Raw genomic sequence first — 115,343 nt, 5'->3', positions numbered from 1 at the left:
ACGAACGGTTCGACGGGGGCCGCTTCGCGGTGGTCACGCGTGGCGCGGTCGGGGCGGACGGCGGCGAGAGTGCGCGGGACCTGGTTCACGCGCCCCTGTGGGGTCTGCTGCGCTCGGTGCAGTCCGAGCACCCCGGCCGGTTCGTGCTGGCCGACGTGGACAGGCGGGAGTCCTCGCGTGCAGTGCTGGGCCGTGCCCTGGCGTGCGGTGAGTGGCAACTCGCTGTGCGCGAGGGACGCGTGTCGGTGCCACGGCTGGTACGGGCCTTGGCCGGACGGGCGCTGCGGCCGCCGACGGACGGCTCGACGTGGCGGCTGGACACCGCCGGGAAGGGCACGCTGGAGAACCTGGCGCTGTTGCCGTGTCCGGAGGCGTCGGCGCCGCTCGCCCCGGGGCAGGTACGGCTCTCGGTGCGGGCTTCCGGCATCAACTTCCGGGATGTGCTGCTGGGCCTCGGTGTGGTCGACCAGAACATCATGGGCGGCGAGGCCGCGGGCGTGGTGCTGGAGGTGGCGCCGGACGTCACGGACCTGGCTCCCGGGGACCGGGTGATGGGCATGGTCCGGGGCTCCTTCGGCCCGGTCGCGGTCGTCGACCGCCGGCTGCTGGTGCCGCTGCCGGATGACTGGACGTACGCGGAGGGCGCCTCTGTGCCGGTCGCGTTCCTCACCGCGTACCTCGGCCTGGTCGATCTGGCGGGCCTGCGCGCCGGGGAGGCGGTGCTGATCCACGCGGCCACCGGCGGGGTGGGACTGGCCGCGCTGCAACTGGCCCGGCATCTGGGCGCCGAGGTGTTCGCCACGGCGAGCCCCGCCAAGTGGGAGACGCTGCGCGCGCTGGGCGTGCCCGAGGAGCAGATCGCCTCGTCCCGGACGCCGGCCTTCGAGGAGCGGATCCGGGCGGCGGCCGGCGAGCGCGGGGTGGACGTCGTACTGAACTCGCTCGCGGGCGAGTTCGTGGACGCCTCGCTGCGGCTGCTCACCTCCGAGGGCGGCCGGTTCCTGGAGATGGGAAAGACCGACATCCGGGACGCCGAGCGGGTCGCGGCCGACCACCCCGGCGTCTCCTACCTCTGGTACGACCTGGTCTCGGCCGACGTCGAGCACGTCGGCCGGATGCTGGCCGAGATGATGCCGCTGTTCCACAGCGGGGTGCTGCGGCCGCTCCCGACGTCGGTTTGGGACGTCCGGCGCGCCGTGGACGCCTTCCGTCTCATGAGCCAGGCCCGGCACATCGGCAAGCTGGTGCTCACCATGCCGCCGGCCGCGCTCGACCCGAACGGCACGGTGCTGATCACCGGCGGTACGGGCGCGCTCGGCGGCCTGGTGGCGCGTCGGCTGGTCGCCGAGCACGGCGTACGGCATCTGCTCCTGCTCGGCCGCCGTGGTCTCGCGGCCGAGGGCGCCCCCGCCCTGCGCGCCGAACTGGCCGAGGCGGGCGCGGAGGTGACCGTCGCGGCCTGCGACAGTGCCGACCGCGAAGCGCTGGCGGCCATCCTGGCCGAGGTGCCTGGGGAGCATCCGCTCACCGGTGTCGTGCACGCGGCCGGTGTCCTCGACGACGCGTTGGTGCGCTCGCTGACGCCCGAGCGGGTCGACGCGGTGCTGCGGCCCAAGGTGGATGCGGCCTGGCATCTGCACGAGCTGACCCGGGACCTGGATCTGGCCGCCTTCGTCCTGTTCTCCTCGGCGTCGGGCACGCTCGGCACCCGGGGCCAGGGCAACTACGCGGCGGCCAACGTCTTCCTCGACGCCCTCGCGGAGCATCGCAGGGCCCAGGGTCTGCCCGGTGTCTCGGTGGCCTGGGGCCTGTGGGAGCGGGCCAGCGGGATGACCGGCCATCTGGACGCCGGCGATCTGGCGCGGTTGCGCCGGGCCGGGGTGGGCGCGCTGGCCGACGCCGAGGGGCTGGACCTGTTCGACGCTGCGCTGGGCGCGGACCGGGCGTCGGTGGTGGCGATGCGGCTGGACCTCGGCGCGGTCCGCGCGTCGGGCACCGTCCATCCCCTGCTGCGGCAGCTGGTCGGCGCCCCGGCCCGGCGGGCGGTGGCGGCGCAGGCCGGACCGGCGGGCGCGGTGCCGGACGGGCGGGGCCTGCGGGACCGGCTGGCCGCCCTGCCGGCGGCGGAGTGCGGTCGGATGCTGCTGGATCTCGTGCGCGAGCAGGCGGCCCTCGTCCTCGGGCACGAGACGAGCGCGGCGATCGGCCTCGACCAGGCGTTCAAGGACCTCGGTTTCGACTCCCTCACGGCGGTGGAGCTGCGCAATCGCCTGAACACGGCGACCGGTCTGCGGCTCCCGCCGACGCTGATCTTCGACTGTCCTACGGCGGCGGCGTTGAGCGAGCACTTGCTGCGTGAACTGGACCTGGCCCCGGCGCCGCGGGCACGGGCCGAGGTCAGCGACGACGACATACGCCGGCTGCTCACCACGATCCCGCCGACCCGGTTGCGGGAAACCGGCCTGCTGACGGCCCTGCTGGAGCTGGCGGGACCGGCCGACGACGCGTCCGGCGGCCCGGCGCCCGCGCCGGACGGCGACCCGGACGACATCGACGACCTCGACGCGGACGACCTCATCGAGCTGGCGCTCGGCGCTGGTGACCAGTGACCGCGTACGGACTGCGGAGAGCGACCATGAGCGGAGAAGGAAACCCCGTGACGCACGACACGCAGGACATGGCGGGCACGCGGTCCGAGGACGGGGCCGGGACGAGCGACCGGGGCGGCGACCGCGCCGAGCGGATGACGGAGGCGCTGCGCCACGCCCTGAAAGAGAACCAGCGCCTCCAGCAGCAGAACCGGCAACTGGTGGAGGCCCGCCACGAGCCGATCGCCGTCGTCGCCATGAGCTGCCGCTTCCCGGGCGGCGTGCGCTCGCCCGAGGACTACTGGCGACTGCTGGCCGAGGGGCGGGACGCGATCACGCCGTTCCCGTCCGACCGCGGTTGGGACGTCGAGTCGCTGTACGACCCGGACCCCGACCGGCCGGGCCGCAGCTACGGGCGCCACGGCGGGTTCCTGCGGGACGCCGGCCGGTTCGACGCCGGGTTCTTCGGGATCAGCCCGCGTGAGGCCCTCGCCATGGACCCGCAGCAGCGGCTGCTGCTGGAGACCTCCTGGGAGGCCTTCGAGCGGGCCGGCATCGACTCGACGTCCCTGCGCGGCAGCTGCACGGGGGTGTTCGTCGGTGCTGCGCAGCTCGGCTACGGCCCCGGGACGGCAAGCGCGTCGGAGGGCACCGAGGGCTATGTGCTGACCGGCACCACGACCAGCGTCGCCTCCGGCCGGCTGGCGTACACCTTCGGGCTGGAGGGGCCGGCGATCACCGTCGACACGGCGTGCTCGGCGTCCCTGGTCGCACTGCATCTGGCGGCGCGGTCGCTGCGGGACGGCGAGTGCGAGCTGGCGCTGGTGGGCGGTGCGTCGGTGATGGCGAGCCCCTTCCTGTTCGTCGAGTTCAGCAGGCAGCGCGGGCTCGCGCCCGACGGCCGTATCAAGGCGTTCGCCGCAGCCGCCGACGGCACGAGCTGGGGCGAGGGCGTCGGGGTGCTGCTGGTTGAGCGGCTGTCGGACGCACGGCGGAACGGGCACCGGGTGCTGGCCGTGATGCGCGGCAGCGCCGTCAACCAGGACGGCGCCTCCAACGGCCTGACCGCCCCCAGCGGCCCCTCCCAGCAACGCGTGATCCGGGCGGCCCTCGCCGACGCGCGCCTCACCCCGGCCGACGTGGACGCGGTGGAGGGGCACGGCACCGGCACGAGGCTGGGCGACCCGATCGAGGCGCAGGCGCTGCTCGCCACGTACGGGAAGGACCGGGCGGAGCCGCTGTGGCTGGGCTCGGCGAAGTCCAACATCGGGCACACCTCGCACGCGGCCGGTGTCGCCGGGGTCATCAAGACCGTGCTGGCGATGCGGCACGGCGTCCTGCCCGCGACCCTGCACGTGGACGAGCCGACCCCGCACGTCGACTGGGAGAGCGGGTCGGTGCGGCTGCTGTCCGAGCGGCGGGAGTGGCCGTCCACCGGCCGGCCTCGTCGCGCGGCGGTGTCGTCCTTCGGGATCAGCGGCACCAACGCGCACGTCATCCTGGAGGAGGCCGAGGAGTACGCCGGGGAGGTCGTCGACAGGCAGGGCCGTTCCGGCGCAGAGACCGACGGGCAGGGCGCGTCCGGCGAGGAGGCCCGGCCCGGGGTTCCGGCGCTCGTTCCCTGGCAGTTGTCCGCCGCCGACCCGCGAGCCCTGCGTGCCCAGGCCGAGCGGCTGCGCGAGACGGTCGTCGCGCACCCGGACCTCGATCCGGCCGCGCTCGCCCTGCCGCTGGCCGTCCAGCGGGCGAGCCTCGACCACCGGGCCGTGATCGTCGGTACCGGCCGGGACGAGCTGCTCGCCGGGCTGGACGCGCTGCGCGGCGCGGCGCCGGCCGAGCCCGGCAGGATCGTCACCGGCACGGCGGCGCAGGGCGCGGGCCTGGCATTCCTGTTCACCGGCCAGGGCGCGCAACGGGCCGCCATGGGAAGGGAGTTGTACGCCGCCGAGCCGGTGTTCGCCGAGTCCCTGGACTCGATCTGCGCGTTCTTCGCCGAGCGGGCGGACCTGCCGCTGCGCGAGGTGCTGTTCGCCGACGAGGGATCGGAGCGGGCGGCGCTGTTGGACCGTACGCAGTGGACGCAGGCGGCGTTGTTCGCGATCGAGGTGAGCCTGTACCGGCTGGTCGAGTGCTGGGGGCTGCGCCCCGACCAGCTGCTGGGGCACTCCGTCGGTGAGCTGGCCGCCGCGCATGTGGCGGGCGTCTTCTCGCTGGAGGACGCGGTCGTCGCGGTGGCGGCACGCGGCCGGCTCATGCAGGAGCTGCCGTCCGGGGGGCTGATGGCAGCCGTCCAGGCCACTGAGGACGAGGTCGTCGAACTGCTAGCGGGCCACACCGGTCTGGCGGGCGTCGCCGCGGTCAACGGGCCGGCCTCCGTGGTCGTGTCGGGTGACGAGGACGTGGTGCGCGCGGTGGCCGGGACACTGCGCGGCCGGGGGCGGCGGACGAAGGAGCTGGCCGTCAGCCACGCGTTCCACTCGCCGCGCATGGACGGCATGCTGGACGCCTTCCGCGCGGTCCTGTCGTCGCTGGACCTGCGCGAACCCCTCATCCCCGTCGTCTCCAACGTCACCGGCCGCCCGGTCACGGCCGAGGAGATCCGCTCCGCCGACTACTGGGTGCGGCACGTGCGCCAGGCGGTGCGCTTCCACGACGGTGTGCGCACGCTCCTGGGCCTGCGGGTGCGTACCTTCCTGGAGCTGGGGCCGGACGGGGTGCTGTCCGCGATGACCCGCGAGATAGCCGCCGCCTCGCTGCCCGAAAAGGAGCGCTCCGAGGTCCTCGCGGTGCCGCTGCTGCGCCGCAACCGCTCCGAGGCCCGCACGGTCCTCACCGCCGTGGCCGAGGCACATGTCCGGGGTGTCACGGTGGACTGGCGGGCCCACCTCACGGCCGCCGGGGCCGGGGCCGGGTCCGGGTCCGGGCGGCGCCTGCCGCTTGAGTTGCCGACGTACGCCTTCCAGGGCGAGCACTACTGGCTCTCCGCCGTCGAGGCCCCGCCGGTCGAGCCGGGCGATCTGGGGCTGGACCCGGCCGGGCACCCGCTGCTCGGTGCCGCGCTCACCACGGAGGACGGCGGCGGACTGGTCCTCACCGGTCGGCTGTCCTCCCGTGCTCAGGGCTGGCTGGCCGACCACGTGGTACTGGGCTCGACCGTGGTCCCGGGCACCGCGTACCTCGAACTCGCCCTGCACGCGGGCCGGTTGACCGGCTGCGGCATCGTGGAGGAGCTGGTCCAGGAGAGCCCGCTGATCCTCGGCGAGGACGACTCCGTCCACATCCGCCTCACCGTCGGACCGGACGACGGCGGCGGACGCCGACGGTTCACCCTGGTCTCCCGGCCGGCGCCCGCGGAGGGCGAGGCCGCCGCGCTGCCCTGGACGCGCCACGCCGAGGGTGTGCTGTCGGCCGCCGACGCCGAGGCTCCCGCCGACAGCGGTCCGACGGGCGCGTGGCCGCCAGCCGGTGCCGTGCCGGTGGACCTCACCGGCTTCTACGACGCGGTCGCCCTGGACGGCTTCACGTACGGGACGTCCTTCCGGGGTCTGCGCACGCTGTGGCGCTCGGGCCATGACCTCTTCGGCGAGGTGGAGCTCCCGGAACCCTTCCGGGCGGAGGCGGCCCGCTACGGCGTACACCCCGCGCTGCTGGACGCCGCCCTGCACACGGCCCTGGTCGGCACCCCCGGCGAACAGGTGCGGCTGCCGTTCGCCTGGCAGGGTGTACGGCTGCACCGCGCCCGCGCCACGGCCTTGCGGGTGCATCTGTCGCCGGTCGGCGATGACGCGCTGGCGGTGCTGGTGGCGGACGCGGACGGGGCACCGGTGGCCTCGGTGGAGTCGCTGCGGATCCGGCCGGTCTCCGCCGAGCAGTTGGGGGCCGCCTCCCGACACCGGCACCCGGACACCCTCTTTCACGTCGAATGGGAGCCGCGGGCCGCCTCCGGCGCCGGGGTGGTCCGGGATGTCGTCGCCGTGGGCGGCGGCACGCTGCCGGACGGCCTGGCCGACGAGACGTTCGCCGATGTGGCGGCGCTGGGGGCGGCCGTGGGGGCCGGCCGGCCGGTGCCCGGCGCGGTGGTGTGGGACTGCGCGGCGTCGGTGCCCTCCGGCGCGGACGTCCCGGCGGCCGCTCGGGCCGTCGAGCGTGCGGTGCGGTCCGTGCTCGTCGACTGGGCGGCGGACGAACGGCTCGCCGGGGCACAGCTGGTCGTCGTGACCCGGGACGCGGTGGCCGTCGACGCCCACGCCGAGGTACGCGGACTGCGGCAGGCTCTGGTGTGGGGGCTCGCACGGGCCGCCCAGGCCGAGCATCCCGACCGGTTCGTGCTGTGGGACGTGGACGAGGCCACAGCGGGGGACGGGGGCCTGTGGCGCGCGGCGCTCGGTATCAGCGAACCTCAACTCGCGCTGCGCAAAGGCATGTTGCTGACGCCCCGGCTGGTGCGCACCCGAGCGTCGGCCTCGGGGGGCCGGGCGCCGGTCGCGGGACTCGGGCCCGAGGGCACGGTTCTCGTCACGGGCGGAACGGGCGCCCTCGGCCGCCTCGTCGCCCGCCGTCTCGTGACGGAGCACGGTGTGCGCAGGCTGGTCCTGCTGAGCCGCGGCGGGTCGCGGTCCGCCGCTGCCCGGGAACTGGCCCACGCGCTGGGCGCCCTGGGCGCGGACGTGACCGTGGAGGCGTGTGACGCGGCCGACCGTGACGCGCTGTCGGCCGTACTGGCCCGGATTCCCGCCACGCACCCGCTGACGGGGGTGATCCACGCGGCGGGTGTCGTCGACGACGGCGTGCTGGACGCACCGGCCCCGGAAGTCGTGGACGCCGTCCTGCGCCCGAAGCTCGACGCGGCCTGGCATCTGCACGAACTGACCCGGGACATGGATCTGGCCGCGTTCGTCCTGTTCTCCTCCGCAACGGCCACGCTCGGCGCCCCGGCCCAGAGTTCCTACGCGGCGGCCAACGCCTTCCTCGACGCCCTCGCCCAGCATCGCGCCGCACTGCGGCTGCCGGCGCTCTCGCTGGCCTGGGGCGCGTGGGACGCGGGCATGGCGGCCCGGCTGGACGACACGGCCGCGCGGCGCATGCGGCGCTCCGGCGTTCTCCCGCTGGCCCCCGAGGAAGGACTGGCTCTGTTCGACACGCTTCTGAGGGCCCCGGACTCCGGGGGCCGGACACAGGGGGAGCGGACACCGCGCACGCTGCTGCCGGTCCGCCTCGACACGGCCGCGCTGCGCGGCGCGGGGGACTCCGTTCCCGCGCTGCTGCGCGGGCTGGTGCGCTCGGCGGCCCCGGCGGCAGCGGCCGGGGCGTCGGCACGGGAGGACGCCTCGGGTGAACTGCGGCGGCGGCTCGTCGGAGTCGAGCCGGAGGAGCGGGAGCGGATCCTGCTCGATGTGGTGCGTCGCACGGTCGCCGAAGTACTCGGGCACACCGACGGCTCCTCCGTCGCACCGGGGCGCGCCTTCAGCGACCTGGGATTCGACTCACTGACGGCCGTGGAGCTGCGCAACCGCCTGGGGGCCGTCACCGGGCTGCGGCTGCCCGCGACCCTTGTCTTCGACCATCCGACGGCACAGGCTCTCGCCCGGTACGTGGACGGCGCGCTGCCGCGGGACGACGTCCCGTCGGCCGAGCCGGTGCTGGCCGAACTCGACCGGCTGGAGCGTTCGCTGGCCGGCCTCGCGGCCGATCACCCCGACCGCGCCCGGGTCGCCGCGCGGCTGCACGCGATGGTCGCCGGCTGGGGCCCGCGACCGGCGGCGACCGCCCAGACACCACCGGAGGAGGCGGCGTCGCCCCTCGACACGGCCGACGACGACGAGGTCTTCGCCTTCATCACCAACGAACTCGGGATCTCCTGACCCGTGCGGAACAGAGAGGACGGCGCAGTGGCGCACAGCGAGACCACCGAGGACAAGCTCCGCTACTTCCTCAAAAAGGTGACGACCGACCTCCAGCAGACCCGTGTGCGCCTCACGGAGCTGGAGTCCGTCGAGGGCGAGCCGATCGCCGTCGTCGGCATGGCGTGCCGGTATCCCGGCGGCGTCGAGTCGGCGGACGGGCTGTGGCGGATGGTCCTGGAGGGCCGGGACGCGATCGCGCCGTTCCCGACCGACCGGGGCTGGGACCTGGAGTCGCTGTACGATCCCGACCCGGATGTGCCGGGGACGACGTACAACCGCGAGGGCGGGTTCCTCGACGAGGCCGGCCACTTCGACGCCGGTTTCTTCGACATCGCCCCGCGCGAGGCCGTCGCCATGGACCCGCAGCAGCGGCTGCTGCTGGAGACCGCGTGGGAGGCGTTCGAGTACGCGGGCATCGACCCGACGACGCTGCGGGGCAGCCGCACGGGCGTGTTCATGGGTACCGGTCAGCAGGACTACGCGGCGCTCGTGCGGCGCACCCCCGAGCTGGAGGGCTATCTGATCGGCGGCCTCGCCGCGAGCGTCCTGTCGGGACGGCTGTCGTACTTCTTCGGACTGGAGGGCCCGGCACTCACCGTCGACACGGCGTGCTCGGCGTCGCTGGCCGCCCTCCACGTGGCCGTGCAGTCGCTGCGGCGCGGCGAGAGCGAACTGGCGCTGGCCGGGGGAGCGACCGTGATGGCGGAACCCGGCATGTTCACCGCGACGGCCCGCCAGCGCGGTGTGGCGTCCGACGGCCGCTGCAAGGCCTTCGCCGCCGCCGCGGACGGTACGGGCTTCAGTGAGGGCGCCGGTGTCCTCGTGCTGGAACGGCTGTCGGACGCGCGACGCAACGGCCACCGGGTACTGGCCGTGGTGCGCGGCAGCGCCGTCAACCAGGACGGCGCCTCCAACGGCCTGACCGCCCCCAGCGGCCCCTCCCAGCAGCGCGTCATCCGGCAGGCCCTCGCAGACGCCCGCCTCACCACCGCCGATGTGGACGTGGTGGAGGCGCACGGCACGGGCACCACGCTCGGCGACCCGATCGAGGCACAGGCGCTGCTCGCGACGTACGGCCAGGACCGCGAGGAGCCTTTGTGGCTGGGCTCGTTCAAGTCCAACGTCGGGCACACGCAGGCTGCCGCGGGGGTCGGCGGAGTGATCAAGATGATCATGGCGATACGCCATGGCATCCTGCCGAGGACCCTCCATGTCGACGCGCCCACCCCGCACGTGGACTGGTCGGCGGGCAAGGTGGAACTGCTCACCGAGCAGCGTGAGTGGCCGGCCACGGGCCGGCCCCGCCGCGCCGCTGTCTCCTCCTTCGGCGTCAGCGGCACCAACGCGCACGTGGTGCTGGAACAGGCTCCCGCCGAGGACCCGGAGCCGGCGGACGAGCCCGCTCCGTCCAGCGCGCCCGTCGCGCCCGTCGTCCCGCTCGCCCTCTCCGCACGCGACACGGCCGCGCTCCGCGCCCAGGCCGAGCGCCTGGCCGCGCGCCTGGACGACCTTCCGGACGTACGCGAGGTCGCCCACGCCCTCCTCACCCAGCGAGCCGGCCTCGACCACCGCGCGGTGGTCCTCGGCACCGACCGGGACGAACTCCGGTCCGGGCTCGACGCCCTGGCCGCCGGTGCCGCGGATCCCGGCGTCATCACCGGGCAGGGCGTGTACGAGCGTCCGGTGTTCGTCTTCCCTGGTCAGGGCTCGCAGTGGGTCGGCATGGCCACCGAACTCCTGAAGACCTCCGCAATTTTCGCCCGGTCGATCGCCGACTGCGAGGCCGCCCTCGCCCCGTACGTCGACTGGTCCCTCACCGAGTTGTTGTGCGGCGAGGAGCGGATCTCCCGCTCCGACGTCGTGCAGCCCGCCCTGTTCTCGGTGATGGTCTCCCTCGCTGCCCTGTGGCGCTCCCTCGGCATCGAGCCCGCCGCCGTCATCGGCCACTCCCAGGGCGAGATCGCGGCGGCCGTCGTCGCCGGCGCCCTCCCCCTGGAGGACGCCGCCAGGATCGTCTCCCTGCGCAGCCAGGTTCTGCTCGCCTGCTCCGGACGGGGTGGTCTGGTCTCCCTGGCGGTGTCCGAGGAGCGGGCCGAGGAGCTGATCGCGCCCTGGCAGGGGCGTATGTCCGTCGCCGTCCTCAACGGCCCCGCGGCCACCGTCGTCGCCGGAGAGCCGCAGGACCTCGACGAACTCGTCGCGCTCTGTGAGGAGAAGGAGATCCGCGTCCGCCGCGTCGACGCCGACTACGCCTCGCACTCCCCGTATGTCGAGCCCGTCAAGGACGAGCTCGTCCGGGCCCTGTCGGGCGTCACGCCCCGTTCGAGCGCGGTGCCGTTCTACTCGACGGTCACCGGCGGACTCATCGACACGGCCCGGCTCGACGCCGACTACTGGTACGGCAACCTGCGCCAGCCCGTCCGCCTGATCGACGCGGTCCGCACCGCGTTCGCCGAAGGCCACACGGCGTTCATCGAGTGCAGCCCCCACCCCGTCCTCACCCTCGCCCTGGAGGCCAACGCCGAGGAGGCGGAGCGCGACGTCTTCGTCACCGGCACCCTCCGCCGCGACGAGGGCGGCTGGCCCCGTGTCCTCACCTCCGCCGCCCAGGCCCACGCCCATGGCCTCCCCGTCGACTGGAGCGGCTTCACGACACCGCCCGGCCGGGTGCTGGACCTGCCGGCCTATCCCTTCCAGCGCAAGCGCTACTGGGTGGACGCCCGGCCGGCGGACACCGTCCCCGCCCATCTGGGCGCCGTTCCCGCGTTCGCGTCGGCGGGCGCCGGCAAGGAGTCCGCGGGCGACGCCGAGGGCATGGACCTGGCGCGCCGGCTGGCCGCACTGCCCGAGGCCGAGCGGCGGCAGTCGGTGCTGGACCTGGTGGTGGACCAGGCCACGGCCGTGCTGGGCCTCGATACCCCCGTCGCGCCCGACCGCACCTTCAACGACCTCGGCTACGCCTCGATGACCGCCGTGGAACTGCGCAACCGGCTGCGCGCCGCGACCGGCACCCGGCTGTCGGCATCCGTGGTCTTCGACTACCCGACGCCCGAGGCCCTCGCCGGGCATCTGCTCGACCGGCTCTCCGGCACCCGCGACCGGGCTCCGGTGGCCCGGGCCGACACGGCGGCGGACGACGACCCGATCGCGATCGTCTCGATGGCCTGTCGCTTCCCAGGGGGCGTTCGTGGGCCGGAGGACTTGTGGCGGCTGGTCGCGGACGGCACCGACGCGATCTCGTTGTTCCCCAAGGACCGCGGCTGGGACGTGGAGGCGGTCTACGACCCCGACCCGGAGCGCGTCGGCCACACGTACACCCGCGAGGGCGGCTTCATCGACGACGCCGACCGCTTCGACGCGGCGTTCTTCGGCATCAGCCCGCGCGAGGCCCTCGCCATGGACCCGCAGCAGCGGCTGCTCCTGGAGACCTCCTGGGAGCTGTTCGAACGCGCCGGCATCGACCCGACCACCCTGCGCGGCAGCCGTACCGGCGTCTTCGCGGGCATCAGCGGACAGGACTATCCGCAGCTGATGGCGGGGACGGCCGCGCGGCAGGGCGTCGAGGCCTTCCTGATGACGGGCAGCGCGGCGAGCGTACTGTCCGGCAGGGTCGCGTACACCTTCGGCCTGGAGGGCCCGGCGGTGACCGTGGACACCGCCTGCTCGTCGTCGCTGGTGGCACTGCACCTGGCGGCGCAGTCGCTGCGCTCGGGCGAGTGCGAACTGGCGCTGGCCGGTGGGGCCACCGTGCTGTCCACGCCGGAGGCGTTCATCGGCTTCAGCCGGACGCGCGGACTGTCCCCGGACGGCCGGTGCAAGCCGTTCTCGGCCGACGCCGACGGTACGAGCTGGGGTGAGGGCATCGGACTGGTGCTGCTGGAACGGCTGTCGGACGCCCGGCGCAAGGGGCACCGCGTGCTGGCCGTCGTCCGGGCCACCGCCACCAACCAGGACGGTGCCAGCAACGGGCTGTCCGCGCCCAACGGACCCTCGCAGCAGCGCGTCGTCCACCAGGCCCTGGCCAACGCCCGCCTCGCCCCCGCCGACGTCGACGCCGTGGAGGCGCACGGCACCGGCACCACGCTCGGCGACCCCATCGAGGCGCAGGCACTGCTGGAGACCTACGGCCAGGACCGGCCGGCCGACCGGCCGCTGCGGGTGGGCTCGGTGAAGTCCAACATCGGGCACACGGCCGCCGCCGCCGGCGTGGCGGGCGTGATCAAGATGGTGAAGGCGATGGAGCACGGCGTCCTGCCGGCCACGCTCCATCTGACCGAACCGACCCCGCACGTGGACTGGTCCGCGGGTGCCGTGGAGCTGCTGTCCGAGGCGGTCCCGTGGCCTGAGACCGGGCGTCCGCGCCGCGCCGGTGTGTCGGCGTTCGGCATCAGCGGGACGAACGCGCACGTGATCCTGGAGCAGCCGTCCGAGGAGGACGGGACGCCGTGGGCCGAGGAGCACACGACGGCACCGGAGACACCGCGGGCCGAGGAGCCCATGACCGCGCAGAGGCCCCTGCCGTGGCTGCTGTCGGCACACAGCGGGGCGGCCCTGCGGGCGCAGGCGGAGCGCCTGCACGAGCACCTGTCCGCGCGGCCGGGGACGGACCTGGCGGCCGTGGCCGGGACGCTGGCCCTCACCCGCGCCGCCCTGCCGCACCGGGCGGTGGTCGTGGGCGCCGACCGGGCGGCCCTCGAGGCGGGTCTCGCGGCCCTGTCATCGGGCGCGCCGTCCCCCGGCCTGGTGCGCGGTACGCCCGCCACCGGCCGCGTCGGTTTCCTCTTCCCCGGCGAGGGCGGCCACTTCCCTCGCGCGGGGCGGGAGTTGTACGAACGGCACCCGGTCTTCACGCGGGCGCTGGACGAACTGTGCAAGACGCTGGACGGGGAGCTGAACCCCGATGGCGACACGGCCCTGCCCGGGCTGCGGGAGGCGCTGTTCGCCGAAGCCGGCACCCCCGAGGCGGCCATGCTGGAGGAGACCGGGTACGCCCAGGCCGGTCTGTTCGCCGTCGGCGCCGCGTCCTTCTGGCTGCTCCGGTCCTGGGACGTGGTCCCGGACGTGCTGGGCGGCCACGCGGTCGGCGAGCTGACGGCCGCGTACGCGGCGGGCGTGCTGTCGGCCGAGGACGCCTGCCGGCTGGTGGGGGCGCGCGGGCGGCTGCTGCGGGCGGCGTCCGGCGAGAGCGAGGGCGCGTGGCAGCGGCCGTCGGGCGAATCCCGCCCGGCGCCGCCCGACGGTGCCCTGGAGGACTTCGCCCGGCTGGCGAGCACGCTGGCCTTCCGTCCGCCGCGCATCGCCCTGCTGTCGAGCGGAACCGCCGAGGAGGCGGGCACGGCCGGGTACTGGGTGCGCCGACTGCGCGAGGAAGCCGGTGCCCGTGATGTCGTGGGCGCACTGCTGGACGCCGGGGTCACGACTGTGGTCGAGGCCGGCGCGGCCGGGTCGCTGACGGCCCTCGTCGAGGACGTGGCGGCCGAGCGGCCGGGCCCGGCCGTCGAGGCGGTGCCGCTGCTGCGGCGCGACCACCCGGAGGAGCAGAGCGTGGTGGAAGCGCTGGCCCGGCTGCACGTGCGCGGGGTGCGGGTCGACTGGTCCACCGTCCTGGACGTCCCGGCCGGCGTGTGTGTCGACCTCCCTACGTACGCGTTCCGGAGCCGCCGTTTCTGGCCGGAAGGCACGCTCCCGGCAGCGGCCTCGACGGGCGGCGGCGCGGACGAGGAGCGGTCGGCCGAGGACGCGGCGGCGCTGCTGCGCGAACGCCTGGCGCCGTTCACGGCCGACGCTCGTGAGGACGCCCTGCGCGCCCTGATCGCCCGGCATGTCGCCGCGGCCGTCGGGCACGCCGACACCACCGAGGTCGAGGCGGCGCCCAGCCTCCCGGAGCTGGGCATCGAGTCTGTCATGGCCGCGGAGATCCGCGCCCACCTCCAGACGGCCACCGGAGTGCGGCTGCCCTCCACGGCCCTCTTCGAGCACCCCACGCTCGACGGGTTCGCCGCCCATCTCCACACGCTGCTGGTCACCGCCTCGCTCCTTCCCCCGCCCGGGAACGAGGACCCCGGGGAGTCCCCCGCCCCCACGACCGCGGCATCCGGTTCGGAGCCCACCGGCGCGGGCGTCCTCGCCTCGCTCGCCGCGCAAGCCGCGAAGGACGGCCGTTTCGCCGAGTTCACCACGTTCCTGCAGGACGCGGCCCGGTTCCGGGAGACGTTCGACGCGCAGGACGTCGCGGCCGGGGGGGTACGACGGCCCGCGCCGGTGCGTCTGACGCGCGGCGGTGACGGACCCGCGCTCGTGTGCTTCCCGTCGTTCGCGGGCAGGTCCGGCGCCCATCAGTACGCCCGGCTCGCCGCCGGCGCACGCGGCGAGAGGGACGTGTGGGTGCTGTCCGCGCCCGGCTTCGTGGCGGGCGAACCACTGCCCGCCGACCTCGCCGCGCTGCTCCGGCTGCACGCCGACGACGTCGAACGGTGCGTGGACGGCAGCACGCCCTTCGCTCTCCTCGGGCACTCCGCCGGAGGCTGGCTCGCGAACGCGGTGGCCGTGGAACTGGTGCGCCGGGGGCTGCGTCCGGCGGCCATGGTCCTGTTGGACAGCTACGCGCCCGGCAGCCCGGTACTGCCGCGCATCGGGGAGTACATCGGCCGCTCGATGTCCGAGTCCCCCGCCGAAGGCGCCGCCGCCCTCCTGGACGACACCGTGCTGACCGCGATGGGCGGCATCGCCCGGGTCTTCGCGGGCTGGCACCCGGCCGACCTCGGCGTCCCCGCCCTGCAGGTCCGGGCGACCGAGCCGCTGGCGGAACCCGGGTTCCCCGACTCCGGCTGGCAGGCGCACTGGCCCGCCCTGCCCGCGCCCGTCGAGGTGGACGTGCCCGGCGACCACTTCACGATGATCACCGAGCACGCCGCGACCACGCTCGACGCGGTCCGCACCCACCTCGCTTCCCTGCCCCGGTGACCCTCACCGGCCTCCCCTCCCCCCTCCCCCGCAGCCTCCGGAAGGACCACCCCCGATGCCCACCCGCTGGTACCCGGTCGAAGAGGCCGACGACTCGTTGTTCGGCACCGCCTCCCTCTACCTGACGCGCTCAGTCGACGTTCCCCACCCTGCCGAGGAGACCTGGGCGGCCCTGACCGACGACAGCGGCCCGGCGCACTGGACGAAGGGAGTGAAGCGGCTGACCTGGACCTCTCCCCGGCCGTTCGGGGTCGGCACGACCCGGGAGGTCGAGACGCTCGGAGGCTTCGTCATGCGGGAGCGCTTCTACCGCTGGGACGAGGGACACCGCAAGACGTTCACCGTCGTCGCGAGCACCCGCAACGTCTTCCGGCACCTCGTCGAGGACTACGTCGTGGAGCCCACCCGCGACGGCTCCCGGCTCACCTGGCAGTGGGCCGGCGAACTGAACCGCCCATGGTCCCACCTCAGGCACGTACTGAAGCGGGTCGTCCTGGAGCCGACCGCCCGCTCCCACATCGACGGACTGCCGGCGCACATGGCGGCCGGCCGCTGACACCCCGCGCGAGCCGGACCAACACCCAACGAAGCATCATCAGGAGAGGACGCACATGTGTGGGATCGTCGGCTGGATCGCCTTCCAGCGTGACCTGGAGAAGGAACGCCCCACCCTGGAAGCACTGACCGCCACCATGGTCTGCCGCGGCCCGGACGCCGGGGGCACCTGGGTGTCGCCGCACGCCGCCCTGGGGCATCGACGGCTGTCGGTCGTCGACCTGGAGGGCGGTGTCCAGCCCATGACGGTGGACACCCCGGGCGGCCCGGTGGTGCTGACGTACAGCGGTGAGGCCTACAACTTCCGGGAGCTGCGCGACGAACTGCGGCGCCGCGGCCACGCGTTCCGCACCTCCAGTGACACCGAGGTCGTCCTGCGCGGCTACCTGGAGTGGGGCGAGCGGGTGGCCGACCATCTTCTCGGCATGTTCGCGCTGGGCATCTGGGACGGCCGCACGGACCGCCTGATCCTGCTGCGCGACCAGCTCGGCATCAAGCCGCTCTACGTCTACGAGACCGAGGACGGCGTCCTGTTCGGTTCGGAGGCCAAGGCGATCCTCGCCCATCCGGCCGTGGAGGCCGTGGTCGACGCGGACGGCTTCCGGGAAATGATGGGCTACGTCAAGGAACCGGGCCGGACCCCGTGGCAGGGCATACGGGAGGTGAAGCCGGGCACCATGCTGATCGTCGACCGGGGCGGGGTGCGCGAGCGGATCTACTGGCGGCTGGAGGTCGAGGAGCACCACGACGACACGGAGACGACGGTACGCCGGGTCCGTGAGCTGCTGGAGGACAGCGTCAGCAGGCAGCTCGTCGCGGACGTGCCGCTGTGCCTGCTGCTCTCCGGCGGTCTGGACTCCAGCGCCCTGACGGCCCTGGCCGCCCGGAAGCTGGCCGAGGAGGGCCAGCAGGCCAGGACGTTCACGGTCGACTTCGAGGAGGCGGACGACTTCCGCGGGGACGAGTTCCGCACCTCGCCGGACGCCCCGTTCGCCCGCGAGGTCGTGGGCCACGTCGGCACGCTGCACAGCAACATCCGGCTCGACCATCAGAAGCTGGCCGACCCCGAGGTACGCCGGGCCGTGATCGCGGCCCAGGACGTCCCGTTCGGCTTCGGCGAGGGCGACAACTCCCTCTACCTGCTGTTCAAGGCGATCCGCGAGCATTCGACGGTGGCCCTGTCGGGCGAGTCCGCCGACGAGACGTTCGGCGGCTACCCGTGGTTCCACGTCCCGGCCGTGCAGCAGACCGCGATGTTTCCCTGGCTGACGGCCGCGCAGCCCGCGAGGACGTACGACCGGGAGCTGACGCTCGACACCCTGGACCTGCCCGGCTTCCTGGCCCAGCGCTGGTCCGACACGGTAGCGCGGGTGCCGTCCCTGCCCGGCGAGGACGCGCACGAGCGCCGTATGCGCGAGTTCTGCTACGTCCATGTGACCAACTGGCTCGGCACGCTGCTGGACCGCAAGGACCGGATCAGCATGGCGGTCGGCCTGGAGGTGCGGGTTCCCATCTGCGACCACCGGCTGGTGCAGTACGTCTTCAACACTCCCTGGTCGATGAAGACGTTCGACGGCCGGGAGAAGAGCCTGCTGCGTGCCGCCGTGCGCGACACGCTGCCGGCCTCGGTGGCGGACCGGGTCAAGGCGAGCTACCCGCTGACCCAGGAGCTGAGCTATCTCGCGGAGGTGCAGCGCCAGGCGGGCGACCTTCTGTCGGACGACCACCGCGCGGTGGAGTTCTTCGACCGGGCGGTGCTCACCGAGGCCGTGCGCGGGAAGCCGGAGTCCATGACGCGTGACGGGCGTGACGTGATCGAGCGGGTCCTCGACCTGGCCGTCTGGCTCGACCTCTACCGCCCCGCCATCAAGCTGTCCTGACCTCGCGTCACAGAGCGTGTTGAGGGGCGCGGCCTCGGCCGTGACCCTCAACACGCTCCACGGCTGTCAGGAGGTGGCTGCTGCGGTGTGCGGCTCCTTCTCGGACTTGGCGAGGGCGAGCAGGCTCGTGCGGACCTCATCGGCCAGCTCGCGTATGAACCGCGGGCTGAAGCAGGCGGTGTAGTGCGGGAACTCGATGGCGAGACGGCCGTCGAACGTCGCGACGCAGGCCATGATCGGGCTGCGGCCGGCCTGCGGGAAGTACTGCTCACGGGCGGGCGCGAGCCGTACGTCGGTGACGCGCGTGCCTTCCGGCAGGCGCGGGCCCGACACGGCCCCCATGTTGGTGACGATGACCGTGCCCAGGTGGAGTGTCGGATACCGGGGCACCGACGGCATGATCCTCGTCTCCAGGACGTGGTCACCGCGGTCGATGAAGTGGAGCAGGCCGTCGCGGACCTCACGCGCCAGCTCCAGTAGGTCGGTACCCACGCCGACGGACAGGACCTCCAGGTGCATGGTGACCGCGGCGACCATGACCTCGGCGGGCACCTGCGGCGACAGACGCGAGCGCAGATCGACCGGCGACAGACAGCCAAGGACGCGCGGGTCCGTGCCGTCCATGCGTCGGCGGGCGGCGAGCAGCACGGCGGCGCTGATCAGCGCGTGCACGGACAGGCCTTCCGCGCGGGCCCGCTCGCGCAGCCGCGTGGTGGCTCCGGTGTCGAGAAACAGCCGCTGGATCTCGATGCGGTGGGGTCCCCCGGGCGCTTCCTCCGTCGCCCTGACGTCGTACGGGACGAGTTCGACCGGGTGGCGGCGGACCTTCTCCACCCGCTGTTCCAGGTGCTTCGCCGTGTCGGCCGCGTCCGCGTGGGGCAGCAGTGTGCTGATGGGCGGGGGGAACCCGGCCATGGTCGGACGCGGGGCCCCGGCGCCGCCGATGAGCTCCCGGTAGCGGTCCCAGACCATGTTGAGCAGCGCGACCGCGCTGTGTCCGTCGGCGATGACGTGGTCGACGCTCAGGATCAGGGTGTGCCGCTCCTCGTCGGGGTCGGTCACGAGGACCGCCCGGGTCAACGGACCACCCACTGTCAGCGGGGTGTTGAGCTCCTCCGCGTACGCCTCCTCCTCGCCCCCCGTACGTATCCGCAGCCGGGGCCGCTCGGCCTCGGGGAGGAATTCGAGGGCGTGGCCGTCGCCGTCCGGGACGATGCGCGTCCGTAGCTGTGGCTGCTCCGCCGTGACCGCCTCGAACGCCGCGGACAGAGCCACCGGGTCGACAGGACCGTCCAGGGCACAGGACAGGACCGCCCTGCTTCGCTGGGCGACATAAATGTTCTCCACGGGGCATAGCGCGCGTCGCATGCAAAGAGCCTTTCTCGTGCCTGTCAAAGAATCATCGAGCGGAGGAGACCTTCTTGTTCACCGCTCCAGCAGCGCGGCCATCGCTCTCGGAGTGGGATTCCGGTACATGTCGCGAGTGTGCAGGGGCGGCAGGCCCTTTTCCCGGAATGCGGCCGCCAGTCGAATGGCGAGCAAGGAGTTTCCGCCGATGCCGAAGAAGTCGTTGTCGGGACCCACGGTGAATCCGAACGCCTCGCTCCAGGTGGAGCACACCAGCGAGAGCAGTCCGGACTGCTTTCCTGTTTCGGATCCGGACACCTTGTCGGTGTCGGCGGGGCGGGCGTTCCCGGTCATGGCGGGTTGGGGTGCCGGAAGTTTTTCGGCGTCCAGTTTTCCGTTGATCGTGCGGGGAATCTCGGATATCGGCGTCCAGGTACCGGGCAGCATGTACTGCGGCAGGATTTTGGCTGCGCGTTCCCGCACCTCCGCCGTGCCCCTAGCGGTTCCCGCGTCTTCACGGAAGATCAGATAGGCGTCGAGCCGAAGACCGCCGGCAGGGTCACGGCCGGGGATGACCACGGCGTCGGACAATTCCGGGTCGTTCAGCAGCACGGCCCGCACCTCGTCCGTCTCGATACGGTAGCCGCGTATCTTGACCTGGTTGTCCAGTCGGCCCAGATGCTCGATGCGGCCATCGGGAAGAAGCCTGCCGCAGTCACCGCTGCGATAGGTGCGGCCGCCGCTGACCGGATCTTCGAGAAATCGCTCGCCGGTGAGTTCCGGGCGGTCGAGATAGCCGAGCGCCACCCCGGCCCCGCCGACGTGAATCTCGCCCCGTACGCCCTGCGGAAGCAGTCGGCCACGGCTGTCCCGGACGGAGACGCTCCAGCCCCGCAGAGGACGGCCCACCGACCGGTCACCGTGCAGTATCTCCGTCCGTGTCACGGTCTGGGCCGTGACGTGCACCGTGGTCTCGGTGATGCCGAACATGTTGACGAAGCGGCACCGTGACCAGCCGTCCGCGTCCAGACAGGGCCTGAGCACGCGGGGGTCCAGCGCCTCTCCGCCGAAGATGAGCAGCCGCACCGACACCGTCCCGCCCCCAGCTGCCGTGTCCGCTCCGTCTGCCGCGCAGGGCCGGCACAGCCGGGCGAGCTCGCCGAACGCCGAAGGCGTCTGATTCAGGACGGTCACCTTCTCCGACACCAGCAGTTCGAGGAACGACTCCGGTGACCTCGCCGAGAAGTACGGCACGATCACCAGCCGTCCCCCGGTGAGCAGACAGCCCCAGATCTCCCACACGGAGAAGTCGAACGCGACCGAATGGAACTGCGACCACACGTCGCGAGCCGAGAGGGCGAAGTCCGCGCGGGTGGCTTCGACGAGCGCGGTGACGTTCCGGTGCGGGACGACCACGCCCTTGGGACGGCCGGTGGTCCCGGAGGTGTAGATGACGTAGGCCGGCTGTCCGGGGTCGGTCCGGTCGGTCACGGGAGTGTCCGGTTCCGGCTCGGCGCGCAGCGCCAGGTCGGTGACGGACACCGCGCGGTCCGAGGGGATGCCCGGATCCGACGCCTTCTCGGGGCCGATCACGAGCCGCAGACCGGCGTCCTTCGCCGTGTAGGCGAGCCGTTCCGCGGGATAGCCGACATCCATGGGGACGTACGCGGCTCCGCTCTTCAGGACGGCCAGGAGCACCACCACCAGATCGGTGGAGCGTTCCACGCAGACCCCGACCCGGTCCCCGCACTCCACGCCGAGGGACCGCAGGGCGTGGGCGAAGCGGTTGGCCCGCGCGTCCAGTTGCCGGTAGGTGAGCGTCTCCCGCTTGTGGCTGACCGCCACGGCGTCCGGCTGAGCGGCGGCGATCTCCTCGAAGGCGCGGTGGACACAGTGGGGTGCCGTGTCGAGCGGACCACCGTCCGCCAGTTTCCTGATCGAGGCCTCCTCGTCGTCGTCCAGGAGCCGGAGGCGGTCCGCGGGCGTCGCGGGCGGCTGCTGGAGAAGTTGCCCGAGGACCGAGGCCAGGTGCCGGCAGAACTGCTCGACCAGGTCCCTGTCGTCGCGGCTCTCGTCGAAGAGGCACACCGCTTCCAGCCCCTCGGAGCCCTCGCCGAACCAGTGGACGACGAGGGGCGCACCGGGCCAGGTGCCGGGGAAGTACGACACCTCGTGTGCGAGACCGAGTCCGGGGTCGGAACTCTCCTCGTCGAACGCCACGGTGAGCCGCGACGCCCCACCCTCGTGGCCGCCGGGGGCCTCCTGCCGGGCACCACCGGATCGGCCGAGGTCGTCGAGGGCGGTCTGCGCCTGTGCGAGCAGTTGGCCCGTCGTGTCGGCCCCCGTCAGCGTCAGCGGCACGGCCTCTTCCGTCGCGCCCAGTACCGCGGCGCTCCGGTGGCGGCGTCGCACCACGCCCACGGTCACGTCGGTACGGTCCAGGTAACGCATCGCCGTGTACGCGACCGCGGCCAGCTGGGCGGCGCGGAGCGACCGCCTACCCGGCGTCGGGCGGCGATCGTCCGGGGCCGTGACGGCCGTGGTGGCCGTGGGGACCGTGAACCGGTGGACGGCACGGCGGCCACGGCCGCCACCGGCGCCGGGCGGGTCGGCGGTGGCCGCCCCTCGAACGCCCGTCCTCTCGCCCGGCCCCGCGACCGGAAGATCCCACCACAGCCGTCCCGCAGAGCTGTCGGGATCGCCGGCCACGGCACGGGCGACCGAGGTGAGGGACGTGCGGTCGAGACACCACCGGGCCGCGGTGAAGACGAGCTGGTCGCCGTCCTCGCAGCGCAGGACCACGAGGCGCACCGGCGCCGGGCCGAACCGGGGCACCGGCCGCAGCAGCTCCCGGTGCAGTTTCCACATCGCCCGGGGGTCGTCCGACCGATGCGGCACCTCCTCCAGCCACACCGTTCCGGGTTCTTCGACTCCATGCCGTACCGCTGCACACAGGTCTCGCTCATCGGGTACGGGGCATTCGGCGAGGACGTCCCGCAGGCGCTCGGCGAGTACCTCCGGGTCCACTCGGGGACCACCGCTCAGGACGATCGCGTGATGGTCGAGGGGCCTTGAGCGCTCGGTGGGCGAGAGTGCGTCGTAGGACTCGTACGCGGTCAGGACCGCTGACATCTTGGCTCCCTGTCTGATGTGCGGGCTTGGTGCCGCGGTGCCTACTTGGCGGTGAAGCCGCCGTCCACGGTGACCACGCTGCCGGTGACCCCGCGTGAGCCGTCACCGACGAGCCACAGCACGGCTTCGGCGACGTCGCCCGCCTCGACGAGCTCGTTCGTGGGCTGGGCCTGGACGAAGATCTCCTCGTGCTCGGAGACGGGTACGTCCAGGGACTTGGCGATCTCGGAGAGCATGCGGCCTTCGAGCACCGGGTCGTCCCGTACCGACCCCGGGCACACCGCGTTCACGCGTACCTTGAGCGGCGCGTAGTCCAGGGCGGCAGCGCGGGTCAGGCCGATCAGTCCGTGCTTGGCCGTGACGTAGGCGGCGAAGTTGCGGTAGCCGACCAGCCCCGCTGTGGAGGAGATGTTGACGATGCTGCCGGAGCGCTGCCGCGCCATCACCTCGCCGACCGCCCTGGTCATGCGCCAGGCCCCGGAGAGGTCGACGTCCAGCATGACGCTCCACTCGTCCTCGCCGATCTCGTGGACCGCCTTGCCGGACGGGGCGGCGATGCCGGCGTTGTTCACCAAGGCGTCGACGCGACCGAAGCGCTGGACGGCCGCGGCGACCGAGGCCTCGACCCCACGGAGATCGCGAACGTCGGCCGGGCAGGAGAGAACGGCGGCGCCGTGCGCACGGCACAGCTTCTCCGTGTGGGCCAGCTGACCCTCGGTGCCGAGGGCGTACGGGACGAGGGGGAGGTCGTCGGCGACGTCGACCAGCACCAGGTCGGCGCCGGCGGAGGCGAGCAGTTCGGCGCAAGCGCGGCCGATGCCTCGGGCAGCGCCGGTGACGATGACCGTCTTTCCGCGCAGGTTCATGCCCATGCCTTGAGTTCGTCATCGATGAGCTTGAGCAGCGGCCCCGGGTACTCGGTCAGGTACATGTGGCCGCCGGGCAGTTCCTCGAAACGGAACCCGGAGCGGGTGACCGTCTCCCACTGCCGTGCCTGCTCTACCGAGACCAGTGTGTCGTCCAGGCCGCGCAAGGACGTGACGGGCGCGTCGAGCGGGTCCGCGGCAGTCGAGACATACGCCTCGTGCAGCGCCACGTCGGCGCGGAGCGTCGGCAGCAGAAGTTCCAGCAGTTCCGGATCCTGCATGGTCGGGTGGTCGTATCCCGCGAACTCCCGCACCCGGGCCAGGAACTCCTCGTCCGGAAGCCCGGTGGCACCCACCTCGCGCCTGGTCATGGGGCCGGCCGAGCCGCTGACGAAGAGGTGGGCCACCGGTATCCCCTTCTTATCGCCTAGCTGACGGGCCATCTCGTAGGCGAGTACGGCTCCGAAACTGTGACCGAAGAGGGCCACCGGTCCCGGCGACAGGTCCGCCTCCGCGATGAGTTCGTCGGCCATCGACTCGACCGCGGTGAAGACGTCCGGGAAGGGCGGATCGTCGAGGCGCCTCTCCCGCCCGGGGAGCTGGACGGGATGGATCCGGGTGGCCTTCAGGCCGTAGCGCTGCCAAGGGGTGAAGAAACTCGCGCCTGCTCCGGCGAAGGGGAAGCACAACAGCGGGACAGTCATGTGGGCATGGCTCCTGTCAGTCGCCTGTACAGGCTGTCGGTCTGGGGTGGGATGTCTGCGGGCGGCGGGTGGTCCGTACGACAGGCACCACGGCGTCGTCGGTCCTCGCCCCGCCGCCCGAGGTCCTCCCGTGCGCGGCGGAGCCATGAGGGAGGTCGGGCGCTCCCGCGCGGCAGAGCACGCCAGGCGAATGCACCGTGTCACAGACAGGCTCGAGCCGCCCTGGAGGCTCCCTGGAGACGGCCTTGCCCCTCGTGGCCCTGCACCGCTTCTTGACCAGTCCTCAAGCCGGGGTGCCGAAGCTGGCTGCCCCGAGCACTCCGACTCTGGAGACCGAATGGGTACCTCCGCACCCTCCGAGTGGGTCGCTGCCTCGGCGACCGGCGGCATCGCCCCGACCCCGGCCGTCGGCGCGCTCCTCGCCGTCCTGGCCCGCCGGTCGAGGAGCGCCGCCCGGTGAACGCAGTCGGTGCGCAGGGGCCGCCGGTATCGCTGCTGCCGAGGCAGGATGCCGGGGTCCGCGTGGCCGCCCGGCGGCCGGGCGGAGGGAACCGCCGGGGCCCTCGGGCACCCCGTCGTCCGGTGTGCCGGGCGGCCCGGCCGCACACCCTCGGCGCCGGTTCCCGGCGGCATCCGCCGAACCGGCCCGACTGAGCCGACCAGGGCCCTCGTGCCATCTCTCCACGGCGTGCGAGTCCGCGCAGGCCGTGTCCATTTGTCTGACGAGGATGATTACCGTGCTCCAAGACGCAGACGGATCCACCGCTTCCGCATCGCCGCCGCGGAGCGCTCCCGAGCCGACCGTGACCTCAGCGCCTGCCGGCCAGGGCACGGAGGACCATGCGCTGCTGGGCCTGACCGGAGCGCAGGGAGGCATCTGGTACGCGCAGCAACTCGACCCGCGCAGCCCGGCCTACAACACGGGCGAGTATCTGGAGATCCACGGGCCGGTCGACACGGACTTGTTCGAGACGGCGCTGCGTCGCACCGTCGCCGAGACGGAGGCGTTCGGGCTGCGCTTCACCGACACGCCCGAGGGACCACGCTGCACGCCGGCGTCCACCGACTGGGTTCTGCACATGCGGGACGTGAGTGCCGCGCCGGATCCCACGGCGGCGGCCGAGGAATGGATGCGCGCCGACCGCGCCACCGTCGTGCCGGTGACCGAGGGCCCGTTGTTCACCCATGCCCTCTTCAAGGCGGCCGACGACCGCTACCTGTGGTACATGAGGGCCCATCACATCCTCCTGGACGGCTACGGCTACCTGCTCGTCTTCCGCAGGACCGCCGAGATCTACACCGCGCTCGCGTCCCGGCAGGAGGTGCCCAGGACGTCGTTCGCCCCCGTCAGGAAACTCCTGGACGAGGAAGCCGCATACCGCGTCTCGGACCGGTACGAGCGTGACCGCGCCTACTGGACCGAGCGCTTCGCGGACCATTCCGGCGCCGTCACGCTCGTCGAGGGCAGCGCGCCCCCGTCTCCGGCCTTTCTGCGCCGTACGGCGGTGTTGTCCGCGTCCGCCGCCGAACAGCTGTCGGCCACCGCGTCCGCGGTGGGTGCGAACAGGTCCGAACTGCTGCTCGCGGCCGTCGCCGCGTACACGCACCGGGTGACGGCCCGCGAGGACGTGATCCTCGGCGTGACCACCATGAGCCGGCTCGGATCGGCCGCTCTGCGGACCCCGGGCACGGTGTCGAACAACCTTCCGCTGCGGATGCCGGTGCGCCCGGACCTCGCCGTGGGGGAGCTGGTCGCGGCGACGGCCGCCGAACTGCGCGCCGTCCGCAGGCACCAGCAGTACCGCGGAGAGGACCTGCGCCGGGATCTGAAGCTCCTCGGCGGTGACCGACGGCTGTTCGGCCCCCTTGTCAATCTGGTCCCCTTCTCCCACCGGCTGCGCTTCAACGGCCACCCGGCGACGCCGCACCACCTCTCGGGCGGCGCGGTCGACGACCTGCTGATCACCGTGCGGCCGGGCGCCGACGGCACCGGCCTGGGCTTCGCCTTCGACGCCAACCCGGCGCTCTACACCGAGGACGCGCTCGCCGGTCACCTGGAACGGTTCCTGACCTTGCTGGACCAGTGGGCCGAGGCCGAACCGGGGCTCACGGTCGCCGGGACGAACCTGCTGCTGCCTGGTGAGGACCCGGCCTACGCGTCCCCCGAGCCGGCGCCGGCCGCGGCGGACGCCACCGTGCCCGCCCGCTTCGAGGCCTGGGCCACCCGCGCTCCCGAGGCGCAGGCCGTCACCCATGACGGCCACACCCTGAGCTACGCGGAACTCGACGCCCGCGCCAACCGGATGGCCCGGCTGCTGGTCGAGCGCGGGGCGGGCCCCGGCAGGATCGTGGCCATGGCGCTGCCCCGCTCGGCAGACCTGGTCACCGGGCAGCTGGCGGTGCTGAAGTCGGGCGCCGCCTGCCTGCCGCTGGACCCGGCGCACCCCGCCGAGCACCTGCGCGCGCAGGTGGACGACGCCGCGCCCGCGCTGGTGCTCACCGACGTGAGCGCGGCCGGCGCGCTGTCGGGCACCGGCGTCCCCACCGTCGTGCTGGGTGGCCCCGCCATCGAGGGCGAGTTGGCCGCGCTCCGCGCCGACGACCTCTCCGACGCCGACCGCGGTGCGCCACTCACGCCCGATGCCGTGGCCTACGTCCTGCCCGTCCCGGACGCCTCGGGAAGCCCGAAGGGCGTGCTCATCCCGCACGGCAGCCTCACCGGACTCTGCGAGACGGCCGCCGCGCACGTGCCTTCAGGCCCGGACGACTCGTGGGCGCTGTTCCACTCGTGCGCCTCCCCTTTCGGTGTCTGGGAGCTCTGGGGGGCGCTGCTGCACGGCGGCCGGCTGGTCGTCGTGGCACATGACACCGCCCGGTCGCCCGAGGAACTGCTGGACCTGCTGCGTCGCGAGCGCGTCACCGTCCTCAGCCAACCGTCCTCCGTCCTGCCCGGGCTGGTCCGGGCCGACCGGGCAACCCGGCACGCGTCGGGGCGGGGCGGTTCCCCACTCGCGCTGCGTCACCTCGTCATCGTGTGCGAGGCACCGGAAGAGGCCGACCTGAGCCCCTGGATCGAGCGGTACGGCTACGAGGCCCCTGTCCTGGTCGCCGTGTACGGCGACGCCGAGACCACGGGGCCGGTCGCCTTCCAGCGGGTGGACCGCGATTGGCTCAGGCAGGGGCGCCGCGTCCTGGGCACCCCGCCGCCGGACGCGCGGCTCTACGTGCTCGACCACTGCCGGCGGCCGGTGCCGCCCGGCTGGGTGGGCGAACTGTACGTGGCCGGGGCCCGCCTGGGCCGCACGGAGCCTGGTGACGAGCGGTTCGTCGCCGATCCCTTCGGACGGCCGGGCACGCGGATGTACCGCACGGGCGACCTCGTCCGCCGGTGCGCCGACGGCACCCTGGAGCTCGTCGGCCGGACCGACGAGCAGGTGCGGACCGGGGGGTTCCGTGTCGAGCCCGGTCCGATCGAGACGGCCCTCGCCGGCCATCCGGCCGTCGCAGAGGCCGCCGTCGTCGCTCGGGACGGGCACGACAGCGGTAGCCGGGGCCTCGTCGCCTATGCCGTACCCGGACCGGGACGCCGTCCGACCCGCGCGGAGCTGCTCGCGCACCTGGCCCAGGTGCTGCCGGAGCACATGGTGCCCGGCGCCTGCGTGTTGGTGGACGCCCTTCCGCTGACCACCGACGGCACACTGGACCGCGGGGCTCTGCCCGCCGCCGACGCCGAGGCCCCGGGCGGCTCTCCGGCCACCGAGACTGAGGCGCAGGTCCGCCGCCTCTTCGAGGAACTGCTGGGGTTGCCCGCCGGCGCGGTCGGTCCGGACGACGACTTCTTCCGCCTCGGCGGGCAGTCCCTGCTCGCCTCCAGGCTGGGGACCAGGCTGCGTGCCGTCACCGGTGCCGAGGTGTCCCTGAGGACGATCTTCACCGAGCCGACCCCCGCCCGGATCGCCGCTCGGCTGTCGGTCCCGTCCGCCACGGCACCCACACGGCCGGCCCTCGTACCCGCCGGGCGAGGGGGCCGGATCGCGTTGTCCTCCGCCCAGCAGGGCATGTGGTTCCTCAACCAGCTCGACACCACGGCCGCGACGTACAGCATGCCGCTGGTCCTGCGGCTCGAACGACCGGTCGACGACAAAGCCCTGCGGGCGGCCCTGTCGGACGTCGTCGACCGGCACGAGAGCCTGCGCACCCTCCTGCCGCAGGCCGACGGCACCCCCTACCAGGACATCCGCGCACCGGGAACCGTGCACCCGTCCCTGGAGGTCGTGGACTGCCCCGCCCAGGAGGTGGAGGCGTATGTCGCGGCCGCGCTGCGCCACCCGTTCGACCTGACGCGGGACCTCCCCCTGTGGGCGGGGCTGTACGGCCCCCGGGACGGGACCCGTGCGCTGGTGCTCGTCCTGCACCACAGCGCGGCGGACGGGTGGTCGCTGGTGCCGTTCGCCAACGACCTCTCCGCCGCGTACGCGGCCCGCCTGGAGGGCCGGGCCCCGGCCTGGGCGCCCGTGGTCCAGTACGCCGACTACACGCTCTGGCAGGAGCGGCTGCTCGACGGGCTCCGCGACCCGGCCGCCCTGATGGGCGCGCAGCTGGCGTTCTGGAAGGAGGCCCTGGACGGCCTGCCGGAGGAGATTCCGCTGCCGGCCGACCGGGGCCGCCCGGCCGTGCCCAGCCGCAGCGGCCGGGGCCTGACCGTCGAGCTCGGCTCCGACCTCCACCGCGCCCTGCTGCGGCTGGCCGACGCCGGCGGGGCCAGCCTGTTCATGGTCCTGCAGAGCGCCCTCGCCGCCCTGCTCACCCGCTGCGGCGCCGGTGGCGACATCCCCATCGGCACCCCGGTCGCGGGACGCTCCGACGCTGCCCTGGACGACATGATCGGCGTCGTCACCAACACCCTCGTCACCCGCACCGACACCTCGGGCGACCCCGCGTTCCGCGATCTGCTGGCCCGGGTGCGGGCCTTCGACCTGGCCGCCTACGACCACCAGGACCTGCCGTTCGACCGGCTGGTGGAGGAGCTGAACCCGGCCCGCGCGGCCGCCCGGCACCCGCTGTTCCAGGTGATGCTGGCTCTGCAGAACAACACGGAAGCGGTCGTGCGGCTCGGCGCCAACGAGGCCCCCCTGCACCCCACGGCGACCGGCACCTCGAAGTTCGACCTGTTCGTCGAGTTCACGGAGCGGCGCGGCGTCGACGCGGCCCCCGACGGTCTGACATGTCATGTCGAGTACAGCACCGACCTCTTCGACGAGGCCACGGTGCGCCGGCTGGCCGAGGGCCTGCACCAAACGCTCGCCGCCGTGGCGGCGGACCCGGACCTCACGATCACCGGGCTGCCCGACCCCGGCCCGCGTCCGTCGCGGGCCGGGGCGACGGACCAACCGTTCGACGCACGGGCACTGGAACGGTCGGTGCTCGCGGTGGGCGGCATCCGCGAGTGCCTGGTGCTGCCGCCGCGGGACGGCGACGACGCCCGGCCGACCGTCCTGGCCGTACCCACCCGGGCGAACGCGGCCGCACAGGCGGAGCAGGCTCTGCGGCGCGCGACTGCGGATGGGCGGGCCCCGAGGGTGGTCGCTGTCTCCGACCTGCCCCGCACCACGGACGGGGCCCTGGACACCGCCGCGTTGCGAGACCTCCCGAGGATCGGCACCGAGCAGGCGGAGCGGTGGCAGCGGGCGCTGGCGCAGGTGCCCGGTGTGGAGGCCGTCACCGTGGAACTGGAGGAGGTCGAGGAGCCCCTGGGCCGACTGCACGCGGGGCCGGCCGCCTCGGGCCCGTCCGAACGCCCCGGCACGGCGGGCGAGGGCTCCGAAGAGGCGGCGCCCGCTTCCACCGGGCGGGGGGCGGTTCCCTCGATCAGCGAGGGGCCCCCGCTGCCCGAACCGGCCGTGCGGACCTGGGCCGAGGCCCTGCGCCGGGCAGCGGCCGGCGGACCGCACGCCGAGGTGGTGCACATACGGGCCGACGGCAGCACCGTGCGCCGCAGCTACGCGAGCCTCGCCGAAGAGGCGTCCCGGGTCCTGGGCGGGCTGCGCGGGCTGGGACTGCGCCCCGGCGACCAGGTAATCCTCCAGTGCGACGACACCGAGGACTTCCTGGCGGCCCTGTGGGGCTGCATCCTCGGCGGGTTCGTCACCGTGCCGCTGACCGTCCCGCCCTTGTACACGGAGGACTCCGCGGCGGTGAACAAGCTGGAAGGCATCTGGCGCATGCTGGGCCGCCCGTGGATCGTCACCTCCGGCGATCACGAGGACGGGCTGCGCGCTCTCGCCGACCGGCGTGCCTGGACGGACTCACGGCTGACCACGGTGGACGTGCTCCGCCGCGGACCCGCCGACTCCGAGTGGTATCCGGCGAAGCCCGACGATCTGATCCTCATGCTGCTCACCTCCGGCAGCACCGGCCTGCCCAAGGCGGTCCGGATCGATCACCGGGGCGTCCTCACCCGGTCGGCGGCCACCGCTCAGGTGAACGGCCTGACGGAACACGACGTGTCGCTGAACTGGATACCGCTCGACCACGTCACCGGCGTCGTGATGTTCCACCTCAGGGACGTGTTCCTCGGCTGTCGGCAGGTCCACGCGCCCACGTCCTGGGTGCTGCAGGACCCGCTGCGCTGGATGGACCTGGCGGACCGTCACCGGGTCACCGTCACCTGGGCGCCCAACTTCGCCTTCGGTCTGCCCGCGGAGCACGCGCACCGGATGGGCGACCGTACCTGGGACCTGTCGCCGATGCGGCTGGTGATGAACTGCGGAGAGGTCGTGGTGGCCGCCACCGCCCGTCGTTTCCTGCAGGTGCTCGCCCCGTTCGGGATGCCGCCGACGGTCGTGCACCCCGGCTGGGGGATGTCCGAGACCTGCTCGGTGGTGACGGACGCCGAGCTGCCGGCCGAACCGGTGGCGGGCGAGGACACCTTCGTCAGCTGCGGGCTGCCCTACCCCGGGTTCGCCATGCGGGTCGTCGACGACGAGGGCCGGGTGCTGCCGGAGGGCACGGTCGGGCACTTCCAGGTCCGCGGCACCTCGGTGACCTCCGGGTACCACGACAACCCGGAGAAGAACGCCGAGTCGTTCACCGCCGACGGCTGGTTCGACACCGGTGACCTGGCCTTCCTGCGCTCCGGCGAGCTGTACATCACGGGCCGGGCCAAGGACGTCATCATCATCAACGGCGTCAACCACTACAGCCACGAGATCGAGACCTGCGTGGAGGAACTGCCGTTCGTGGAGCGGTCGTTCACGGCGGCGTGCGCGGTGCGACCGGACCCGGCGGCGGACACCGACGAACTGGCCCTGTTCCTCAACGTGCTCCCCGGCACCGACCTGGCCGACGCGCTGCGCACGGTACGCGGCAAAGTGGCCCGGGAGATCGGGATCACCCCCGCCTACCTGGTGCCGGTGGAGCCGCGGACCATACCCAAGACCGAGATCGGCAAGATCCAGCGGACGCAGCTGCGCAAGCGTTTCGAGGCGGGCGAGTTCGACGAGGACGTACGGCGGACCGAGGTGCTGCTGGGCACCGCGGTCACCGTGCCGGACTGGCTTCTGCGCCCCGTGTGGCAGCGCGCGGAGCGCTCGCGCCACACGGCGGCCCCCGCGCGGCACACCCTGGTGCTCGCCGGACGCGACGCGCTGGGCGCTCAGGTCGCCGAGGCGGTGGCCGGGGAGGTGTGGCGGGGAGGTGCCCTGTGCACGGTCGTCACCGCGGCCGACGAGTTCCGCCGTGTCGACATGGCCCGCTACCACGTCCGCGTGGACCGGCCCGAGGACTACGAAGCGCTGCTCGCGGCTCTGGCCTCGGACGGCCGCCCGGTGGACACGGTGATCCACCTGGGGTCGCTGACCGCCGGCAGCGCCGAGCCCGGGCGCGTGGAAGACCTGCGGGAGGCCCAGCGGGACGCCGTCGACAGCCTGGTGTGCCTGGCCAAGGCCCTGTCGTCGGGCGGCACCCCGGACCGCTCCGTCGGCCTCCACCTGGTGACCGGCGGGACCCAGGACGTACTGCCCGAGGACCGCCCCTCCTGCCTCCATGCCGCCGCGGGCGGCCTGCTGAAGAGCCTGCGGGAGGAGCTGCCCTGGCTGGGAGTCTGCCGGCTGGACCTCCCGGTCGCCGACCGCACGGAGGCCGCCCGGCTGATCCTCGCCGAGGCCGGCGGCCCGGTGACCGATGCCGAGGTGGCCTATCGGGACGGCCAGCGCTGGGTGCGCCGCCTGGGACGGCTGCCCGACCCGCTGCCCCGCAAGCCGTGGGCCGCGGCCGACGGCTTCCTCCTGGTGAGCGGCGGACTCGGCGGAGTGGCCGCCCTGGTCGCCGAGCACCTGCTCAAGGCGCCGGGGACCCGGTTGCTGCTGGTCGGCCGCACGGAACTCCCGCCCGAACACACCTGGGACGCACTGACCGCACAGGACAGCGAGACGGCCCCCCGGGTCGAGGCGTACCGCAGGCTGCGCGAACGCGGCGAGGTGCGTTACGAGTGCGCCGACATCACCGATCCCGCGCAGATACGTGCCGTGGTGGACAAGGCGTCCGCCGCCTGGTCGGCCCCCCTCGCCGGGGTGGTGCACCTCGCGGGCGCGTTCGACCAGCGACCCGTCGCCGAGTACGACCTGGATCGTTGGCGTGCCGCGCTCGCCGCGAAGGTCACCGGCGGCTGGGTGCTGCACCGGCTGGCCGCGGAGTGCTCGGCGTCGTCGTTCCTGTCCTTCTCGTCGGTCAACGGCTTCTTCGGCGGCTCGATGACGAGCGCGTACGCCGCCGCCAACGCTTACCTCGACGCGCTGGCGGTGTATCAGCACCGCGAGGGGGCGATGGCCGCCCACAGCCTGTCCTGGAGCATGTGGGACGACATCGGCATGAGCCGGGGCTACGGGCTGCGGGTGCTGACCGAGGCGCGCGGCTACCGGGTGCTGGAGCACACCGCCGGTCTGCGCTCCTTCGACCTGGCCCGCGGCCTGGACGAGCCGCACGTCCTGATCGGCGTCGATCGCGGCGCTCCCTGGGTGCGCGGGCACCTTTCGGGCCCGGCGCGCCCGGTGCACCGGCTGGCGGCCCGGGTGGCGCTGCGCGACGGCACCGACATCGGGGCGCTCCACAGGGCCGCCGCGGACAGCGCCCGGCTGTCGGGGGCGGCCGACCGGTGGGTCCTGCGGGCGGCCGGGACGGCGTCCACCGGCGCGTCGCCCGGCGGTCCCCCCGTCCGGTCCGCCGACCCGGGCACCGACCGGCGCCGGGCGCTGGAGGACAGGCTGTGCGGCATCTGGCGCCGGGTCCTGGACCGTGACCAGGTGGGTGTCGACGACAGCTTCTTCGACCTCGGGGGCACGTCCCTGCTGCTGGTGCGGGCGATGACCGAGGTCAACCAGGAACTGGGCTGCGACCTCACGGTCGTGGACCTGTTCAGCCATCCCACGGTCGAGGCGCTGGCCCGGCGCCTCGCCGACCGGGTGCCGGTCCCCGAGACCGCGCACGGCGGAGCGGCCGGTGACGGTCCCCCGGCGGGCGTCACGGCCGGGAGCGGGACCGCCACGCCGGGCGGAGCCATGGCACGCGCCCGGCAGCATGCGCAGCGGCAGCGCGCCGCACGGAACAGGACCATCCGGCAGAACAAGGGGAACGGCGGCGATGACTGACACACCGGACAACGCGCACTCGGGCAACGAGATCGCCGTCATCGGCATCGCGGCCCGCTTCCCCGGAGCAGACACGGTGGAGGAGTTCTGGGAGAACGTCGCCGCCGGCCGGGAGTCGGTGCGCCCGGTCAGCGACGAGGAGTTCCTCGCCGCCGGCGGGGACCCGGTGGACCTGGCGGACCCGTCACTGGTGCGCAGGGCCTCGGTCATCGAGGGGATCGACCTGTTCGACGCGGCCTTCTTCGGCTACAGCCCCGCCGAGGCCGCGATCGTCGACCCGCAGCAGCGGTTGCTGCTGGAGTGCGCCTACCACGCACTGGAGGCCGCCGGGTACGCGGCCGGCCGGGAGGAGCGGACGATCGGTGTCTACGCGGGCGCCGGGGACAGCCGTTACTACGCGTCCCACGTGTACCCGAGGTTCGCGGGCCAGCCCGGCTCGGTGGAGCTGGTCCACACCACCGCCGCCAACTCGCTGGGCACCCTGGCCACCAGGATCTCGTACGAACTCGGGCTGACGGGCCCGAGCCTGTCGCTGCAGACGGCGTGCTCCACCGGGCTGGTGGCGATCCACGCCGCCTGCCAGGACCTGCTCAACCTCGCCTGCGACGTCGCACTGGCCGGGGCGGTCTCGGTCAACCCCTCGGCGAAGCTCGGCTACCGCCATGTCCCGGGCGGCATGTTCTCCCCGGACGGCAGCTGCCGCGCCTTCGACGCGGAAGCCGAGGGCACCGTGCCGGGTGACGGGGCGGGCGTGGTGGTCCTCAAGCGCCTTGAGGACGCCCTGGCGGACGGGGACCGGATCAGAGCCGTGGTCAAGGGATCGGCGGTCAACAACGACGGCCGCCGGAAGGTGGGTTTCAGCGCGCCCAGCACCGAGGGGCAGTGCGAGGCGATCCTCATGGCCCAGACGCTGGCCGGCGTCGACGCGGACTCCGTCGGCTACCTGGAGGCCCACGGCACGGGCACGAACCTCGGCGACCCCATCGAGGTGGAGGCGCTGACCCGGGTGTTCCGGGAGACCACCGACCGCAGGCAGTACTGCGCCCTCGGGTCGGTCAAGCCCAACATCGGCCACCTCGGGGCCGCCGCCGGTATCGCGGGATTCATCAAGGCCGTGCTGGTCCTGGAACACGGGCTGATCCCGCCGGTCGCGCACTTCCGCCGCCCGAACCCGCTGATCGACCTGGCGGGGAGCCCGTTCCGGGTGCCGACCGCTCTGGAGGAGTGGCAGACCCAGGGCGGTCCGCGCCGGGCCGGCGTCAGCGCCTTCGGCATCGGCGGTACGAACGCGCACGTCGTCCTGGAGGAAGCACCGGCGGCACCTGAGCGGAACCGGCCCGCCGGCCAGGACGACGACCCCGGGGCTCGCTGGCAGGTACTGCCGCTGTCCGCCCGGACCCCCGGGGGGCTGCGCGGTCAGTGCGACAACCTGGCCCGGCACCTGTCGGACCACCCCGGCCCGGACCTGGCCGAGGTGTCCCACACCCTGCGCACCCGCCGCCCCGCGATGCCCCACCGGGCCGCGGTCGTCGCCAGAAGCAGCCGGGACGCCGTTGAGGCGCTGCGCCTTCCGCTGTCGGACACTCCGGCGAGGGGCGTGGACCGGTCCCCGCGCGTGGCCTTCCTGCTGCCCGGCGGCGGCGCCCAGTACACCGGCATGGGCGCGGAGCTGTACCGCGACTGCGCCGGGTACCGCGACGTCGTCGACCACTGCGCCGCGGTCCTGCGGCCCGTGCTGGGCCGGGACCTGCGGGACACGCTGTTCGGCTCCGACACGACCGACCCCGGCGTGCTGGGGCTGCTGTCGGTGGTCGTCACCGAGTACGCCCTGGCCACCGTGCTGATGCAGCGCGGGGCCCGCCCGGACGCCATGATCGGCCACTCCCTCGGCGAATACACAGCGGCCTGTCTCGCCGGGGTCATGGACCTGGAGGAGATGCTGCCGCTGGTGGCGGAGCGCGCGCGGCTGATGGTCGCGGCCGGCGGCGCCACCGTCAGCGTGGCCCTCGGGGAGGACGAGCTGCGGCGCCGGCTGACGGGCGGCCTCTCCCTCAGTGTGGTGAACGGGCCGGACGCCTGCACGATCGGGGGCAGCGAGGAGGCGGTGGCCGCGCTGGAGCGGCGGTTGGCGGCCGAGGAGATCCCGCACCGTCGGCTGACGCTGTCCCTCGCGGCCCACTCGCACATGCTCGACCCGATTCTCGGCGACTTCGCCGAGGCCGTGCGCGGCGTCACACTGCGGCCGCCCCGGATCCCCTACATCAGCAACACCACCGGCACCTGGGCCACCGACGAACAGGCGACCAGCGTCCAGCACTGGGTCGACCAGCTGCGCGAGACCGTACGCTTCGCCGACGGTGTCGCGGCCCTGTGGCGACGCGGCGAGACACTGATGGTGGAGGTCGGCCCCGGAGACACACTGTCGAAGCTGACCCAGGCGTGTCTGCCGGACGCGGGGCCGACCACGATCGTCACCATGCGCCACGCCAAGTCCGCGCGCTCTGACGTCCAGGTGTTCGGCGAGGCGCTCGCCCGGTTGTGGACGGCCGGCGTGCCGGCCGACCTCGCACCGCTGAGCGGAACCCGGGATGCCGGGCCGGGCGCGGCGCTGCCCGGCTACGCCTTCGACCGCCGCAGCCACTGGATCGACCCACCACGGGTCTTTGCCCGGCCCGCGGCTGACGGCGCCCCGCCGCACGCCGCGGACACCTCGGACGCTGCGGACACCGCGGCCGCTTCCGCCGCCGGGCCGTCGGCCTCCCTGGCTCCCCGGCCGCACCTGCGGACCTCGTACGTCGGCCCCCGCGGCGATCTCGAACGCGCGGTCACCGAGCAGTGGCAGGAAGTCCTGGGGGTGGAGCCGATCGGCGTCCACGACAACTTCTTCGACCTGGGCGGCGACTCCATGCGCGCGGTGATCCTGGCCGGGCGGCTGCGCAAGGCGGGAGTGCTCGACGTGCCGGGCTCCGCTGTGCTGGCCTCCCCGACCGTCGCGGGGCTGCTGGACCACACGGGCCGCCGGGGCGGCGGGCGGGACGCCTTCGCCCCGGTTCTCCCATTGCGCGCCGAAGGCGGTCAGCGTCCGCTGTTCTGCCTGCACCCCGGAGGTGGCATCGGCTGGCGGTACGCCGGGCTGCTCGCCCACCTCGGCGAGCAGCAGCCGGTCCACGCCATCCAGGCGCGCGGGCTGGACGGTGTCGCGGCGCCCGCCACCGACGCGAAGGACATGGTCGAGTCCTACCTGGGGCTGTTGCGCGAGATCCAGCCGGAGGGCCCCTACCGGCTCCTCGGCTGGTCCTACGGCGGAATGGTGGCCCACGCCATGGCCACCGCGCTGCAGGGCGAGGGCGAGCGGGTGGAACTGCTGGCCATGTTGGACAGCCCGCTGCTGCATCTTCACCCCCCGTCCCCGGAGGTGGCCGAGCGGCAGGTGGCGGCCCTGATCTCCCGGCTGACCGGTGCCGCCCTGCCGGACGGTGAGCCGGCCGACGTCGCAGACCTGCTGCGGCTGCTCGACTCGTCCGGCCCGGCGGCCAGCGCGGAGGTGACGGCGGAGGAGGCGGCCCGCATCGCCCGTGTCATGCGCAACAACCTGCGCATCGCACCCGAGTTCCATCCCGGCGTGTTCCACGGTGACGTCCTGTTCTTCAGCGCCGTCGGCGGCTCGGCCGACGGCGGCGGATCGGACGATCCGTCGGACGCGCCGGGCAAGGCCGAGGAGTGGCGTGCGTACGTCGACGGCGTGATCGAAGATCACGAGGTGCCCTGCGGCCACTACGAGATGACCGAGCCGGAGCCGATCGCGCGGATCGGCGAGGTGGTGGCGGCCGCCCTGCGAGCGCGGGAGAACTGACGGGACGGGCCGCGACGGCAGCGTCTCAGGCCCGGGTGACGCACCGGGACGATGCGCCGGCGGTCGCGGTCCACCTCCGACGGGGCCCGTTCGAACTTGCATCCGCCCTGTAGCGGCCGGGTCCGACGCCCAGCAGGGCGGTGGGGGCCTGCTCCGTCGATCCCCACCGGTGTGGCGTTGCTCACGCGGTTGTCGAGGAGGGCGAGGGATTGCGAAGACCGCGCCGGCACTCCTCCTTCAATGACGCCGTCCTTTCGGAAGACGTCCGGCAGGCTCGCGGACCAGTAGTAAGCGCCGGGTCCGAGGAGCCGGCGGCCGGATACGTCCGACCCGCCGCGTGTCCGGAATCGGACGGGACAGCTTCGGACTTCGACATCCGCCGAACGCGTACCGCTGGGGCTGCCCGCGGGCGCTGGAGAATGGGGATCACAGTGGACAGGCTTTCCGGCAGAACGGCACTGGTGACGGGCGGCAGCCGGGGTATCGGCAGAGCCGTCTCGATGCGGCTGGCGGCCGAGGGCGCGCTCGTCGCGGTGCACTACGGCCACGACGCGGTGGCCGCCAAGGAGACGGTCGAGCAGATCACCTCGGCGGGCGGGCGGGCCTTCGCCGTCCACGCGGAACTCGGCGTGCCGGGGGACGCGGCCGCGCTCTGGGCGGCCTTCGACGAGGAGTTGGCCGGGCACGGCTCCGAGCCCGGGCTGGACATCCTGGTCAACAACGCGGGCATCACGCTGCCCGTGGAGATCTCGAAGGTCACCGAAGCCGAGTACGACCGGGTCTTCGCGATCAACACCAAGGCCCCCTTCTTCGTCATCCAGGGAGCTCTCGGCCGGTTGAGGGACGGCGGCCGGATCATCAACATCTCCTCGGTGGCCACCCGCGTCGCCTTCTCCTGGATCGTCGCCTACTCGATGTCGAAGGGCGCGATCGACGTACTCACCCGCACCCTGGCCAAGGAACTCGGCCCACGGGGCATCACCGTGAACGCGGTGTCCCCCGGTGTCACGGACACGGGGATCAACCCGACCCTGAAGCAGCCCGAGGTTCGGGCGCGCTATGAGTCCGCCTCCGTGTTCGACCGTCTGGGCGAACCCGAGGACATCGCGGACGTGGTCGCCTTCCTGGCGAGCGACGACGCCCGCTGGGTGACGGGCCAGTACCTGGACGCGAGCGGTGGCCTGATGCTGAGTATCTGAGAGGTCCGGCCGGCTCGTCGAGCGGATGGAGCACCGACGGAGAATCGTCGGGGGCGATCGGACACCACCGCGCCCGTATGGCGCCGTCGGCGCTGTAGTTCCGCTCCACCCCACCTCGAGCTCCTCCAGGAAGGCTCTGGTTCGCGCCCCGGGCGACATCGGGCCTGGGAAGGTTCCGCGACAGGCCGCCCGGGCCGGGGAGACATCGCCCAGCCGGCTTGGGTCCGCCTTCGCACGCGGTGCCCGGGGCTCACGGCAACCAGCCCTCGTCGTAGGCGATCCGGACCGCGTCGATGCGGTTCCGCGCACCGAGTTTGGTGACGACGGAGGCCAGGTAGTTCCGCACGGTCCCCTTGGACAGGCAAAGGCTCTTAGCGATCTCGTCGACGTTGGCACCTCGGGCAGCCTGCCGCAGCACCTCCGTCTCCCGGGCCGAAAGGGGATTCTCCGGGAAGTTCCAGGCTTTCAGCAGCAGCTCGGGGTCGATGGCGCGCTGACCGGCAGCGACCGCGCGCACCGACTTGGCGAGCTGGCTCGGCGGGGCGTTCTTGAGGAGGAACCCCCGCACTTGGGCGGTCAGCGCACGTCGCAGCATGCCCGGGCCGCCGAGCGAGGTGAGGATCAGCGTGCGGCAGCTCGGGAGCTTCTGGTGGAGTTCCGTCGCCGCGGTGAGCCCGTCCATGCCGGGGAGATCTATGTCGAGCACCGCGACGTCGGGACGGGTTTCGAGAGCGGTCGGTACGATGTCGTCCCCACGGCTGACCGAGGCCACCACAGTCAGATCCGGTTCCAGCTCCAGCAGGGCAGCCAGTGCCCCGCGGACCATATGGACATCCTCGGCGAGCAGGATTCTGGTGTGCATGGTCGTTTACTTTCGTTCCGTGCGCTCCGGCCCCGCGCCGGTGCACTTGCTCTGCCCCCGTTGCTTTCGGCAGCGGCCCTCACCGTTCGGAGGGCCGCGGTGGTACCTCCGCCACGAGATCGAACTCCGCCAAGCGGGCGCCGAGACCGGCCGGTCCGTGGCCGCCGGGGAGTCCGGCGGCGGGCGGGACGACGCCGTCGTTCGCCATGACGAGCCGCACGGTCCCGCTGGACACTGTGTGCGCGATGTGGCGGCTGCCGGCCCTGCTGCGCGTCAGGTGCGCGACGGCCGCGGTCAGGACCGGCTGCACCTACTCCTGCTCGGCTGTCAACGACAGGGGGTGCGGGTAGCCCTTGGCCACCCCACGCGGGTCGGTGAGAACCTGGCGCGAGGCGTCCGGCATCGAAGCGCTCTCCTGACAACAGGTCGTGGGAGTCCCGCGGAAGGCGCAGTCGCTCCCGCGTCACCGCCGCCCTGGCCGGCTCGCCCCGCTTGGCGTAAGCCTGGCCGGTCAGACCGGAGAGTCTGCTGGGTCCCCAGGCCATCCATCCTGTCGGCATCTTGGGCACGGCGTAGCGGACGGCCATGAGGAACGTCGCCCATGCCCGGGCGATACCCGGAGCGCCTGCGACGACCAGAGAGCGGACGCGCCCGACCCCGCGCAGGTCGCCCAACAGGACGCAAGCGGCGAGCGGCCCCGTCGGACGGGCCCGTGGAGCGCCGTGACGGAGGACGGGCAGACGGGTCGGCGCGGCCCGCGCACGGAGGATCGCCGGCAGTCGGCCGTTCCGGCACCGGACCCCCGCCGTCACGACGTCCGCCCGAGCGGCGAACAAGAACACGAAGAGGGCCATGGCGTGCAGGGCTCGGGTCTGCCGGGCCCGCGCGTCGAACAGGCACTGAAAGGCGACCAACGCGAGCGGAACTACAGTGCTGACCCGGATCAGCCAGTACGTGGGGATGTCATGGTCCGACACCCGGTGCGGTTCGTCCGGCCACCGGCTCGCCAACGCTCCGGAGTACGTCCCACGCAAGGTGCCGACTCGTCCCTCTTTGCCCCAGGCAGCACTCACGATTTCGTCCCCTCACGAGCGCCGGACGTTCCCGGTGCGGCAGCGGCCATGCCTCGGACGTGCCACGCGATGCGGGAGTCTCCGTCGTTGTGACCGACCGGGCGTCGGGACGACCGCCGCCGACTTCCCCCCACGAGCCATCCTCATGCCGCACGGCGACATTTCCCATCACGCAGAGACGGCCGCGTGGAGAACCGTGGGTGACGGGTGGATTCTCACGAGGAAACGAAATAACTAAGTATAAACTAAAAAGCTTCGGCAGCACCCCGGCATTCCGCTCGTGACACGAGCTCCATCCCCCATGAGTTCCGTCGACAACCGCCTGGCGCACCTGAAAGCGGCCCACGCCACCGCTGGCATATGCACCCCGGGGGTCCGACTGCGACACCCCCGGGCAAGCGGTGAATAGAGGCCCCCGATTCTTAGACATACCGCACGAAGATAATTCCTGCATGAAGCTAACGGGGGCACCGCGTGGGGGGAGGCTCATGGGCCCATGATGGCGGGCTTTGAGCCCTTCATGCAAGATCTTGAAAGTTGTAGTCCCGTTTGCTTTGCGAACAGAACACACTTCTATGGACAGGATGTACAACAGATGACCAGAACTCGCCGCCCGTTGGGCATGGCACCCACTCGGGGTCCGCTTGAGCCATGACATGACATATTCATGTACTGACTCATGAGTAGGGCACTGGGCTCCACGGCACGAGCCTGCCAGTCTTCAGGGCACGTTCCGTAAGTCAGCAGAGGACTCAGATGATGAGCATCACGGTTCTCGGGCCGTTCACCGCCACCTACCGGCAGTCGTCATTCGTCCCCAGTGCCACCAAACCCCGCCAGGTCTTGGCACTCCTGGCACTGCAGGCCGATCACGTCGTCACCGTACCGACTCTGATGGAGGAGATCTGGGGCGAGGAACTGCCGCGCAGCGCCGCCACGACGCTGCAGACCTACATCTTGCAGCTGCGCCGCAAGCTCACCGCCGCCCTGGAGTGCGACTCCGTGGACGCGAAGGACGTTCTGGTGACAACGCACGGCGGGTATCTCCTGCGAGTCCAGCCCGGGCAGTTGGACGCACAGGAATTCGAGAAGCTGGCCGCATTGGGAGGCAGGGCTCTGGAGGCGGGCGACGACCACAAGGCATCCGAAATACTCGGCCAGGCCCTCGGGCTCTGGCTCGGGCCCGCACTGGTGGATGTGAAGGTGGGCCGGATGCTGGAGCTGGAGGTCGTCCGCCTGGAGGAGAAGCGGATGACCGTCCTGGAACAGCGGATCGACGCGCACCTCAGACTGCGCCGCCATGGTGAACTGATCCCAGAACTCTCCGTACTGACCGCCCGGCACCCCATGCACGAGACGTTCTGCGCACAGCTCATGACGGCCCTTTACCGGTCCGGTAGCTCGTGGCGGGCCCTGGAGGTCTACCAGCGCTTACGCTCGGCCCTGGTGAAGGAGCTGGGCCTGGAACCCTCGGAACGGCTGAAACGCCTGCACCTGGCAGTGCTCTCAGGCGAGGAGATTCCCGACCACCGCGACAGCGCCCCCCCACACAGCTCCACCGCGGCCCGGCTGAGCGACCGCCCGACCGCCGCCTGAGGCTGCCCGAGCCATCGACGTCCCAACGGTGAACCGGGGCCGAACGATGGCACGGGCTGACACGTGTCCCCCTCGGCAGGGTCTTCCAGGATCCCGTCCTTGGAAGGCCCCGCCCTCGTACCCCTGGTACGCGGGACCGTTCGCGTCAACGCTCCGGACCCGCGGTCGAGCCCGACTCGGTCGCCGCCGGTACGGCCGGTGGAGCGATCCGGCCGAGCCGGCCCTCCAGAGCCGTCCGGAACTCGGGATCGTCGAGAAAGAAGTGACCCCCTCTCAGCAGCGTCAGGTCGAAGGCCCGTGAGGTCCGTTCGGCCCAGGCTTCCATGCCCGCCGGATCGGTCAGCCGGTCCTGGCGTCCCGCGAAGGCGGCGATCGGCACGTCCAACCGCCCGCCATGCGTGTGCGCGTAGGTCTCGACCATGCGCAGGTCGGCGCGGAGCGACGGCAGATACACCTGCAACACCGACGGACTCGCGAGCAGGGCTTTGGGGATGCCGCCCATCCGGCTCAGCCCCTCCGTGAGCAATGGATCGGGAAGCGTGTGGAGGGGCTCATGGGACAGCGGCCATACGGGGCTGGTGCGCCCGGAGACAAGCAGCAGCTCGGGCGGTGTGCCCGACTCCCGCAGACGCCACGCGGTCTCGTAGGCGACGAGTGCGCCGAAACTGTGGCCGAACAGGGCGAAAGGCCGACCCTGGTCCTCCCCCATCAGACGGGTCACCTCGGTCACGACCTGTCCCATGTCGCGCAGCAGGTGCTCGCGCAGCCGCGTCCCGTGGCCCGGCAGTTCCAGCGGGACGACCCGCACTCCCCATGGCACCGCCGTCTCCAGGCGGCCGTACGGCCGTGCGCCGCCGCCCGCGTGCGGCAGGCAGTAGAGAGTGAGCCAGGTCTCAGGGGTGCGGACCTGCGTCATTGCTCGTCTCCTTACGCGGCACGGGGAGAGCCCGTGCCGCCTCGCTCACCAGTGGACTCGGATCACCCGTAGCGGTAGAAGCCCCGTCCCGCCTTTTTGCCCAGGAGTCCGCTCTCGACCATGCGCGTCAGCAGCGGCGGCGGGGCGTAGAGCGCCTCCTTGAACTCGTCGTAGAGGGCGTCGGCCACGGAGCGCAGGACGTCCAGGCCGATCAGGTCGGCGAGTTTGAGCGGGCCCACGGGATGGGAGCAGCCCAGCGTCATGCCGCGGTCGATGGTCTCGGCGGAGGCGAAGCTCGACTCGACCATCCGCACAGCGGCCAACAGATACGGCACCAGCAGCGCGTTCACCACGAAGCCGGTGCGGTCCGTCGACCGGATGGCCTGCTTGCCGAGGCTTACCGTCACGAACTCCTCGGCCCGGGCCGCCACCGACTCCGCCGTGTGCAGGGAGGAGATGACCTCCACGAGCGGAATGAGCTGCGCCGGGCTGAAGAAGTGAATGCCCACCACCTGTTCGGGTCGGCCGGTCACGCTCGCCATGGCCGTGATGGACAGGGAGGAGGTGTTCGAGGCCAGGATCGCCTCCGGGTCCTCCAGCGTCTTGTCGAGCAGGGCGAAGAGCTCGACCTTGGCGGCCTTGTCCTCGGCGATGCTCTCGATCACCAGCTGACGGTCCGCCAGGTCGATCAGGTCGGTGGTGAAGGAGATCCGGCCCAGCGCCTCGTCCCGGGTGGCCGCGCCGATCCGCTCCGCACGCACGGCTCGGTCGAGGGAGGCGACGATGCGGCTCCGCCCGGCCGCGAGCGAGCCCCTCGAGGAGACGGCGACCCGCACGTCGCACCCGGCCAGCGCCGACAGTTCGGCGATGCCCGAACCCATCAGTCCGCAGCCGACGACGCCGACCCGCTCCGTCCCGGCGGCGGCTTCCTCACCGTGTGACGTCGGCGTCATGCGGCGGCCCCCCAGCGGAGATAGGCGGCCGCCATCGACATGCCACCGCCGAAGGTGCCCAGCATGACCAGGTCGCCGGGGTGCAGGTGTCCCGCGCGGGCGGCGTCGTCCAGGGTGACCGCGGCCGAGGCGCTCCCGGTGTTCCCGTAGCGCTCCAGTGTGCGGTGGGTGTGCGCGTCGGTCAGGCCCGCGACCTCGACGAGTTGGGAGAGCAGCACGCCGTTGGGCTGATGCGGAATGAAGTGCCGCACCTCGCTGAGCGGAATGCCCGTCCTCTCGGCCAGGCGCAGGGCGAAGGGCGGGAAGTTCTCCATCACGAAGTCCCGCACGCCCCGCCCGTCCATGCGGAAGAAGTGGTCACCACGGGCGACGGTCTCGGCGGACGCCGGGAGCCGGCTGCCGCCCGCGTCCACCCGGATGAGCCGCTGGGCATCACCGCGGCTGGCGAGTTCGAAATCGACGAACCCGTGCCCGTCCGCAGTCCGGCCGACGAGTGCCGCCCCGGCGGCGTCGCCGAGCAGCACCGCCGTACGGCGGTCGGAGAAGTCCAGGCACCGGGAGTACACGTCGGCCGCGACCACGAGGGCAAGGCTCTCCGGCCGCTGGGCGACCAGGGCACGGGCGAGCGCGAGCGCGTAGACGAAGCCGCTGCACACCACGTTGATGTCGAAGCAGGCGGCACGAGTGGCACCCAGGAGGTCCTGCACGAGGCAGGCGGTGGGGGGCTGCGGTGAGTCCCCCGTCGAGGTGGAGACGATCAGATAGTCCACGTCCTCGGCCGGCACCCCGGCGCGATCCAGTGCCTCGGCCGCCGCGCGGGCGGCCAGATCGGACGTCGCCTCGTCGGGTGCCGCGTAGCGCCGGCTCCTGATCTGTGTCTTGCGCTCGATCCATTCGGTTTCCACTCCGACGCGTTCGGCGACCTCGGCGTTGCTCACCTCCTGCTTCGGAAAATACGAACCCGTACTCAGGATTCCTATGGAGTGGAAAGACATGGGGGCGGTGTCTCCTTCGGCGGGATTCCGGATCCAGGTCGGTTCCAGGACCGGCGGGTTTTCAATGGGGGGCGGGATTCCGCAACAGGTTGAGCCGCTCCTCGCCGATCCTCGCCCGCAGTTCGGGATCGGTGACGCCCAGCCCCTCGCGAGGGGCCAGGCAGAGCACTCCGACCTTTCCGACGTGCCGGTTCTGCTGCACCAGGCGTACCGCCTCACCGATGTCCTCGAGCGGATGGACGTCGGACAGCACCGGAAGCAGTTTCGAGAGGCTGAACAGCCGGTTGCACTCCGCCATCTCCTGGAGATTCGCGGCGTGGCTGCCCAGGATGCGTTTGAGATTCATCCACAGATAGCGGTTGTCGTACTGGTGCTGGTAGCCGCTGCTCGATCCGCAGGTGACGACCGTGCCGCCGCGCCGGACCACGAACACCGAGATCCCGAAGGTCGCCCTGCCGACGAAGTCGAAGACCACGTGGGGGTCCTCGCCGGTCTCCCTGCGGATGATCCTGCCCAGCCGCTTGCCCAGGGTGATCGCGTCCTCGGGCGTGGCGTCTCCGTCCAGGCCGATCTCCGAACGGTTGACCACCACGTCGCAGCCGAGGGCCCGCACCAGCCGCGCCTTCTCCTCCGAGCCGACCACTCCGACCGGGATGCCGCCCGCGTTCTTGACCAGTTGCACGGCGTAGGCGCCGAGGCCGCCGGCCGCTCCCCAGATCAGGACGACGTCGCCGAGCTTGATCCGGGCCCCCCGGTCGCTGATCAGCATGCGGTACGCGGTTCCGGCGGTCAGCAGGTTGACGGCCGCCTCCTCCCACGTCAGATGGGCCGGCTTGGGCAGGAGTTGACTCGCCCGGACCACCGTGTACTGCGCCAGCCCGCCGAAGTTGGTCTCGAAGCCCCAGGCACGCTGTCCGCTGCCGAGCACGCCGTCGGCGTGTGTCACCGGCTCCTGGTCGTCGACCTGCATGCAGGTGACCACGACGTGGTCGCCCACCCGCCACCTGCGGGTGCCGGAGCCCACGCGGACGATGACGCCGGCGGCGTCGGACCCGATGACGTGGTAGGGCTGGTCGTGGCGGGCGGCGTAGCCGCCCTCCCTGCCGTAGCGCTCCAGGAAATCGAAGGTCGGGATCGGCTCGAACATGGCCGACCAGACGCTGTTGTAGTTGACGGAACTGGCCATCACGGCCACCAGCACCTCGTCCGGGGCCAGTTCCGGCATGGGCACCATGCCCACGTGGAGCGATTTCCGGACGTCCTTGTCCGCCAGCCCCGCGAAGATACCCACGTCTTCCTTGCGAAGGTGGGCGGCAAGATATTCGTCCGGAACTGTCTCCCGTCGCAGTTCTTCCGGGCCGGCGCCGGCCAGAACCGCCTCGGTCAGGGAAAACATGGAAGTTCCTCCGATGGCTCAGAACAGTTTCTTTCCCACGGCTTTGACCTTGAGCATTTCCTTGCCGTGTCCCAACGTGTGGATTCAGCGCCGGATCGCCCTCGCCTGGCGTCGGTCCGGGAGCACTGGGCCCGGACCGGATCTCACCACCAGCGGGTCGCGCTTCGGCGGATATCCGCTTGAGGCGGGGCGTCGACCCGCACGAACGCGTCGCGGACCGCGGCCGTTCAGCCGGGGCTCGAGGCAGATTCCAGTCGGCCTGGCCAGGCTCGCAGCATGAGGAATGCCGAAGCCCGAGCTCATCCGGCGTACGACGTCGCGAGGCTCGGCGGCCGTCTCTCAGCCGGCCCGCCGCTTCGTGGGGCGCGAGATCGCCGCGTTCGGCCCGTTCCCCTGGTCGCCCGCGAGGCCGCGCACCGGCGGCGTCGACCGCCACCGCACCGTGCGGGTCGGAAGGCGCATCGCACGACGTACCACCAGCAGGACCTGCCGAGACCCTCGGGGTCGCCCCGCAGAGCCGTGCCGACCAGCACGCCTTCGTTCCGATCGCGGGCCGCGCCCGGCCGCCACTCGCCACTGACCACGGCGGCAGACGCCGGGGGATGTCCTCAAGGCCGAGCAGACCAGCCTCCGACCGCCCGCCGCACTCGTGGGAGCACCATGTCCAGCGCCGTCACGTCAAGCACGCCCGAGACCAGCGCCGAGCCGCGCGGCACCGACGTCATCGCCCTCCACGACCGCCATGTCCCGGAGGTGAGCTTGCTGTTGCCACGCGCTCAGGCCGGCGACCGCCAGGCGATGAACGACCTGTTGCGGCACGTCGCCCCGCTGGTCGTACGGCTGTGTCAGCGGGTCACCCGGCGGCACGGCCTGGACGCCGCGCAGGAGGCCATGCTCGCGATCTACCGCGGCATCCGCCAACTGCGCGAGCCCAACGCCTTCTACGCCTGGGTCCGCGCCATCGCCGTACGGGAAGCCGTTCGCACCCAGCAGCGTCTGGGTGAATTCGCGGCCGAGGGTCTGCCCGATCTGGTCCAGGACACCAATCCCATGGCCGCCGTCCACATCAACGACGTCCTGGACCGGCTGCCGGACCACCATCGCGAGGTACTCACCCTCCGCGTGTTCTACGGCCTGGACGAGCAGGAGATGGCCACGGCGCTCGCCCTGCCACTCGGCACGGTCCGTTCGCGCTTGTTCCGGGCCCGGCGAAACTTCCACGACGCCTGGCACCAGCGGTCCGCCTGACGGACCCGGCCGATCCACCGCACGGAGGCCCTCGGCGCTGCGGACGGCACGTTCGCCGCCCGCAGCGCGAGCCGTGTGCCGGACGGTCAGGTGACCGCGGCGCGCCGCAGGAAGCGCGGGTCCCGGTGCTCCCCGTGGGCGACGGCCTCCCGCAGGTGCCGTACGGCCGTGAGCATGTCGCGGTGGGAGACGTACAGCGCGTTGACGCCGAACCGCAGCAGGTCGGGAGCCCGCATGTCACCGATGACGCCGCGGGCGGCGAGAGCGCGCACCAGCGGATACGCGTCCGGGTGCCGGAGAGCCACCTGGCTGCCGCGCCGGTGCGGTTCCCGTGGGGTGACCACGGTGAAGCCGAGCTCGTCCAGCAGGGTGTCGGCGCAGTCCGTGAAGAATCCTGTCAGTGACAGGCTCTTGGCCCGGATCTGTTCCATGTCGATCCCGTCGAAGGCGGTGAGGGCCGCCTCCAGCGCGAGCAGGGAGAGGATCGGCGGCGTGCCGATCCGGGCCCGCTCCACTCCGGGGGCGGGAGTGTAGTCACCACTCAGTCCGAAGGGCTCCGCGTGCCCGTTCCAGCCGGTGAGCGGCTGGTCGACGGCGGCCTGGTGGCGTCGGGCGATGTAGATGAAGGCCGGGGCGCCCGGTCCACCCGACAGGAACTTGTAACCGCAGCCCACCGCCAGGTCGACACCCAGCTCGTCCAGCCGGACGGGCAGCGCGCCGGCCGCGTGGCACAGATCCCACAGCATCAGTCCACCGGCCTCCTGTACGGCACTGGTGACCGCGGCCATGTCGTGGAGCTCGCCGGTGCGGTAGTCCACCGGCGAGTAACCGGCCACCGCCACCTCGTGCCCCTGCTCGGCCAGGCACCGCGCCAGGTCGTCCACCGCGACCCAGCGGACCTCGAGGCCGAGCAGTCGCGCCACCGAGTCGGCGATGTACTGGTCAGTGGGGAAGTGTCCCGGGTCGGTCAGCATCAGCCGCCGCCCGGGACGAAGCCGTGCAGCGGCGGTCAAACCGTTGAACAGCTGCACGGTGGTGGAGTCGCCCGCCACGGTTTGCCCGGGGGCCGCGCCGAGCAGCCGTCCGATCAGGTCCCCCACCCGCAGCGGTGCCTGCCACCACTGGTGCTCGTTCCAGGACCGGATCAGGCCGGTACCCCACTGCCGGTGGACGACATCCGCGAGCGCTCCCGGCACCGCGGCCGGCAGGGCACCGAGCGAGTTGCCGTCCAGATAGACGATGTCGTCCGGCAGGACGAAGCGTTCCCGCTGGGCTGCCAGCGGGTCCGCGGTGTCGAGTGCGGATGCCCGTGCCCGCAGTTCCTCGAGGGCGGGTGCGGTTTCGGCGGAGACGTTCACCGATCAGCCCTTCTCGTAACGGGACAGCATGGCGAAGACGTCGATGATCGCGCGGGAGGCCGGCGAGCCGGGCTCGATGAGGGTGTAGTGGCCGGTCTCCGGCAGGACGACCAGCTCGGCCTCGGGGTGCACCGCCATGTAGTCGCTGAACTGCTCCAACGGCACCTCTTCGTCGACGGCGCCGTGCAGGACCACCGTCGGCACGCCGGTCGAGCCCTTCTCCCGCAGCAGGGTGAGCGGATCGGTGACCGGGATGCGGGACTCGGCGTGTTCGGCGCCGCCCAGGAGTTCGAGTGCAGCCCCGTTGCTGAGGTCCTCCCGGATCGTCCCGGCGAGATCGGTGACGGGAGCGAGCGCGAGCACCGAGGTCGGCAGGTCGCCGGTGTGCCACGGCGAGTCCGCGGGCAGCAGCCCGCGCGCGGCGGCCCACAGGGCGAGATGGCCTCCGGAGCAGTGGCCGGCCAGCACGAAGGGGCGGCCGCCGGGGATGGTGTCCACCGCCAGGGCGACGTCGTCGAACGTGCCCGGATAGCCGCCGTCGCCGCCGGAGCGCCGGAACTCGGGCAGCACGGTGGTGAACCCGTTCGACGCCAGGTACGCGGCGAAGGGCGTCAGATGCATCCGGTTGTACCGCCAGTAGCCGCCGTGCAGCAGGATGACCAGCGGGGCGTCCGGGTCCTCGGCCGGCCACAGGTCGTAGACCTGGCTGGGGTGTTCGCCGTAGGAGCGGTGAACCGGCGCAAGCACGGGCTTCAGGCCCAGCACCCGGCGCTCTTCCTCGAGGGCGGCTTCGGAGAACTGCCTAGACACGACCGCGCACCGTCCACAGTTCGGGGAACACGGAGCGGGCGGCCCGTTTTTCCAGCCAGGCGACCCCGGAGGAGCCGCCGCTGCCCGACTTGGCGCCCATCGCCCGGCGGGCGGCGAGCAGATGGTTGCCGCGCCAGCGCACGACCAGCTCGGCGAGGTCGGTCAGTGCCTCGCCCAGGTCCAGCAGCGGGTCCTTCTGCGGACCGGCGTAGATGCGCCGCCAGACCTCCTCGACGTCCGGGTCGGCCTCGTACGGGGCGGTCACGTCGCGTTCCAGCACATGCTCCGGGACGGGCAGGCCTCGGCGGTGCAGGTAGGCCAGCGTCGTGTCGTAGAGCGAGGGCCGGTTCAGCAGCTCCTCCAGTTCGGCGTACGCCCTGGGGTCCGCCCGCTGCGGGTTCATCATCGAACGGGACTTGTGGCCGAGCAGGAACTCCATCTGGCGGTACTTCGCCGACTGGAATCCGGAGGCCACGCCGAAGGCCTCGCGGAATCCGTTGAACTGGGCCGGCGTCATCCTCGCGATCGGGCGAATGGAGTCGTTGAGGGCGTGATGGGCGCTGATGCTGCGCCGCAGGGCGTCCATGGCGCGCTCGTGGTCGTCCTTGACCAGGGCGTCCTGGGCGGCACGCCACTCGTGGACGACCAGGGTGAGCCACAGCTCCATCACCTGCGTGGTGACCAGGAACGCCATCTCGTGCGGGTCGTTGGTCAGGGGCTGCTGCAGGGAGGACAGCACCGAGGCGTGGACGTAGTCGTCGTAGGGGGTCTTTCCCTGGAAGTTCACCAGCGGATCGTCCGTCCCCGGGTCGCGGGGCAGTGACGTGGTGTCGGTCATCTCGTCTCCTTGACAACGTGTGCCGATCGGCGTGTTGGCATGCGGCAGGCAGTGATCATCGGTGCCGTTCTCGTCTGCTCAGAGGTCGAAGTCCAGCCTCGTCTCGTCGGACTCCGGGCGGGCCCGGCAGGCAAGGGTGTATCCCGCCGTGAGTTCTCCGGGCCCCAGCACGTACTGGCGGCCGGTCGTGACGGTTCCGTGGGTCACCCGGGCGCGACAGCTTCCGCACAGCCCCTCGCGGCAGGAGTGCGGGGTGTCCGGCATGACCCGCAGCAGTGCGTCCAGCGCCGTCCGGTCCTGCTCCTCCATGACGGCCACGGCCGTCCGGCCGCCGAGGGAGGCGGTGATCCGCATGGTGCGGCCCTGGAGTTCGGCCGCCGGCGGTGACGGGTCCTGGGTGGCGAGGGAGAAGAGTTCGAAGCGTGTCCGTGCCGGGTCGGCACCCCACCGGGTCAGGGCCTCACGCACCGAGGTGACCATCCCCCAGGGCCCGCAGAGGTAGAAGTACGTGGGGCCGCCCGGCTCGGCGCCGACCGCGCGGAGCAGTCCCGGCAGCCTCGTGGTGTCGATGTGGCCGGAGAGCATCTCGGCCTCGCGGGTCTCCCTGGTCAGCACGTACAGGGGCAGGAACCGGTCGACGTGGGCGTCCTTGAGGTCGGCCAGTTCGTCGGCCAGCAGGACCGAGCGCGCCGAACGGCTGGCATAGAGCAGCGACACCCTGCACCGCGGGTCGTCCCGCAGTGCCGCCGCGGCCATGTTCAGCAGCGGAGTGATACCGCTGCCTGCGGCGACCATCACATGATGCGCCCCGGGATGCTCGGCGAGCCCGAAACCGCCGTTCGGAGGTGCGACGTCCAGCGTGTCACCGGCGGTCAGCACGGTCGTGGCGTACTCCGCGAAGCCGCCCGGGCCGAGCCGCTTGACCACCAGGCGCAGTTCGCGCGGCTCGGAGGGTGGCGGGCAGATCGAGTAACTACGGCGGATCTCGCTCCCGTCCATGACATGCCGGACGGTCACGTGCTGACCGGGCCGGTGGGCGAAGGCGCCGGCCAGCCGGTCCGGGAGGTCCAGGGTGAGGGCCACCGCGTCATCGGTGAGCGGCCGGGTCCGCGCCACCCGCAGCCGGTGCCATCCGGTCGTGCGCCCGGTGGGCGACGCCGTGTCCTGCTCGGTCGTCGTCATGGGCGCCGTCACACCGCCTTCATGTGGGGGAAGGACTCCTGACAGGCGGTGCACACCAGGACCGTCTGGCATCCGGTCGGCCCGAACGGGCCGACCGGCCGGGTCGCCACGGAGCCGCAGTGGGGGCAGGGCCGGCCGAGGCCGAGCCGGACGGGCAGCGGTGCTCCGGCGGAACCGGGGGGCACGATGCCGTGTTCGGCGAGCTTGCGGCGGCCCGCCTCGCTGATCCACTCGGTGGTCCACGCGGGCGAGAGCACCCACGTCACCCGCCCGTTGGGATGCCCGCACTCCGCGAGTACGGTCCGAAGGTCGGCCTCCATCACCGGGAGCGCCGGGCAGCCCAGGTAGGTCGGCGTGACGACGACCTCCACGACACCGTCCGCGCCCTCCCGCACCGAACGGATCACTCCCAGGTCGGCCAGGGTGATCATCGGCAGTTCCGGATCCGGTACGGCCCCCACACGGGCCCGGATCGGGTCGAGGTCCAGCCGGAGGGACGCGCTCACCAGGACCCTCCGGGGTACTGCCGGAAGACCGACTGGAACTCGGCCAGCAGCGGGGCGAACGCCTCGGTGTGGAGTCCCGACCGCCCGCCGGTCGCCTGCCAGGACGGCTCCGGGACAGTGAGCCCCGCCTCCGTCAGGACCTCGCCCACCTCCCGTTGCCAGGTGGCCCGGAGGCCGGCCGGGGCGACCGCCGTGCCGTCGGTGTCGAGGCGGGCGGTCAGTTCGTCGGCCTCGAACAGCTCGGCCGCGTAGGGCCAGACGTGGTCCAGGCCCGCCTGCATCCGCCGGCGGCTCTCCTCGGTGCCGAGGCCCAGCCGTACGGTCCACTGCGAGGCGTGCAGGCGGTGGTACTCCGCCTCCTTGACCGCGCGCGAGGCGAAGGACGCCAGCCGCTCGTCGGCCGAGGCCGCCAGTTCCGCGTACAGCAGACCGACGTAGTGCGTGTACGCCAGCTGCCGGGCGATGGTGACGGCGAAGTCGCCGTTGGGCAGCTCCACCAGCAGCGCGTTGCGGAACTCCCGCTCGGTCCTGCGGTAGGCGAGGTCGTCGTCGCCGCGGTCCGTCCCGTCGACACTGCCGCTGAGGCTCAGCAGGGTGCGGGCGTGGCCGAGCAGGTCCAGGGCGATGTTGGACAGGGCCAGATCCTCTTCGACGGTGGGGGCGTTGGTCACCCATGCGCACAGCCGCTGACACAGGATCAGCGCGTCGTCACCGAGCCGGAGGGCGTACGCGGCGATGTCGCGGTCGCTCGTCCCGGCGACGGGGAGTTCACTCGTCATGGTCGCCTGCCTCGTTGAGCGGCACGTACATCTGCGGGTACCGGTAAGGCTTGTCGGCTCCGTTGCTGAAGAAGGGATCCTTCTCGTCGGGGGACGAGGCCCGCACCGCGTCGGAGCGGACCACCCAGATCGACACCGGGTCCCCCCGCCGGGTGTAGAGGTCTCTGGCGTTGGCGATGGCCATGTCGGCGTCCGCGCCGTGCACCGACCCGACGTGCTGGTGGGAGAGGCCACGACGTGGCCTGAGGAACACCTCCCAGGGCGTCTGCGCCCCGGCGGCTTCGCGTTCGCGGCTCACCGCTCCCGCCCTTCCGTCGCCCGGCGTGCCGCGTAGGCGTCGGCCGCCGCGCGCACCCAGGCCCCGTCCTCGTGGGCCGCCACGCGGTGCGCCAGCCGCTGCCGGCCGCACTGCGCGCCGGCGATCAGGGCCGTGCGGTACACCGTCCAGTCCACCGGGGTGAAGTCGTAGTGCCCGCGCTCCTCGTTCCAGCGGATCGCCGGGTCGGGCAGGGCCACCCCGAGCCGCTCGGCCTGCGGGACGACGGTGTCCACGAAGCGCTGGCGCAGCTCGTCGTTGGTGTGGCGTTTGATCCCCCAGGCCATCGAGCGGCGACTGACCGCGGCGCCCAGGGCCGCGGCCCGCGCGTCCCCGCCGCCGCCCTCGACCGTGTCGGGTGGACCGAACATCAGGGCCACCGCGGGTATCCACCACCGGTCGACGGCGTCCTGCGCCATCTCCCGCTGCTCCCGCGTGCCCCGGCACAGGGCCCAGAGCAGGTCGTATCCCTGGCGGACGTGGAAGGTCTCCTCCTGGCACACCCGCTGCATGGCCCTCGCGTACGGGCCGTAGGAGGTACGGCACAGCGGGGCCTGGTTGATCACCGCCGCGCCGTCCGTCAGCCAGGCGACAGCCCCGGTGTCGGCCCAGGTCAGGGCGGGGTGGTTGAACGTGTCCGAGGAGCGCTGGTGTCCGCTGTGCAAGGCGTCGAGGAGTTCGGCCCGGGTGACGCCGAGGGTCTCCGCCGCCGCGTACAGGTACAGGCCGTGTCCGGCCTCGTCCTGCACCTTGGCGAGCAGGGCCGCCTTGCGGCGCAGGGAGGGGGCCCGGGTCAGCCAGGACCCCTCGGGCTGCATCCCGATGATCTCCGAGTGCGCGTGCTGGGCGATCTGCCGGAGCAGCATCCGCCGGTAGCCGTCGGGCAGCCAGTCCCGGGGTTCTATCCGCTCGTCGGCCGCGACCAGTGCCTCGAAGTGCTCGGTGAGATGCTTGTCGTCGTCCGCGACGACGGCCGTGGAACCTGCCTCGGTGGTCACCTGGAACCCGCGCTCCCCTCTGCCCCTTTGTCCGGACCGTGTGAGAACTGCCGTGTCGGCCTTTCACATACGGAGGAGTAGCGGCGCGGCTGGTGCAATCCCTCGCCCTCTGCCGGAATGACGTGAGCAACACCACAGCGGTGGCGGGGATTGTCGGCGCCCTCCCGTTCCTCCTTTCCGATCCGAGAGACCTCGGCGCTGTGAAAGGTGGATCTGTATGAGCACCATCCGTGAGCTACTCACCGAACTGACCGGAACGTCGGAGTACGCCGAGAAACTCAGCGACGACACCGATCTGGCCGCCAGCGGTATCGACTCGGGTGACCTCGTGCGTCTGGTCCTGCTCGTCGAGCAGCGCATGGGGGTGGAGATCACCGCCTCGGACATGGAGAAGCTGTCGACGATCGCGGACTACGAGCGGTTCCTCGCCGACCGTGCCGGCTCCGCCCCGCAGCCGGAGGGCGCGTGATGTGGCTGACCCAGTTGCTGGAGCGCAACCGCCAGTGCTTCCCGGACCGGGCGGCTCTGGTGGACGCACACCGCTCGGTCACCTGGGCCGACTTCCACGACCGGGTGGCGCGGCTCGCCCACGGGCTCTTGGAGCGCGGCATCGGCGGTGGTGACCGTGTGGCTGTCCTCTCGCTGGACCGTATCGAGGTGCTCGAGACGTACTTCGCGCTGGCCCGTCTGGGAGCGCTGTTCGTCCCGCTCAACCACAGCCTGACCCCCGCCGAGGTGACCGAGCTCGCCAAGGGCTGCGACCCGGTTGCGGTGATCGGTGAGTCGGCCCTGCTGGATCGGCATCCGGACCTGCCGGTGCGGATCCGCCTGCCGCTGGACGGCGCGGAGTTCGCCGCGCTGTGCGAGACGGACGGGCCGGCCCTGCCCGAAGCGTCCGCGGCGGACCCCGCCGGGGGCGCGGGCCTTCCCGATGTGCCGGACGACGCGTTGGTGGCGATCCTGCACACCTCGGCGACGACCGGCCGGGCCAAGGGCGTCGCCGTCGACAACGCCTCCTTCCGGGCCATCGCGCTCGGCTGGCTCGTCCAGGTTCGGCCCACGGACGACATCGTGCTGGTCAACTGCTGCCCGCTGTACCACGGCAGCATGGTGATCTCCCTGACCTATATGGCCGCGGGCGCCACCGTGGTGCTCATGCCGGGCTTCCAGCCGCAGCGGGCGCTGACCGCGATCGAGGACAACCGCGCCACGCACGTCTGGCTGGTCCCTCAGATGATCCGTTTCCTGATGCAGTCGAAGTCGCTGCGGAGCACGGACCTGTCCAGTCTGCGCGAGGTGCTCTACGGCGCCGCGCCGATGCCGCCGGAGGTCTACGCCGAGGCCGTCGAACAGCTCGGCTGCGGCTTCCGGCAGGTCTACGGCATGACCGAGGTGGGCGGCCCGTTCGTCACGCTGGGCCCGGACGAGCACCCCGCCCCGGGCACCTCCGACGTGATCCCGGCCGGCCGGGTGATCCCCGGCATGTCGGTGAAGGCCCTGGACCCGAAGGACCAGGAGGTGGCACCCGGCGTCATCGGGGAGATCTGTGCCCGCGGCCCGGGAGTGATGCGTGGCTACTGGAACAACGAGAAGGCCACCGCCGACATCACGGCGGACGGCTGGATCCGCACCGGCGACCTCGGCTTCATCGACCGCAACGGCCGGGTGCACCTGGTCGACCGGAGCAAGGACCTGATCATCCGGGCGGGGCAGAACGTCTACCCCAGGGAGATCGAACAGGCACTGCGTTCCCACCCCGCGGTACACGACGCCGCCGTGATGGGGGTCGCGGACGCCGACTACGGTGAGGTGCCGCTGGCCTTCGTGGTGGCCGAGGACGGGACCACCCCGGACGAGGTGCAGGCCCACCTGGCGGGTCTCCTCGCCGCGTACAAGCGGCCCCGGTACATCCGGTTCATCGAGGAAGTGCCCAGGAACCCCGCGGGCAAGATCCTGAAGAAGTCACTGCCGGTCTGACCCGCACGTCCGCGCTCGTAGGCGTCTGTGTCCCTCGGTACGTTGCCCGGGGTCCCGGCCCAAGCCGGGGCCCCGGGCAACGGGCTCGTGTGACACCGGCCTCACGCCGCGGCGATCCCGCCCGTCACGCTGATCGCCTGGCCGGTCAGCCGGGCCGCGCCGGGTCCGCCGAGGAAGACGACGAGCGAGGCGAGGTCGTCCGGCTCGGCCACGCCGAGATGAGCGAGCTGTGCGGCCTTCTCGAAGATCTTCTTGCTGAATCCCTCAGCGAGGACGCGGTCCGTGGTCGGAGTACCGGCCACCAAAGAGGGTGTCACGGCGTTCACCCGGATACCGTTGCGCTTCCCCTCGATCGCCGCCGTCCGCGAGAACATCACGATCGCGGCCAGGGCCGCACCGAGCACGCTCTCTCCCGGAGTTGCGATCTTGGCGGCGTCCGACGCGATGTTGACGATGCTCCCCCCTCCCTGCTCCTGCATGACAGGGAACACAGCCCGGGTCATGTGCAGCGGAGGCATGGCCAGGGTGGTGAGGATGGTTGCCATGTCGGCCAGCGGCGTGCGGTGAAGGAGTTCGGGCCTGTAGGGCGACGGCGGGGGCGTGGAGTTGACCAGTACGTCGATCGAGCCCAGTGCGGAGTGGATCTCCTCCACGGCTCGCTCCACCTGATCGACCTCGTTCGCGTCCACGCGGGTGAAGACGACCTCGGCGCTCGGGCAGCGGTTCTCGACCGCCATCCTCGCCGCCTTCCCGCGCTCGGGGTTCCGGCCGAGCAGCGCGATCCGCCGCACCCCCGCGTCGACGAACCGAAGCGCGCTCGCGAGACCGATTCCGGTACTGCCACCGGTGATCACGACGGCAGCGTCCGCGTAGTCACGGACGAGGGGGGTCACGGGCATGCGCAGCTCCTTCACGCTTCATGGGTGTTCACGTGTCCTCAGTGACCGGCCCCTCGGCGAACCGGGGGGCGGGCAGTCGGGCATTCGTCATCTCGTCATCTCGTCACCGACCAGCGCATCAGCGAGGCGCCGATCGACGTCCCGCTGCCGAGGCCGGCCATCAGCACCAGGTCACCGTCGTGCAGCAGTCCCGCCCGGTTGACGAGGTCCAGGGTGAGGGGCACGGAAGCGCTGCCGACATCGCCGTACTGCTCGAGGGTGCGGTGGGTCACGGCGTTCCTGAGGCCCGACGCGCGGGCCAGTTCGTCCGGGCGGAGCCCGTCGGGCTGGTGCGGTATGAGGTGGTCGATCTGCTCGGTCCCGTATCCGGCGCCTCGTACCAGCCCGGCCAGTGCGGGGGGTCCGTACTCCATGACGAAGTCCCGTATCCCACGGCCGTCCCTCGTGACGCAGTGCCCGCCGGCGCCGACCGACTCGTGGGACGGAGGTACCCGGCTGCCCCCGGCCTCGATCCGCAGCACGTCGTGTGCGTCACCGGGACTGGACAGGTGCGTGCCGATGAAGCCATAGCCAAAGGGCACCGGCCCGACCAGGGCCGCGGCGGCGCCGTCTCCCAGCAGCGCGGCCGTACGGTGGTCGGAGCCGTCGATGAACCGCGAGTACACCTCGGTGGAGATCATCAGTGCGAGTCCGCCCCCGCGCAGCCGCAACAGGCAGCGGACCGACTCCAACCCGTAGAGGAAACCGCTGCTGCAGGCACTGATGTCGAAGCAGGCCGCGTGGTGGGCGTCGATGGCGTTCTGCACCAGGTGTGAGGTGGGCGGTTGGGGGGAGTCACCCGTGGCGGTGGACACGACGAGATAGTCAATCCGATCGGCGGTGATGCCCGCGCGGGCGAGCGTCCGTTCGGCAGCGCGGGTGGCCAGGTCGGACGCGGCCTCGTCGGGTGCCGCGTAGCGCCGGATCCTGATCGGGGTCGCTCGTTCGATCTCTTCGGCGGTCACGCCGGCCCGCCGCGCGACCTCCACGCTGTCGATCTCGTCCTTGGGCACGTAAGAGCCGGTCGCGAGGATTCCGGCAGAGTATTCGGCCACCGTCGGCCACACCTTTCAAGGGAGGGGGACGCAGGTCGCACTCGCGCGCCGCCCAGGCATCCGTCGGGAGCGGAAGACGAGCGGTTCTTCCCGGCGCGAACCCGGGAATCGGCGTCGTGCCGACCCGCGAGGATGCGCGCACATCCTGGTCCGGCACGCCGTCGAAGATCCCGACGCCGTCCACCCGCGGATGAAAGGCGGTGAACTCGGCGGGCAACGGCGTCCGTTCCCGTTCCTGCGGCTCGGCACCGCCCAGGCGGCTCGGGCGGACGCGTCCCTCACCGCGGCACCGCCCAGCGCAGCAGGCATGACCCCAGGGAAAGGCCACCGCCGAAACCGCTGATCATCATCAGATCCCCGTCCTGGAGGTGACCCGCCCGGCTGGCCTCGTCGAGCGTCACGGGAATGGAGGCACTGCCGACATTGCCGTACTTCTCCACGGTGCGGTGCGTCATGACGTGCGCCAGGCCCGCCTGCTCCACCAGTGCGTGCAGCAGCGCACCGTTGCCCTGGTGCGGTACCAAGTGGTCGATCCGGTCGAACGGTATGCCCGCGCGTCTGGAGAGCCGTTCCAGCGTGGGCGGGACCTCCTTCATCACGAAGTCGCGCACCAGTCGGCCGTCCATGCGGAAGTAGTGCTCCCCCGCCTCCACCGTCTGGTGAGAAGCCGGCTTGCGACTGCCGCCCCCCTCGACCCTGACCAGGTTGCGTCCCTCGCCCTGGCTGGACAGGTCGAATTCGACGAACCCGTACGGGGGCGGCACCATGCCCACGACCGCCGCACCGGCGCCGTCACCGAACAGCACCGCTGTGCGTCGGTCGTCGAAGTCGAGGATCCGCGAGTAGACCTCCGCCGCCACCACCAGCACATGGCTGCCCGGGTACGAGGAGATGAGGCCGCGAGCCAGCGCCAGCCCGTAGACGAATCCGCTGCACACCACATTCAGGTCCAGACACGCGGCGTTGTAGGCCTTCAGCCCGCGCTGGACGAGGTTCGAGGTCGGCGGCAGCGGTGCGTCGCCGGTGGAGGTGGAGACGATGATGAATCTGATCCGGTCGGCGGTGACACCGGCCTGGGCCAGTGCCCGTTCGGCGGCCCGGACGGCCAGGTCGGAGGCGGCCTCGTCGGGTGCCGCGTAGCGGCGGGTCCTGATCTGGGTTTTGCGTTCGATCCATTCGGCAGTGGTGCCGACCCGCTGCGCCAACTCCTCATTGCTGATGACGTCCCTGGGCAGATAGGAGCCGGTCGCCAGGATTCCGGCAGAGACGTTCGCCACTGTCGCGTGCACCTTTCACGGGACTGGCCGGGCGGCGGGCTGCCGGGACAGCTCGGTCGTGGCCTGGTCGAAGGCGGCCGGGGCGTGTTGGTTCGGACAGGGCAACGGCCGGCGCTCCGGGAACCTCACGGAAGGACGTGCGCCGGTGCGTGCCGTGCCGGCCAGGCCCGTCCATGCCCGGCATACGGTCGTCAGCCCAGCCCGGATGGTGAGGTCGGGGAGCGAGACGGGGCTGGCCTCGGGCAGGGGGCTCGTCCGCCTGGGCGATGAAGAGGACTCGGTCGACGTACTCCGTGACCAGGCCGGTATCGGCGCCCCCCAGTACCAGGCCGGTGTCGGCGCCCCCCAGTACCAGGCACGGGACAGGCACCTGGGTACCGGTGGCCGCGACCTGCTCCACGCGCGACGCCCGAGACCGGCGCGTCGGCGGCGACCGGGGGCAAGTGGCGGCATCGCGGGCCTTCCTCCTTCGAGGCGGACGGGACGGTCACACCCTGCGCCGCCGGCCTTGACAATCACTCGAGCATGGTTGGACACCGCCGCGCCCGGTTGCCGCCGACGGCGCTGTGGTTACGCTCCACCTCATCTCGACCCCGCCCGGCGACCTGCCGTACGCCGAGCCTGTCGGCCAGCAGACCCATGGTCAGGCCCGCCAGACCGACCTCGTCGGCGAGCTCCGCTCCTGCCGCGACGACGGTGCTCGTATCGAGGGCCGCCCTAGGCACGGGCGTGTGCTTCCAGGAAGGCCAGCATCAGGGACACCGTCTCCTCGGGGTACTGGTCGTGCGGGTAGTGGCCGGCTCCCTCGATCACCACGAGCTCTCCGCACCGTCCGGCATCGCAGCTACGATCGCCTCGCCCTCGGCGCGCGGATCGACCCAGTCGGGGTCGAGCGAGCCCTGCACGATCAGGGCAGCGCACCGTACGTTGCCCAACTGGGCGCCGGCGTCGGTCGGCGCCGACTGCCCCATCCTCTGCAGCGCCCGCATCCGGCCTGGCTCGCCCAGCATCGCCTCGATGCGGGCCAGCCGGTCGGTCCAGCCGGCCGGCTTTCGGCCCGGGTAGGCGTGGTCGAGACAGCGGGACCACTGTCCCACGCTGCCGAACAGGCTGGCGCCGAGCAGCCGGAAGGCACCCTTGCGGTAGCTCTTCGAGCGGAAGTCGCCAAGCTTGATCGACTGCGCGCGCGTGAAAGGGCCCAGTTCGATGACACCCCTGCCAGAGTGATCGACCAGGACGGCCGGGCCGCTGTCGATGTGGCGGATCACCGCGAGCAGATCACCCGCGATGTCGGTGCGCGAGTAGGAAGGCCATGGTGAAACGACAGTTCGTGGTCGTCTGCGTCGACTGACCGTGGGCCCACTCCAGGGCGCCCGCCCCGAAACCCGTGACCAATCACATACGTTGTGCGTAGCCGTCCGGTAGCGGACTGTCAGTGCTTGCGCCTACGCTTGTGCGCATGTCCCCCGATTCCGTGACCCCTGGTTCCGTGCGGTCTGCTGCCGAGGTGAACGAGCAGATCCGGGCCCTCTGGACGCGCACCGGCGGCACGCTGTCGTCACAGGAGCGCGTGGAGTACGAGCTGCTCGTGGTCGAATGGGCGGCCGCGATCCGCCGTGACGTCATCGAGGCCGCCTGAGCCCCGAAAAGAAGGCGCGTCCCTCGAAGTGAGGTCAGGGCATGAGAGCGATCGTCGTGGGCGCGGGCATCGGAGGACTGACCGCGACGCTGAGTCTGCGCCGGGCAGGCCATGACGTGACCCTCCTCGAGCAGTCGCGGCGGCTCACCGAGATCGGCGCCGGCATCCAGCTCGCCCCCAACGCCACCCGTGTACTGCGCCGTCTGGATCTGCTCGACGCCGTCGCGGAGCACGCCACGCGCCCGGCCCACATCAGCTTCCGCACCTGGTCCGACGGCTCCGAGATCTGCCGCTATGTCATCGGCAGGGAGGCCGAGGAGGAGTTCGGAGCGCCGTACCTCCAGCTCCACCGGGCCGATCTCCAACGGGCACTCGTCGCCGCCGTACCGCCCGATGCGCTGCGCCTGGACACCGCCGTCGTCGGGATCGACCAGGACGACAGGGCGGCCCACGTGACCACGGTGAGCGGGGAACGCCTGGACGCCGACCTGGTCGTGGCCGCCGACGGCATCCGCTCCGCCGCCCGCCGGTGGCTCTTCGGCGCGGACGAGGCGGTGTTCTCGCACACCGCCGCCTACCGGGCCCTGCTCCCCGCCGCCGAGGTCGCCGACCTCGACCTCCCGGAGTACGCCGGCTGGCTCGGCCCGGACCGCCACGTGGTCCACTACTGGCTGCGCGGCGGTGAACTCCTCAACTTCGTGGCCGTGTTCGTGACGTACCGGGCTGCCCAGGAGTCGTGGACCGCGCGGGCGGAACCCGGCGAGCAGCTGCGCACCTTCGCCGGCTGGGACCCCCGGCTGCTGACCGTCCTCGACCGCGCGGGCCAGGTCTTCCGGTACGGCATCCACACCCGCGCCCCGCTCCCCAGCTGGAACATCGGCCGGATCACCCTGCTCGGCGACAGCGCCCACGCGATGGTGCCCTTCCAGGCCCAGGGCGCGGCCCAGGCCATCATGGACGCGGCCGTGCTCGGCGACTGCCTCACCGGCACGGCACCGGACGAGGTGCCCGAGGCGCTGGACCGGTACGTCCGCAGGCGGGCCCCGGCCGCCACGGCCGTACAGACCAGTTCCGCCCGTGCGGGCCACGACTACCACGTGCCGGACGGCCCCGAGGCCGAGGCGCGCAACGCCCGCCTGGTCGCCCTCGCGGGCGAGAACCGGTTCGGCCCGCACTCGGCCGCCTGGCCGGTCGACGTCCTGGCCGACGGCTGACCGCCCGCTCCGGTGATCCCCGGCCGCCCCCGCCCCGCCCTCCGAATGTCACCGCACGCCCCTTGGCGCGGCCCGCCCCATGCCCAACACTGAGCCGATGACGCAGCGTGTAGAGCTCGCGACCGTGATGGACCGGCTGGCCGTGGACGCACTCGTCACCGACTACGCCGTGGCCGTGGACGACGGCGACTGGGAGGCGTACCGAGGACTGTTCACCGCCGACGGACGGGCCGACTACCGCTCGGCGGGCGGGATCGAGGGGGACGCGCAGCACGTCGCCGCATGGCTCGCGGAGAGCCTGCGGCTGTTCTCGATGCGCCAGCATCTGATCGTCAACCGCCGCATCCGGTTCGACGTCGTGGACCAGGACCCCGACACGGCCCGCGTCCAGGCCGACTACATCAACCCCATGCGCCTCGCCGGCGACACCTCCGCCACCGCCCCCGACTTCGTCTGCGGCGGCCGCTACGCCTTCGCCCTGCTGCGCACGGACGACGGCTGGCGGCTGCGCGAGGTCGTGGTGCGGGAGAAGTGGCGGCGTCTGCCGGACCCCCGGCCCGCACCTGTGATCAACTGAGCCGACGCCCTCGGGTGGTCAACCGCACGCACTTCGGAGACCCACACGGGGTAGGAGGCGCCGTATGAACACGCTCGGCCACTGGCTTGCCTCCCCCTGGCGACGCTCCACCGTCGCCGTGCTGGCAGGCGCCCTCCCCCTCCTCGCCTTCCCGGCACCGTCCCTGTGGTGGTTCGCCTACGTCGCCCTCGTCCCGTGGATCGCGCTGATCCGCTCGGCGCCCACGGCGAAACGGGCGGCGTACGACGGCTGGGCCGGCGGTTTCGGGTTCATGGTGGGCATGCACCACTGGCTGCTGCCGACCCTGAGCGTGTTCCTCTTCGTCATCGGCGCCCTGCTCGGCGCGCTGTGGGCCCCGTGGGGCGCGCTGGTCCGGCACTTCCTGGCCGGGACGCCCTCCCCCGGCCGGATCGCCGCCGCCCTGGCCGTACTGCCGTCGGGCTGGCTCGGCATCGAGCTCGTCCGCTCCTGGCAGGGGCTCGGCGGCCCCTGGGGCGTGCTCGGCGCCAGCCAGTGGGAGGTCGCACCGGCGCTGCGGCTGGCCTCGGTGGGCGGGGTGTGGCTGATCAGCTTCCTGCTCGTGGCCGTCAATGTGGCGGTCGCCGTCCTGGTGACGGTCCGTGCGTCCCGGATCCCCGCGGTGGCGGGCCTGGTCACCGCGGCCGCCGTGGCGTCGGCGGCCTGGATGTGGTCGCCGCGTCCCGACCCGGGGGGCAGCACACGGATCGCCGTCGTCCAGCCCGGTGTCATCGACGGCCCCGACCGGCGCTTCGCCCGCGAGGAGCGGCTGACCCGCGACCTCGCCGGGCAGGACGTCGATCTCGTCATCTGGGGCGAGAGCAGTGTCGGGTTCGACCTCGGGGACCGGCCCGACCTGGCGAAACGGATCGCGGCGCTCTCCGAGGAGAGCGGCGCCGACATCCTCGTCAACGTGGACGCCCGCCGCTCCGACAAGCCCGGCATCTACAAGAGTTCCGTGCTGGTCGGCCCCGGGGGGCTCACCGGCGACCGCTACGACAAGATGCGGCTGGTCCCCTTCGGCGAGTACATCCCGGCCCGCTCGCTGCTCGGCTGGGCCACCTCGGTGGGCAAGGCCGCGGGCGAGAACCGCAGGCACGGCTCCGAGCAGGTCGTGATGGACGTCGGCCACGGGCTGAAGGTCGGTCCCATGGTGTGCTTCGAGTCGGCGTTCCCCGACATGAGCCGTCATCTCGCCGAGGACGGCGCCCAGGTGCTGATCGCCCAGTCGTCGACCTCGTCCTTCCAGCAGAGCTGGGCCCCCGAGCAGCACGCCTCGCTCGCCGCCCTGCGCGCCGCCGAGACGGGCCGCCCGATGGTGCACTCGACCCTGACCGGCGTCTCCGCCGTGTACGACCCGAGCGGCCGGCGCGTGGGCCGGTGGGTCGGCACCGATGCCGGCGCCTCCCGCGTGTACGACGTACCGCTGGCAACCGGCACGACACCGTACGTCCGCTTCGGGGACTGGACCGTGCACGCGGCCCTGCTGATCCTCCTGGCGTGGTGCGCCACCGACGGCCTGCGCGCGCTCCGGCTCAGGCGGACCGCTCCAGAACCGCTTGTACCACCCGCTCGCACAGCTCATGAGTCGCCAGCGCGTCCCGGGCGCTGAGCACCTTCCCCGCGCGCACGGCGTCGAGGAAGGCGAGCACCGCCTGCTCGATGCCGCGCTGCCGGGCCACCGGCACCCAGTCGCCGCGCCTGCGCACGGTCGGCTGGCCCTTGTGGTCGATCACCTCGGCGAGGTTGAGCACCTGCCGCTTGGTGTCCTGCCCGGACACCTCCAGGACCTCCTCGGCCGAGCCGCTGAGCCGGTTCATCACCCCGAGCGCGGTGAAGCCGTCCCCGGCGAGCTGGAGCACGACGTGGTGCAGCAGGCCGTCCGCCACCCGCGCGCGTACCGTCACGTCGTCGACCGGCCCCGGCACCAGGAAGCGCAGGGTGTCCACGACGTGGATGAAGTCGTCGAGGATCATCGCGCGCGGCTCCTCCGGGAGCCCGATCCGGTTCTTCTGCATGAGGATCAGCTCGCGCGGATGGTCGGCGCACTGCGCGTACCCGGGGGCGAACCGCCGGTTGAACCCGACGGCCAGACTCACGTTCCGCTGCTCGGCGAGCGCCACCAGCCGTTCGGAGGCGGCGAGTTCGTAGGCGAGCGGCTTGTCGACGAAGGTCGGTACGCCCGCCTCCAGCAACCGCGCGACGATCTCGGGGTGCACGATCGTCGGCGCGTGCACGAACGCGGCGTCGAGGTCCTGGGCGAGCAGCGAGTCGAGGTCCCGGTGCCGTTGTCCCTCGGGCAGGTGGAGCCCGTCGGCGACCCGGGTCAGGGTGGCCGGCGTCCGCGTCTGCACATGCAGTTCGACGTCGGGCCGACCGCCGAGCACCGGCAGATACGCCTTCTGCGCGATGTCACCGAGTCCGATGCAGCCGACCTTCACGTGGACTCCTCCAGGTTGTCCGGCCAGGGCCTTGCCGGAAGCATACGGCGGCCGCGGCGGGCCCCGGCCGGCGCCCGGGAATTCGCTGGTGGTGAGAGGTGAGGTGGGTCAGGATGCGAGCATGACGACTCAGCGCCCCGAACCCGCGACCACCGCCGACGAACGCAGCATGCTGGAGGGCTGGCTGGAGTACCACCGGAGCACCCTCGCCTGGAAGTGCGAGGGGCTGACCGACGCCCAGCTCAGGACCGCCTCGGTGGAGCCGTCCACGCTGTCCCTGATGGGCCTGGTGCGGCACATGGCGGAGGTGGAGCGCAGCTGGTTCCGCCGGGTTCTGACCGACGAGGACACGGGGCCGATCTACTACACCGAGGCCGACCCGGACGGCGAGTTCCGTCTCACCGAGGCCGACACCTGGCAGGAGGCGTACGGCACCTGGCAGGCCGAGATCGACAGGAGCCGGGAGAACGCGGCCCGCTTCGGCCTGGACGACGTCACCGTGGGCAAGCACCGCCGCACCGGCGAGCGGTTCAACCTGCGCTGGCTCTACACCCACATGATCGAGGAGTACGCCCGCCACAACGGGCACGCCGACCTGATCCGCGAGCGCATCGACGGCGCCACCGGCGACTGACGTCAGCACCGGGAGGCGGGAGCACGCCGTACGGGGACGGAGATCACCCGTGCGGGGCAACCTCCGCTCGTCCGCTGTCGCCTGGGTCGCCCGAACCAGCAGAGTGACGCGCGTGCATCGAACCACGACTACCGCAACGCTCCTGGTCACCGTGGCTGTCTCGGCCCTCACCGGCTGTGTGACCGTCCAGCGTCCACCCGTGTCCGGGCCGCCGTCGGCGACGGCACCGTCGCAGCTGCCGGGACCGGTGGACGCCCGTCCGGACGGTCGGGCGGAGCCGCAGATCGTGCAGGCCCCGGCCCAGGAGGCGCTGTCCATGATCGACCCGTCCCCGTCCTCGAAGCCGGGGAGAGCCGCCCCTCGCGACAGGGCCCCGGGGACCGCGGCGGCCCCCGCGCAGCCGCGGGACCGACAGCCGGCCCACGCGCATCCGGCGCACCCCGATCGCCCCGGGCGCCGGGCCCATCCTGAGCCGTGGCACCGGGACCCCTCGCACCACCGGCAGCCGCGCGTCGAGATCCCGGACGTGGCCAGGTCGGTCCCCAAGTCGGTTCCCAAGGGTGCGAAGGACGTCTGCGCGCTCGGCAGGAAGTACGGCCGCTGGCAGGAGGGCAGCCCGCAGACGGTCATCTGCGAGCAGACCTACGGGCGTTGAGACCCCTGGGTCTCAGGGCCGCTGCCGCGGCGGCTCCCACCGTCCGTGACCGCCGGATCCGCCGTCGCCGAGTCGCAGCTCCAGTCTGCTGATCGCCGCCCGCACACCGTCGCTGTAGCTGTCCTCCCCCAGGGCGTCCGCCGCCCTGCGGGCCCGGCGCAGATGGGTGCGGGCGGCGTCCGCGCGGGCGAGCCGCACATAGTCGGCGGCCAGATTGAGGTGCAGCGTGGGATACAGGGCGCGCACGGCGAGCGCGCTCTCGTGCCGGGCCGGCCGGTCGTCGGTGAGCTCCTCGGCGGCCGTCAACGCCCTCAGATCCCAGGCGAGTTCGTCACAGGGGTCGTCCTGGGCGTCGGCCATGTAGTGGGCCAGGGTGCAGCGGTGCAGCGGGTCGCCGTCCTCACCGATCTCCGCCCACAGGGCCAGGAAGCGGTGGCGGGCCTCCTCCCGGTCCCCCGCGTGACACAGCATGACGACCTGCCCGATCCGTGTCATCACGGCATCCGGCGCCGTCCGCTCCTGTCGCTCCGTCACGCGTCCTCCATGCCCCTGGCCGACCCTCGTCGCTGTCCCTCCCGACGCTAACCGTCGGCACTGACAATCCGGGTCAGGCGGGACCGGGCCGGTCAGGTGCGGCACCGGACCGGTCGCCGGTGGCGGGGTCAGCCGAGGTTCGGGATCGTCCAGTCGACGGGCTCGTGGCCCTGCTGGGCGATCGCCTCGTTGATCTGCGTGAACGGGCGGGAGCCGAAGAACTTCTTCGCCGACAGCGGGGAGGGGTGGGCGCCCTTGACCACCACGTGCCGGCTCTCGTCGATCAGGGGGAGCTTCTTCTGCGCGTAGTTGCCCCACAGCACGAAGACCGCAGGGTCGGGCCGCTCGGCCACCGCGCGGATCACCGCGTCGGTGAACTTCTCCCAGCCCTTGCCCTTGTGCGAGTTGGCCTCGCCGGCACGGACCGTGAGCACCGCGTTGAGCAGCAGGACGCCTTGGCGGGCCCACGGCATGAGGTAGCCGTTGTCCGGGATCTCGAGGCCCAGCTCCTCCTTCATCTCCTTGTAGATGTTCCGGAGGGAGGGCGGGGTCCTGACGCCCGGGCGGACCGAGAAGCACAGCCCGTGTCCCTGGCCCTCGCCGTGGTACGGGTCCTGACCGAGGATCAGCACCTTCACCCGGTCGTACGGGGTCGCGTCGAGCGCGGCGAAGACCTCCTCGCGCGGCGGGTAGACGGGACCCCTCGCCCGCTCGTCCTCGACGAACTCCGTCAGCTCCTTGAAGTACGGCTGCTGCAGCTCGTCGCCCAGAACCCCGCGCCAGGACTCGGGCAGCATGGCGATGTCGGTCACGTCAATTCCTCACGATGTGCGGTCACTTGCAGGCCTCAGAACCTACAGGCGCCCACTGACAACCGCTGCTACCAGCTGGTCTTCCAGTACAGCTCCCACATCGTCATCATGGTCGCCGGGTCGATGACCTTCTCGAGGCCACCGATCTCCTCGTTGGCGGCCACGTACTGCTTGCCCTGCCACAGCGGCACCAGCCGTGCGTCGTTCACGAAGACCTGCTGGGCTTCCTTGATCTGCGGCGCGACGGCCCCGCGGTCGCTCTCCGCGCGCGACTCCGGGAGCAGCTTGCCGGTGATCTCGGGGGCGTCGTACGGGGTGCCGAGCGCGTTCTGCTTGCCCACGAAGGGCGCGATGAAGTTGTCGGCGTCGTGGAAGTCGGGGAACCAGCCGCGCCCGAACACCGGGTACTCGCCGTGCTGGTAGCCCTCGACGTAGGTCTTCCACGGGCGGCTCTTGAGGGTGATGGTGAAGAGACCGGAGGCCTCCAGCTGCCGCTTGAGCTCCTGGAAGGCGGGCTTGGTCGTCGAGCCGTAGCGGTCGCTGGTGTACCAGAGGGTCAGCGGGACGCGCTCGGTGATCCCCGCTTCCTTGAGGAACTTCTTGGCCTTGGCCACGCTGGGGTCTCCGAAGTCGTCGAAGAAGCCCGTGGTGTGGCCGGTGAGTCCGGCCGGGACCATGGAGTACAGCGGCTCGACGGTGTCCTTGTAGACGTAGTGCACGAGCGCCGGACGGTCGACGATCTGGGCGACGGCCTTGCGGACCGCGGGCTTCGCGGACCACGGGTCGCTGGGGTTGAACACCAGGTAACTGATCTCGGTGGTGGGGTTCTCGACGAGCTGGAGCCCCTCCTTCTGCTGGTTGACCTCGATGTCCACGGTGTCGGAGGCGCCGAGACCCCGGTACACGACCGAGATCTCCTTGTCCTTGAGGGCCTTGACCATCTCGTCAGACTGCTGGAAGTAGCGGATGGTGACGGACTTGTTCTTGAGGTCCGCTATGCCCTTGTAGTTGTCGTTGCGGACGAGCTCGGCCTTCTCGCCCTCCTGGTAGGAGTCGAGGGTGTAGGGCCCCGAGCCGCTGATCTTCCCGTCCTTGCGGATCGCGTTCGCGGAGTACTCCTCGGGGTCCACGATCGACATGGCCGGCGTGGTGAGCACGAGGGGGAAGGTGGCGTCGGGCTGGCTGAGATGGAAGACCACCTCGCGGTCGCCCTTCGTCTCCACCCGGGAGAGCGTGCCCAGCAGGCCGGCGGGGCCGCCGTTGACGTTGATCTTCTTGATCCGGTCGATCGAGTACTTGACGGCTTTTGCGTCCAGGGTGTGCCCGTCGGAGAACTTCAGGCCCTCGCGCAGCGTGCAGCTGTACACGGTGCTGGACGCGTCCGTGAACTCACAGCTCTCGGCGGCGTCGGGTTCGGGGTCGGACACCCCGGGCGAGTAGTTCAGGAGCGTCTGGTAGACGTTGCGGAACAGCTCCCAGGAGTTGTCCCAGGAGGCCGCGGGGTCCAGGGTGGCCGGGGCGCTGGTGGTCCCCACGACGATCGACTTCCCGCTGTCGGAGGAGTCCGAGGAGAACACACCACATCCGGCCACCGTGGATATGGACACGAGCGCCGCGAGAGGCGGCAGGTATCGGTTCCGCTTGAACACGCGCTTGCTCCTCGAAATGCCGTGCCGAGAGTCGGCAAAACATACCGCAGCACCACGCACACTCAACCGGTTCGGTCACAGGCGACGTGATCGTCGTTCCGTGATGACCCTGTAAGGCCGCTGTGAGGCTTTTGTGCGTCGACACGGGCGCCGTAGGTGTCAACGGGCGCCCGTGCCGAGGCGGCGGGGTCAGCCCACGCCGGCGTTGAGGAAGATGCCGCCGTCGACGACGAGCGTCTGGCCGGTGACCCAGTCGGACTGCGACGAGGTGAGGAAGGCCGCGGCGCCGCCGATGTCGGAGGGCACGCCGAGCCGGGCCAGCGGGTAGGACGCGGCGGCCTCCTCCTCCCGGCCCTCGTACAGGGCCTGCGCGAACTTGGTCTTCACGACGGCCGGGGCGATCGCGTTGACCCGCACCTTGGGGGCGAACTCGTGTGCGAGCTGCTGGGTGAGGTTGATCATCGCGGCCTTGCTGATGCCGTACGCGGCGATGAAGGGCGAGGGCGCGAGGCCCGCGACGGAGGCGATGTTGACGATCGCGCCGCCGTTGTCCTTCTGCCAGGCGTGCCAGGTCTTCTGGGCGAAGCCGAGCGCGGAGATCACGTTGGTCTCGAAGACCTTGCGCGCCACGTTCAGGTCGAGGTCGGCGATGGGCCCGAACACCGGGTTGGTGCCGGCGTTGTTGACCAGGTAGTCGACCCGGCCGAAGGCCTCCATGGCCCGCTCGACGGCGACGGCCTGGTGTTCCTCGTCGTGCGCCTTGCCGGCGACGTAGACGGCGCGCTCGGCGCCGAGCTGCTCGACGGCCTCCTTGAGCGCGTCCTCGGTGCGGCCGGTGATGACCACCCGGTCACCGCGCGCGACGAGCGCCTCGGCGACGCCGAAGCCGATACCGCGGCTGGCGCCCGTGATGAGCGCGACCTTGCCCGAAAGCTCGGGGAGTTGCGAAGTCATGGTCCCGTTTCCCTAGTTCAGCGGTCCGCCGGCGACGTACAGCACCTGGCCGGAGACGAATCCGGCCGCCTCGCCCGTGAAGAAGGCGATGGCGTTGGCGATGTCGTCGGGCTCGCCCACGCGCGCGACCGGGATCTGGGTGGCGGCCGCGGCCTTGAACTCCTCGAAGCCCATGCCGACGCGCTCGGCGGTCGCGGCGGTCATGTCGGTGGCGATGAAGCCGGGGGCGACGGCGTTGGCGGTGATGCCGAACTTGCCGAGCTCGATGGCGAGGGTCTTGGTGAAGCCCTGGAGTCCGGCCTTGGCGGCGGAGTAGTTGGCCTGGCCGCGGTTGCCGAGCGCCGAGGACGACGACAGGTTCACGATCCGGCCGAAGCCCGCGTCCACCATGTGCTTCTGGACGGCCTTGGTCACCAGGAAGGAACCCCTGAGGTGCACGTTCAGGACGGTGTCCCAGTCGGAGACGCTCATCTTGAACAGCAGGTTGTCGCGGAGCACGCCCGCGTTGTTCACGAGGATCGTCGGCGCGCCGAGCTCCTCGGCCACGCGCGCGATGGCGGCCTGCACCTGGGCCTCGTCGGAGACGTCCGCGCCGACCGCGATCGCCCGGCCGCCGGCCGCGGTGATCTTCTCCACGGTGTCCTTGCAGGCGGCCTCGTCGAGATCGATCACGGCGACCGCGCGGCCCTCGGCCGCCAGTCGTACGGCGGTGGCCGCGCCGATGCCGCGCGCGGCGCCCGTGACCACGGCTACCCGCTGCTCAGTGGTGGACATTGCTGGTTCTCCTCGCCCTTGAGAAATCGACCTGGGGAAAACGACCTGAGAATGCACGGCCCGTTCGGTGAGCGACCGCTTAGTACCTTCAGCACCCGTGACGCTAGAAGCCATGGCACGCGGTGTCAACGTCACACGAGCGGGGTGTGATCCATTACCTGACCAGCAGCTCGAGCAGACGCTCCGGCTCGGCGGCCGGATCGGTGGTGAGCCCGGTGTGCACGGGGCCCGGCTGGACGACGGTGGAGCGGGGCGCGATCAGCCAGCGGAAGCGCCGTCCGGCGTCGTCGCGCGCTGCCTGCCCGGCCGCCGCTCCCCCGGCGCAGACCCCTTCGACGGCCTGGAGCGCGGCCCGCACGCCGGCCACGTCCGCGTGCGGGTCGAGCGCCCGCAGCCGGGCCTCGTCGAGATGGGTGCGCACACCGACGTACGCCTTGGCGCGGCAGTACACGAGCACCCCGGCGTTGATCCCCTCACCGCGTTCGATCCGGGGGACGACCCGCAGCAGCGCGTACTCGAAGACCTCGCGGTCGTCGGTGCGGCCGCCCCTGATGATGTGGCGCTCGGTCACTGGATCCCCTCGATCCGCTGGTGGACGACGGCCGCGCGCGCGAGCAGCGGCCGTGCGTAGGTCCGCCGGAGCTCGTCCGGCGACTCGAAACCGGGCTCGTCCGCCAGCCAGGCGTCCGGGATCTCGGCGGTGACCTCGGCGAGCAGGTCCTCGGTGACCCGGGGGGCCAGTTCGGCGGCGGCAGCGGCGACATCCGGCGCGAAAGGCTTGAGGACGTGGTCGGAGGCGTCGTAGGGGCGGCCGGCGGACTTCTCGGCACTGGGCCAGTTGTGCTGCCAGATCATGGTCGCGCCGTGGTCGATGAGCCACACCTCGCGCCGCCACCACAGCAGGTTGGGGTTGCGCCAGGAGCGGTCGACGTTGTTGACCAGGGCGTCGAACCAGACGATCCGGCCGGCCTCCTCGGCGTCCACCGGGAAGGCGAGCGGGTCGAAGCCGAGCGCTCCGGAGAGGAAGTCCATGCCGAGGTTGGTGCCACCGCTGGACTTGAGGAGCTCCTGCACCCGCTCGTCGGGCTCGCCGAGCCCCAGGTCCGGGTCGAGGTCGAGCGTCAGCAGCCGCGGCACCCGGAAGCCGAGCCGGCGGGCGAGTTCCCCGGCCACCACCTCGGCGACCAGCGTCTTGCGGCCCTGTCCGGCGCCGGTGAACTTGATGACGTACGTCCCGTGGTCGTCGGCCTCGACGAGCCCCGGCAGCGAGCCGCCCTCACGCAGGGGCGTGATGTAGCGGGTCGCGATGGCTTCCTTGAGCATCGCCCCAGGTTACTGGCCGACAGCGAAGCGACAGCTCCGCTTTACCCGGCTCTGAGCTCGAACGCGTTTAGATCTCGACATCGTCTGAACACCCCGAGTCGGGCGACCGTACCCATGGACAGCTCCACCACGTCCGCGTTGGAAGGAATGTCAGCATGACCAGCGAACTGCCCCATCCCGTTCCGGCTCCTGCTCGCCGTACCGTCATGGCCGCGGTGGGCGCGGCGGGACTCGCCGCCGCGCTGACCGCGTGCGGATCGGGCGACGATTCCTCCGACTCCTCCTCGAGCACCCAGGCGGGTGCGAACGCGAGCGGTGGGGGTTCGAGCTCGAGCTCCGGCAGTGGCTCCGGCGGCACCGTCCTGGCGAAGACCTCCGACATCCCCGAGGGCGGCGGAAAGATCTTCAAGGACCAGGGTGTAGTGGTGACCCAGCCGGCGCCGGGCACCTACAAGGCCTTCTCGTCCAAGTGCACGCACGCGGGCTGCGCGGTGGGCAGTGTGGCCAACGGCGTCATCCACTGTCCGTGCCACAACAGCGAGTTCTCGGTCGAGGACGGCAGCGTCAAGAAGGGGCCCGCGACCAAGGCGCTGCCGGCCGAGCAGATCACCGTGAGCAGGGACTCGATCACGCTGGCGTGACCGGTGTGCGCCGGGTGTGCCGAAAGCCGGCCAGCACCTCGTCCGTGGTCGCGAGGGTGGCGACGAGGGCGAGCGTGTGACGGATCATCGCCGGGGTGTAGTCGGAGGGCACCCCTGCGATGGCGTCCGTCACCACCACGGCCCGGTAGCCGCGGTTCACCGCGTCGAAGACGGCGTTGGGGACCGCCACGTTGGCGGAGACCCCGGTCACGACCAGGGTGTGGCAGCCGAGGTTGCGCAGCAGCGCGTCGACCTCGGTGCCCTGGATCGGCGACAGTCCGTGCAGCCGTCGTACGACGAAGTCCTTCTCGCTCACCTCGATCGGGGCCGCCACCCGCACCGCGGTGGTCCCGGACAGCTGCTGGACGGGCAGGCGTTCGGCGGCGTGGAAGAGGCGGGCGTTGCGGTTGGCGCCGCGCCCGTCGGGACGGCGCTCGGCGATCGCGTGGATCACCTGGACCCCGCTGCCGTGCGCGGCGGCGACCAGTCGGGCGACGTTGGCGAGTGCGCCCGAGGTCCGTGCCGCACGGGCGAGTTCGGGCAGGGCGCTGTCCGGTCCGACGACGCCCTGCTGGCACTCGACGGTGAGCAGGACGGTGGCCTCGGGATCGAGCAGTTCGCTGAGTCGTTCGTACGACGGCACGGTGCCCCCTCGTCGCCGGTGGTCCGGAGCCGGTGACAGTAGTCACCATTGCGTGGGGACGGAAGACGACCCATCCTTTTCTGACGTGATGTCAGAGGATCTCTCCTCTGACACGACGTGAGAGAAAGAGGGGGACGCATGACCGTCACTCAGCGTCGGGGCCGGAAGATCATGATGACGCCGGGCGAGCTGGACGAGTTCCTCACCAGCCAGCGCACCTGCCGGGTCGCCACGGTTTCCGCCGATGGCGCTCCGCATGTGAGCACGCTCTGGTTCGCCTGGGACGGCACCTCGATGTGGCTGTACTCCGTGGTGCGCAGCAAGCGCTGGACCGACCTGCGCCGCGATCCCCGGGTCGCGATCGTGGTCGACACCGGCGAGGAGTACGACGAGCTGCAGGGCGTCGAGCTGTCCGGGACCGTGGACTTCGTGGGCGAGGCCCCGCGCACCGGCGAGCTCCGCGCCGAACTCGACGTCCCCGAGACGCTGTTCGCCCGCAAGAACTTCCGTCTGGAGGAGATGCCGCACGACGGACGGCACGCGTGGATACGGCTGACCCCGGAGAAGATCGTCTCCTGGGACTTCCGCAAGCTGGGCCCCGCGTAGGCCGGTCCGGCGGACGGGGCCCGACAGCGAGGACGCCTCAACGGGGGCCTCGATGTCGGCTCCCTCCGCCTGACGGACTCAAACGGCCTTCTCCGCCGCCGACTTCAGCGCTTCGACCGCCGCCCGGATCGACGGGCGGCGGTCGGCGTCCGCGCGCCACACGGCGTAGATGTGCCGGCTGACCGACTGCCGTACGGGCACGGTCCGCACGCCCTCCGGGACCGGCCCGCGCCCGAGCCGGGGCGCCACGCACACACCGAGTCCGGCGCCCACCAGGGCGAGCTGGGTCGGGTGCTCCTCCGCGCGGTGCGCGACGCGCGGTTCGATGCCCTTGGAACGCAGGGTGTGCATCAGCCACTCGTCGCAGAACTCGCCCTCACCCCAGGTGATCCAGTCGTCGTCGGCGAAGTCCTCCAGGTCGACCTCGGCGCGCTGCGCGTGCTGGTGGGTCACGGGCATCGCCACGTCGGCCGTGTCGTCGACGATCGGGGCCTTCACCAGCCCGTCCGGCATGGGCAGCGGCTTGTTGTACCAGTCCAGGACGACCGCGAGGTCGAAGTCACCGCGGATCACGGCGAGGACCGCGGCTTCCGGATCCATCTCGCGCGAGCCGATCCGCAGGCCCGGATGCGCCGAGCGCAGTGCGCTGATCGCGGCCGGGAACAGTCCGCGCACCGCCGTCGGGAACGCGGCGAGCCTCAGCTCCCCCACCACCTGGCCGCGTTGGGCCTCCAGGTCGGACTGGGCGAGTTCGACCTGGGACAGGATGCGGGCCGCGTGGTCGGCGAGGAGCCGGCCGGCGTCGGTGAGCCGCACCCCCCGGCCGTTCTTGGCGAGGAGTTGCTGGCCGACCTCGCGCTCCAGCTTGGACATCTGCTGCGAGACGGCCGAGGTCGTGATGTGCAGGCCCTCGGCGGCGCCGCTGACCGAGCCGTGCCGGGCGAGGGCGTCGAGGGTGCGCAGGCGCTCCAGGTTCAACATGTAAGCAATGCTACGAGATATCTCGCTGGAAAACTCGCTTGTGCTACGATATCGTGTGCTGGACCCTGGTCGGCATGACCACCGCGACCGTCACCGAAACCCCGGTTCGGGCCTCCCGCCGACCCGCCCTGGACTGGCGTCTGCGCTTCGGCGTGCTCTCCCTGATCTGGGGGTTCAGCTTTCTGCTCATCAAGGTGGGCACCGAGGCGTTCGCGCCCTTCCAGGTGACGCTCGGACGGCTGGTGTTCGGGACACTGGTGCTCGCGGCGGCGATGGTGGTGAAGCGGGAGCGGCTCCCTCGCGGCGTGCGCACGTGGGGGCAGCTGGCGGTCGCGGGGTTCCTGCTGAACGCGCTGCCGTTCTCGCTCTTCGCCTACGCGGAGCTGACGATCCCGTCCACGCTGGCGGGGATCTGCAACGCGACCTCGCCGCTCTGGGGGATGCTTCTGTCCCTCGTCGCACTGTCCGAGGACCGGCCCACGCGCGTGCGTGTCGCCGGGCTCGGACTCGGGTTTCTGGGGGTGCTGACGGTTCTCGGCGCCTGGCAGGGGTTCAGCGGGCTGGACGCCAGGGGGACGGCCATGGCGCTGCTGGCCTCGCTCAGCTATCCGGTCGGATGGATCTACGTGCGCCGGACCCTGGCCGGGGTGGGGTATTCCCACATATCCCTGACGGGGGCGCAGTTGCTGCTGGCCACGCTTCAGCTGGCGGTCGTCACACCGCTGTTCGCCGGGATACCGACGCACATCGAGGTGCTTCCCCTGCTTGCCGTCGCGGCTCTGGGTGCGCTCGGTACGGGAGTGGCCGTGCTCCTGCAGTACGGGCTGGTGGCGGAGGTGGGGCCGACGACCGCGCAGATGGTCACGTACTTCATTCCGGTCATCGCCACGGGGGCGGGGATCGCGGTGCTCGGGGAGTCGGTGAGTTGGTCGACGCCGGCGGGGGCGGTGGTTGTGCTCGCGGGCGCCGCGTTGACTCAGGTGCGGCGGGGCGCCTAATGGAGTGGGGCGCGTGGACTGTTGGCGGGTGCGGGTCGCGGGTGGCTGGTCGCGCAGTTCCCCGCGCCCCTGGGTAGGTTGACCTTCCGCCTCTAGACATGGTTTCGCGTCGCTGCCGGGCCCACAGCCTTCGCGATCGCGTCCGCCAGCGGGGGGACTTCGTCACCCCCCAGCGTTGCCACGGTCACCCGGATTCCCTGCGGTGCGCCCATCCTGAAGCGGGCCCCGGGGGCCACCGCCCAGCCCGCGTGCAGGAGGCGGGAGACCGCGCCCGTCTCGTCCGGGACCGGGATCCACACGTTGAGGCCGCTGCGGCCGTGGGCCTCGACTCCGCGTTCGGCGAGCGCGTCGATCAGCCGGTCGCGGCGCTCACGGTAGGCGGCCGCCACCTCCGCCGTGTCCAGGACGCCGTCCGCCCACAGGTGCACCACCGCCCGCTGGGTGACGCGGCTGACCCAGCCCGGGCCCAGGCGGTGGCGGCCGTGGACCCGGTCGGCGGTGACCTCGTCGCCGGTGAGGACAGCCAGGCGCAGATCGGGGCCGTAGGCCTTGGCCACCGAGCGCACGAAGGCCCAGTGGCGGGTGACTGCGGCCAGCGGATGCAGGGGGAGGTCGACGATGCCGTGGCCGTGGTCGTCCTCGATGAGAAGGGTGTCCGGGTGATCCTCCAGGACCGCGCGGAGAGCACGCGCGCGCGTGGCGGTCACCGAGGCACCGGTCGGATTCTGGGCCCGGTCGGTGACGATCAGGGCTCGGGCGCCCGACTCCAGGGCGTGGCGTACGTCTGCGGCCCGCGGCCCCTCGTCGTCCACGCCCACCGGGGCGATACGCAGGCCGAGCGCCGGGACCAGGTCGAGGAGGCTGCCCCAGCCGGGGTCCTCCACGGCGACCGTGTCGCCCGGCTTGAGGTGGGCGGCCAGGACACGCTCGATCACGTCGAGGGATCCGGAGGCCACGGCGAGCGGGCCGCCCGGGACGCCGTCGGCATCCAGCGACTTCCGTGCCAGGCGGGCCAGTTCGGGGTCCACGGTCGCCTCTCCGTACAGGACCGGCTCCCGGTCGCCCTGTTCGGCGGCCGCCGCGAAGGCCGGCCCCAGCGGGGGCAGCAGCGCCGGGTCCGGGTTGCCGTTCGCCACGTCCCGCACGCCCTCCGGTACTTCCACCCGGATGTAGTCGCGGCCCGTGGTCGCCGGCTTGGACCGGACCCGGCTGCCCCTGCGCCCGGCGGTCTCGATGACCCCGCGCTCACGCAGGGTGCGGTACGCGGCCGCGACCGTATTGGGATTCACGCCCAGTTCGGTAGCCAACTCCCGCATGGGAGGCAGCAGTTGGCCGGGCTCCAGCTCGCCGGAACCCACCGCACGCTCGACGCTCGCCGCAATCTCCGCTGCGCGTCGCCCTTCGATCCGATATTCTCCTAGCACAAAGCAGATTATGCACTAGTGCAATGGAGAACGCAATGCAGGGGACCGCAGCGACCACGCCGGAGCCGACCGCCTACGCGCCGACCGACCGCACCGTCCCGACCCGCTCCCCCGACCGGGCCTCGTACGACAGGGAACTGGTGCACTCGATACTCGACGAGGGGTACGTCTGCCATCTCGGCTTCGTCCGGGACGGCGCCCCGGTGGTGCTGCCCACGCTGTACGGCCGGGTGGGCGAGCGGCTCTACGTCCACGGCTCGACGGGTTCGCGCCCGCTGCGGATGACCGGCGACGCCGATCCCGGGCTCCCGGTGTGCCTGACGGTCACGCATGTCGACGCGCTGATCCTGGCCCGCTCGGCCTTCCACCACTCGATGAACTACCGGTCGGTGGTGGTGCACGGCCTCGCGTACGACGTCACGGACCCCGAGGAGAAGCGCCTCGCCCTCGACGCGCTGGTCGACCATGTGATCCCTGGGCGGGCTCTCGACTCCCGCCCGGCCAACAAGAAGGAACTGGCCGCCACCGCCGTCATCCGCCTCGACCTCGACGAGGTCTCCGCCAAGCTCCGCACCGGCGGCGTCAACGACGAGCCCGAGGACCTCGCCCTGCCCCACTGGGCCGGCGTGATCCCTCTGCAAAAGGGCTACGGCACCCCGGTCGCCGACGGAGCCCTGGACCCCGGCACCGAGGTCCCGGACTACCTGGCGGTGCTGTGATGCTGATCCACCCCTGGGACGCGGCCCGTGACGACGCCGAGTGGCAGCAGTGGCTCGCCGTCCACGACTTCGGTCAGCTCGCCGTCAACGGCACCGCGGGCGAGCCGCCGTTCGTCCAGCCGCTGCACTTCGTCTACGACTCCTCGCGGGGCCAGGCCCTCACGCACCTCGCGCGGCCGAACCCGCTGTGGGATGCGCTGGAGGCCAGTCCGGACTGCCTGCTGAGCGTCGTCGACGACTACGCGTACGTCCCGGGTCCGTGGCAGGCAGACCCGGACGGCCCGGCCGAGCACGGCACGCCCACGAGTTTCTACGCGGCGGTCCAACTGCGCTGCCGGGCCCATGTGGTGGACGACCCGGCCGAGAAGGCGGTGCTCCTGAACCACCAGGTCGGCCACTTCCAGCCGGAGGGCGGCTCCGCACGGGTGGCGGTGGGCGAGGTGCCGTACGGACGAATGCTGTCGGGGATCCGCGGGCTGCGGCTCGAAGTGACCGGGGTGCGGGCGAAGTTCAAGTACGCAGGCAAGAGAACCGCCGAAGTGCGGGAGCGGATCGCGGACGGGCTCGCGGACCGGGGCGGTCCCGGGGACGCGGCGACGCGCGAGCATCTGCTGCGGCGGCAGCGCGCCTGAGGCTGAGAAAGGGGCCCTTCACGGAGAAGGGCCCCTTCGCCCGTCAGGCGACCGCGCGCGCCTCCGTCACCGCGAGCCCCCCGACCGCGCCCAGCATCAGCAGGGTGCCGAGAAGGACGGCCGGGGTCAGGCGCTCGCCGAACACCACGACGGCCAGCACCGCCGCGCTCACCGGTTCGAGCAGCATGATCACGGCGACGGTGGTGGAGCGGACGACTGCGGCGGCCGCGAAGTAGAGGCCGTAGGCGAGTGCCGTCGGGACGGTCGCCAGGTAGGCCAGCAGGCACAGCAGCAGGGCGGGTCGCGCCGTGTGCGGAAGCAGCCCTTCGGCCAGCGCGAGGGGCAGCAGACAGATGCTGGTGACCGCGAACACCGCCACGGACGTCCCGGAGGACTCCGCCCGGGCCGCGCGGGTGATCAGGGTCATCACACAGCAGCCGGCCGCCGAGAGCAGCCCGAGCAGCACACCCAGGGGGTGTACGGAGGCATCCGCACCGCCCAGCGTCAGCACACCGAGTCCGGCGAGTGCTCCGGCGACGGCGACGGCTCCGCCCCGCCCGAGCCGCTCCCCGAGGGTCAGGCGTGCCCCGAGCGCGATGAGCACGGGACCGGCGCCGAGGGTGACGACGGTGGCCACGGCGAGCCCGGTGGACCGTACGGCGGCGAAGTAGGCGGTCTGGAACACCGCGAGCCCGACGCCCGACGCGCCGACCCGCAGGGCCCTGCGCCCCAGCGGCTCCGAGACGGCCGTACGCGCGCGTGGCCGTACGGGACGGACCGCGAGCAGCACCGCCAGGCCGGCCGCGCAGCGCCAGAAGGACAGGGACACCGGGCCCAGGTCACTGGTCCGGTAGACCAGGGCGGCGACCGCCCCCGCGGTGCCCCAGGTGGCACCGGCGACGATCAGGTAGATGAGGCCTCGCCCGACGGGCAGGCCTGAGGAAGCATGCGACACGTGTTCTCTCCGCAGTCGCGCCGAGGCGCGGAAGTTCGGAAGAGGACGCCCGCTCGGTGGCGGGGTCCGCGGACTTCATCTGCGGGCAGCACCGTTCAGCCCGGCGGCATGGCCGGGCGTGGTCTCCGGAGGGCCCGCCTCAGGCGGCCGGCGGAGAGGAGATGAGCGTGCGCGTATGCATGATCCGGGAGCCTAGGCGGCGTTCTCCCGGGCGGACAACCGACTTTCGGCGCCACCGGCGGCGACCGGCTCCGCGGAACCCTTGGCCGGGGTCGAGGACTGCGCGATGAAGGCCCCCAGCAGGACGACCGCGCCGCCCACGATCTGCGGAGCCGAGAGGTGCTCGCCGAGCAGCACCCAGGCGAGGACGGTCGCGACGACCGCTTCCAGGCAGGCCACCACTCCGGCTATCGCGGGCGAGAGCCTGCGTACCGAGACCACGCCCGTGACGTAGGCGAGGACGGTGGCGATCAGCACGATCCAGCCGAGCAGCAGGCCGGCCGCGACCGGGGTGCCGTTCATGTCGGCGCGCTGCGCGAGGACGGAGAAGTCCATGGTCCACGGGTGGGCCACGGCGGTCAGGACGACGGTGCCGACGAGGAGGCCGTACGCGATCACTCCGAGCGGGTCGGGGGCCTGGTCCCCGGAGTCGCTGCCCTGGTCGGACAGGATGAAGTAGCCGACCTGGCAGCAGGCGGCGCCGAGCGCGAGAAGCAGTCCGAGGGCGTCGAAGCTGAGGCCCGACCAGACCTCGACGACACAGGCGAGCCCGCCGACCGCGAGGACCACGCCGAGCGCGGCGGCGCGGGTGACCGGCCGTCGCTGCACGAACCGCACCCAGCCGAGCACCAGGGCCGGGGCGAGGTACTCGACGAGCAGGGCCACACCGACCGGGATGCGGGAGATGGAGGCGAAGTAGAAGGCCTGTACGCCCGCCACGCCCAGCAGTCCGAAGCCGGCGAGCAGGGCGGGACGGCTGCGCAGGAGCGCGCGGTGGCGGACGGCGAGCGGCAGCATCACCAGGGCGGCGCCCGCCACCCGCAGCCACACCACGTGGAGCGGGTCGAGACCCGCCTCGATCAACGGCTTGGCCGCGACCCCGGATCCGCCGAAGGCGAGTGCGGACACCAGCGCGAGACCGAGCCCGACTCCCCTGCCGCCACCGGCCCTGCTGCTCTCAGACGTATGCACCAACCCATGATGACAGGGCACGACATGAGCGTCACCCCCGTTGACTCCTGTCTCAGCGGCTGGACGGCGGCGGCCCGCCCCACAGCCCTCCGGGCAGGCGGCCGTCGATCCGCGCGGACACGGCCCGCGCGTCGATTCCCGCACGGGTCAGCACCTCGACGGCCCGGGACTCGGGGTCCGCCAGGATGGCCGCGAGCAGGTCGGTCCCACGGGCGGGCCCGTCGGCGCGGCGCTCGGCCCGGGCGCAGGCGTGGTCCATGGCGCCCGCGGCGAGCGGTGAGAAGCCCTCGGCCGCCGTCACGACGGGGACCGCGCCGGAGTCCTCGACGGTGCCCTGCCAGCGCAGTCCGTAGCCGATGCTGCGCTGCACGAGGTACCCGAGGAGCCGTGGCAGCTGGGGTTCCGCGTCGAGGACGGCGTACGCCTCGGCGTCGGCGTCCAGCAGCGAGTGCAGCAGATGGGCCGTGTCGATCTGCCGGTCCCCGTCCCTGAGCGCGCGCCTGCGGGCGCCGGACACCACCGCTGCCAGTTCCGCGCTGAGCCTGACATCGCCGTCCGGACGAGCCGGCGGCGGGCCGCTCTGTTCGCGGGCCGACTGCCGGGGGATACGGGGGTGCACATCCCCACCTCATCAGTCCCACCGCTTCCTGACATCCCCGAGGGGAAGCATCTTCGCGTCCCACGGAGAGCGGACGGCGGAGCCGGGATCTCCTCCTTGCGGATGACATCAGGCGTTTCCGTCCCGGTGGGCGCGCGCCGCCTTGCCGTGCGCCCCTGGCCCAACCGCCCCACGACGTCATTCGTCCCACACAGGCGTGGAGAGCAGGAGCTGGCTGGTGGCACTGCCGGCCGTGGACGGAAAGCAGTACGTGTACCGGGTGTACGCCCCGGAGGACGCACTGCTCGCCGACCTGTTCTGGGAGGCGTGGCACTGTCACGACGAGAGCGCGTTCCCGCGCGCGTGGGACCTGTTCGAGGCGGCGGTGATACGGCGGGCGGGCTGAACACCCCCTTTGAACATCGCTCCGCACGCCACTTCCTGACGGTTCATCAGTATTGAATGTTGGACCCGCTGCGGCTACTTTCCGCGACACCACAGACCGACACGAAGAGGTGGCCGTATGGCGGAAATCAGCGCGGAGGCACGCATCCCGGCACCCGCGGAGAAGGTCTGGGCCCAGCTCACCGACTGGTCAGCGTACGGCGAGTGGAACGCGACCCACACCAGCTTCCCCAAGGGCGGCCCGACGGTCCTCGAACCGGGCGGGACCTTCCAGGAGAACATGAAGCTGATGGGTTTCCCCGCCGAGGTCGAGTGGACCATCGACCAGGTGGAGCCGGCCCGGCTGTTCGCCATCCGGGGCAAGGGCCCGATGGCGGTGAGCGTGGCCACGCGCTACACCCTGACGCCCGACGGCGACGCCACCACGGTCCGCATCGACGGCGAGTTCACGGGCGCAGCCGTCTCCCTGATGGCGGGCAAGCTGAAGGACTCGGGGACCGCCGCACTGAACGAGTCGCTGCGAAAGCTGGCCGGACTGGTCGTGTGAGCGCCGCACCAGCGCGCGAGTGAGCGCCGCGCAGGCGCCCGCTGAGCACACGAAGGCGCCCTGCGGATCGCTCCACGGGGCGCCTTCTGATCGCCGTGCGGCTGCCGGTCCCCGTCCGGGGGCTCGTCTCAGCCCTCGTCGGCGAGGATGAGGTACAGCTTCTTGCGGGCCTCGTTGATGACGGCCACCGCCTTCTCGCGCTGTTCCTTGCTGCCGGTTTTCCAGACCTGCCCGAAGGCTTCCATCAGGCCGAAGCCGGCCTGCCGGATCTCGCCGAGTGCCTCGAAGTCGATGCCGCGGGAGGCTTCCTCCCAGGGCGCCTCGGGGCCCTCCTCGGCCGCGGTACGGCCGGCCTCGGTGAGCGAGAACAGCTTCTTGCCGCCCTCGGTCGCACTGGCGATCAGCCCCTCGTCCTCCAGCAGCTGAAGGGTGGGGTACACCGAGCCGGGGCTGGGCTTCCACGCCCCGCCACTGCGCTCGGCGATCTCCTGGATCATCTCGTAACCGTGCATCGGCCGGTCCTTGAGCAGGGCCAGGATCGAGGCGCGCACGTCTCCGCGCCGCGCCCTCCCCCTGGGTCCGCCCCGCCCCCTCGGCCCCCAGGGCCCGGGGCCGAAGCCCGGCCCTCCGAAGCCGGGGCCACCGGGACCGCCCGGCCCGAAGGGCCCGAAGGCACCCCGCAGGCTCTCGGGGCCACCACGGCCCCGACGACCGGCTCCACCATGTCCACGCTCGAATCCGTGGGAACGCATCGCCATCACTCCATCCATCGTTGATCTGTCGCGATGCGTCAACGATATATCGGAATCGATCGCATGGCAAGGCCCTTGCGTAGCGGTCCGGTCACCGCAGGGCGGCGCCCAACGTGGTGGCCATCAGGTCGATGGCTTCCCTTCCGGCCGCCACCGGGCCCGTGTGGGTGAAGTAGTGGTCGACACCCTCGAAGACGCGGTGGGTGACCGGGACGCCGGCGGCCTCCAGGGCCTTGGCGTAGGCGTCCCCCTCGTCGCGCAGGCGGTCGTTCTCCGCGGTGATGACCAGGGCGGGGGGAAGTCCGGCGAGATCGTCGGCGAGGGCTGGCGAGACGTGGGGGTGGGCGCGGTCCGCGGGGTCGGGGACGTAGGCGGCGGTGAAGATCCGCATGAGCCGCGGGCCGAGCAGCGGCTTGGCGATGAGGGACCGCTTGGTGGCCGGGTCGGCGACCTGGTCCAGCGGTGCCGAGTCCAGGATCTGGAGGCGCGGCGTGAAGGTGCCGAGATCCCGGGCCAGCCGGCAGACCGCGGCGGTGAGGTTGGCCCCGGCACTGTGTCCGCCCACGGCGAGCCGCGAACCGTCCCAGCCGCCGGCGGCGCCGTTCTCGGCGACCCACGCGGTGACGTCGTAGGCCTGGGTGACGGGTGCGGGGTACGGCCGCTGCGGTGCGACCGCGTAGTCGACGTTGATCACGACGCAGCCGGCCGTGGCGGCGATGTAGCGGCAGATGTGGTCGTCCTGCTCGGGGCGGGCCACCACGAACCCGCCGCCGTGGAAGTTGACGTACACCGGAGCGGGGGCCTCGCCGGTGGTCGGCGGGCGGTAGACCGTGCACGTCACCGGCCCTGCACCGGTCTCCACCCGGAGGGTCTCGGTACGCGCCGGGATGTCGGTGAAGCGCAGGTCGTCGTGTACGCGGGACATCACACGGCCGAGCAGGAGCTGGATCCCCCTGGCCTGGATTCCGAGGTTGAAAGGCATGGCTGAGCACCCATCGCTACAAGTTTAAACCAACAGGATTCCTGATAATGAGTGCTCGTCGACGAGAGCGCAATGGGCGGAGCGCCACTCCCCTCGTCGACGCCGGACGGTCGATCTGCCAAGTCTCCGGGAAATCGGTCCAGCGGCCCGCGATTGGCCTTGTTCCGAGCACAAGATCACGCCGTACCGTCAGCCCATGCGTATCCGAATCGTCGACGCCTTCACCGACCGCCCGTTCGCCGGCAACCCGGCCGGGGTCCTGCTCCTGGACGACGCCTTCCCGGACGACGACCGGCTCCAGAACATCGCCCTGGAGGTGAACCACGCCGAGACGGCCTTCGCCCACCGGCTCCCCGCAGGCGCCGAGGCCGACTGGGCGCTGCGGTGGTTCACGCCCGCCACCGAGGTGAACATGTGCGGGCACGCGACGCTCGCCACGGCCCACGTCCTGTACGGCACCGGCGCCCACCGGGGCCCGGTGCGGTTCGCCACCCGCAGCGGGGTCCTCATCGCCACACCCGGCGAGGACGACTCGATCACCCTGGACTTCCCGACCGCCCCGCTGACCCGGGTCGCACTTCCCGAGGGTGTCACCGAGGCGCTGGGCGCCGAGCCGCTGACCGCCTTCGACACCGGGCCGAACATCGGTGACCTGCTGCTCGAACTCGCCGACGAGAAGACCGTGCACGCCCTGCGACCCGACCTCAAGGCCCTGGCCGCCTACTCCGAGCGCGGCGTCATCGCCACCGCCCGCGCCGAGAACCCGGACCTGGGCTACGACTTCGTCTCCCGCTGCTTCTTCCCGAACGTCGGCATCGACGAGGACCCGGTCACCGGAAGCGCGCACACGGCCCTGGCGCCCTACTGGTCACAGCGGCTCGGCCGTACCGATCTCACCGGACTGCAGGCCTCGCCCCGCTCCGGCCGGGTCGGCACCGGGCTGCGCGGTGAGCGCACGCTGCTGACGGGCCGCGCGGTCACGGTCATCGAGGGCGAGCTGCTCGTCTGACCAAAGGCTTCACGCCGTGGGCAGCCAGCCCACCTTGCCCGCGAGCAGCGCGTATCCCACGAACGCCCCGATGTCGAGCAGGGAATGCGCCACCACCAGGGGGCCCACCCGGCCCCACCGCCGGTACAGGTACACGAACACCACGCCCATGACCATGTTGCCGATGAAGCCGCCGATGCCCTGGTAGAGGTGGTAACTGCCGCGCAGTACGGAACTGGCCACCAGGGCGGTGCCTGGGGTCCAGCCCAACTGGTGGAGCCGGCGCAGCAGATAGCCGACGACGATCACCTCTTCGAGGATCGCGTTCTGCATCGCCGAGAGGATCAGCACGGGGTACTTCCACCACACGCCGGGCAGTGCCTCGGGCACCACGGTGAGGTTGAAGCCCAGTCCCCGTGCGGCCAGGTAGAACGCGATTCCGGTGCTGCCGATCATGGCCGCGATCCCGGCCCCGCGGGCGAGGTCGGGCCCGGGCCGGGTGCGGTCGAAGCCGAGGGTCCTCAGGCTCTGTCCCTCGCGCAGCAGGAAGTGCGCGACCAGGAGAACGGGCACCAGGGCCGACGCGATCCCGAAGAGCTGCCAGGCGAGATCCAGCCAGGGACGGCCGGGCGCGGCCGAGGCGTTGAGGGTCGCCGCCTGGTCCTTGAGACCCCCCGGTTTGGTGACCGATCCGACAAAACTGATCAGCGCGGACACACCGCTCGCACCGAGCGAAAGCCCCAGAACGAGCAGCGTCTCGTCACGGAAGAACTTCCGTGAGAGCGCCCTCTGCGGAAAAGAATCGGCCACTGCCCCTTCCTCCGCCTGCACACCTGCCTCCAGTTGCGTAATCCAGCCTCATCCCCATCGCCGCCCCGCTAGGGTCCTTCGAAAGAAATAACGAAGATCGTGCGCATGGCCGTCGGGGGGACGGACGCCGTACGGGGGCGTACCTCCCTCTTTCCTGCCGTACACGGCTGTGCCGGCACGAGCATCAGGGGAGGGCACCACCGTCATGGGACGTCACAGCTTGCCCGATCAGTATGGGGCGGGCGGCAGCGACCCCCGCCCACGTGCACGCCGCCGCACCGTGGCCATCGCGACGGTTCTCGTCCTGACCGTCGCCGGCGGTACGGCCGCCGCCGTCCAGGGGGGTCTGTTCTCCTTCGGCTCCTCCTGTCGGGACGAGGCGGTACGGATCGAGGTCGCCGCCTCCCCCGACGTGGCCCCCGCGCTGCGCGCCGCGGCCGAGCGGGCCGGCGACGAGAACCTCACCTCCGACGGGCGCTGCGTCGACGTCTCGGTGACCGCGCGCGAGTCGTACAAGGTCAGGGACACGCTCGCGGCCGGCAAGGACCCCCGTGCGCAGGTGTGGGTGCCGGACTCGGGCGTGTGGCTGGACCAGATCTCCGCGGACGCGGGCGCGACGAAGGTGGCCCGCGTCGGCAACGTGGCCTCCAGTCCGGTCGGGATGGCGATGGTGCCGGCCGCCGCGAAGTCGCTGGGCTGGCCGAAGAAGACGTACGGCTGGCTCGAACTGGCGGGCGCCACCCTGCGGGACGACTCGCTCAAGCTGGGTGCCGCCGACCCCGCGCGCAGCGCGTCCGGGCTGCTCGCCCTGACCCGGCTGAGTAGTGCGGCGGGCCGGGTCGAGGGCGGGGCGACGCAGGCCGCGGCGATGATGAAGTCGCTCTCGCAGCGCATCTCCGACAGCGACGGCCAGCTCGTGGAGACGCTGCCGCGGGACTCCTCGGGCACCGAGCAGGGCAACCCCAAGCGCAACCAGGCGCTGGTCCTGTCCGAGCAGGCGTCCTTCGCGTACAACTCCTCGGCGGAATCCGGGGACGGCGCTCTGGACTTCTTCTACCCCGAGGACGGTTCACCGCGCTTGGACTACCCGTACGCGCTCGTCGACCAGACCCGGTTGAGCACGGACGAGAGCCGGGCGGCGATCCGCTTCATGACGTATCTGCGCAAGCCGGAGCAGGAGCAGCTGCTGACCGACCGGGGGTTCAGGACCTCCGACGACCAGGTGTCGGCCTCCCTGGTCGCGAAGGCCGGGGGCAAGGTGCCGCAGCCGTACACGGCGGAGGCCGGTGAGCCCCCTTCCGCGACAGCGCTCCAGGAGGCCCTCGGCACCTGGACGATCACCGTGCAGAGCGCGCGGATCACCACGGTCGTGGACGCGTCCTCGTCCATGTCGGAGGCCGTGCCGGGCACCGGTCGCTCCCGGATGGACGTGACCAAGGCCTCCCTCCTCCAGGCCCTCGCCACCTTCACCCAGGAGGACGAGATCGGCCTGTGGGAGTTCTCCACCAAGCTCAAGGGCGACAAGGACTACAAGATCCTCGTGCCGACGGACCGGCTGGGCGACAGCACGGCGGCGGGCGGCACCCAACGGGAGCGGCTGTCGGCGGCCTTCGGCGGCCTGGAGCCGGTGCCGGGCGGCGCGACGGGGTTGTACGACACCACGCTCGCCGCGTACAAGGAGGCGACCGGCTCGTACGCCGAGGGTAAGTTCAACGCGCTGGTCGTGCTGACCGACGGCGTCAATCAGGACCCCGACAGCATCTCGCGCGGGGCGCTGGTCTCCGAACTGGAGAAGCTCTCCACCCCCGCACGCCCGGTCCCGCTCATCGTGATCGCGGTGGGCCCCGACGCCGACCGCGCGGAAGCCGAACAGCTCGCCGAGGCCACCGGCGGGTCCGGTCAACAGGTCAACGACCCGGCCCAGATCCACACGGTGATCCTGAAGGCGATCGTGGCCGCGGGCGCCCAGGGCGGCAGCGGCTGACTGCGCCCGCCGCGGCGGCCCTCACCCCAGCGGCACCGGCTCCGGCAGCCCCACCGGCCAGGTGTGCACCGGCTCCCCCTGGCGCATCAGCTCGCCGTACCGCCGCGTCGTGGCCGCCAGCGCCGCGTCCCGCGACAGTCCCGCCTCCAGTGCCCGGTGGAACGTCGCCGCCTGCCAGGACGCCCCGTTGGCCCGGCGCCGGCACCGCTCCTCGATCACCCCGAGATACAGGTCCCGGTCGGCGGGCTCGACGCCCCACGCCGCGAGCCCCGCCTCGGCCAGCGGCAGCAGTTCGTCGCGTACGAGGCTCACCGCGTCGACCTCGACCGTGCCGCCGTGGCGACCGCGCCGGGGCCAGACCATGCGCGCGTCGATGCCGTGCCGGCAGGCGGCGTCGAAGTTGGCCGCGGCCGCCTCGAAGGGCAACCGGGTCCACACCGGCCGCGACTCCTCGGCGAGGGCGCGGACGAGGCCGTAGTAGAAGGCCGCGTTGGCGATGACGTCGGTGATGGTGGGGCCGGCGGGCAGCACACGGTTCTCGACGCGCAGGTGCGGGACACCGTCGGCGATGTCGTATACGGGCCGGTTCCAGCGGTACACCGTGCCGTTGTGCAGGACGAGTTCGGCCAGCGAGGGCACGCCGCCCTCGTCGAGCACCTTCAACGGGTCCTCGTCGTCGCAGATCGGCAGCAGGGCCGGGAAGTAGCGCAGGTTCTCCTCGAAGAGGTCGTACGCCGAGGAGATCCACCGTTCCCCGAACCAGGTGCGCGGCCGCACGCCCTGGGCCTGGAGCTCCGGCGGGCGGGTGTCCGTGGACTGCTGGAAGAGCGGCGGCCGGGACTCGCTCCACAGCTCACGGCCGAACAGGAAGGGCGAGTTGGCGCCGACGGCTATCTGCACCCCGGCCACCGCCTGCGCGGCGTTCCACACGTCGGCGAAGCGCCCCGGGGTCACCTGGAGGTGCAGCTGCACGGAGGTGCAGGCGGCCTCCGGAGCGATCGACTTCGAGGTGCAGGTGAGGCGTTCCACCCCGTCGATGTCGAGGACGAAGTCCTCACCGCGCGCGGCCACGATCTGGTCGTTGAGCAGGGTGTAGCGGTCGACGTCGGACAGGTTGGAGGAGACGACGTCGTCCCGGTCGAGGGTCGGCAGAATGCCGATCATCACGATTCCGGCGTCGAGCTCGCCCGCTTTACGGTCGGCATATGCCAGCGAAGTACGGAGTTCCTCCGCCAGCCGGTCGAATACCCTGCCGCCCAGCCGGTGTGGGGCTATGTTGACTTCCAGGTTGAACATGGCGAGTTCTGTTTGGAAATCTCGGCTTGCGATGCGGGCGAGGACCTCTCCATTCAGCATTCTCGGCATACCGTCGGTGCCGACCAGATTCAATTCGATCTCCAGCCCCATCAGGTTCTTGGGACCATCGAACCGCTGCTCCGCCAGAAGCCGCTCCAGCCCCGTCAGGCAAGTGCGGAGCTTGTCGCGGTAGCGCTGGCGATCGGACAGGTCGAACTGGCCTGCCACGACCTTCTCCCCCATGGAAGGGTCCTTCCTCGTCGCGTCATGAGTCAGATGGGATGATGCCCCGCCGGAACGATCGATAACGTCCCGCAGGCTCCCCGGACCCGCTACCCTGCTGGATGTGACCGGTGGCACATTCACTCGGCATGGGGCCGTCAGCAGTTTCGAGTGCCCCGAAGAACTCGTGAAAAACGCCGACGAGAATTGGCCGACCGCTTCCCGCACATTCCCCGAGGTCACCGCCGCGAAGCAGCCGCGGTATCGGGATGATTCCCGCGTATCGCCGACCGAATGGCTCCTTGCCCGATACAGCGGAAACGGCTAGCCGAAACACCATCTCAACACATGTCGTATAAACTCCGCGAACAAGGCAGAGGGTTGGCACCCGCGGTCCTGGATCCTGCCGTCGGGTGACGTACGGCAGTCCTCACCCGCACCTGCGTCACCGGACCCCGGCCCCCGCCTCTCTGACCCGTGAGCTGACAGCGTCGTCCGCCCCCGCCCTCGTGCCACCGTGCCTGTCGAATGAGAGGCGACCCACCATGCCGCTGCATGTCCCTCCGGCTCCTGCACCAGCACTTCGCTCCGTCCTCACCGCACTCGCCTCGCCCACCGCGGTCCGCGAGGCCCGGACCCCTTCCCTGTTGCGCGCACAGGGACCCGTCACACCCGAGCTCCCCCTGCCCGTGCACGTCCTGGACGGCACCGCCACCAGGTTGACCGGGTGGCGTTTCCTGATCCGCTGCGGCGAGCGCTCGGTGGCAGCGGCGGAGACCATGCTCACCCCGGACGGCTGGGCGTTCTCGCACTTCTTCGAGGGCCCCTACATCGCGTCCACCGAGCGCGCGCTGCGGCAGGCGGAGGTGATGCAGCAGGCCTACCAACCGCGCCTGCTGTCCATCCCGGGCCTGTACATGCTCGCGCTGTGGCTGCACGGCGACTGCGCGGCGGACGCCGGCACGGGCCGCCTCGCCGCCACCGACCTGCTCGTCCCGCTGGCACCCGCCCCGCCCGGCATCGCGGCCCACCGCCCGCACCGGGCCGCCGAACTGCTCCCCGTCCTGACCCATCGGGTGACCCCGGCCCCGCTGCTCGGCTCACCCGCTTGAAACGTCGCCCCGGACGCTCGTACCCCGCCCCGGAATTTTGGGTAGCGGGGTACGACTCTGTTCGGGGCGCCATTGCGGTCGTAGAAAATTCGCAGGGATCACTCGGAAAGGATTTGCTCGTACGAGCGCACAATGGCTCGGACGAGCCGAACGCGGGACTCGGTCCAGGTGGACTAGCCCTTTCCGGCCCCCTGCAACCACCCGAAGGGACAGTGCGGTTGAGATGAACCGTCCGGCCGGGTGATGCGTCTCCAACCTGTGAAGAAGTGGTGATGCGAAATACCTGCGGATTGACGCCCGTAGGGCAACACTGGGTTCAGACTGAGTAATCACGACGGGGGACGTCATGACCACAACACAGCGAAAGATCCCACCAATGTGCCAGCACCAGTCACCGTGTCCCACAGCCGACTCCGCCGACCGGGAATCCGCCCGCCTCGTGGCGCACCACCCGGAGCAGGGCTGGAGCCTGCTGTGCAACGGCGTTCTGCTCTTCGAGGACACCGGTGAGCTCCTGCCCGACGGTCGGGTCATCGCCCCGCACCGCCCGCTCGCGGTGGCCACGGCCGCCTGAGCACGCCCGGGCGGGCCGCGTACCGCCCGGAGACCTTGAGGGGCCGGCTCGCAGCGCCGTCTGCGCACCGGCCCCGACGCATGTTCCTCGGCGATCACTCGCTGTGACGCCTTGTATATGGGGCCACTTTTCCGGAAGACTCCTGGAAGTTTCGAGCTCGACGCTTTCGAGGCTCCGACGCGGAGGTGGGCAAGTGACAGCAGGCGAGGCCGGCGCCGAGCCCCGGGGCAGGGTCACCATCACGGAGATCGCCCGGCAGGCCGGAGTCTCGGTGCCGACGGTGTCCCGGGTGGTCAACGGCCGGTCGGACGTGTCCCCGCACACCCGCGCCCGGATCGAGGAACTGCTCCAGCGCCACGGCTACCGGAAGCGTCCCCCGGCCCCCGGCGCCCGTGTCGCCCTGCTCGACCTGGTCTTCAACGACCTCGACAGCCCCTGGGCCGTGGAGATCATCCGCGGGGTCGAGGAGGTCGCCCACGCGGAGGGCGTCGGCACGGTGGTCTCCGCGATCCACGACCGCTCGGGCGACGCCCGCGAGTGGATGCGCAACCTGCGCGCCCGCGCCTCCGGCGGGGTCATCCTGGTCACCTCGGCGCTGGACACGGTCCTCCATGACGAACTGCGCGCCCTCGGCGTCCCGTTGGTGGTCGTCGACCCGGCCGGCTCACCCGCGCTGGACGCCCCGACCATCGGCGCCGCCAACTGGTCGGGAGGGCTCGCGGCCACCGAACATCTGCTGTCGCTGGGCCACCGCAGGATCGGCCTGATCGCAGGACCACCGAGGCTGCTGTGCTCCCGGGCCCGCCTCGACGGCTACCGCGCGGCCCTCGAAGGCGCCGGGCTCACCCTCGACGAGGCGCTGGTCGTGCCGGGCGACTTTCACCCGGAGTCCGGTTTCGCGGGGTGCGAGAAGCTCCTCGACCTGCCCGACCCGCCGACCGCCGTGTTCGCGGCCAGCGACCAGATGGCCCTCGGCGCCATCGAGGCGCTGAGGAGACGTGGGCTGCGGGTGCCGGAGGACATGAGCGTGGTGGGTTTCGACGACCTTCCGGAAGTCCGCTGGTCGGCACCCCCGCTGACGACCGTGCGCCAACCCCTCGCCGACATGGGCAAGCTGGCCGCTCGCACAGTCCTCGAACTGGCCCGCGCCGAACACCCGCACTCACCCCGCGTGGAACTGGGCACCGAGCTGGTGATCCGCTCCAGCACGGCACCACCGGCCACGGTCTGACATCCCGACAGAGTCCTCGAACCGGCCCGCGAGGAACTCCTGCGGGGACTCATCGCGCGCGGGACTGGAGCGAACTGGCGGTGCGGTCGCACGGCGGTGGAGCCCGGGACCGGGCTGGCGGGGCGGTCGAGCACGACACCACCGGCCACTGCCCGACGGCCCACGGCGATGCCGCCCGACACCGCCGCACCCACCTGCGCGAAGAGGCCTCCGTGCACCGGCTCGGCAGCACCAGGGGCTCGCCGCATCTGGCGAACCCCGGCCGGCCACGTGGGCACAGCCAGTTCTCCTGCCCCCCGTTGGACCGTCGATCCCACCCGTCCGTCGGCGCCGGCGCCCCGGCAGGACAGCCGAGGCGCCGCAACCACCCAGCCCCTACTTCAGCGCCGCCCGGATCGCGTAGTACGCCGGCTTCGGCTGGAACTGCTCGTCCCAGGGCAGCGCGGCGCCCTCGCCGTCGAAGAACGCCGGGATCCAGGAGTACTTGTCGGTGTAGTCCCAGATGGTGATGCCGACGCACCGCCGCACCGCGAGGCACGCGTCGGTCACGTCGGCGTACCAGTCGGCCTGTTGGGCCAGCTTCTCCTCGGTCGCGGGCAGGATCATCCGGATGTCGACCTCGGTGAGCGCGGTGTCGAGGCCCAGCTTGGAGAAGCGGCGCAGGTTGTCCTCCAGCGTGGTCGGATAGCCGTACTGGAGCGCCAGATGGGCCTGAAGACCGATGCCGTCGAGCGGTACGCCCTGCGCCTTCAGCTGCTTGGCCAGGTTGTAGTAGGCGTCGCTCTTCGCCCCGATCCCCTCGATGTTGTAGTCGTTGAGGTAGAGCTTGACCTTGGGGTCGGCCTGGCGGGCCCAGCGCAGGGCGTCGGCGATGTAACCGGGGCCGAGGGTCTTGTAGAAGACGGTCTCCCGGTAGGTGCCGTCCTCGTTGAAGGCCTCGTTGACGACGTCCCAGGCGAACACCTTGCCCCGGTAGTGCCGTACCTCTGTCTGGATGTGCTTCTTCAGTACGGGCCTCAGCTCGGCCGCCGTCCACTCCCGCGAGGTGATCCAGTCGGGCAGCTGGCTGTGCCAGACGAGGGTGTGGCCGCGCACCTTCTGGTGGTGCGCGCGGGCGAGGTTGACGATCTCGTCGCCCGCGGTCCAGTCGAAGACACCCGGCTGGGGTTCGGTGGCGTACCACTTCATGCCGTTGCCGGGCGTGATCTGGTCGAACTCGCTGCCGAGGATCTTCTTGTACGGCTCGTCGACAAGCTCGGGGTTGTCGGTGGCGCTGCCGAAGTAGCGGCCGTGACGCTCGGCGAGGTCGGCGAGGGTCTGCGGCTTGCCGTGGGCCTGGGCGGCGGGCCCGGTGGCGATGCCCGCGGCGACCAGGACGGCCGCGAGGGCTCCGGCGAGTCTGAGACGGTTCTTGCGCATGTGGTGCGACTCCTCACGTGCGGGTGGGTGTGAGCCGTACTGCCGAAGGCGCCGGGGTCATCCCTTCGTCGCGCCCGCGGCGAGGCCGCCGACGAGCTGGCGCTCGGCGACCGAGTAGAAGGCGAGGGCGGGAACCATCGCCAGGACGAGATAGGCGAAGACGCGGGCGTACTCCGCGGAGTACTGGCCCTGGAACTGCTGCACACCGATGGGGAGCGTCCACCAGGTGTTGTCGGTGAACACCAGCAGCGGCAGCATGAAGTTGTTCCAGCTGGTGACGACGGCGAGCACCGAGACCGTGCCGAGCGCGGGCCGTGCCATGGGCAGCAGCACCCGCCAGAAGAAGCCGAACGGGCTGCACCCGTCGAGAGTCGCCGCCTCCTCCAGCTCACCGGGGATCTCCCGGAAGAAGGCTCGCAGGATGATGATCGTCATCGGCAGTCCGAAGGCGGCCTGCGGCAGGATCACGCCCAGTGGGTTGTCCAGCAGACCGAGCGAGCGCAGGAGCAGGAACAGCGGGAGCACCGCCACCGCGAAGGGGAACATCAGCCCCATGGTGAAGAGCGTGAACAGAGCCTCCCGGCCGCGGAAGGCGAACCGCGCGAAGGAGAACGCGGCCAGCGCGGACGCGGCGACCACCAACACGGTCGTACCGACCGCGATCAGGGTGCTGCTGCCGAGCAGCCGCCAGAAGTCCGAGCCGGCCAGGATGTCGGTGTAGTTGCCGGTCCGCCAGTGCTTCGGCAGCCCGAAGGGGTTGCTGGAGAGCTCGTCGGTGGACTTGAAACCGGACAGGACGGCGTACACCAGGGGTACGACCATCACCGCGCCGACGGCGATGAGGACCAGGTGCAGGGGCAGGGTCCGAGCGGTGCTGTTGCGGGCGGTCATCGGCCGTCCCCCCTCATCGTCGTGGTGGCCCCTTCGAGGTCGCGGCGGAGCACGAACCGTTGGTAGGCGAGGGCGAAGACGAGACAGATGCCGAACATGACCACGCTGATCGCGCTGGCGTAGCCGACCTGGTAGCGCTTGAAGCCGTACTGGAACATGGTCACGGCCATGGTCTCGGAGTGGTGGTCGGGGCCGCCCTGGGTGACCACCCACACCAGGTCGAAGAGCTGGATGGAACCGATGACGGACAGGAAGACGCTGATCCGCAGGGTGGGCGCGAGGAGCGGCAGGATGACGTTGCGGAAACGCTGCCAGGCACTGGCGCCGTCGATGAGGGCCGCCTCGGTCAACTCCCGTGGGATGGACTGGAGTCCGGCCAGGTAGAGCATCATGTGGAAGCCGAAGTACTTCCACATCATGACCAGGAAGAGCGTCGCCATGACGTAGGAGGGATCGGCGAACCACAGCCCGCCCAAGCCGTCCAGGCCGACCGCGCCGAAGATGTGGTCGGCGAGTCCGGAGTCCGGGGCGAAGACCATGCTGAACAGCACGCCGGTGATCGCCTCGGACAGGACGTAGGGGGCGAAGAACAGCATCCGGTAGACGGCTCTGCCGCGCAGCTTCTGGTTGAGGAGGACCGCCATGGCGAGCGCGAACGGCAGCTGGAACGCGAGGGACAGCACGACCAGGACCAGGCAGCGCCACAGGTCGCCCAGGAAGACCGGGTTGTCGAAGAGCTGGGTGAAGTTGTCCGTGCCGATGTAGTCGGAGGGCATGCCGAAGCCGCCCCAGCGGAAGAAGGCGGCGTACAGCGCGAACAGCATCGGCAGCAGGACCATGCCGATGAACAGCACCAGGGCGGGCAGTTGGAAACTGACCGCGGTCAGCCAGTGCATGACGCGCCGACGGCCCCGCCCCCGGGCCCTGACCGATTCCGGGGGCGGGAGTTCGGTGCCCGGACCGCTCCGCTTGTCTGCGAGGAACGTGGAGGTCATCGCGGGCTACTGCTCTTCCTTCGCGGTCTGCGTGATCGACTGGGCGACCTGTTCCGGGGACTTGGAGCCGGCGATCAGCGCGGCCACGCTGTCGTTGACCTCCTGGCCCACGGCGGGCGCGTACGCCTGGTCGAGATAGAGCTGGAAGCCGGTGGCGGCCTTCAACTGGGCCTGTACGAGCTTGAGGTTGGGGTCGGTCATGGCCTTCTCCGCGTTCGGGAGCACGGGAAGGATGCTGGTCTTCTTGACCAGTTCCAGCTCGGTGGCCTCGGAGGCGAAGAACTTCAGGAAGTCGACGGCCGCCTGCGGGGCGCCCCGGCGCAGGGCGTGTCCGCCGCCGCCGCCGAACACCTCGGTGATCGCGCCCTTGCCGCCCTCGACCGCGGGGAAGGGGAAGAAGCCCAGGTCGTTGCCGAGCCCCTTGCCGGAGTCGGCCTCCACGGACGGGGCCCACTGGCCCATGAGTTCCATGGCCGCCTTGCCGTTGCCGACGGCCGCCGCCTGGCCGGTGGGGGTGGAGTAGGCGGCGTTGAGGAAGCCCTTCTGGAAGGGCTGGAGGGCGACGAGTTCCTTGAGGTGCCGGCCGGCCTCGACGAACCCGGCGCCGGTGAAGTCCTTGTCCTCGCTGGCCTTCTGGAGGGCGTCGATACCGGCGGTGCGCATCGCGAGGTAGGCCCAGTAGTACATGCCGGGCCATTTCTCCTTGCCCGCGAGGGCGATGGGCGTGATGTTCTTCGACTTCAGCTTGCTCACGGCCTCCAGGAAGCCGCCCCAGGTGGTGGGGGGTTCGCTGACACCGGCCTGCTGGAAGAGCTTCTTGTTGTACCAGAAACCGATCATGCCCATGTCGAAGGGAATGCCGTAGACCTTGTCGTCGAGGATGTACGGCTCCTTGGTGACCTTCAGCAGACCGTCGGCCCACGGCTTGGTCCGGTCGGTCAGGTCCTCGACGAGCCCCGCGTCGACCTGCTGCTTCAGGACGCCGCCGCCCCAGGTGTGGAAGATGTCGGGGAGCTTCCCGGAGGCGGTCAGCGCCGTCATCTTCGACTTGTAGGCGTCGTTCTCCAGCTGAACGATCTTTATCTTGACCTTGGGGTTCGCGGCCTCGAACTTCTTGGCGAGGGCCGCCCAGACACTCTTCGCCGGTTCGGTGGTGGAGATGTTCCACCACTCCACCGTGGTGGTCCCGTCGGACGATCCTCCGTCCGAGTCGCCGCCACAGCCGGTCAGTGTCGTCATGCCCAGACCGGCCGCGGCGGACGCCGCCAGAAAGCCACGGCGGGACAGTGCCGGGTCGCCCATGATGCGCTCCTTGAGTACGGGACGGAGCCGTCCTTGTCCGTCCTGCGGTCCGAAAGTTTCGGAATAGATCCAGAAAGCTTCGCTGCTGCCGCACCCTAGAGACAGCTACGGAACGGTGGCAACCCCCTGTGCGGGGGGAATGTTCGCGGATCGAGTCGCCAACTCACCCCCGGAAGGGCCTGCTTCGAAGAACAGGACCGCTTGCCGTACGAACACTTGCCGTGCGGGCGCCGATCCGCGGCGCTTCACGCGGCTCCCTCCGGCGCCGGGACATCCGGGCGTGGGCACCTCGCGGCGACCACGCACCGAGCCCGCGACAGGGACCGGATCGGCCCGCAGCGCACCGGGCCGGGGGTAACCTCCGCCGGCCGGGGCACCACACATCTGACGCCATCCGACCCGTCGGGGCAGCCGAAACATTCGGTAGCCCGGGCGAACATTACGAAGCGGTCCGCGCGGAGATTCCCCACGGACCGCATCACCTGGTCCCAGAAGGGCTTGCCCCGGCCAGGGCGGGGTGACCGGCAGTGACGTCCCCGTTCGTGTGCGGCGGCGTCGCCGTCCCCGGCCCCTCGGCGCCGCCAGGTCTCTGGCGCACGTTCGTGCCGCCCCTCAAGGGCTTCGCGCCCGCCGTAATTCCCCGGTCCCGCCATGACTCTGCGTGTCCACGTCCGCCGTCCCACCCACACGGCTCGCACGGGAACATGCGTCCCCCTCATCTGGCCCATCACCCGCCGCCGGACCCCACGACCCGAGTCTTAACGGAAGTTTGACGCCCGTAGACCCTCCAGCCAGAGGCCCGAACATCACTCTCCGCTTACGCTGTTCCCGCCGTCAGACGGGCGGCCGGATCCGAGCCGAGCAGCACGCCAGGAGCACCCCCGATGGCCCTCACCGAAGACCCACCCTCCGGTCGTCTGCGTTCGTGGATGCTGGAGGGTCTGTCCGACATGGGCAAGGGCGGCGGCCACACGGGCCCGCACGCCCAACCCGAACCCCCGCACCAGGGTCAGTCCTGGTACCGGGTGATGTGCCTGACCGGCGTCGACTACTTCTCCACCCTCGGCTACCAGCCCGGCATCGCCGCCCTCGCGGCCGGCCTCCTCTCCCCCGTCGCCACCATCGTGCTCGTCCTGGTCACCCTGGCCGGCGCCCTGCCGGTCTACCGCCGCGTGGCCGAGGAGAGCCCTCACGGTGAGGGTTCCATCGCCATGCTGGAGCGCCTGCTGTCCTTCTGGCAGGGCAAGCTCTTCGTCCTGACCCTGCTCGGCTTCGCCGCCACCGACTTCCTGATCACCATCACGCTGTCCGCGGCGGACGCCTCGACCCACCTGATCGAGAACCCCCATCTGACCGGCGCCCTGCACGACCAGAAGATGCTGATCACCCTCGTCCTGGTCGCCCTGCTCGGCGCGGTCTTCCTCAAGGGGTTCCTGGAAGCGATCGGTGTCGCGGTCGCCCTGGTCGGCCTGTATCTCGGTCTCAACGTCGTGGTGGTCGCGGTCGGTCTGTGGCACGTCGTCACGGCAGGGCATGTGATCACGGACTGGTCCAGCGCCCTGACCGCCGAGCACGGCAACGTGTTCGCCATGGTCGGCGTGGCCCTGCTCGTCTTCCCCAAGCTCGCGCTGGGCCTGTCCGGCTTCGAGACCGGCGTCGCGGTCATGCCACACGTCAAGGGCGAGGCCGGCGACACCGAGGAGCGTCCGACCGGCCGGATCCACGACACCAAGAAACTGCTCACCGCCGCCGCCCTGATCATGAGCGTCTTCCTGATCGCCACCAGCTTCATCACCACCCTTCTGATCCCGGAGAAGGAGTTCGAGTCGGGCGGCCAGGCCAACGGCCGCGCCCTCGCGTACCTCGCACACAACTACCTGGGCGGCGTCTTCGGCACGGTCTATGACATCTCGACCATCGCCATCCTGTGGTTCGCCGGCGCCTCCGCGATGGCCGGCCTGCTCAACCTGATGCCCCGCTACCTGCCCCGCTACGGCATGGCCCCGCACTGGGCCCGCGCCGTACGCCCCATGGTCATCGTGTTCACCCTCATCGGCTTCCTGGTCACATGGATCTTCGATGCCGACGTCGACGCCCAGGGCGGCGCCTATGCCACCGGCGTCCTGGTCCTCATCAGCTCCGCGGCGATCGCGGTGACCATCGCGGCCCGCAAGGCCGTCCAGCGGGGCTGGACGATCGGCTTCGCGGTCATCTCGGCGGTCTTTCTCTACGTCACCGTCGCGAACGTCATCGAACGCCCCGACGGCGTCAAGATCGGCGCCTGCTTCATCGCCGGCATCATCCTCGTCTCCCTGCTCTCCCGGCTGGCCCGTGCCTTCGAGCTGCGCGTGACCAGCGTGCGGCTGGACGCCATGGCGGAACGTTTCATCCGGGACATCGCCAGCCGCAAGATCCGCTTCATCGCCAACGAACCCGACCAGCGGGACCAGGCCGAATACCGCGAAAAGATCGAACAGATCCGGGCCGACAACGACATCCCCGGCGAGGACTTCGTCTTCGTCGAGGTAACCGTCCTGGACCCCTCCGAGTTCGAGGCGGGCCTGACCGTCCGCGGGGAGGTCCTGCACGGCCGCTACCGCGTCCTGACCCTGGAGTCCTCCTCCATCCCGAACGCCCTGGCCGCCCTCCTCCTGCATGTCCGCGACATCACCGGCTGCATCCCCCACATCTACTTCGAATGGACCGAGGGCAGCCCCTTCCACCAGTTCCTGCGCTTCTTCCTCTTCGGCCAGGGCGAGGTCGCCCCCGTCACCCGGGAGGTCCTGCGCGAGGCGGAACCCGACCGGGCCCGCCGTCCCCGCGTCCACACCGGCTGACCCACAGATACCCGACATGAGCCGCGTACGGCCCTAAGTTGATGCCCATGATCCTGAGCATCCGCAACCAGCTCCCCGGAACCGTCACCACCGTCACCCGGGGCGAGGCCATGGCGACGGTCAAGATCCGCCTCGACGGCGGGCAGGACCTCACGGCCGCGATCACCCTCGATGCCGTGGAGGATCTCGGCCTCACCCCGGGTTCTTCCGTGCGCGCCCTGGTGAAGTCGACGGAGGTCTCCCTCGCCACCGCCCCGGTCCGGGGCCTGTCCATCCGCAATCAGCTCCCGGGCACGGTCACCGCCGTGGCCACCGGCGCCGCCATGGCCACGGTGAAGATCGCCGTCGAGGGCGGCGAGTTCACCTCCGCGATCACCGCGGACTCCGCGACGGACCTCGCCCTGGCCGTCGGCACCCCCGTGGTCGCCCTCATCAAGTCGACAGAGGTGTCACTGGCGAGGGAGTAGGCCCCGGCGCAACGAGAAAGGGCCCCGCCGAAACGGGGCCCTCATCGCATCGGGTCAGTCCTCGTACGCGTCCAGCGGCGGGCACGAACACACCAGGTTCCGGTCACCGAAGGCCTGATCGATCCGCCGCACCGGCGGCCAGTACTTGTCCGCGACCGACACCCCGGCCGGGAACACGGCCTCCTCACGGGTGTACGCGTGCTCCCACTCGCCGCCCAGCGCGCCGGCGGTGTGCGGGGCGTTGCGCAGCGGGTTGTCGTCGGCGGCCCACTCCCCGGTGCCGACCTTCTCGATCTCTCCGCGAATGGCGATCATCGCCGCGCAGAACCGGTCGAGTTCGGTCAGGTCCTCGGACTCGGTCGGCTCGATCATCAGGGTCCCGGCCACCGGGAACGACATGGTCGGCGCGTGGAAGCCGTAGTCGATGAGCCGCTTGGCCACGTCGTCGACGCTCACCCCGGTCGCCTTGGTCAGCGGCCGCAGGTCGATGATGCACTCGTGCGCGACCAGCCCGCCGGGGCCGGTGTAGAGCACGGGGTAGTGCGGCTCGAGCCGCTTGGCGATGTAGTTGGCGGAGAGCACCGCCACCTGAGTGGCCCGCTTGAGCCCCTCACCGCCCATGAGCCGGACGTACGCCCACGAGATCGGCAGAATGCCCGCGGAACCCCAGGGAGCGGCCGAGATGGGCCCCACGCCCGTCTCCGGGCCGGCCGCGGGCTGCATCGGGTGGTTCGGCAGATACGGCGCCAGGTGCGCCCGCACGCCGACCGGACCGACGCCCGGACCGCCGCCCCCGTGCGGGATGCAGAAGGTCTTGTGCAGGTTCAGGTGGGAGACGTCACCGCCGAAGTGCCCCGGCTTGGCCAGCCCCACCAGAGCGTTGAGGTTGGCCCCGTCGACGTACACCTGCCCGCCCGCCTCGTGCACCTGGGCGCAGATGTCGGCGACGTGCTCCTCGAACACCCCGTGCGTCGAGGGGTACGTGATCATCAGCACCGACAGCTCGTCGCGGTACTGCTCGATCTTGGCCCGCAGGTCCTCGACGTCGATCTCACCGTCCTCGGCGGTCTTGACGACGATGACCTTCATGCCCGCCATCACGGCACTGGCGGCATTGGTCCCGTGCGCGGACGACGGGATCAGACACACGGTCCGCTGCTCGTCACCGTTGGCCCGGTGGTACCCGCGTACGGCGAGCAGCCCGGCCAGTTCGCCCTGCGACCCCGCGTTGGGCTGCAGCGACACCTTGTCGTACCCGGTGACCTCGGCGAGCTGTTCCTCCAGCTCGCGGATGAGCGTGAGGTAGCCCTGCGCCTGCTCGGCGGGCGCGAAGGGGTGCAGCTGCCCGAACTCGGGCCAGGTGACCGGCTCCATCTCCGTGGTCGCGTTGAGCTTCATGGTGCAGGAGCCCAGCGGGATCATGCCGCGGTCCAGCGCGTAGTCCCGGTCGGCCAGCCTGCGCAGGTAGCGCAGCATCGCGGTCTCGGAGCGGTGCTGGTGGAAGACGGGGTGGGTGAGGACGGCGTCGCCGCGCAGCAGCGCGTCCGGCAGCGCCTCCTCGGTGGCCGCGTCCAGCGCCTCGATGTCGGCCTCGACTCCGAAGGCGTTCCACACGGCACTCAGCTGGGCCCGCGCGGTGGTCTCGTCACAGGCGACGGACACATGGTCGGCGTCGACGAGGTGGAGGTTGACGCCGTTCTGCCGCGCCGCGGCGACGACCTCGGCGGCCTTCGCGGGCACGCGCACGGTCAGCGTGTCGAAGTAGGAGCCGTGCACGACCTCGACCCCGCCGGCCGTCAGCCCCGCGGCGAGGATGTTCGCGTACCGGTGCGTCCGCCGCGCGATGCCCCTCAGTCCGTCGGGCCCGTGGTACACGGCGTACATCCCGGCCATGACCGCGAGCAGCACCTGCGCGGTGCAGATGTTGCTGGTCGCCTTCTCCCGGCGGATGTGCTGCTCACGCGTCTGCAGCGCGAGCCGGTAGGCCTTGTTGCCGTCGGCGTCCACGGACACGCCCACGAGCCGCCCGGGCAGGCTCCTGGCGAACTTCTCCTGGACGGCCATGTATCCGGCGTGCGGCCCGCCGAATCCCATCGGAACACCGAACCGCTGCGTGGTCCCGACCGCGATGTCCGCCCCGAGCTCGCCCGGCGACTTCAGCAGGGTCAGCGCCAGCAGATCGGCGGCCACGGTCACGAGCGCACCGAGCTCGTGAGCCTGGTCGATGAGCGGCTTGATGTCCCGTACGACCCCGGAGGCGCCGGGGTACTGGACGAGCACCCCGTTGATCTCACGCCCGGCGACCTCGGCCGGGATCCCGTCGCTGAGGTCGGCGACGACGACCTCCAGACCGGTCGGCTCGGCGCGGGTCTGGATCACGGCGATGGTCTGCGGCAGCGTGTCGGCGTCGACGAGGAAGAGGCCCTTCTTGTTCTTCCCCATCCGGCGGGACAGTGCCATGGCCTCGGCCGCCGCGGTCCCCTCGTCGAGCAGCGAGGCACCGGAGGTCGGCAGCCCGGTGAGGTCGGCGACCATGGTCTGGAAGTTGAGCAGAGCCTCGAGCCGCCCCTGCGAGATCTCCGGCTGATACGGCGTGTAGGCCGTGTACCAGGCCGGGTTCTCCATGACGTTACGGAGGATGACGGGCGGAGTGAAGGTGCCGTAGTACCCGAGTCCGATCATGGAGTCGAGCACCTGGTTCCGGTCGGCCAGCGACCGCAGCTCGGCCAGCACCTCGGCCTCGGTGCGCGCACCGGGCAGTTCCAGCGCATCGGCGTTCTTGATCACATCGGGCACGGCTGCGGCCGTGAGCTCGTCCAGCGAGCCGTAGCCGACCTGCGCGAGCATCTTGGCGCAAGCCTCGTGATCAGGGCCGATGTGACGCTGCTCGAAGGGGATGCCCTGTTCGAGCTCGGAGAGCGGAATGCGGTGGGCGGTCATTGCGGAGGCCTCCTGGTCTGACGCGACCTTCGAGGGGTACCCCGGCACGGGTACCCCGACGGCCTCCCCCTCTGTCATCTCGACCTGAGAGCTTCACCGGCCGCCCGAAGGCCGCCGGCTTTCCCCGTCGGTGAGAGCGGAAGCCGTCGACACCCGCCCTGCTTTCCAGAGTGACCTCGTCCGTGCGGTACGTGAGCCTGAGAGATTCCGGGGAGGATTTGCTCCTTCGGCGCCTCCGATGGTGTCCGGAGGACTCTCCCGCACGGGATCAGCAGCCGCTGGCAAGCCTACCAGCGAGGTCGCCGCACGAGTCTTCGAGTGGCCGCACACCCCGATGTGCTCTTTCGTAGTGTTTACGACCGCTTCGGATGAGTTGCGACCAAGTGGAGGGCACGTGCAGACCGACATCGATCCGCGCAACCTGATCGGCCGCAAGGCGTTCGACCGCAACGGCACCAAGATCGGCACCGTTGACGAGGTCTACCTCGACGACGCGACGGGCGTGCCGGAGTGGGCTGCCATACGCACCGGCCTCTTCTCCCGGGACGCCTTCGTCCCCCTGGAGCCGAGCGAGTTGGTCGACGGCACCCTGCACGTCCCCTACGACCGCAGCCTCATCAAGGACGCCCCCGACTTCGGCGTGGGCCGCCACCTCTCCCCCGAGCAGGAACTCCAGCTCTACCACCACTACGGCCTCGACCTGGCCGCCCCACCCCCTTTCCCGGACCGGGACTTCGGCAAGCTGGCCGGCACGGGAGACGCGGAGGCCTGACCTCTTCGCAGCACAAGGCCCGTCAACCGCCCCACCACGGCCCCGTCGGCCGCCACAACGGGTCAGCCCCACGGGGGCCATCCGCGCCCGCCAACGAACCCGTCACGCGTGTTGCGGACGTGAACCCGTCACTTCGACCAACGGCAACGGCTCGGCCGACTCAAGCCCAGGATCATCGACACGGAACGTCCGCACCCGCCCCGGCTCCGAATCCGGCGTCTCGAACCGCACGGTCACCCTCCCCAGCCCGCTCCCCTGCACCCACCCGTGCCCGTACTCGGCGTGCCGCACGTCATGCCCGGCGACCCACCGCCGCTCGACCACCACGTCCCGCTCCTCGCCAGGAACGTCATCAGCCACCTCCTCGACCCCGGGATCCGCTGCCTCCCCCGCCGCCTGGGCGAACAGATCCTCCTGAGTGAAGTCGGCAAGCCCGGAAGCCCCCACGCCCAGCAACCGCACACCCCCCGTCGAGTCGACGCCCTCCAGCAACCGCAGGGCGGCCTCCTTCACCACGGCAGGATCATCCGTGGGCCCCCGCAGGGTCTCGGACCGCGTCAGCGTCGAGAAGTCGTACCGCCGCACCTTCAGCACGATGGTCCGCCCCGACAGCCCGGCCTCCCGCAGCCTGCGCACACACCGGTCCGCCAACCGCTGCACCTCGAGCCCCACCCGAACCCGGTCATGGATGTCCACGTCGTACGTGTCCTCCACCGACACCGACTTCGTCTCCCGCTCCGCCACCACGGCCCGCTCGTCCCGCGCCAGCGCCATGGCGTACAGCCCGTGCCCGTGCGCCTTCCCGAGCAGCCGTACGAGCTCGTCCTCCCCCGCCTCGACGATCTCGTCGACGGTATGGATCCCGGCCCGCCGCAGATGGTCGCCGGTCGCCGGCCCCACCCCGGGCAGGGTCCGCACCGACAAGGGCCCGAGCAGCGCCCGCTCGGTGCCCGGCTCGATCACCACCAGCCCGTCCGGCTTGGCCTGCTCGGAGGCGATCTTCGCGAGCATCTTGGACGCGGCCAGCCCCACCGAGCCCGTGAGGCCTGTCCCGGCCCGTATGTCGGCCCGCAGCTTCGCCCCGACCAGTCGCGCCGACGCCTCGTCCCAGGCCGCTCCACCGGCCTCCAGATCGACGAACGCCTCGTCCAGGCTCAGTGGCTCCACCAGCGGCGACAGCGCCCGCAGCAGCGCCATCACCTGCTCGCTGATCGCCTTGTAGAACCCGAAGCGCGGCACGAGATACGCGGCGTTCGGCGCGAGCCGTCTCGCCTGCGCCATGGGCATCGCCGAATGCACCCCGAACACCCGGGCCTCGTAGGACGAGGTGGCCACCACACCGCGCGGCCCCAGCCCGCCCACGACGACCGCCTTCCCGCGCAGACTCGGCTTGGAAGCCTGCTCCGCCGAGGCGTAGAAGGCATCCATGTCGAGATGCAGGATCGTGGGCGCTTTTCTCACATGTCCGATGCTGCCCTACGCCACTGACAATGCCCCGCCGATGCGAGCGGGGCAGGCGTCAGACCGCCCGGTTGCGGCGCCTGGCCAGCTCGTCCGCCGGGTTGTGTCCGATGAGCGTCTCGCCGGTGTCGATGCGCTCCCCGTGCAGCTGCGACAGGGCGCTCTCGACGTCCCGCCACACCACGCCCACGGCGATCCCGAAGATCCCCTGGCCACCCTGGAGCAGCGCGTGCACCTCGTCGGGCGAGGTGCACTCGTAGACCGTGGCCCCATCGCTCATGAGCGTCATGCGCTCCAGGTCCTGGAAACCGCGCTCACGCAGGTGCTGGACCGTGGTGCGGATGTTCTGCAGCGACACACCGGTGTCGAGGAACCGCTTGACGATCTTCAGGACGACGACGTCCCGGAAACTGTAGAGCCGCTGCGTCCCCGACCCGTGAGCGGGCCGCACGCTCGGCTCCACGAGCCCGGTGCGCGCCCAGTAGTCGAGTTGCCGGTAGGTGATGCCGGCCGCCGCGCAGGCCGTAGGGCCGCGATAGCCGATCTCCTCGGACGCCATGGACGTCGCCCCTCCGCTGTCCGGCACGGCCGCCGGTCGCTGCGGAGCGTGATCGGCCGCGCTGCCCTGAAACGGGCTGCCGTGATGGGGATCCCCCCAACTCGAACGCAGTTGAGAGCTTGGGGGAGGGTACGGACCGCTTGCCCCGAGACTCCGTCCGGGGGCACCCCCAGCCGTACCGTCGCCGCTGCTTCTCACGCCGACCTCCGTCCTTGACCTGCCTTCTCGACGGTAGGCAGTCACCAGGGGTGCGTCAACGATCGCCACACTCGGCACGCCGAGTGATAATCACCCTAGGAGTGGTTTCCCGTACCCCACCGCGGGGAAAGGCTAGCGGGTTGCGCTCCGGACGGGCCGCAGGACGCTCTCACGCGGCGGGGGCAAATGCCGGCATTTCCGTGACGACCGGACACGGCCGAGCCGTCACGGACCACTGATCCGCCGGCTCGGCCGCATCCGTCTCACTGACTGCTGGTGCCGAAGTCCTCGGGGGAGATCTGGTCGAGGAACTCGCGGAACTTCTCCACCTCGTCCTCCTGCTCGTCCGGAATGGCGATACCGGCGTCGTCGAGCACTCCGTCGCTGCCGTAGATCGGCGTCCCGGTGCGCAGGGCCAGCGCTATGGCGTCGGACGGCCGCGCGCTCACCTCGACCCCGCTGGCGAAGACCAGCTCCGCGTAGAAGACGCCCTCACGCAGGTCCGTGATGCGCACTTCGGTGAGCTCCTGGCCGACCGCCTCCAGCACGTCCTTGAACAGGTCGTGGGTGAGCGGTCGTGCGGGGGCCAGGCCCTGCTGCGCGAAGGCGATGGCCGTCGCCTCCCCCGGCCCGATCCAGATGGGGAGGTAGCGGTCGCCTCCCACTTCACGCAGGAGCACGATCGGTTGGTTGGAGGGCATTTCGACCCGGACACCTACGACATCGAGCTCGTTCACACAGCAACCCTAGGCCGTGCCCGGGACGTTTGGGTAGTCGGGCAGGAAACGGGTGACGATCCGGCCCCCGGCGCCCTCAGGGCAGGCGCACGCCGAGCGCGGTCTGCACAAGTGCCGCGTGCAGCTTCACGGTCAGCCCCGCGAGTTCCTTGGCGCGGGCTTCGGCGTGTGCGCGGGTCTGCGGGTTGCGGTGGCGCTTCAGCGGGGCCACGACCTGGTCCACGAGCCCGGCCTCACGGTCGGCGGCCGCCTTCATCGCCCGCAGATGCCGCGGCTCGATCCCGAACCGCCCGAGCTCCACGACAAGTGCCGCCACCGTCACCGCCTCGGCGTCGTAGGCCCCGTCCGGCAGCGGCGTGATGAGGCCGTACGCCTCCCACTCCGCCAGCTGCGGCTCGTCGATCTCGGCGGCGGCGAGCAGCTCGGCCCGGCCGATCCGGGCCACGGTGGGGCCCTCGGAGACCTCCAGGACCGTTTCTCCGTCCCGTTGGCGGCCCACTGTGGGCAGGGCGACGGCCTCGCCGCGCTCCATGGCGTCCAGGTGCTCCCGGATCACCTTGAGCGGCAGATAGTGGTCCCGCTGCATCCTCAGGACGTGGCCGAGGCGCTCGACGTCCCGGTTGCTGAACTTGCGGTACCCGGAGGGGGCCCGCTGCGGCTCGATGAGGCCCTCGGACTCCAGGAAACGGATCTTGGAGATCGTGACTTCGGGGAACTCGTCGCGCAGCACGTTCAGCACTGTGCCGATGCTCATCAGCCCACTGTCCGTGGCGGCGGTGCCGTGGCCGGCACCGCCGCTCGGTGTTTGAAGCATGGACCTTCCCTGGGAGGGTCAGTAGCCCTGCTGGCTCGCGTAGAACACCAGCCGGTACTTGCCGATCTGCACCTCGTCGCCGTTGTTCAGAGCGACCGAGTCGATCCGCTCGCGGTTGACGTACGTGCCGTTGAGACTGCCCACGTCGGACACCGTGAACGAGCCGTCCTGACCGCGGCGGAACTCCACGTGCCGGCGCGAGACCGTGACGTCGTCGAGGAAGATGTCGCTCTGCGGGTGGCGGCCGGCCGTGGTGAGCTCGCCGTCCAGCAGGAAGCGGCTGCCCGAGTTCGGCCCGCGGCGCACCACCAGGAGCGCCGAGCCCAGCGGAAGCGCGTCGACGGCCGCCTGTGCCTCCGGCGAGAGCGCCGGCATCTGCGTCTGGCCGGTGACCTCGGAGTCGTAGGCCTCGAGTCCCGAGATGGAGATGGTGGAGGTCGTCTCCGAGGGACGCTCGGGCACGGCCCCGGCCCGCAGCGGAGCGCCACAGTTGGAGCAGAAGCGGCTGTTCTCCGCGTTGCGGTTACCGCACCTCGTACACACCAGGGCCGACATAGGGGAAAACCCTCCACCCGTACTTGAGGTTGACGGCTGCCCGAAACCTATGCCGCCGGACTGGGCAGGGTCAACAGACGGCACGCCCTGACCTCCGGAAACGTCACCACCCTGACCGGCGACCTGGTCCCGGAACAGCGGGCGCTGACCCTCAGCGTCGGGCTGTGCGCGATGACGAGCGGTCGCGTTGTCGCTACCTTCTCGCGCGCTCTTGCCGAACAACTTCGCAAACAACTTCACGGGCGATTCCCCTTGACCGAAACAGACCCGCCCGTGGGGCAGGACGAACCCTGATTGAACACACCGGTCGACCCGGACACCCTCACAACGTCCGTTTCCACCAGACAGTTTCCACCACGCACCACCCATTCGGTGCGCCGACCCCCCGCAACCTCATGCCCTGGCCGATTGCCCCCCATGCGCCGCCGGTTCACCGGGAGGACGACCGAGCGTAGTCAGGCCGCTTCGCGGCTCGCAAGGCGTCCACGACGATCTTGTCCGACCGCTCGACGGCGACGGTGGCCTGCTCCTTCTCGAGAGTCTGCACCACACCTCCAGGGATGTTCAGCGCCGGTTCGAGGTCCTGCGGATTGCCGATGACCTTGAAACGAAACGGCGCGGTGATCTTGTTCCCGTCGACGCTCACGCTCTTGTCCGAATCCGACAGATAGGTGCCCGCGGTGACCCGTACGCCGTTCACCTGGATCGCCTCCGCCCCGGCCGCTCGCAGTTCCTGGATCGCGTCGAGCAGCATGTCCGCCTCGACCGTCCCCTTGGTGTCCTCGATCGTCATCGTGATGCCCGGCCCCTGCGCGGCCACGGTGCCCGCGAGGATGCCGAGTTGCCGCTCCTTCTCGACCGTCTGCTTGCGGGCCTCCTCTGCCTGGTCAGAGCTGTTCTCCAGCTCGTCCCGCTGCTTCTCGAGGCCCTGCTTCTCGTCTTCAAGACGCTGAGTACGGTCGTCCAGTTCATCGAGGATGCGTACGAGATCTTCCTGCCGCGCTCCCCGAAGCGCACTGTCGCTGTCGCTGTTGGACGCCACCTGGACCGCGAGACCGAACCCGAGGCCGAACAGCAGTACCGCGACGATGAGTTGGGCCCGCGTCACACGCGGCGGCCACAGCCCCTGCACCAGCCTCCGACGGCCGGTGAGCCCGGGTTCCGGCTCCTGAGCCTCCGCTTGCCCGGGAGAGGTCGCCGGGAGTTCCTCGGGCAGTTCCTTGCGCAACCTGTTTCCGGGCGTCTCTTCCGGTTCGCTCATCGGCCTCACGCCCGGAAGACGTGCCGGCGGATCGCCGCGGCGTTCGAGAAGATCCGGATGCCGAGCACGACGACGACACCCGTCGACAGCTGGGCACCCACGCCCAACTTGTCGCCCAGGAACACGATCAGAGCGGCCACGACCACGTTCGACAGGAACGACACGACGAACACCTTGTCGTCGAAGATGCCGTCCAGCATGGCCCGCAGTCCCCCGAAGACGGCGTCGAGCGCCGCCACGACGGCGATCGGCAGATAAGGCTCGACAACCGCCGGAACCTCAGGCCGGACCAACAGGCCGGCCACGACTCCCACGACGAGGCCCAGTACGGCGATCACGATGTGCCCTTCTCAGTTCTCGGCTCTGCTGTACGTACGATCACACTCGGTGCGGCCGGCAGCCGGAGGTCGTCCTCCACGGAGATGGCGGTCCGGATGCCGTAGTTCTCTTCCAGGGCGTGCAGATACAGCCCGTCGGCACTGTCCTGGAACCTGGTGCTCAGCCGCTGCCCGTCACCCACGGCAAGCACCGTATAGGGCGGAACAAGCGGCTTGTTGTCGACCAGTATCGCGTCACCCGCGGCCCTGATCGCCGACAGCGCGGTCAGCCGCTGTCCGTTGACGGAGACGGCTTCGGCGCCGGACTCCCACAGCCCGTTCACGACCCGCTGCATGTCACGGTCGCGCACCCGCCCGGTGTCGGAGAACCCCGACGTCTCACGCGGGTTCCCGTCGCCGCCCGTACTGGCTTCCTTGGCGTCGTTCACGACCAGTTTGACGCCCGGGCCGTGTACCTCCACGGCACCCGACAGGATGTCCACGAGATCGGCCTGGCCACTGTCGCCACTCTGCTTGAGAGCCTCGCGCTGCCGCGTGCTGACATCGTCACGCAGCTGGTCGACGCTCTCCTCGAGCTTGTCCGCCGTCTCGGTCTCGCGGTCGATACGGTCGATGAGCTCCTCGCGCTCCTTGGCCACGACCGGGGCGGCCACCCGCGCCTGCGCCGCCCCGACGGTGACCACGAGAGCGGCGAGCACCAGGCCGACGGCCAGACCCAGCCTCGCCCGCAGTGTCTTGGGCAACTCGGCGTCGCCGGCGGCCTTCTTGCGGGCCGCGGCCTCGGCGTAGCCGTCGTCGAGGCTGTGGTCCATGACGTTGGTGAGCAGCGACATGGAGGCGTCCGGGCGCGACGGGCGCGTGGGGGTGCTCCGAATGGGGGGCTGCTGCGGCATGCCGCACATCGTCGCACGTCGCGGCCCCTACCTCCGAATGGCCCCATCGGCGTGCCGGACAGGCCCCCTTGGGGACACATGTCCGGCACGCACGCGTGCGTGGTTCAGCGGCCGGCGCTGTCCACGACCGCCGACCACTCGTCCAGCAGGGCCTGCGCGGACGCGTCGTCGGGACCCTCGGCCCACAGGTGCGTGACCGCCTCCGCGGGGTCCGGCAGGACCATCACCCAGCGTCCGTCGGTCTCGACGACCCGGACACCGTCCGTCGTGTCGACAAAGCGATCGCCCGCCGCCTCCACGACCCTGCGCATCACCAGCCCCTTGACGGCCCACGGGGTGGCCAGATCCCGCTTCAGGACATGCGCCCGCGGAATCCGCGCGTCGATCTGGCTGAGCGTCAGCTGGGTCCGCGCGACCAGTCCGATCAGCCGTACGAAGGCCGCCGTACCGTCGAAGACGCTGCTGAACTCCGGGATGATGAAGGCGCCCTTGCCGTCACCACCGAAGATCGTCGAGTCGTCGCGTCCGACCCTGGTCAGATCATCGGGCGAGGTGGTCGTCCACTCGACCTGCGTGCCGTGGTACGCCGCCACCTGCTCGCCGATCCGCGTAGTGGTCACCGGCAGCGCCACCCGGCCGCTGCGCCGCTCAGCGGCGACCAGATCGAGCATGACGAGCAGCGCCCGGTCGTCCTCGATGATCCGCCCCTTCTCGTCGACGAGGGACAACCGCTCACCCACCGGGTCGAACCGCACGCCGAACGCGGCCCGCGCGGACGCCACGATCTCGCCGAGCCGCACCAACCCCGACCGCCGGGTATCCGCCGTCTCCGTCGGCCTGGACTCGTCGAGCCCCGGGTTGATCGTCAGCGAGTCCACGCCGAGCTTCCCGAGCAGGCTCGGCAGCACCAACCCGGCGCTGCCGTTCGACGCGTCCACGACGACCTTCAGCCCGGCCTCGGAGATGCCGGTGATGTCGACGTTCCGCAACAGTGAACCGGTGTACGAATCGAAGACGCTGGCGGGGAAGTGCAGGTCCCCGATCTCGCCGGGGAACGCCCGCCGGTACTCCTGCCGCGCGAACACCCGGTCCAGCTTTCGCTGACCGCCCTGCGAAAGGTCCGCACCCTGCCCGTCGAAGAACATGATGTCCACGGAGTCCGGCACCCCGGGCGTGGTCCGGATCATGATCCCGCCGGCACTCCCCCGCGCGGTCTGCTGCCGCGCCACGGGCAGCGGTACGTTCTCCAGGTCGCGTACGTCGATGGCGCTGGTCTGCAGCGCGGAGATCACCGCCCGCTTCAGCGCCCGCGCGCCACGGGAGTGGTCACGGGCGGTGGTGACGGTCGAACCCTTCTTGAGGGTCGTCGCATAGGCGCCTGCCAGCCGGACCGCGAGTTCCGGGGTGATCTCGACGTTGAGGATGCCGGAGACGCCACGGGCGCCGAAGAGATGCGCCTGGCCCCGGGACTCCCAGATGACCGAGGTGTTGACGAAGGCACCGGCTTCGATGGTCTTGAACGGGTAGACCCGTACATTCCCCTGAATGATCGATTCCTCGCCGATGAGGCACTCGTCACCGATGACCGCGCCGTCCTCGATACGAGCCGCGCGCATGATGTCGGTGTTCTTCCCGACCACACAGCCACGGAGATTGCTCTGCTGGCCCACATACACGTTGTCGTGCACAACGGCCTTGTGCAGAAAGGCTCCGCTCTTCACGACGACGTTCGAGCCCACGACGGAGTGTTCGCGGATCTCCGCGCCGGCCTCGACCTTGGCATAGTCGCCGATGTACAGCGGACCACGCAGAACGGCGTCGGGATGCACCTCGGCGCCCTCGGCCACCCATACGCCCGGGGAGAGCTCGAAGCCGTCGATCTCGACGTCGACCTTGCCCTCCAGGACGTCGGCCTGTGCCTTCACATAGCTCTCGTGCGTGCCGACGTCCTCCCAGTAGCCCTCCGCGACATAGCCGTAGACCGGCTTGCCTTCCTTCATCAGCTGCGGGAAGACGTCGCCGGACCAGTCCACGGGCACATCGGGGTCGACGTAGTCGAAGACCTCGGGCTCCATGACGTAGATGCCCGTGTTCACGGTGTCCGAGAAGACCTGGCCCCAGGTCGGCTTCTCCAGGAAGCGCTCGACCTTGCCTTCCTCGTCGACGATGGTGATGCCGAATTCGAGGGGGTTGGGCACACGCGTCAGACAGACGGTGACCAGCGCGCCCTTTTCCTTGTGGAAGTTGATGAGCTCGGTGAGGTCGAAGTCGGTCAGGGCATCACCGGAGATAACGAGGAAAGCATCGTCCTTCAACGCCTCTTCGGCGTTCTTGACGCTTCCGGCGGTACCGAGTGGCTTCTCCTCATTGGCATAGGTGAGCTCCATTCCGAGCTCTTCACCGTCACCGAAGTAGTTCTTGACCAGTGAGGCCAGGAACTGAACGGTGACGACGGTCTCGTTGAGCCCATGCCTTTTGAGCAGCCGCAGCACGTGCTCCATGATCGGCCGGTTCACCACCGGCAGGAGCGGCTTGGGCATGCTCGAGGTCATGGGACGAAGGCGTGTGCCTTCGCCTCCGGCCATCACGACGGCCTTCATGTCGGAAGCGTCCTCCTTAAGAGATACGGTCTAGCCGACTTCACCCGTCCAGATTGTCCCGCACTTTTATGCCGGGGGCCATCGAGCCGCTACGGCCGTGCCAATGGGCGAGTTCAGTCGGCCTTGGCGTCCGCACGGACCAGGCGGCGGACTTGTACCACGTAGAGCACTCCTGCCCACCAGTACAGCGTTGTACCCCATCCGGCGAACGCCCATCCGAAAATAGCAGCGAGTGACGAGATCCATCCAGTTCCGTCACTGAGCAGGAGCAGCGGGAACGCGTACATCAGGTTGAAGGTGGCGGCCTTGCCGAGGAAGTTCACCTGGGGCGGCGGATAACCGTGACGCCTGAGGATGCCCACCATCACCAGGAGCACCAGCTCTCGCAAGAGCAGTGCAGCCGTCAACCAGATTGGCAGAATCTCGCGCCAGGTGAGGCCGACCAGAGTCGAGAGAATGTAGAGGCGGTCGGCCGCGGGGTCGAGCAGCCGGCCGAGGCTGCTGATCTGGTTCCACCGCCGGGCGAGCTTGCCGTCCAGGTAGTCGCTGATCCCGCTCAGAGCCAGTACCAGCAGCGCCCAGGTGTCACTCTTGGGCCCTCCGAACTCGGGCCTGAGGATCAGCCACAGGAAGAGCGGCACCCCAACGAGCCGCGCCATGCTGAGGATGTTGGGGATGGTGAGGACCCGGTCCGTCTGGACCCGGGTCTCCTGGACCTCCACCCGGGGGCCTCCTGTGGGAAATGTGCCGACGATGCCCCCTGACCCTACCTCAACGCAAAAAAGCTCCGGCCCTTGGGCTGGTGCCCAAGAGCCGGAGCTCTAAAAGGAGTTCGGCGGTGTCCTACTCTCCCACAGGGTCCCCCCTGCAGTACCATCGGCGCTGTAAGGCTTAGCTTCCGGGTTCGGAATGTAACCGGGCGTTTCCCTCACGCTATGACCACCGAAACACTATGAAGTTACGACCGGAAAATGACACAGTCGTTGCCTCAGAACTAACACAGTGGACGCGAGCAACTGAGGACAAGCCCTCGGCCTATTAGTACCGGTCACCTCCAGCGGTTACCCGCCTTCCAGATCCGG

General features: G+C 71.3%; 88 protein-coding genes, 1 rRNA gene, 2 pseudogenes and 1 riboswitch (1 of these 92 running past the window's edge). Of the genes and pseudogenes, 34 read left to right on the top strand and 57 right to left on the bottom strand.

Features of this window, described 5'->3' with window-relative positions; genetic code table 11:
- The 5 genes from ACIRP7_RS34615 to asnB form a co-directional block, all read left to right on the top strand.
- Window positions 1–2,609, top strand: partial view of an SDR family NAD(P)-dependent oxidoreductase gene (locus ACIRP7_RS34615; RefSeq protein ID WP_403667760.1) — the 3' portion only. Its footprint begins 2,137 nt before the window's first position; only the last 2,609 of its 4,746 coding nucleotides appear in the window; the start codon falls outside the window, past its left edge; its stop codon occupies window positions 2,607–2,609.
- 68 nt (window positions 2,610–2,677) lie between these two features.
- Window positions 2,678–8,449, top strand: a complete 5,772-nt coding sequence (locus tag ACIRP7_RS34610; protein ID WP_403667758.1) for an SDR family NAD(P)-dependent oxidoreductase — start codon at window positions 2,678–2,680, stop codon at window positions 8,447–8,449.
- 27 nt (window positions 8,450–8,476) lie between these two features.
- Entirely contained in the window at window positions 8,477–15,454 is a 6,978-nt protein-coding gene (locus ACIRP7_RS34605; RefSeq protein ID WP_403667546.1) for a type I polyketide synthase, read from the top strand.
- 55 nt (window positions 15,455–15,509) lie between these two features.
- Entirely contained in the window at window positions 15,510–16,010 is a 501-nt protein-coding gene (locus tag ACIRP7_RS34600) for an SRPBCC family protein (RefSeq protein ID WP_403667543.1), read from the top strand.
- 55 nt (window positions 16,011–16,065) lie between these two features.
- The gene (gene asnB, locus ACIRP7_RS34595) at window positions 16,066–17,889 is read left to right on the top strand and encodes an asparagine synthase (glutamine-hydrolyzing) (RefSeq protein WP_403667541.1); all 1,824 of its coding nucleotides are present in this window, start codon (window positions 16,066–16,068) and stop codon (window positions 17,887–17,889) included.
- A gap of 66 nt (window positions 17,890–17,955) precedes the next feature.
- On the opposite strand, the gene ACIRP7_RS34590 is transcribed toward asnB, so the two are convergent.
- From ACIRP7_RS34590 to ACIRP7_RS34575, 4 genes are read right to left on the bottom strand one after another with little or no spacing between them, the layout of a single operon-like run.
- Entirely contained in the window at window positions 17,956–19,257 is a 1,302-nt protein-coding gene (locus ACIRP7_RS34590; RefSeq protein WP_403667538.1) for a condensation domain-containing protein, read from the bottom strand.
- Window positions 19,258–19,314: 57 nt separating this feature from the next.
- A complete protein-coding gene (locus tag ACIRP7_RS34585; RefSeq protein ID WP_403667535.1) occupies window positions 19,315–22,368 on the bottom strand; it encodes an amino acid adenylation domain-containing protein in 3,054 nt (1,017 codons plus the stop codon).
- Window positions 22,369–22,409: 41 nt separating this feature from the next.
- A complete protein-coding gene (locus tag ACIRP7_RS34580) occupies window positions 22,410–23,234 on the bottom strand; it encodes an SDR family oxidoreductase (protein ID WP_403667532.1) in 825 nt (274 codons plus the stop codon).
- Window positions 23,231–23,938, bottom strand: a complete 708-nt coding sequence (locus tag ACIRP7_RS34575) for a thioesterase II family protein (protein ID WP_403667529.1) — start codon at window positions 23,936–23,938, stop codon at window positions 23,231–23,233. The genes ACIRP7_RS34580 and ACIRP7_RS34575 overlap by 4 nt, the downstream gene beginning before the upstream one ends.
- A gap of 337 nt (window positions 23,939–24,275) precedes the next feature.
- On the opposite strand from ACIRP7_RS34575, the gene ACIRP7_RS34570 reads away from it, so the two are divergent.
- From ACIRP7_RS34570 to ACIRP7_RS34555, 4 genes are all read left to right on the top strand, one after another.
- Complete coding sequence (locus ACIRP7_RS34570) at window positions 24,276–24,398, top strand: hypothetical protein (RefSeq protein WP_403667524.1); 123 nt, start codon at window positions 24,276–24,278, stop codon at window positions 24,396–24,398.
- A 343-nt stretch (window positions 24,399–24,741) separates the two neighbouring features.
- Window positions 24,742–33,582 (top strand): SDR family oxidoreductase, encoded by an 8,841-nt coding sequence (locus tag ACIRP7_RS34565; protein WP_403667521.1) that lies wholly within the window; start codon window positions 24,742–24,744, stop codon window positions 33,580–33,582.
- Complete coding sequence (locus tag ACIRP7_RS34560; protein WP_403667518.1) at window positions 33,575–37,435, top strand: type I polyketide synthase; 3,861 nt, start codon at window positions 33,575–33,577, stop codon at window positions 37,433–37,435. The genes ACIRP7_RS34565 and ACIRP7_RS34560 overlap by 8 nt, the downstream gene beginning before the upstream one ends.
- A 419-nt stretch (window positions 37,436–37,854) precedes the next feature.
- The gene (locus ACIRP7_RS34555) at window positions 37,855–38,634 is read left to right on the top strand and encodes an SDR family oxidoreductase (RefSeq protein WP_403667514.1); all 780 of its coding nucleotides are present in this window, start codon (window positions 37,855–37,857) and stop codon (window positions 38,632–38,634) included.
- A 250-nt stretch (window positions 38,635–38,884) separates the two neighbouring features.
- Here ACIRP7_RS34555 and ACIRP7_RS34550 read toward each other — a convergent pair whose 3' ends face one another.
- Together ACIRP7_RS34550 and ACIRP7_RS34545 are read right to left on the bottom strand one after the other, a co-directional pair.
- A complete protein-coding gene (locus ACIRP7_RS34550; RefSeq protein ID WP_403667511.1) occupies window positions 38,885–39,496 on the bottom strand; it encodes a DNA-binding response regulator in 612 nt (203 codons plus the stop codon).
- A 79-nt stretch (window positions 39,497–39,575) separates the two neighbouring features.
- Complete coding sequence (locus ACIRP7_RS34545) at window positions 39,576–39,806, bottom strand: hypothetical protein (RefSeq protein ID WP_403667508.1); 231 nt, start codon at window positions 39,804–39,806, stop codon at window positions 39,576–39,578.
- A 1,522-nt stretch (window positions 39,807–41,328) separates the two neighbouring features.
- Between ACIRP7_RS34545 and ACIRP7_RS34540 the strand changes: the two genes are divergently transcribed.
- Window positions 41,329–42,165: a BTAD domain-containing putative transcriptional regulator gene (locus ACIRP7_RS34540; protein WP_403667755.1), complete on the top strand. Its 837-nt coding sequence runs from the start codon at window positions 41,329–41,331 to the stop codon at window positions 42,163–42,165.
- 145 nt (window positions 42,166–42,310) lie between these two features.
- Here ACIRP7_RS34540 and ACIRP7_RS34535 read toward each other — a convergent pair whose 3' ends face one another.
- The 4 genes from ACIRP7_RS34535 to ccrA all read right to left on the bottom strand — a co-directional run bounded on the left by ACIRP7_RS34535 (window position 42,311) and on the right by ccrA (window position 46,425).
- Window positions 42,311–43,081: a thioesterase II family protein gene (locus tag ACIRP7_RS34535; RefSeq protein WP_403667505.1), complete on the bottom strand. Its 771-nt coding sequence runs from the start codon at window positions 43,079–43,081 to the stop codon at window positions 42,311–42,313.
- A 62-nt stretch (window positions 43,082–43,143) separates the two neighbouring features.
- Entirely contained in the window at window positions 43,144–44,034 is an 891-nt protein-coding gene (locus tag ACIRP7_RS34530; protein ID WP_403667502.1) for a 3-hydroxybutyryl-CoA dehydrogenase, read from the bottom strand.
- Window positions 44,031–45,029, bottom strand: coding sequence for a 3-oxoacyl-ACP synthase III family protein (locus tag ACIRP7_RS34525; RefSeq protein ID WP_403667499.1), 999 nt, complete (start codon window positions 45,027–45,029; stop codon window positions 44,031–44,033). Before ACIRP7_RS34525 ends, ACIRP7_RS34530 begins: the two co-directional genes overlap by 4 nt.
- 61 nt (window positions 45,030–45,090) lie before the next feature.
- Window positions 45,091–46,425 carry a crotonyl-CoA carboxylase/reductase gene (ccrA, locus tag ACIRP7_RS34520; protein WP_403667496.1) on the bottom strand — a complete coding sequence of 445 codons (1,335 nt, stop codon included), beginning with the start codon at window positions 46,423–46,425 and terminating at the stop codon, window positions 45,091–45,093.
- A gap of 660 nt (window positions 46,426–47,085) precedes the next feature.
- Here ccrA and ACIRP7_RS34515 point away from each other — a divergent pair.
- Window positions 47,086–47,673 (top strand): RNA polymerase sigma factor, encoded by a 588-nt coding sequence (locus ACIRP7_RS34515; protein WP_403667494.1) that lies wholly within the window; start codon window positions 47,086–47,088, stop codon window positions 47,671–47,673.
- An 86-nt stretch (window positions 47,674–47,759) separates the two neighbouring features.
- Here the strand turns inward: ACIRP7_RS34515 and kynU are convergent, their stop codons facing one another.
- The 8 genes from kynU to paaA all read right to left on the bottom strand — a co-directional run bounded on the left by kynU (window position 47,760) and on the right by paaA (window position 54,460).
- Entirely contained in the window at window positions 47,760–49,031 is a 1,272-nt protein-coding gene (gene kynU, locus ACIRP7_RS34510) for a kynureninase (protein ID WP_403667492.1), read from the bottom strand.
- 3 nt (window positions 49,032–49,034) lie between these two features.
- Entirely contained in the window at window positions 49,035–49,841 is an 807-nt protein-coding gene (locus tag ACIRP7_RS34505) for an alpha/beta hydrolase family protein (RefSeq protein WP_403667489.1), read from the bottom strand.
- Window positions 49,834–50,679 carry a tryptophan 2,3-dioxygenase gene (locus ACIRP7_RS34500; protein WP_403667486.1) on the bottom strand — a complete coding sequence of 282 codons (846 nt, stop codon included), beginning with the start codon at window positions 50,677–50,679 and terminating at the stop codon, window positions 49,834–49,836. Before ACIRP7_RS34500 ends, ACIRP7_RS34505 begins: the two co-directional genes overlap by 8 nt.
- A 78-nt stretch (window positions 50,680–50,757) precedes the next feature.
- On the bottom strand, window positions 50,758–51,861 hold the full coding sequence (locus ACIRP7_RS34495) for a 2Fe-2S iron-sulfur cluster-binding protein (RefSeq protein WP_403667483.1): 1,104 nt from the start codon (window positions 51,859–51,861) through the stop codon (window positions 50,758–50,760).
- A gap of 8 nt (window positions 51,862–51,869) precedes the next feature.
- On the bottom strand, window positions 51,870–52,367 hold the full coding sequence (gene paaD, locus ACIRP7_RS34490; protein WP_403667480.1) for a 1,2-phenylacetyl-CoA epoxidase subunit PaaD: 498 nt from the start codon (window positions 52,365–52,367) through the stop codon (window positions 51,870–51,872).
- The gene (gene paaC / locus ACIRP7_RS34485; protein WP_403667477.1) at window positions 52,364–53,146 is read right to left on the bottom strand and encodes a 1,2-phenylacetyl-CoA epoxidase subunit PaaC; all 783 of its coding nucleotides are present in this window, start codon (window positions 53,144–53,146) and stop codon (window positions 52,364–52,366) included. Before paaC ends, paaD begins: the two co-directional genes overlap by 4 nt.
- Window positions 53,136–53,444, bottom strand: a complete 309-nt coding sequence (gene paaB, locus ACIRP7_RS34480; RefSeq protein WP_403667474.1) for a 1,2-phenylacetyl-CoA epoxidase subunit PaaB — start codon at window positions 53,442–53,444, stop codon at window positions 53,136–53,138. The genes paaC and paaB overlap by 11 nt, the downstream gene beginning before the upstream one ends.
- Window positions 53,441–54,460 (bottom strand): 1,2-phenylacetyl-CoA epoxidase subunit PaaA, encoded by a 1,020-nt coding sequence (gene paaA, locus ACIRP7_RS34475; RefSeq protein WP_403667471.1) that lies wholly within the window; start codon window positions 54,458–54,460, stop codon window positions 53,441–53,443. The genes paaB and paaA overlap by 4 nt, the downstream gene beginning before the upstream one ends.
- 217 nt (window positions 54,461–54,677) lie before the next feature.
- Here paaA and ACIRP7_RS34470 point away from each other — a divergent pair, with 217 nt between their 5' ends.
- The gene (locus ACIRP7_RS34470) at window positions 54,678–54,929 is read left to right on the top strand and encodes an acyl carrier protein (protein ID WP_403667468.1); all 252 of its coding nucleotides are present in this window, start codon (window positions 54,678–54,680) and stop codon (window positions 54,927–54,929) included.
- On the top strand, window positions 54,929–56,437 hold the full coding sequence (locus ACIRP7_RS34465) for a class I adenylate-forming enzyme family protein (protein ID WP_403667752.1): 1,509 nt from the start codon (window positions 54,929–54,931) through the stop codon (window positions 56,435–56,437). Before ACIRP7_RS34470 ends, ACIRP7_RS34465 begins: the two co-directional genes overlap by 1 nt.
- 101 nt (window positions 56,438–56,538) lie before the next feature.
- Here the strand turns inward: ACIRP7_RS34465 and ACIRP7_RS34460 are convergent, their stop codons facing one another.
- The 5 genes and pseudogenes from ACIRP7_RS34460 to ACIRP7_RS34440 all read right to left on the bottom strand — a co-directional run bounded on the left by ACIRP7_RS34460 (window position 56,539) and on the right by ACIRP7_RS34440 (window position 60,975).
- A complete protein-coding gene (locus tag ACIRP7_RS34460) occupies window positions 56,539–57,336 on the bottom strand; it encodes an SDR family NAD(P)-dependent oxidoreductase (RefSeq protein WP_403667465.1) in 798 nt (265 codons plus the stop codon).
- Between the two features lie 95 nt (window positions 57,337–57,431).
- Window positions 57,432–58,430 carry a 3-oxoacyl-ACP synthase III family protein gene (locus tag ACIRP7_RS34455; RefSeq protein WP_403667462.1) on the bottom strand — a complete coding sequence of 333 codons (999 nt, stop codon included), beginning with the start codon at window positions 58,428–58,430 and terminating at the stop codon, window positions 57,432–57,434.
- Window positions 58,431–58,708: 278 nt separating this feature from the next.
- Entirely contained in the window at window positions 58,709–59,707 is a 999-nt protein-coding gene (locus tag ACIRP7_RS34450) for a 3-oxoacyl-ACP synthase III family protein (RefSeq protein ID WP_403667460.1), read from the bottom strand.
- Between the two features lie 608 nt (window positions 59,708–60,315).
- Window positions 60,316–60,432, bottom strand: a pseudogene (locus tag ACIRP7_RS34445) (TetR/AcrR family transcriptional regulator); the annotation flags it as partial.
- A gap of 84 nt (window positions 60,433–60,516) precedes the next feature.
- Window positions 60,517–60,975, bottom strand: coding sequence for a hypothetical protein (locus ACIRP7_RS34440; RefSeq protein WP_403667456.1), 459 nt, complete (start codon window positions 60,973–60,975; stop codon window positions 60,517–60,519).
- Between the two features lie 191 nt (window positions 60,976–61,166).
- Between ACIRP7_RS34440 and ACIRP7_RS34435 the strand changes: the two genes are divergently transcribed.
- The 4 genes from ACIRP7_RS34435 to lnt all read left to right on the top strand — a co-directional run bounded on the left by ACIRP7_RS34435 (window position 61,167) and on the right by lnt (window position 64,767).
- The gene (locus ACIRP7_RS34435; RefSeq protein ID WP_403667453.1) at window positions 61,167–61,346 is read left to right on the top strand and encodes a hypothetical protein; all 180 of its coding nucleotides are present in this window, start codon (window positions 61,167–61,169) and stop codon (window positions 61,344–61,346) included.
- A 41-nt stretch (window positions 61,347–61,387) separates the two neighbouring features.
- Entirely contained in the window at window positions 61,388–62,560 is a 1,173-nt protein-coding gene (locus ACIRP7_RS34430) for an FAD-dependent monooxygenase (protein WP_403667450.1), read from the top strand.
- A 97-nt stretch (window positions 62,561–62,657) separates the two neighbouring features.
- A complete protein-coding gene (locus tag ACIRP7_RS34425) occupies window positions 62,658–63,137 on the top strand; it encodes a nuclear transport factor 2 family protein (protein WP_403667447.1) in 480 nt (159 codons plus the stop codon).
- A gap of 64 nt (window positions 63,138–63,201) precedes the next feature.
- The gene (gene lnt / locus ACIRP7_RS34420) at window positions 63,202–64,767 is read left to right on the top strand and encodes an apolipoprotein N-acyltransferase (RefSeq protein ID WP_403667444.1); all 1,566 of its coding nucleotides are present in this window, start codon (window positions 63,202–63,204) and stop codon (window positions 64,765–64,767) included.
- On the opposite strand, the gene ACIRP7_RS34415 is transcribed toward lnt, so the two are convergent.
- Window positions 64,691–65,596: a Gfo/Idh/MocA family protein gene (locus ACIRP7_RS34415; RefSeq protein WP_403667441.1), complete on the bottom strand. Its 906-nt coding sequence runs from the start codon at window positions 65,594–65,596 to the stop codon at window positions 64,691–64,693. The genes lnt and ACIRP7_RS34415 overlap by 77 nt on opposite strands.
- A 121-nt stretch (window positions 65,597–65,717) precedes the next feature.
- Here ACIRP7_RS34415 and ACIRP7_RS34410 point away from each other — a divergent pair, with 121 nt between their 5' ends.
- On the top strand, window positions 65,718–66,230 hold the full coding sequence (locus tag ACIRP7_RS34410) for a DinB family protein (RefSeq protein ID WP_403667439.1): 513 nt from the start codon (window positions 65,718–65,720) through the stop codon (window positions 66,228–66,230).
- 112 nt (window positions 66,231–66,342) lie between these two features.
- On the top strand, window positions 66,343–66,885 hold the full coding sequence (locus ACIRP7_RS34405) for a hypothetical protein (protein WP_403667436.1): 543 nt from the start codon (window positions 66,343–66,345) through the stop codon (window positions 66,883–66,885).
- 12 nt (window positions 66,886–66,897) lie between these two features.
- On the opposite strand, the gene ACIRP7_RS34400 is transcribed toward ACIRP7_RS34405, so the two are convergent.
- The 7 genes from ACIRP7_RS34400 to ACIRP7_RS34370 all read right to left on the bottom strand — a co-directional run bounded on the left by ACIRP7_RS34400 (window position 66,898) and on the right by ACIRP7_RS34370 (window position 72,931).
- Window positions 66,898–67,419 carry a hypothetical protein gene (locus ACIRP7_RS34400; protein WP_403667433.1) on the bottom strand — a complete coding sequence of 174 codons (522 nt, stop codon included), beginning with the start codon at window positions 67,417–67,419 and terminating at the stop codon, window positions 66,898–66,900.
- Between the two features lie 128 nt (window positions 67,420–67,547).
- Window positions 67,548–68,231 carry a uracil-DNA glycosylase gene (locus ACIRP7_RS34395; protein ID WP_403667430.1) on the bottom strand — a complete coding sequence of 228 codons (684 nt, stop codon included), beginning with the start codon at window positions 68,229–68,231 and terminating at the stop codon, window positions 67,548–67,550.
- 68 nt (window positions 68,232–68,299) lie between these two features.
- Window positions 68,300–69,880: an ABC transporter substrate-binding protein gene (locus ACIRP7_RS34390; protein ID WP_403667427.1), complete on the bottom strand. Its 1,581-nt coding sequence runs from the start codon at window positions 69,878–69,880 to the stop codon at window positions 68,300–68,302.
- A gap of 189 nt (window positions 69,881–70,069) precedes the next feature.
- Window positions 70,070–70,834 carry an SDR family oxidoreductase gene (locus ACIRP7_RS34385; protein ID WP_403667424.1) on the bottom strand — a complete coding sequence of 255 codons (765 nt, stop codon included), beginning with the start codon at window positions 70,832–70,834 and terminating at the stop codon, window positions 70,070–70,072.
- Between the two features lie 12 nt (window positions 70,835–70,846).
- Window positions 70,847–71,608, bottom strand: a complete 762-nt coding sequence (gene fabG / locus ACIRP7_RS34380) for a 3-oxoacyl-ACP reductase FabG (RefSeq protein ID WP_352392070.1) — start codon at window positions 71,606–71,608, stop codon at window positions 70,847–70,849.
- Between the two features lie 154 nt (window positions 71,609–71,762).
- Entirely contained in the window at window positions 71,763–72,179 is a 417-nt protein-coding gene (locus tag ACIRP7_RS34375; protein WP_393605713.1) for a DUF3037 domain-containing protein, read from the bottom strand.
- Window positions 72,176–72,931: a HipA family kinase gene (locus ACIRP7_RS34370; RefSeq protein WP_403667419.1), complete on the bottom strand. Its 756-nt coding sequence runs from the start codon at window positions 72,929–72,931 to the stop codon at window positions 72,176–72,178. Before ACIRP7_RS34370 ends, ACIRP7_RS34375 begins: the two co-directional genes overlap by 4 nt.
- A 155-nt stretch (window positions 72,932–73,086) precedes the next feature.
- Between ACIRP7_RS34370 and ACIRP7_RS34365 the strand changes: the two genes are divergently transcribed.
- Window positions 73,087–73,572: a Rieske (2Fe-2S) protein gene (locus tag ACIRP7_RS34365; protein ID WP_403667416.1), complete on the top strand. Its 486-nt coding sequence runs from the start codon at window positions 73,087–73,089 to the stop codon at window positions 73,570–73,572.
- Here ACIRP7_RS34365 and ACIRP7_RS34360 read toward each other — a convergent pair.
- Window positions 73,559–74,215, bottom strand: coding sequence for a cysteine hydrolase (locus ACIRP7_RS34360; RefSeq protein ID WP_403667413.1), 657 nt, complete (start codon window positions 74,213–74,215; stop codon window positions 73,559–73,561). The two genes, ACIRP7_RS34365 and ACIRP7_RS34360, sit on opposite strands and share 14 nt — an antisense overlap.
- Before the next feature lie 138 nt (window positions 74,216–74,353).
- Between ACIRP7_RS34360 and ACIRP7_RS34355 the strand changes: the two genes are divergently transcribed.
- The gene (locus ACIRP7_RS34355; protein WP_403667410.1) at window positions 74,354–74,821 is read left to right on the top strand and encodes a pyridoxamine 5'-phosphate oxidase family protein; all 468 of its coding nucleotides are present in this window, start codon (window positions 74,354–74,356) and stop codon (window positions 74,819–74,821) included.
- A 78-nt stretch (window positions 74,822–74,899) separates the two neighbouring features.
- Here ACIRP7_RS34355 and ACIRP7_RS34350 read toward each other — a convergent pair whose 3' ends face one another.
- Window positions 74,900–75,802, bottom strand: a complete 903-nt coding sequence (locus ACIRP7_RS34350; RefSeq protein WP_403667407.1) for a LysR family transcriptional regulator — start codon at window positions 75,800–75,802, stop codon at window positions 74,900–74,902.
- Between the two features lie 74 nt (window positions 75,803–75,876).
- Here ACIRP7_RS34350 and ACIRP7_RS34345 point away from each other — a divergent pair, with 74 nt between their 5' ends.
- Entirely contained in the window at window positions 75,877–76,800 is a 924-nt protein-coding gene (locus ACIRP7_RS34345; RefSeq protein WP_403667404.1) for a DMT family transporter, read from the top strand.
- Window positions 76,801–76,892: 92 nt separating this feature from the next.
- Here ACIRP7_RS34345 and ACIRP7_RS34340 read toward each other — a convergent pair whose 3' ends face one another.
- Entirely contained in the window at window positions 76,893–78,224 is a 1,332-nt protein-coding gene (locus ACIRP7_RS34340; RefSeq protein ID WP_403667401.1) for an aminotransferase class I/II-fold pyridoxal phosphate-dependent enzyme, read from the bottom strand.
- 35 nt (window positions 78,225–78,259) lie between these two features.
- Here ACIRP7_RS34340 and ACIRP7_RS34335 point away from each other — a divergent pair, with 35 nt between their 5' ends.
- Entirely contained in the window at window positions 78,260–78,943 is a 684-nt protein-coding gene (locus ACIRP7_RS34335; RefSeq protein WP_403667398.1) for a pyridoxamine 5'-phosphate oxidase family protein, read from the top strand.
- Window positions 78,943–79,575, top strand: coding sequence for an FMN-binding negative transcriptional regulator (locus ACIRP7_RS34330; RefSeq protein ID WP_403667395.1), 633 nt, complete (start codon window positions 78,943–78,945; stop codon window positions 79,573–79,575). The genes ACIRP7_RS34335 and ACIRP7_RS34330 overlap by 1 nt, the downstream gene beginning before the upstream one ends.
- A 43-nt stretch (window positions 79,576–79,618) precedes the next feature.
- On the opposite strand, the gene ACIRP7_RS34325 is transcribed toward ACIRP7_RS34330, so the two are convergent.
- From ACIRP7_RS34325 to ACIRP7_RS34315, 3 genes are all read right to left on the bottom strand, one after another.
- Entirely contained in the window at window positions 79,619–80,530 is a 912-nt protein-coding gene (locus ACIRP7_RS34325; protein WP_403667392.1) for a DMT family transporter, read from the bottom strand.
- Between the two features lie 192 nt (window positions 80,531–80,722).
- Window positions 80,723–81,721, bottom strand: coding sequence for an EamA family transporter (locus ACIRP7_RS34320; RefSeq protein WP_403667389.1), 999 nt, complete (start codon window positions 81,719–81,721; stop codon window positions 80,723–80,725).
- 52 nt (window positions 81,722–81,773) lie between these two features.
- A complete protein-coding gene (locus ACIRP7_RS34315) occupies window positions 81,774–82,340 on the bottom strand; it encodes a Clp protease N-terminal domain-containing protein (protein WP_403667386.1) in 567 nt (188 codons plus the stop codon).
- Between the two features lie 217 nt (window positions 82,341–82,557).
- Here ACIRP7_RS34315 and ACIRP7_RS34310 point away from each other — a divergent pair, with 217 nt between their 5' ends.
- Window positions 82,558–82,725 carry a hypothetical protein gene (locus ACIRP7_RS34310; protein WP_403667384.1) on the top strand — a complete coding sequence of 56 codons (168 nt, stop codon included), beginning with the start codon at window positions 82,558–82,560 and terminating at the stop codon, window positions 82,723–82,725.
- A 117-nt stretch (window positions 82,726–82,842) separates the two neighbouring features.
- Window positions 82,843–83,271, top strand: a complete 429-nt coding sequence (locus ACIRP7_RS34305) for an SRPBCC family protein (RefSeq protein ID WP_352392084.1) — start codon at window positions 82,843–82,845, stop codon at window positions 83,269–83,271.
- A gap of 128 nt (window positions 83,272–83,399) precedes the next feature.
- Here ACIRP7_RS34305 and ACIRP7_RS34300 read toward each other — a convergent pair whose 3' ends face one another.
- Window positions 83,400–84,023 (bottom strand): PadR family transcriptional regulator, encoded by a 624-nt coding sequence (locus ACIRP7_RS34300; RefSeq protein WP_352392085.1) that lies wholly within the window; start codon window positions 84,021–84,023, stop codon window positions 83,400–83,402.
- 91 nt (window positions 84,024–84,114) lie between these two features.
- Complete coding sequence (locus tag ACIRP7_RS34295) at window positions 84,115–85,005, bottom strand: alpha/beta hydrolase (protein ID WP_403667380.1); 891 nt, start codon at window positions 85,003–85,005, stop codon at window positions 84,115–84,117.
- A 196-nt stretch (window positions 85,006–85,201) separates the two neighbouring features.
- Here ACIRP7_RS34295 and ACIRP7_RS34290 point away from each other — a divergent pair, with 196 nt between their 5' ends.
- A complete protein-coding gene (locus ACIRP7_RS34290; protein ID WP_403667377.1) occupies window positions 85,202–86,014 on the top strand; it encodes a PhzF family phenazine biosynthesis protein in 813 nt (270 codons plus the stop codon).
- A 9-nt stretch (window positions 86,015–86,023) separates the two neighbouring features.
- Here the strand turns inward: ACIRP7_RS34290 and ACIRP7_RS34285 are convergent, their stop codons facing one another.
- On the bottom strand, window positions 86,024–86,824 hold the full coding sequence (locus tag ACIRP7_RS34285; protein ID WP_403667374.1) for a CPBP family intramembrane glutamic endopeptidase: 801 nt from the start codon (window positions 86,822–86,824) through the stop codon (window positions 86,024–86,026).
- A gap of 184 nt (window positions 86,825–87,008) precedes the next feature.
- Between ACIRP7_RS34285 and ACIRP7_RS34280 the strand changes: the two genes are divergently transcribed.
- Window positions 87,009–88,787, top strand: coding sequence for a substrate-binding and VWA domain-containing protein (locus ACIRP7_RS34280; RefSeq protein ID WP_403667371.1), 1,779 nt, complete (start codon window positions 87,009–87,011; stop codon window positions 88,785–88,787).
- 21 nt (window positions 88,788–88,808) lie between these two features.
- Here ACIRP7_RS34280 and ACIRP7_RS34275 read toward each other — a convergent pair whose 3' ends face one another.
- Window positions 88,809–90,326: a glutamate-cysteine ligase family protein gene (locus tag ACIRP7_RS34275; RefSeq protein ID WP_403667368.1), complete on the bottom strand. Its 1,518-nt coding sequence runs from the start codon at window positions 90,324–90,326 to the stop codon at window positions 88,809–88,811.
- A gap of 524 nt (window positions 90,327–90,850) precedes the next feature.
- On the opposite strand from ACIRP7_RS34275, the gene ACIRP7_RS34270 reads away from it, so the two are divergent.
- From ACIRP7_RS34270 to ACIRP7_RS34260, 3 genes are all read left to right on the top strand, one after another.
- On the top strand, window positions 90,851–91,417 hold the full coding sequence (locus ACIRP7_RS34270; protein WP_403667366.1) for a hypothetical protein: 567 nt from the start codon (window positions 90,851–90,853) through the stop codon (window positions 91,415–91,417).
- Between the two features lie 376 nt (window positions 91,418–91,793).
- Entirely contained in the window at window positions 91,794–91,991 is a 198-nt protein-coding gene (locus ACIRP7_RS34265) for a DUF5999 family protein (protein ID WP_403667364.1), read from the top strand.
- A gap of 193 nt (window positions 91,992–92,184) precedes the next feature.
- Window positions 92,185–93,222 (top strand): LacI family DNA-binding transcriptional regulator, encoded by a 1,038-nt coding sequence (locus tag ACIRP7_RS34260; protein WP_403667361.1) that lies wholly within the window; start codon window positions 92,185–92,187, stop codon window positions 93,220–93,222.
- 375 nt (window positions 93,223–93,597) lie between these two features.
- Here the strand turns inward: ACIRP7_RS34260 and ACIRP7_RS34255 are convergent, their stop codons facing one another.
- From ACIRP7_RS34255 to ACIRP7_RS34240, 4 genes are read right to left on the bottom strand one after another with little or no spacing between them, the layout of a single operon-like run.
- A complete protein-coding gene (locus tag ACIRP7_RS34255; protein ID WP_403667358.1) occupies window positions 93,598–94,641 on the bottom strand; it encodes an endo-1,4-beta-xylanase in 1,044 nt (347 codons plus the stop codon).
- A 57-nt stretch (window positions 94,642–94,698) separates the two neighbouring features.
- Complete coding sequence (locus ACIRP7_RS34250; RefSeq protein ID WP_403667355.1) at window positions 94,699–95,532, bottom strand: carbohydrate ABC transporter permease; 834 nt, start codon at window positions 95,530–95,532, stop codon at window positions 94,699–94,701.
- Window positions 95,529–96,527 carry a carbohydrate ABC transporter permease gene (locus ACIRP7_RS34245; protein WP_403667352.1) on the bottom strand — a complete coding sequence of 333 codons (999 nt, stop codon included), beginning with the start codon at window positions 96,525–96,527 and terminating at the stop codon, window positions 95,529–95,531. The genes ACIRP7_RS34250 and ACIRP7_RS34245 overlap by 4 nt, the downstream gene beginning before the upstream one ends.
- Window positions 96,528–96,533: 6 nt before the next feature.
- Window positions 96,534–97,829: an extracellular solute-binding protein gene (locus ACIRP7_RS34240; RefSeq protein ID WP_403667349.1), complete on the bottom strand. Its 1,296-nt coding sequence runs from the start codon at window positions 97,827–97,829 to the stop codon at window positions 96,534–96,536.
- An 884-nt stretch (window positions 97,830–98,713) separates the two neighbouring features.
- Here ACIRP7_RS34240 and ACIRP7_RS34235 point away from each other — a divergent pair.
- A complete protein-coding gene (locus tag ACIRP7_RS34235; protein WP_403667346.1) occupies window positions 98,714–100,666 on the top strand; it encodes an amino acid transporter in 1,953 nt (650 codons plus the stop codon).
- A 47-nt stretch (window positions 100,667–100,713) separates the two neighbouring features.
- Complete coding sequence (locus tag ACIRP7_RS34230; RefSeq protein WP_403667343.1) at window positions 100,714–101,133, top strand: molybdopterin-binding protein; 420 nt, start codon at window positions 100,714–100,716, stop codon at window positions 101,131–101,133.
- 54 nt (window positions 101,134–101,187) lie between these two features.
- Here the strand turns inward: ACIRP7_RS34230 and gcvP are convergent, their stop codons facing one another.
- Complete coding sequence (gene gcvP, locus ACIRP7_RS34225; RefSeq protein WP_403667340.1) at window positions 101,188–104,073, bottom strand: aminomethyl-transferring glycine dehydrogenase; 2,886 nt, start codon at window positions 104,071–104,073, stop codon at window positions 101,188–101,190.
- Between the two features lie 175 nt (window positions 104,074–104,248).
- Window positions 104,249–104,344, bottom strand: a riboswitch (glycine riboswitch).
- Window positions 104,345–104,467: 123 nt separating this feature from the next.
- Here gcvP and ACIRP7_RS34220 point away from each other — a divergent pair.
- Entirely contained in the window at window positions 104,468–104,845 is a 378-nt protein-coding gene (locus ACIRP7_RS34220) for a PRC-barrel domain-containing protein (RefSeq protein WP_403667337.1), read from the top strand.
- On the opposite strand, the pseudogene ACIRP7_RS34215 reads toward ACIRP7_RS34220, so the two are convergent.
- The 11 genes and pseudogenes from ACIRP7_RS34215 to rrf all read right to left on the bottom strand — a co-directional run bounded on the left by ACIRP7_RS34215 (window position 104,761) and on the right by rrf (window position 115,208).
- Window positions 104,761–106,306 (bottom strand): annotated as a pseudogene (locus ACIRP7_RS34215) (DNA polymerase IV). The gene ACIRP7_RS34220 and the pseudogene ACIRP7_RS34215 overlap by 85 nt on opposite strands.
- Window positions 106,307–106,364: 58 nt before the next feature.
- Window positions 106,365–107,063, bottom strand: coding sequence for a MerR family transcriptional regulator (locus ACIRP7_RS34210; RefSeq protein WP_403667334.1), 699 nt, complete (start codon window positions 107,061–107,063; stop codon window positions 106,365–106,367).
- A gap of 263 nt (window positions 107,064–107,326) precedes the next feature.
- Window positions 107,327–107,800, bottom strand: coding sequence for a bifunctional nuclease family protein (locus ACIRP7_RS34205; RefSeq protein WP_403667331.1), 474 nt, complete (start codon window positions 107,798–107,800; stop codon window positions 107,327–107,329).
- 76 nt (window positions 107,801–107,876) lie between these two features.
- Window positions 107,877–108,614, bottom strand: a complete 738-nt coding sequence (locus tag ACIRP7_RS34200) for a MerR family transcriptional regulator (RefSeq protein WP_403667329.1) — start codon at window positions 108,612–108,614, stop codon at window positions 107,877–107,879.
- 18 nt (window positions 108,615–108,632) lie between these two features.
- The gene (locus ACIRP7_RS34195) at window positions 108,633–109,538 is read right to left on the bottom strand and encodes an FHA domain-containing protein (protein WP_403667326.1); all 906 of its coding nucleotides are present in this window, start codon (window positions 109,536–109,538) and stop codon (window positions 108,633–108,635) included.
- A 61-nt stretch (window positions 109,539–109,599) separates the two neighbouring features.
- Window positions 109,600–110,430, bottom strand: coding sequence for a DUF881 domain-containing protein (locus tag ACIRP7_RS34190; RefSeq protein WP_403667323.1), 831 nt, complete (start codon window positions 110,428–110,430; stop codon window positions 109,600–109,602).
- 5 nt (window positions 110,431–110,435) lie between these two features.
- On the bottom strand, window positions 110,436–110,768 hold the full coding sequence (locus tag ACIRP7_RS34185; protein WP_003988855.1) for a small basic family protein: 333 nt from the start codon (window positions 110,766–110,768) through the stop codon (window positions 110,436–110,438).
- On the bottom strand, window positions 110,765–111,670 hold the full coding sequence (locus ACIRP7_RS34180; protein ID WP_403667321.1) for a DUF881 domain-containing protein: 906 nt from the start codon (window positions 111,668–111,670) through the stop codon (window positions 110,765–110,767). The genes ACIRP7_RS34185 and ACIRP7_RS34180 overlap by 4 nt, the downstream gene beginning before the upstream one ends.
- A gap of 95 nt (window positions 111,671–111,765) precedes the next feature.
- Entirely contained in the window at window positions 111,766–114,261 is a 2,496-nt protein-coding gene (locus ACIRP7_RS34175; RefSeq protein WP_403667318.1) for a sugar phosphate nucleotidyltransferase, read from the bottom strand.
- Window positions 114,262–114,374: 113 nt separating this feature from the next.
- The gene (locus ACIRP7_RS34170; protein ID WP_266567473.1) at window positions 114,375–114,983 is read right to left on the bottom strand and encodes a CDP-alcohol phosphatidyltransferase family protein; all 609 of its coding nucleotides are present in this window, start codon (window positions 114,981–114,983) and stop codon (window positions 114,375–114,377) included.
- Window positions 114,984–115,091: 108 nt separating this feature from the next.
- Window positions 115,092–115,208 (bottom strand): 5S ribosomal RNA (rrf, locus tag ACIRP7_RS34165).
- Window positions 115,209–115,343: the final 135 nt, after the last annotated feature.

The sequence above is a fragment of the Streptomyces sp. NPDC102270 genome (assembly GCF_044766405.1).
Classification (GTDB): Bacteria; Actinomycetota; Actinomycetes; order Streptomycetales; family Streptomycetaceae; genus Streptomyces.
Note: the sequence above shows the minus strand (reverse complement) of the source record. Positions and strands in the feature narration are given on the sequence as shown.

Coding starts and splice junctions, on each gene's coding strand:
- ACIRP7_RS34610 (WP_403667758.1), top strand. CDS start 2,678: ATGGCGGGCACGCGGTCCGAGGACGGGGCCGGGACGAGCGACCGGGGC.
- ACIRP7_RS34600 (WP_403667543.1), top strand. CDS start 15,510: ATGCCCACCCGCTGGTACCCGGTCGAAGAGGCCGACGACTCGTTGTTC.
- asnB (WP_403667541.1), top strand. CDS start 16,066: ATGTGTGGGATCGTCGGCTGGATCGCCTTCCAGCGTGACCTGGAGAAG.
- ACIRP7_RS34590 (WP_403667538.1), bottom strand. CDS start 19,257: ATGCGACGCGCGCTATGCCCCGTGGAGAACATTTATGTCGCCCAGCGA.
- ACIRP7_RS34585 (WP_403667535.1), bottom strand. CDS start 22,368: ATGTCAGCGGTCCTGACCGCGTACGAGTCCTACGACGCACTCTCGCCC.
- ACIRP7_RS34580 (WP_403667532.1), bottom strand. CDS start 23,234: ATGAACCTGCGCGGAAAGACGGTCATCGTCACCGGCGCTGCCCGAGGC.
- ACIRP7_RS34575 (WP_403667529.1), bottom strand. CDS start 23,938: ATGACTGTCCCGCTGTTGTGCTTCCCCTTCGCCGGAGCAGGCGCGAGT.
- ACIRP7_RS34570 (WP_403667524.1), top strand. CDS start 24,276: ATGGGTACCTCCGCACCCTCCGAGTGGGTCGCTGCCTCGGCGACCGGC.
- ACIRP7_RS34560 (WP_403667518.1), top strand. CDS start 33,575: ATGACTGACACACCGGACAACGCGCACTCGGGCAACGAGATCGCCGTC.
- ACIRP7_RS34555 (WP_403667514.1), top strand. CDS start 37,855: ATGGGGATCACAGTGGACAGGCTTTCCGGCAGAACGGCACTGGTGACG.
- ACIRP7_RS34550 (WP_403667511.1), bottom strand. CDS start 39,496: ATGCACACCAGAATCCTGCTCGCCGAGGATGTCCATATGGTCCGCGGG.
- ACIRP7_RS34540 (WP_403667755.1), top strand. CDS start 41,329: ATGAGCATCACGGTTCTCGGGCCGTTCACCGCCACCTACCGGCAGTCG.
- ACIRP7_RS34535 (WP_403667505.1), bottom strand. CDS start 43,081: ATGACGCAGGTCCGCACCCCTGAGACCTGGCTCACTCTCTACTGCCTG.
- ACIRP7_RS34530 (WP_403667502.1), bottom strand. CDS start 44,034: ATGACGCCGACGTCACACGGTGAGGAAGCCGCCGCCGGGACGGAGCGG.
- ACIRP7_RS34525 (WP_403667499.1), bottom strand. CDS start 45,029: ATGTCTTTCCACTCCATAGGAATCCTGAGTACGGGTTCGTATTTTCCG.
- ccrA (WP_403667496.1), bottom strand. CDS start 46,425: ATGTTTTCCCTGACCGAGGCGGTTCTGGCCGGCGCCGGCCCGGAAGAA.
- ACIRP7_RS34515 (WP_403667494.1), top strand. CDS start 47,086: ATGTCCAGCGCCGTCACGTCAAGCACGCCCGAGACCAGCGCCGAGCCG.
- ACIRP7_RS34500 (WP_403667486.1), bottom strand. CDS start 50,679: ATGACCGACACCACGTCACTGCCCCGCGACCCGGGGACGGACGATCCG.
- ACIRP7_RS34495 (WP_403667483.1), bottom strand. CDS start 51,861: ATGACGACGACCGAGCAGGACACGGCGTCGCCCACCGGGCGCACGACC.
- paaC (WP_403667477.1), bottom strand. CDS start 53,146: ATGACGAGTGAACTCCCCGTCGCCGGGACGAGCGACCGCGACATCGCC.
- ACIRP7_RS34470 (WP_403667468.1), top strand. CDS start 54,678: ATGAGCACCATCCGTGAGCTACTCACCGAACTGACCGGAACGTCGGAG.
- ACIRP7_RS34465 (WP_403667752.1), top strand. CDS start 54,929: ATGTGGCTGACCCAGTTGCTGGAGCGCAACCGCCAGTGCTTCCCGGAC.
- ACIRP7_RS34460 (WP_403667465.1), bottom strand. CDS start 57,336: ATGCCCGTGACCCCCCTCGTCCGTGACTACGCGGACGCTGCCGTCGTG.
- ACIRP7_RS34435 (WP_403667453.1), top strand. CDS start 61,167: ATGTCCCCCGATTCCGTGACCCCTGGTTCCGTGCGGTCTGCTGCCGAG.
- ACIRP7_RS34430 (WP_403667450.1), top strand. CDS start 61,388: ATGAGAGCGATCGTCGTGGGCGCGGGCATCGGAGGACTGACCGCGACG.
- ACIRP7_RS34425 (WP_403667447.1), top strand. CDS start 62,658: ATGACGCAGCGTGTAGAGCTCGCGACCGTGATGGACCGGCTGGCCGTG.
- lnt (WP_403667444.1), top strand. CDS start 63,202: ATGAACACGCTCGGCCACTGGCTTGCCTCCCCCTGGCGACGCTCCACC.
- ACIRP7_RS34410 (WP_403667439.1), top strand. CDS start 65,718: ATGACGACTCAGCGCCCCGAACCCGCGACCACCGCCGACGAACGCAGC.
- ACIRP7_RS34385 (WP_403667424.1), bottom strand. CDS start 70,834: ATGACTTCGCAACTCCCCGAGCTTTCGGGCAAGGTCGCGCTCATCACG.
- fabG (WP_352392070.1), bottom strand. CDS start 71,608: ATGTCCACCACTGAGCAGCGGGTAGCCGTGGTCACGGGCGCCGCGCGC.
- ACIRP7_RS34370 (WP_403667419.1), bottom strand. CDS start 72,931: ATGCTCAAGGAAGCCATCGCGACCCGCTACATCACGCCCCTGCGTGAG.
- ACIRP7_RS34365 (WP_403667416.1), top strand. CDS start 73,087: ATGACCAGCGAACTGCCCCATCCCGTTCCGGCTCCTGCTCGCCGTACC.
- ACIRP7_RS34355 (WP_403667410.1), top strand. CDS start 74,354: ATGACCGTCACTCAGCGTCGGGGCCGGAAGATCATGATGACGCCGGGC.
- ACIRP7_RS34350 (WP_403667407.1), bottom strand. CDS start 75,802: ATGTTGAACCTGGAGCGCCTGCGCACCCTCGACGCCCTCGCCCGGCAC.
- ACIRP7_RS34345 (WP_403667404.1), top strand. CDS start 75,877: ATGACCACCGCGACCGTCACCGAAACCCCGGTTCGGGCCTCCCGCCGA.
- ACIRP7_RS34335 (WP_403667398.1), top strand. CDS start 78,260: ATGCAGGGGACCGCAGCGACCACGCCGGAGCCGACCGCCTACGCGCCG.
- ACIRP7_RS34330 (WP_403667395.1), top strand. CDS start 78,943: ATGCTGATCCACCCCTGGGACGCGGCCCGTGACGACGCCGAGTGGCAG.
- ACIRP7_RS34305 (WP_352392084.1), top strand. CDS start 82,843: ATGGCGGAAATCAGCGCGGAGGCACGCATCCCGGCACCCGCGGAGAAG.
- ACIRP7_RS34300 (WP_352392085.1), bottom strand. CDS start 84,023: ATGCGTTCCCACGGATTCGAGCGTGGACATGGTGGAGCCGGTCGTCGG.
- ACIRP7_RS34295 (WP_403667380.1), bottom strand. CDS start 85,005: ATGCCTTTCAACCTCGGAATCCAGGCCAGGGGGATCCAGCTCCTGCTC.
- ACIRP7_RS34290 (WP_403667377.1), top strand. CDS start 85,202: ATGCGTATCCGAATCGTCGACGCCTTCACCGACCGCCCGTTCGCCGGC.
- ACIRP7_RS34280 (WP_403667371.1), top strand. CDS start 87,009: ATGGGACGTCACAGCTTGCCCGATCAGTATGGGGCGGGCGGCAGCGAC.
- ACIRP7_RS34275 (WP_403667368.1), bottom strand. CDS start 90,326: ATGGGGGAGAAGGTCGTGGCAGGCCAGTTCGACCTGTCCGATCGCCAG.
- ACIRP7_RS34270 (WP_403667366.1), top strand. CDS start 90,851: ATGCCGCTGCATGTCCCTCCGGCTCCTGCACCAGCACTTCGCTCCGTC.
- ACIRP7_RS34265 (WP_403667364.1), top strand. CDS start 91,794: ATGTGCCAGCACCAGTCACCGTGTCCCACAGCCGACTCCGCCGACCGG.
- ACIRP7_RS34255 (WP_403667358.1), bottom strand. CDS start 94,641: ATGCGCAAGAACCGTCTCAGACTCGCCGGAGCCCTCGCGGCCGTCCTG.
- ACIRP7_RS34250 (WP_403667355.1), bottom strand. CDS start 95,532: ATGACCGCCCGCAACAGCACCGCTCGGACCCTGCCCCTGCACCTGGTC.
- ACIRP7_RS34245 (WP_403667352.1), bottom strand. CDS start 96,527: ATGACCTCCACGTTCCTCGCAGACAAGCGGAGCGGTCCGGGCACCGAA.
- ACIRP7_RS34240 (WP_403667349.1), bottom strand. CDS start 97,829: ATGGGCGACCCGGCACTGTCCCGCCGTGGCTTTCTGGCGGCGTCCGCC.
- ACIRP7_RS34235 (WP_403667346.1), top strand. CDS start 98,714: ATGGCCCTCACCGAAGACCCACCCTCCGGTCGTCTGCGTTCGTGGATG.
- ACIRP7_RS34230 (WP_403667343.1), top strand. CDS start 100,714: ATGATCCTGAGCATCCGCAACCAGCTCCCCGGAACCGTCACCACCGTC.
- gcvP (WP_403667340.1), bottom strand. CDS start 104,073: ATGACCGCCCACCGCATTCCGCTCTCCGAGCTCGAACAGGGCATCCCC.
- ACIRP7_RS34200 (WP_403667329.1), bottom strand. CDS start 108,614: ATGCTTCAAACACCGAGCGGCGGTGCCGGCCACGGCACCGCCGCCACG.
- ACIRP7_RS34195 (WP_403667326.1), bottom strand. CDS start 109,538: ATGGGTGGTGCGTGGTGGAAACTGTCTGGTGGAAACGGACGTTGTGAG.
- ACIRP7_RS34190 (WP_403667323.1), bottom strand. CDS start 110,430: ATGAGCGAACCGGAAGAGACGCCCGGAAACAGGTTGCGCAAGGAACTG.
- ACIRP7_RS34180 (WP_403667321.1), bottom strand. CDS start 111,670: ATGTGCGGCATGCCGCAGCAGCCCCCCATTCGGAGCACCCCCACGCGC.
- ACIRP7_RS34175 (WP_403667318.1), bottom strand. CDS start 114,261: ATGAAGGCCGTCGTGATGGCCGGAGGCGAAGGCACACGCCTTCGTCCC.